The organism is Pseudomonas sp. SK3(2021) (assembly GCF_016772375.1).
Taxonomy (GTDB): domain Bacteria; phylum Pseudomonadota; class Gammaproteobacteria; order Pseudomonadales; family Pseudomonadaceae; genus Aquipseudomonas; species Aquipseudomonas chlororaphis_I.
Genome location: NZ_CP061943.1, coordinates 5,625,582 through 5,739,437, shown reverse-complemented (window position 1 = coordinate 5,739,437; position 113,856 = coordinate 5,625,582). Strand labels below are relative to the sequence as shown.

Annotated in this window: 103 protein-coding genes, 3 tRNA genes, 3 rRNA genes and 2 pseudogenes (2 of these 111 running past the window's edge); 51 read left to right on the top strand and 60 right to left on the bottom strand. The window is 62.2% G+C overall.

What is annotated here, in order from left to right; genetic code table 11:
• From IF690_RS25400 to dksA, 16 genes are all read right to left on the bottom strand, one after another.
• On the bottom strand, positions 1–1,535 hold the 5' portion of the coding sequence (locus IF690_RS25400; protein WP_202697841.1) for a DUF748 domain-containing protein. Its footprint begins 1,384 nt before the window's first position; 1,535 of the gene's 2,919 nt are visible here — the first part of the coding sequence; its start codon is at positions 1,533–1,535; the stop codon falls past the left edge of the window.
• Between the two features lie 113 nt (positions 1,536–1,648).
• Entirely contained in the window at positions 1,649–2,665 is a 1,017-nt protein-coding gene (locus IF690_RS25395; RefSeq protein WP_202697840.1) for a class I SAM-dependent rRNA methyltransferase, read from the bottom strand.
• 209 nt (positions 2,666–2,874) lie between these two features.
• Positions 2,875–4,053: an acetyl-CoA C-acetyltransferase gene (locus tag IF690_RS25390; RefSeq protein WP_202697839.1), complete on the bottom strand. Its 1,179-nt coding sequence runs from the start codon at positions 4,051–4,053 to the stop codon at positions 2,875–2,877.
• Between the two features lie 151 nt (positions 4,054–4,204).
• Positions 4,205–5,071: an oxygenase MpaB family protein gene (locus IF690_RS25385; RefSeq protein WP_202697838.1), complete on the bottom strand. Its 867-nt coding sequence runs from the start codon at positions 5,069–5,071 to the stop codon at positions 4,205–4,207.
• A 39-nt stretch (positions 5,072–5,110) separates the two neighbouring features.
• Positions 5,111–7,048, bottom strand: a complete 1,938-nt coding sequence (gene acs / locus IF690_RS25380) for an acetate--CoA ligase (RefSeq protein ID WP_202697837.1) — start codon at positions 7,046–7,048, stop codon at positions 5,111–5,113.
• 172 nt (positions 7,049–7,220) lie between these two features.
• Positions 7,221–8,885, bottom strand: coding sequence for a glucose-6-phosphate isomerase (gene pgi, locus IF690_RS25375; RefSeq protein ID WP_202697836.1), 1,665 nt, complete (start codon positions 8,883–8,885; stop codon positions 7,221–7,223).
• Between the two features lie 240 nt (positions 8,886–9,125).
• Positions 9,126–9,506 carry an aspartate 1-decarboxylase gene (gene panD, locus IF690_RS25370; protein ID WP_023969381.1) on the bottom strand — a complete coding sequence of 127 codons (381 nt, stop codon included), beginning with the start codon at positions 9,504–9,506 and terminating at the stop codon, positions 9,126–9,128.
• 109 nt (positions 9,507–9,615) lie between these two features.
• Positions 9,616–10,470, bottom strand: coding sequence for a pantoate--beta-alanine ligase (gene panC / locus IF690_RS25365; RefSeq protein ID WP_202697835.1), 855 nt, complete (start codon positions 10,468–10,470; stop codon positions 9,616–9,618).
• Positions 10,467–11,267 (bottom strand): 3-methyl-2-oxobutanoate hydroxymethyltransferase, encoded by an 801-nt coding sequence (gene panB, locus IF690_RS25360; RefSeq protein ID WP_202697834.1) that lies wholly within the window; start codon positions 11,265–11,267, stop codon positions 10,467–10,469. The genes panC and panB overlap by 4 nt, the downstream gene beginning before the upstream one ends.
• A 236-nt stretch (positions 11,268–11,503) precedes the next feature.
• Positions 11,504–11,983: a 2-amino-4-hydroxy-6-hydroxymethyldihydropteridine diphosphokinase gene (gene folK / locus IF690_RS25355; RefSeq protein ID WP_202697833.1), complete on the bottom strand. Its 480-nt coding sequence runs from the start codon at positions 11,981–11,983 to the stop codon at positions 11,504–11,506.
• 4 nt (positions 11,984–11,987) lie between these two features.
• Positions 11,988–13,388: a polynucleotide adenylyltransferase PcnB gene (locus IF690_RS25350; protein ID WP_202697832.1), complete on the bottom strand. Its 1,401-nt coding sequence runs from the start codon at positions 13,386–13,388 to the stop codon at positions 11,988–11,990.
• A gap of 734 nt (positions 13,389–14,122) precedes the next feature.
• Positions 14,123–15,553: a sigma-54-dependent transcriptional regulator gene (locus IF690_RS25345; protein WP_202697831.1), complete on the bottom strand. Its 1,431-nt coding sequence runs from the start codon at positions 15,551–15,553 to the stop codon at positions 14,123–14,125.
• Between the two features lie 22 nt (positions 15,554–15,575).
• A complete protein-coding gene (locus IF690_RS25340; RefSeq protein ID WP_202697830.1) occupies positions 15,576–18,530 on the bottom strand; it encodes a sensor histidine kinase in 2,955 nt (984 codons plus the stop codon).
• Complete coding sequence (locus IF690_RS25335; RefSeq protein ID WP_003176118.1) at positions 18,514–18,690, bottom strand: hypothetical protein; 177 nt, start codon at positions 18,688–18,690, stop codon at positions 18,514–18,516. The genes IF690_RS25340 and IF690_RS25335 overlap by 17 nt, the downstream gene beginning before the upstream one ends.
• Positions 18,691–18,765: 75 nt before the next feature.
• Complete coding sequence (gene gluQRS, locus IF690_RS25330; RefSeq protein WP_202697829.1) at positions 18,766–19,662, bottom strand: tRNA glutamyl-Q(34) synthetase GluQRS; 897 nt, start codon at positions 19,660–19,662, stop codon at positions 18,766–18,768.
• A 143-nt stretch (positions 19,663–19,805) separates the two neighbouring features.
• Positions 19,806–20,246: an RNA polymerase-binding protein DksA gene (dksA, locus tag IF690_RS25325; RefSeq protein WP_007924645.1), complete on the bottom strand. Its 441-nt coding sequence runs from the start codon at positions 20,244–20,246 to the stop codon at positions 19,806–19,808.
• 336 nt (positions 20,247–20,582) lie between these two features.
• Here dksA and IF690_RS25320 point away from each other — a divergent pair, with 336 nt between their 5' ends.
• Entirely contained in the window at positions 20,583–21,755 is a 1,173-nt protein-coding gene (locus tag IF690_RS25320) for a pyridoxal phosphate-dependent aminotransferase (RefSeq protein WP_202697828.1), read from the top strand.
• On the top strand, positions 21,755–22,468 hold the full coding sequence (gene sfsA, locus IF690_RS25315; protein ID WP_202697827.1) for a DNA/RNA nuclease SfsA: 714 nt from the start codon (positions 21,755–21,757) through the stop codon (positions 22,466–22,468). Before IF690_RS25320 ends, sfsA begins: the two co-directional genes overlap by 1 nt.
• On the opposite strand, the gene IF690_RS25310 is transcribed toward sfsA, so the two are convergent.
• Positions 22,465–22,782 carry a Rieske (2Fe-2S) protein gene (locus IF690_RS25310; protein WP_202697826.1) on the bottom strand — a complete coding sequence of 106 codons (318 nt, stop codon included), beginning with the start codon at positions 22,780–22,782 and terminating at the stop codon, positions 22,465–22,467. The genes sfsA and IF690_RS25310 overlap by 4 nt on opposite strands.
• Before the next feature lie 213 nt (positions 22,783–22,995).
• Here IF690_RS25310 and IF690_RS25305 point away from each other — a divergent pair, with 213 nt between their 5' ends.
• Genes IF690_RS25305 through IF690_RS25290 form a run of 4 tightly spaced genes read left to right on the top strand, consistent with a single transcriptional unit; the run spans position 22,996 to position 26,632 of the window.
• A complete protein-coding gene (locus IF690_RS25305; RefSeq protein ID WP_202697825.1) occupies positions 22,996–23,883 on the top strand; it encodes a heme/hemin ABC transporter substrate-binding protein in 888 nt (295 codons plus the stop codon).
• A 50-nt stretch (positions 23,884–23,933) separates the two neighbouring features.
• Complete coding sequence (locus IF690_RS25300) at positions 23,934–24,917, top strand: FecCD family ABC transporter permease (RefSeq protein ID WP_202701730.1); 984 nt, start codon at positions 23,934–23,936, stop codon at positions 24,915–24,917.
• The gene (locus IF690_RS25295; RefSeq protein ID WP_202697824.1) at positions 24,917–25,684 is read left to right on the top strand and encodes a heme ABC transporter ATP-binding protein; all 768 of its coding nucleotides are present in this window, start codon (positions 24,917–24,919) and stop codon (positions 25,682–25,684) included. Before IF690_RS25300 ends, IF690_RS25295 begins: the two co-directional genes overlap by 1 nt.
• A 21-nt stretch (positions 25,685–25,705) precedes the next feature.
• Complete coding sequence (locus IF690_RS25290; protein WP_252189517.1) at positions 25,706–26,632, top strand: ChaN family lipoprotein; 927 nt, start codon at positions 25,706–25,708, stop codon at positions 26,630–26,632.
• A 170-nt stretch (positions 26,633–26,802) separates the two neighbouring features.
• Here IF690_RS25290 and IF690_RS25285 read toward each other — a convergent pair whose 3' ends face one another.
• The 4 genes from IF690_RS25285 to IF690_RS25270 all read right to left on the bottom strand — a co-directional run bounded on the left by IF690_RS25285 (position 26,803) and on the right by IF690_RS25270 (position 30,095).
• Positions 26,803–27,603 carry a Crp/Fnr family transcriptional regulator gene (locus IF690_RS25285; protein WP_202697823.1) on the bottom strand — a complete coding sequence of 267 codons (801 nt, stop codon included), beginning with the start codon at positions 27,601–27,603 and terminating at the stop codon, positions 26,803–26,805.
• Between the two features lie 15 nt (positions 27,604–27,618).
• Positions 27,619–27,891 carry a TfoX/Sxy family protein gene (locus IF690_RS25280; RefSeq protein WP_009050884.1) on the bottom strand — a complete coding sequence of 91 codons (273 nt, stop codon included), beginning with the start codon at positions 27,889–27,891 and terminating at the stop codon, positions 27,619–27,621.
• Positions 27,892–28,102: 211 nt separating this feature from the next.
• Positions 28,103–28,447, bottom strand: a complete 345-nt coding sequence (locus IF690_RS25275; RefSeq protein WP_007924632.1) for a pentapeptide repeat-containing protein — start codon at positions 28,445–28,447, stop codon at positions 28,103–28,105.
• A gap of 91 nt (positions 28,448–28,538) precedes the next feature.
• Complete coding sequence (locus IF690_RS25270) at positions 28,539–30,095, bottom strand: bifunctional aminoglycoside phosphotransferase/ATP-binding protein (RefSeq protein WP_202697822.1); 1,557 nt, start codon at positions 30,093–30,095, stop codon at positions 28,539–28,541.
• A gap of 117 nt (positions 30,096–30,212) precedes the next feature.
• Here IF690_RS25270 and mrcB point away from each other — a divergent pair, with 117 nt between their 5' ends.
• The 3 genes from mrcB to IF690_RS25255 are packed head-to-tail and all read left to right on the top strand — an operon-like array spanning position 30,213 to position 33,620.
• Positions 30,213–32,537: a penicillin-binding protein 1B gene (gene mrcB, locus IF690_RS25265; protein WP_202697821.1), complete on the top strand. Its 2,325-nt coding sequence runs from the start codon at positions 30,213–30,215 to the stop codon at positions 32,535–32,537.
• A gap of 16 nt (positions 32,538–32,553) precedes the next feature.
• Complete coding sequence (locus tag IF690_RS25260) at positions 32,554–33,285, top strand: tetratricopeptide repeat protein (protein WP_202697820.1); 732 nt, start codon at positions 32,554–32,556, stop codon at positions 33,283–33,285.
• Positions 33,285–33,620: a YqcC family protein gene (locus IF690_RS25255; RefSeq protein WP_202697819.1), complete on the top strand. Its 336-nt coding sequence runs from the start codon at positions 33,285–33,287 to the stop codon at positions 33,618–33,620. Before IF690_RS25260 ends, IF690_RS25255 begins: the two co-directional genes overlap by 1 nt.
• An 18-nt stretch (positions 33,621–33,638) precedes the next feature.
• Here the strand turns inward: IF690_RS25255 and IF690_RS25250 are convergent, their stop codons facing one another.
• Positions 33,639–34,061 carry a DUF4124 domain-containing protein gene (locus IF690_RS25250; protein WP_202697818.1) on the bottom strand — a complete coding sequence of 141 codons (423 nt, stop codon included), beginning with the start codon at positions 34,059–34,061 and terminating at the stop codon, positions 33,639–33,641.
• A gap of 403 nt (positions 34,062–34,464) precedes the next feature.
• On the opposite strand from IF690_RS25250, the gene IF690_RS25245 reads away from it, so the two are divergent.
• The 14 genes from IF690_RS25245 to IF690_RS25180 all read left to right on the top strand — a co-directional run bounded on the left by IF690_RS25245 (position 34,465) and on the right by IF690_RS25180 (position 49,878).
• On the top strand, positions 34,465–36,189 hold the full coding sequence (locus IF690_RS25245; RefSeq protein WP_007924621.1) for an acetolactate synthase 3 large subunit: 1,725 nt from the start codon (positions 34,465–34,467) through the stop codon (positions 36,187–36,189).
• A gap of 2 nt (positions 36,190–36,191) precedes the next feature.
• Positions 36,192–36,683: an acetolactate synthase small subunit gene (gene ilvN / locus IF690_RS25240; RefSeq protein ID WP_007924620.1), complete on the top strand. Its 492-nt coding sequence runs from the start codon at positions 36,192–36,194 to the stop codon at positions 36,681–36,683.
• 45 nt (positions 36,684–36,728) lie between these two features.
• Positions 36,729–37,745, top strand: a complete 1,017-nt coding sequence (gene ilvC, locus IF690_RS25235) for a ketol-acid reductoisomerase (protein WP_007959661.1) — start codon at positions 36,729–36,731, stop codon at positions 37,743–37,745.
• Positions 37,746–37,890: 145 nt separating this feature from the next.
• Positions 37,891–38,748 (top strand): CDP-diacylglycerol--serine O-phosphatidyltransferase, encoded by an 858-nt coding sequence (pssA, locus tag IF690_RS25230; protein WP_202701728.1) that lies wholly within the window; start codon positions 37,891–37,893, stop codon positions 38,746–38,748.
• A 63-nt stretch (positions 38,749–38,811) separates the two neighbouring features.
• Positions 38,812–39,825 (top strand): protein-methionine-sulfoxide reductase catalytic subunit MsrP, encoded by a 1,014-nt coding sequence (gene msrP / locus IF690_RS25225; RefSeq protein ID WP_202697817.1) that lies wholly within the window; start codon positions 38,812–38,814, stop codon positions 39,823–39,825.
• Positions 39,825–40,445, top strand: a complete 621-nt coding sequence (msrQ, locus tag IF690_RS25220) for a protein-methionine-sulfoxide reductase heme-binding subunit MsrQ (protein WP_202697816.1) — start codon at positions 39,825–39,827, stop codon at positions 40,443–40,445. Before msrP ends, msrQ begins: the two co-directional genes overlap by 1 nt.
• Positions 40,446–40,987: 542 nt before the next feature.
• A 16S ribosomal RNA gene (locus IF690_RS25215) occupies positions 40,988–42,524 on the top strand.
• A 65-nt stretch (positions 42,525–42,589) separates the two neighbouring features.
• Positions 42,590–42,666, top strand: a tRNA-Ile gene (locus tag IF690_RS25210).
• Positions 42,667–42,692: 26 nt separating this feature from the next.
• A tRNA-Ala gene (locus tag IF690_RS25205) sits at positions 42,693–42,768 on the top strand.
• Between the two features lie 239 nt (positions 42,769–43,007).
• A 23S ribosomal RNA gene (locus tag IF690_RS25200) occupies positions 43,008–45,899 on the top strand.
• A 148-nt stretch (positions 45,900–46,047) separates the two neighbouring features.
• A 5S ribosomal RNA gene (gene rrf, locus IF690_RS25195) occupies positions 46,048–46,163 on the top strand.
• The 16S, 23S and 5S rRNA genes sit together here with 2 tRNA genes alongside, the layout of an rRNA operon.
• A gap of 149 nt (positions 46,164–46,312) precedes the next feature.
• Positions 46,313–46,972: a paraquat-inducible protein A gene (locus IF690_RS25190; protein ID WP_202697815.1), complete on the top strand. Its 660-nt coding sequence runs from the start codon at positions 46,313–46,315 to the stop codon at positions 46,970–46,972.
• Entirely contained in the window at positions 46,959–47,582 is a 624-nt protein-coding gene (locus IF690_RS25185; RefSeq protein ID WP_202697814.1) for a paraquat-inducible protein A, read from the top strand. The genes IF690_RS25190 and IF690_RS25185 overlap by 14 nt, the downstream gene beginning before the upstream one ends.
• Positions 47,575–49,878 carry a PqiB family protein gene (locus IF690_RS25180; protein WP_202697813.1) on the top strand — a complete coding sequence of 768 codons (2,304 nt, stop codon included), beginning with the start codon at positions 47,575–47,577 and terminating at the stop codon, positions 49,876–49,878. The genes IF690_RS25185 and IF690_RS25180 overlap by 8 nt, the downstream gene beginning before the upstream one ends.
• 143 nt (positions 49,879–50,021) lie before the next feature.
• Here the strand turns inward: IF690_RS25180 and mksF are convergent, their stop codons facing one another.
• From mksF to mksB, 3 genes are read right to left on the bottom strand one after another with little or no spacing between them, the layout of a single operon-like run.
• Positions 50,022–52,865, bottom strand: a complete 2,844-nt coding sequence (mksF, locus tag IF690_RS25175; protein WP_202697812.1) for an Mks condensin complex protein MksF — start codon at positions 52,863–52,865, stop codon at positions 50,022–50,024.
• Positions 52,862–53,569, bottom strand: coding sequence for an Mks condensin complex protein MksE (gene mksE, locus IF690_RS25170; RefSeq protein ID WP_202697811.1), 708 nt, complete (start codon positions 53,567–53,569; stop codon positions 52,862–52,864). Before mksE ends, mksF begins: the two co-directional genes overlap by 4 nt.
• A complete protein-coding gene (mksB, locus tag IF690_RS25165) occupies positions 53,559–54,839 on the bottom strand; it encodes an Mks condensin complex protein MksB (RefSeq protein ID WP_202701726.1) in 1,281 nt (426 codons plus the stop codon). The genes mksE and mksB overlap by 11 nt, the downstream gene beginning before the upstream one ends.
• Positions 54,840–55,019: 180 nt before the next feature.
• Between mksB and IF690_RS25160 the strand changes: the two genes are divergently transcribed.
• Positions 55,020–55,805, top strand: coding sequence for an energy transducer TonB (locus tag IF690_RS25160; protein WP_202697810.1), 786 nt, complete (start codon positions 55,020–55,022; stop codon positions 55,803–55,805).
• Positions 55,798–56,250 carry a ribosomal protein S18-alanine N-acetyltransferase gene (gene rimI / locus IF690_RS25155; RefSeq protein WP_202697809.1) on the top strand — a complete coding sequence of 151 codons (453 nt, stop codon included), beginning with the start codon at positions 55,798–55,800 and terminating at the stop codon, positions 56,248–56,250. The genes IF690_RS25160 and rimI overlap by 8 nt, the downstream gene beginning before the upstream one ends.
• A gap of 35 nt (positions 56,251–56,285) precedes the next feature.
• On the opposite strand, the gene IF690_RS25150 is transcribed toward rimI, so the two are convergent.
• A complete protein-coding gene (locus IF690_RS25150) occupies positions 56,286–56,681 on the bottom strand; it encodes a serine kinase/phosphatase (protein WP_202697808.1) in 396 nt (131 codons plus the stop codon).
• 150 nt (positions 56,682–56,831) lie between these two features.
• Here IF690_RS25150 and can point away from each other — a divergent pair, with 150 nt between their 5' ends.
• Positions 56,832–57,476, top strand: coding sequence for a carbonate dehydratase (can, locus tag IF690_RS25145; RefSeq protein ID WP_009050866.1), 645 nt, complete (start codon positions 56,832–56,834; stop codon positions 57,474–57,476).
• A 104-nt stretch (positions 57,477–57,580) separates the two neighbouring features.
• Here can and IF690_RS25140 read toward each other — a convergent pair whose 3' ends face one another.
• From IF690_RS25140 to IF690_RS25130, 3 genes are all read right to left on the bottom strand, one after another.
• Positions 57,581–58,768, bottom strand: coding sequence for a hypothetical protein (locus IF690_RS25140; protein WP_202697807.1), 1,188 nt, complete (start codon positions 58,766–58,768; stop codon positions 57,581–57,583).
• A gap of 141 nt (positions 58,769–58,909) precedes the next feature.
• Complete coding sequence (locus tag IF690_RS25135) at positions 58,910–60,610, bottom strand: acid phosphatase (RefSeq protein ID WP_202697806.1); 1,701 nt, start codon at positions 60,608–60,610, stop codon at positions 58,910–58,912.
• Positions 60,611–60,913: 303 nt separating this feature from the next.
• On the bottom strand, positions 60,914–62,332 hold the full coding sequence (locus IF690_RS25130) for a short-chain fatty acid transporter (RefSeq protein ID WP_202697805.1): 1,419 nt from the start codon (positions 62,330–62,332) through the stop codon (positions 60,914–60,916).
• 116 nt (positions 62,333–62,448) lie between these two features.
• On the opposite strand from IF690_RS25130, the gene IF690_RS25125 reads away from it, so the two are divergent.
• The 5 genes from IF690_RS25125 to IF690_RS25105 all read left to right on the top strand — a co-directional run bounded on the left by IF690_RS25125 (position 62,449) and on the right by IF690_RS25105 (position 66,468).
• Positions 62,449–62,682, top strand: a complete 234-nt coding sequence (locus tag IF690_RS25125) for a helix-hairpin-helix domain-containing protein (RefSeq protein WP_202697804.1) — start codon at positions 62,449–62,451, stop codon at positions 62,680–62,682.
• A gap of 94 nt (positions 62,683–62,776) precedes the next feature.
• Positions 62,777–64,099: an MFS transporter gene (locus tag IF690_RS25120; protein WP_202697803.1), complete on the top strand. Its 1,323-nt coding sequence runs from the start codon at positions 62,777–62,779 to the stop codon at positions 64,097–64,099.
• A 214-nt stretch (positions 64,100–64,313) separates the two neighbouring features.
• Positions 64,314–64,835, top strand: coding sequence for a hypothetical protein (locus IF690_RS25115; RefSeq protein WP_252189516.1), 522 nt, complete (start codon positions 64,314–64,316; stop codon positions 64,833–64,835).
• Positions 64,836–64,897: 62 nt separating this feature from the next.
• Positions 64,898–65,446 (top strand): UDP-4-amino-4,6-dideoxy-N-acetyl-beta-L-altrosamine N-acetyltransferase, encoded by a 549-nt coding sequence (gene pseH / locus IF690_RS25110; protein ID WP_202697802.1) that lies wholly within the window; start codon positions 64,898–64,900, stop codon positions 65,444–65,446.
• Positions 65,447–65,562: 116 nt separating this feature from the next.
• Complete coding sequence (locus IF690_RS25105; protein ID WP_202697801.1) at positions 65,563–66,468, top strand: cation diffusion facilitator family transporter; 906 nt, start codon at positions 65,563–65,565, stop codon at positions 66,466–66,468.
• A 341-nt stretch (positions 66,469–66,809) separates the two neighbouring features.
• Here the strand turns inward: IF690_RS25105 and IF690_RS25100 are convergent, their stop codons facing one another.
• Positions 66,810–67,484: a heavy metal response regulator transcription factor gene (locus IF690_RS25100; RefSeq protein ID WP_202697800.1), complete on the bottom strand. Its 675-nt coding sequence runs from the start codon at positions 67,482–67,484 to the stop codon at positions 66,810–66,812.
• A 402-nt stretch (positions 67,485–67,886) separates the two neighbouring features.
• Between IF690_RS25100 and IF690_RS25095 the strand changes: the two genes are divergently transcribed.
• From IF690_RS25095 to IF690_RS25075, 5 genes are all read left to right on the top strand, one after another.
• On the top strand, positions 67,887–69,152 hold the full coding sequence (locus IF690_RS25095; protein WP_202697799.1) for a TolC family protein: 1,266 nt from the start codon (positions 67,887–67,889) through the stop codon (positions 69,150–69,152).
• Entirely contained in the window at positions 69,149–69,307 is a 159-nt protein-coding gene (locus tag IF690_RS25090; protein WP_202701776.1) for a hypothetical protein, read from the top strand. The genes IF690_RS25095 and IF690_RS25090 overlap by 4 nt, the downstream gene beginning before the upstream one ends.
• Positions 69,308–69,358: 51 nt before the next feature.
• Positions 69,359–70,573: an efflux RND transporter periplasmic adaptor subunit gene (locus tag IF690_RS25085; protein WP_202697798.1), complete on the top strand. Its 1,215-nt coding sequence runs from the start codon at positions 69,359–69,361 to the stop codon at positions 70,571–70,573.
• Between the two features lie 42 nt (positions 70,574–70,615).
• The gene (locus IF690_RS25080; RefSeq protein ID WP_202697797.1) at positions 70,616–73,780 is read left to right on the top strand and encodes an efflux RND transporter permease subunit; all 3,165 of its coding nucleotides are present in this window, start codon (positions 70,616–70,618) and stop codon (positions 73,778–73,780) included.
• Positions 73,781–74,171: 391 nt separating this feature from the next.
• The gene (locus IF690_RS25075) at positions 74,172–74,630 is read left to right on the top strand and encodes an REP-associated tyrosine transposase (RefSeq protein ID WP_202697796.1); all 459 of its coding nucleotides are present in this window, start codon (positions 74,172–74,174) and stop codon (positions 74,628–74,630) included.
• A gap of 960 nt (positions 74,631–75,590) precedes the next feature.
• On the opposite strand, the gene IF690_RS25070 is transcribed toward IF690_RS25075, so the two are convergent.
• Positions 75,591–76,919, bottom strand: coding sequence for an OprD family porin (locus tag IF690_RS25070; protein WP_202697795.1), 1,329 nt, complete (start codon positions 76,917–76,919; stop codon positions 75,591–75,593).
• Positions 76,920–77,252: 333 nt separating this feature from the next.
• Here IF690_RS25070 and IF690_RS25065 point away from each other — a divergent pair, with 333 nt between their 5' ends.
• From IF690_RS25065 to IF690_RS29390, 5 genes and pseudogenes are all read left to right on the top strand, one after another.
• Positions 77,253–77,585: a DUF2790 domain-containing protein gene (locus IF690_RS25065; protein WP_202697794.1), complete on the top strand. Its 333-nt coding sequence runs from the start codon at positions 77,253–77,255 to the stop codon at positions 77,583–77,585.
• Complete coding sequence (locus IF690_RS25060) at positions 77,564–78,520, top strand: LysR family transcriptional regulator (RefSeq protein WP_353844174.1); 957 nt, start codon at positions 77,564–77,566, stop codon at positions 78,518–78,520. Before IF690_RS25065 ends, IF690_RS25060 begins: the two co-directional genes overlap by 22 nt.
• A 320-nt stretch (positions 78,521–78,840) precedes the next feature.
• Positions 78,841–80,163: an OprO/OprP family phosphate-selective porin gene (locus tag IF690_RS25055; RefSeq protein ID WP_202697792.1), complete on the top strand. Its 1,323-nt coding sequence runs from the start codon at positions 78,841–78,843 to the stop codon at positions 80,161–80,163.
• A gap of 214 nt (positions 80,164–80,377) precedes the next feature.
• Positions 80,378–81,154: pseudogene (locus IF690_RS29395) on the top strand (PAS domain-containing protein); the annotation flags it as partial.
• Between the two features lie 108 nt (positions 81,155–81,262).
• The gene (locus tag IF690_RS29390) at positions 81,263–81,694 is read left to right on the top strand and encodes a methyl-accepting chemotaxis protein (protein ID WP_231103282.1); all 432 of its coding nucleotides are present in this window, start codon (positions 81,263–81,265) and stop codon (positions 81,692–81,694) included.
• Between the two features lie 51 nt (positions 81,695–81,745).
• Here the strand turns inward: IF690_RS29390 and IF690_RS25045 are convergent, their stop codons facing one another.
• The gene (locus IF690_RS25045) at positions 81,746–82,663 is read right to left on the bottom strand and encodes a LysR family transcriptional regulator (protein ID WP_202697790.1); all 918 of its coding nucleotides are present in this window, start codon (positions 82,661–82,663) and stop codon (positions 81,746–81,748) included.
• A gap of 216 nt (positions 82,664–82,879) precedes the next feature.
• Entirely contained in the window at positions 82,880–83,653 is a 774-nt protein-coding gene (locus IF690_RS25040) for an SDR family oxidoreductase (protein WP_202697789.1), read from the bottom strand.
• Between the two features lie 167 nt (positions 83,654–83,820).
• On the opposite strand from IF690_RS25040, the gene IF690_RS25035 reads away from it, so the two are divergent.
• Complete coding sequence (locus tag IF690_RS25035) at positions 83,821–84,432, top strand: flavin reductase family protein (RefSeq protein WP_202697788.1); 612 nt, start codon at positions 83,821–83,823, stop codon at positions 84,430–84,432.
• 128 nt (positions 84,433–84,560) lie between these two features.
• On the opposite strand, the gene IF690_RS25030 is transcribed toward IF690_RS25035, so the two are convergent.
• A complete protein-coding gene (locus IF690_RS25030) occupies positions 84,561–85,445 on the bottom strand; it encodes a LysR family transcriptional regulator (protein ID WP_202697787.1) in 885 nt (294 codons plus the stop codon).
• A gap of 97 nt (positions 85,446–85,542) precedes the next feature.
• Here IF690_RS25030 and IF690_RS25025 point away from each other — a divergent pair, with 97 nt between their 5' ends.
• Entirely contained in the window at positions 85,543–86,952 is a 1,410-nt protein-coding gene (locus IF690_RS25025) for an MFS transporter (protein ID WP_202697786.1), read from the top strand.
• A 193-nt stretch (positions 86,953–87,145) separates the two neighbouring features.
• On the opposite strand, the gene IF690_RS25020 is transcribed toward IF690_RS25025, so the two are convergent.
• The 3 genes from IF690_RS25020 to IF690_RS25010 form a co-directional block, all read right to left on the bottom strand.
• Entirely contained in the window at positions 87,146–87,535 is a 390-nt protein-coding gene (locus IF690_RS25020; RefSeq protein WP_202697785.1) for a cupin domain-containing protein, read from the bottom strand.
• A gap of 88 nt (positions 87,536–87,623) precedes the next feature.
• Positions 87,624–88,433 (bottom strand): AraC family transcriptional regulator, encoded by an 810-nt coding sequence (locus IF690_RS25015; protein WP_202697784.1) that lies wholly within the window; start codon positions 88,431–88,433, stop codon positions 87,624–87,626.
• A gap of 67 nt (positions 88,434–88,500) precedes the next feature.
• Complete coding sequence (locus IF690_RS25010) at positions 88,501–88,842, bottom strand: DUF190 domain-containing protein (RefSeq protein WP_009050840.1); 342 nt, start codon at positions 88,840–88,842, stop codon at positions 88,501–88,503.
• 61 nt (positions 88,843–88,903) lie between these two features.
• On the opposite strand from IF690_RS25010, the gene IF690_RS25005 reads away from it, so the two are divergent.
• The 5 genes and pseudogenes from IF690_RS25005 (at position 88,904) to IF690_RS24985 (ending at position 91,325) form a co-directional block, all read left to right on the top strand.
• Entirely contained in the window at positions 88,904–89,050 is a 147-nt protein-coding gene (locus tag IF690_RS25005) for a helix-turn-helix domain-containing protein (RefSeq protein WP_202697783.1), read from the top strand.
• Positions 89,051–89,165: 115 nt separating this feature from the next.
• Positions 89,166–89,285, top strand: a pseudogene (locus IF690_RS25000) (lysine transporter LysE); the annotation flags it as partial.
• A 50-nt stretch (positions 89,286–89,335) separates the two neighbouring features.
• Positions 89,336–89,815, top strand: a complete 480-nt coding sequence (locus IF690_RS24995; RefSeq protein WP_202697782.1) for a GNAT family N-acetyltransferase — start codon at positions 89,336–89,338, stop codon at positions 89,813–89,815.
• Between the two features lie 46 nt (positions 89,816–89,861).
• Positions 89,862–90,956, top strand: a complete 1,095-nt coding sequence (ddlA, locus tag IF690_RS24990; protein WP_202697781.1) for a D-alanine--D-alanine ligase — start codon at positions 89,862–89,864, stop codon at positions 90,954–90,956.
• A 15-nt stretch (positions 90,957–90,971) separates the two neighbouring features.
• Positions 90,972–91,325: a gamma-glutamylcyclotransferase family protein gene (locus IF690_RS24985; protein WP_202697780.1), complete on the top strand. Its 354-nt coding sequence runs from the start codon at positions 90,972–90,974 to the stop codon at positions 91,323–91,325.
• A 10-nt stretch (positions 91,326–91,335) separates the two neighbouring features.
• On the opposite strand, the gene IF690_RS24980 is transcribed toward IF690_RS24985, so the two are convergent.
• The 16 genes from IF690_RS24980 to IF690_RS24905 form a co-directional block, all read right to left on the bottom strand.
• A complete protein-coding gene (locus IF690_RS24980; RefSeq protein ID WP_252189514.1) occupies positions 91,336–91,917 on the bottom strand; it encodes a hypothetical protein in 582 nt (193 codons plus the stop codon).
• A gap of 81 nt (positions 91,918–91,998) precedes the next feature.
• Complete coding sequence (locus IF690_RS24975) at positions 91,999–92,715, bottom strand: purine nucleoside phosphorylase YfiH/LACC1 family protein (RefSeq protein WP_202697778.1); 717 nt, start codon at positions 92,713–92,715, stop codon at positions 91,999–92,001.
• Between the two features lie 108 nt (positions 92,716–92,823).
• The gene (locus IF690_RS24970; RefSeq protein WP_252189513.1) at positions 92,824–93,324 is read right to left on the bottom strand and encodes a GyrI-like domain-containing protein; all 501 of its coding nucleotides are present in this window, start codon (positions 93,322–93,324) and stop codon (positions 92,824–92,826) included.
• Positions 93,325–93,421: 97 nt separating this feature from the next.
• The gene (locus tag IF690_RS24965) at positions 93,422–93,793 is read right to left on the bottom strand and encodes a helix-turn-helix domain-containing protein (RefSeq protein WP_202697777.1); all 372 of its coding nucleotides are present in this window, start codon (positions 93,791–93,793) and stop codon (positions 93,422–93,424) included.
• Positions 93,794–93,798: 5 nt separating this feature from the next.
• Positions 93,799–94,101, bottom strand: coding sequence for a type II toxin-antitoxin system HigB family toxin (locus IF690_RS24960; RefSeq protein ID WP_202697776.1), 303 nt, complete (start codon positions 94,099–94,101; stop codon positions 93,799–93,801).
• Positions 94,102–94,201: 100 nt separating this feature from the next.
• Complete coding sequence (locus IF690_RS24955; RefSeq protein ID WP_202697775.1) at positions 94,202–94,498, bottom strand: DUF3077 domain-containing protein; 297 nt, start codon at positions 94,496–94,498, stop codon at positions 94,202–94,204.
• A 448-nt stretch (positions 94,499–94,946) separates the two neighbouring features.
• A complete protein-coding gene (locus tag IF690_RS24950) occupies positions 94,947–95,444 on the bottom strand; it encodes a GNAT family N-acetyltransferase (protein ID WP_202697774.1) in 498 nt (165 codons plus the stop codon).
• Positions 95,445–95,618: 174 nt separating this feature from the next.
• A complete protein-coding gene (gene ggt / locus IF690_RS24945; RefSeq protein ID WP_202697773.1) occupies positions 95,619–97,457 on the bottom strand; it encodes a gamma-glutamyltransferase in 1,839 nt (612 codons plus the stop codon).
• 442 nt (positions 97,458–97,899) lie between these two features.
• Positions 97,900–99,732, bottom strand: a complete 1,833-nt coding sequence (gene asnB / locus IF690_RS24940) for an asparagine synthase (glutamine-hydrolyzing) (RefSeq protein ID WP_202697772.1) — start codon at positions 99,730–99,732, stop codon at positions 97,900–97,902.
• A 133-nt stretch (positions 99,733–99,865) separates the two neighbouring features.
• Positions 99,866–100,534, bottom strand: coding sequence for a phenazine biosynthesis FMN-dependent oxidase PhzG (gene phzG / locus IF690_RS24935; protein WP_202697771.1), 669 nt, complete (start codon positions 100,532–100,534; stop codon positions 99,866–99,868).
• Entirely contained in the window at positions 100,531–101,367 is an 837-nt protein-coding gene (locus IF690_RS24930; protein ID WP_202697770.1) for a PhzF family phenazine biosynthesis protein, read from the bottom strand. The genes phzG and IF690_RS24930 overlap by 4 nt, the downstream gene beginning before the upstream one ends.
• Before the next feature lie 2 nt (positions 101,368–101,369).
• On the bottom strand, positions 101,370–103,280 hold the full coding sequence (locus IF690_RS24925; protein WP_202697769.1) for an anthranilate synthase family protein: 1,911 nt from the start codon (positions 103,278–103,280) through the stop codon (positions 101,370–101,372).
• Entirely contained in the window at positions 103,277–103,900 is a 624-nt protein-coding gene (locus IF690_RS24920; protein ID WP_202697768.1) for an isochorismatase family protein, read from the bottom strand. Before IF690_RS24920 ends, IF690_RS24925 begins: the two co-directional genes overlap by 4 nt.
• Before the next feature lie 15 nt (positions 103,901–103,915).
• Positions 103,916–105,118, bottom strand: a complete 1,203-nt coding sequence (locus IF690_RS24915) for a 3-deoxy-7-phosphoheptulonate synthase (protein ID WP_202697767.1) — start codon at positions 105,116–105,118, stop codon at positions 103,916–103,918.
• A 23-nt stretch (positions 105,119–105,141) separates the two neighbouring features.
• On the bottom strand, positions 105,142–105,633 hold the full coding sequence (locus IF690_RS24910) for a PhzA/PhzB family protein (RefSeq protein WP_202697766.1): 492 nt from the start codon (positions 105,631–105,633) through the stop codon (positions 105,142–105,144).
• A gap of 26 nt (positions 105,634–105,659) precedes the next feature.
• Positions 105,660–106,151, bottom strand: coding sequence for a PhzA/PhzB family protein (locus tag IF690_RS24905; protein ID WP_202697765.1), 492 nt, complete (start codon positions 106,149–106,151; stop codon positions 105,660–105,662).
• Positions 106,152–106,580: 429 nt separating this feature from the next.
• Here IF690_RS24905 and IF690_RS24900 point away from each other — a divergent pair, with 429 nt between their 5' ends.
• Positions 106,581–107,306: an autoinducer binding domain-containing protein gene (locus IF690_RS24900; protein ID WP_016703601.1), complete on the top strand. Its 726-nt coding sequence runs from the start codon at positions 106,581–106,583 to the stop codon at positions 107,304–107,306.
• Positions 107,307–107,337: 31 nt separating this feature from the next.
• On the opposite strand, the gene IF690_RS24895 is transcribed toward IF690_RS24900, so the two are convergent.
• Together IF690_RS24895 and IF690_RS24890 are read right to left on the bottom strand one after the other, a co-directional pair.
• Positions 107,338–107,928 (bottom strand): acyl-homoserine-lactone synthase, encoded by a 591-nt coding sequence (locus tag IF690_RS24895; protein ID WP_202697764.1) that lies wholly within the window; start codon positions 107,926–107,928, stop codon positions 107,338–107,340.
• A 316-nt stretch (positions 107,929–108,244) separates the two neighbouring features.
• Positions 108,245–108,321, bottom strand: a tRNA-Met gene (locus tag IF690_RS24890).
• 346 nt (positions 108,322–108,667) lie between these two features.
• Here IF690_RS24890 and IF690_RS24885 point away from each other — a divergent pair.
• Together IF690_RS24885 and IF690_RS24880 are read left to right on the top strand one after the other, a co-directional pair.
• Positions 108,668–109,885 (top strand): MFS transporter, encoded by a 1,218-nt coding sequence (locus IF690_RS24885; protein WP_202697763.1) that lies wholly within the window; start codon positions 108,668–108,670, stop codon positions 109,883–109,885.
• Between the two features lie 76 nt (positions 109,886–109,961).
• The gene (locus IF690_RS24880) at positions 109,962–110,678 is read left to right on the top strand and encodes an MOSC domain-containing protein (protein ID WP_202697762.1); all 717 of its coding nucleotides are present in this window, start codon (positions 109,962–109,964) and stop codon (positions 110,676–110,678) included.
• A 13-nt stretch (positions 110,679–110,691) separates the two neighbouring features.
• Here IF690_RS24880 and IF690_RS24875 read toward each other — a convergent pair whose 3' ends face one another.
• The 5 genes from IF690_RS24875 to IF690_RS24855 all read right to left on the bottom strand — a co-directional run.
• Positions 110,692–110,952, bottom strand: coding sequence for a type II secretion system protein GspM (locus IF690_RS24875; protein WP_252189512.1), 261 nt, complete (start codon positions 110,950–110,952; stop codon positions 110,692–110,694).
• A 160-nt stretch (positions 110,953–111,112) separates the two neighbouring features.
• Complete coding sequence (gene ychF, locus IF690_RS24870; RefSeq protein WP_202697761.1) at positions 111,113–112,213, bottom strand: redox-regulated ATPase YchF; 1,101 nt, start codon at positions 112,211–112,213, stop codon at positions 111,113–111,115.
• A gap of 22 nt (positions 112,214–112,235) precedes the next feature.
• Entirely contained in the window at positions 112,236–112,820 is a 585-nt protein-coding gene (gene pth, locus IF690_RS24865) for an aminoacyl-tRNA hydrolase (RefSeq protein ID WP_009050793.1), read from the bottom strand.
• A 168-nt stretch (positions 112,821–112,988) separates the two neighbouring features.
• A complete protein-coding gene (locus tag IF690_RS24860; protein ID WP_202697760.1) occupies positions 112,989–113,588 on the bottom strand; it encodes a 50S ribosomal protein L25/general stress protein Ctc in 600 nt (199 codons plus the stop codon).
• Positions 113,589–113,728: 140 nt separating this feature from the next.
• Positions 113,729–113,856, bottom strand: the final stretch of a protein-coding gene (locus IF690_RS24855; RefSeq protein WP_003171603.1) for a ribose-phosphate pyrophosphokinase. The gene runs 814 nt beyond the window's last position; the window shows 128 of its 942 coding nt (coding positions 815–942); the start codon falls outside the window, past its right edge — the gene reads right to left on this strand; the stop codon is at positions 113,729–113,731.

Below are 113,856 nucleotides of genomic sequence, written 5' to 3'. Positions count from 1 at the left end.
AGCACCAGTTGCTGCCATTTCACGAAGTCGCGGGTTTTCAGGGTGTCCAGGGTGTGCAACTGGTCGACCTGGGCCCGGCCGGTCACGCTGAATGTCAGGGGATCGATGTTTTTCAGGTCTACAGCCAGGTCGCTGCCGAGCATGCCGCTACGCAGCTCCAGGCGAATGAACGGGCTGATATAGGACTGGGCGACCCGCAGGTCGATGTCCTTGGTCTGCACCGCCAGCTTGGCGGTCACCGGTTGCAGGTTGACCACGCCGCTGGCGAGGACCTTGCCCTGCTTGCCCAGCCCGGTGTCGAGCTTGAGGTTGAAAGGCGACTGGTTGAGGCTGTCGAAGTTCTGCACGTCGAGGTTCAGTGGCCCGACCTCCAGCGCCACCGCTGGCTTGGCCTGGCGGTCCGCCAGGTGCACCTGGTAATTGCGCAGTTGCACATCCTTGAGCAGTACCTGCCAGGGTTTGCTTGGCGCCGGGGCAGCTGGCTGCGGGCTATCGGTGGCGGCCGGAACGGGCTTGGCGGCCGGTTTGGCCGGCTGGCTGGCGAACAGTTTCTGCCAGTCCAGTTGGCCATCGGCCTCCAGGGCGGCCCAGGTTTCCAGTTTCTGGCTGCGGATCTTGCCGACCACCACTTGCTGCTTGGCCAGGTCGACGGTGGTCTCACTGACGTCCAGGCGCTCCAGGCGAGCCAGTGGTCGACCATCGGGGGCCTTGATGGCGAAAGGGGCGACGCTCACCGAGGCATCGCTGAGCAGCAGTTCGGTTTCCTTGGCCAGGTTCAGCTTGTAGCGGGTGTTGAGGTTCAGCACGCCGTCCTCGAGGACCAGGGGCAAGGCATCGCGGACATAGGGCCACCAGGCTTTCATCTGGCCGTCGGTGATTTTCAGGGTGCCTTCGGAGGCGATCGGGGTCAGGCTGAAATTGCCGCTCCAATCGATCTGACCGCCCGCGGGGCCCACGGCGACCAGGGTCATGTCGGCACTGTCGTCGGGCAGGGTGCTGAGATTCTTCAGTTCGAGATCGAGTTTGTCGTAGAGGAAATCGATGGGCTCGCTGGGCCGCGTGTCCTGGAAGTGCACATAACCGCCCGCCAGTTTGATGCGCTCGATACGCAGGGGGAACGGCTTGGCCTCGGGGTCATCCGGAGTCGGTTCGCTGGCGGGCAGGTTGAACAGGCCCAGCAGGTTGAGCTTGCCGTCCTTGGCGAACAGGATCTCGCTCTTGGGTTTGTCCAGCTCGATATCGGCCAGGTGCAGCGCGCGGGTCCAGAGGCTGTCCAGTTGCAGGTTGGCGTAGAGACGCTCGAAGGCCACCTGCTCCTTGCCCGGCTCACCGATATTCAGGCCCCAGAGCGTCAGTTCAAGACTGAACGGGTTGAGTTCGATGCGCTGGATCTTTGCCGGTACCGTCGCGTAGTTGGCCAACTGTTGATTGGCCACCCGCAAGGCGATACCCGGCAAAATCAGAAAGCCCAACAGGCTGTACAGGGCGAGGGCGGTCAACAAAGCGCCGATAGCGCGGATCAATCCTTTGGACATGCGAGGCTTCATCTATCTGAACCGGAAGTGCGTTGGAGTATGGCATGCGTTTCCGGTTCCGAAACAATCCCATGACTGTCGCAAACAGGATTATTCAGATTCCTCGCAGGAGATCAGAGTTGCAGGATCAGGGTCTTGAGCGGCGGTTGCTGGTCCATGGAAGGGAAGTCGCGACCGGGTGTCAGCACCTGCCATTCGCGTACCGGGCGCCCGGCCTTTTCGGCACAGCGCAGCACCTGTTCGCGCCAGTCCTCCAGCGTCACTTTCGCCAGGTTGTTGCAGCAGATCAGCACGCCATTGTCGGCGGTAGCCAGCAGGGCCGGCTTGAGCAGGCTCTGATAGTCGCGCAGCAGGTCGACGGTGCCGAATGCACTCTTGGCCCAGGCCGGCGGGTCGAGCAGCACCAGGTCGTACTGGCGTTGTTCCAGGCGTGGGTAGCCGGGCAGCTTTTGCCCGCGGCGCTGGGTGATGGGCAGGCCGGCCAGTTGCCGGATCGCCGGGAAGTAATCCGATTGTACGAACTGCATGGCCGGCAATTGCGGATTGAGTTGGCCGTTTTCGTGGCCGACGGCCAGGTTGCCCTCGGCGAAGTCCAGGTTGCACACCTCACGGGCGCCACCTGCCGCGGCACTCAGGCCGACACCGCAGGTATAGGCGAACAGGTTCAGCACGCTCTTGCCGGTGCTGTGGGCCTTGACCCAGCCACGGGCGTTGCGCAGGTCGAGAAACAGCAGCGGGTCCTGGCCGGCATGTCGGCCGCGTACCCGGTAGTTCAAGCCCCATTCGTGGCCGACCAGGTCTTTCAGCGCCTCTTCTTCGGCGCGGTAAACCGGGTCTTCGCGGTCGATGCGTGAGTTGCCCCGGGAGCGATCGTTGTAGACCAGCAGGGTGTCCAGGCCCAACTGCTCCTGGGCGGTCTCGTGCAATTGCAGCAGGGCCTCGCGTTCCAGCGTCTGGTGAAAGCTTTGCACCAGCAGTTGCGGGCCGTAACGGTCGATGGTCAGGCCCCCGGCGCCTTCCTGGCTGCCATGGAACAGCCGATAGCAGTCGGTGCCTTGTTGATGCAGCTCGACGAGCAGGTCCTGGCGATGATCGAGGGCGGCGCGCAGCGCCTGATTCAAGGAAGACATGCGGGCGCCTAGCGGATGATTGGGTGGGGCAGTCTACCAGCTTCGCTCGGCGCTTGTAGGCGAACGCGCTTGGGTGGTGGTCTTGTAGGAGCGGCCGGTCGACGTTCGATTGCTCGCGATGAACGTCAACGATAATGCGCTATGCCTGACGTACTGCGGTGGGATGACGTTTCTTTCGCGAGCAAGTTCGTTCCTACAAAGGGACGGGGTTAGCGTTCGATGGCCAATGCCACGCCCTGGCCGCCGCCGATGCACAAGGTCGCCAGGCCTTTTTTGGCATCGCGCTTGAGCATCTCGTGCAGCAGGGTCACCAGCACCCGGCAGCCCGAGGCGCCGATCGGGTGGCCGAGGGCGATGGCGCCGCCATTGACGTTGACCTTGCTCGCGTCCCAACCCAGCTCCTGGCCCACCGACAGCGACTGGGCGGCGAAGGCTTCGTTGGCTTCGATCAGGTCCAGTTGCTCCAGGGACCAGCCGGCCTTGTCCAGGCAGCGGCGGGTGGCCGACACCGGGCCGATGCCCATGATCGCCGGGTCGACGCCGGCGTTGGCGTAGGCGGCGATCTTCGCCAGCACCGGCAGGCCCAGGGCCTTGGCCTTGGCGGCGCTCATCAGGATCACCGCGGCGGCGCCGTCGTTCAGCGACGAGGCGTTGCCGGCAGTGACCGTGCCGTCCTTCTTGAAGGCCGGCTTGAGCTTGCCCAGGGACTCGGCGGTGGTGCCGGCGCGCGGCTGCTCGTCGGTGGCGAAGGCCACGGGCTCGCCCTTGCGCTGGGGAATCAGGATCGGGGTGATCTCATCGGCGAAACGCCCGCCCTCGATGGCGGCCACGGCTTTCTGCTGCGAGGCGGCGGCAAAGGCGTCCTGGGCTTCGCGGCTGATGCCGTATTTGTCCACCAGGTTCTCGGCGGTGATGCCCATGTGGTAGTCGTTGAAGGCGTCCCACAGGCCGTCGCTGATCATGCTGTCGACGATCTGGCCGTGGCCCATGCGCAGGCCGGTGCGGGTGCCGGGCAGCACGTAGTTGGCCAGGCTCATGTTCTCCTGGCCGCCGGCGATGATCACCTCGGCGTCGCCGCAGCGGATCGCCTGGGCGCCCAGGTGCAAAGCCTTGAGGCCGGAGCCGCAGACCTTGTTCAGGGTCAGCGCCGGCACGGCGTGGGGCAGGCCGGCCTTGATCGCGGCCTGGCGCGCGGGGTTCTGCCCGGCGCCGGCGGTGAGCACCTGGCCCATGATCACTTCATCGACCTGGGCACCGTCCAGGCCGGTCTGGGCCAGCAGCTGGCGGATCACCGCGGCGCCGAGATCGACCGCGGGGATATTGGCCAGCGAACCCTGGAAACTGCCGACCGCGGTGCGGGTGGCGGCAACGATTACGACGTCTTGCATGGCGCGAATCCTCATGGTCATTGGCGGCATCGGTCGGCGGCTATAGGACCGTGGCCGATGCGCGAGAACTTGGAAAATCATGGTTGCATAGAAGGTCGCGGCGCCGCCAATCGCGAACCGGTGGGTCGCGTTCTGTTCGCCCGGTCGGGTATTACAGGCCCATGCGCCGGCGCGCGCGATGTATCGAACCGTTGCGTACCGCCCAGCGCAGCATCGGCGCACTGCGGTTGACGCTGGCGCGGATCAACTGGCGTTGCAGCAGACCCTGGTCGACGCCGAGCATGTTACTGGCCCAGTCGGGCAGCAGGTCGATGCCGGCCTGCATCATCAACGAGCCGAAGGGTTTGGCCAGGCGGCTTGGGGCAGGTGCCGCCAAGAGCAAACGCAGCACCTCGCGGCTGCGTTCATCGCAGAGCAGCTGTGGGCGCATCCGTGCCAGGTAATCCGCCACGGCCCGGCGCGAGCGCGGTACATCACTGGCGCCAAGACGTTCGGCGATCAGCGCGACTTCCCCGTAGTAACGGTCCTGGTCGGCAGGCGACAGCTGCGGATTGCGATAACGCAGATGCGCCGCCAGAAAGCTGCTGACCTCGGCCACATGCACCCAGGTCAGCAACTGCGGATCGCTGGCGGCATAGGGCCGGCCGTCTGGCGCGTGGCCGACGATCTGCAGGTGAATGGTGCGCACCTTGTCGATCAGCCATTCGGCATCCTGCCGCGAACCGAAGGTGGTGCCGGAAATGAACTGCGCGGTACGCCGCAGGCGCCCGATCATGTCTTCCCGGAAGTTCGAATGATCCCAGACCCCGGCCAGGGCCAGCGGGTGCAGGGCCTGCATCAACAAGGCGCTGATACCGCCGATCAGCATGCTGCTGAAATCGCCATGCACTTGCCAGCAGATGGCGTCCGGGCCGAACAGGCCCGGGTCGCCCTTGGGGTTGTCCAGGTCGAGCTGACCCAGCGACAGACCACCCAGGCTCATGACCTGGGTTTCGATACGACTGCGAATGAATTCCATACCGCTTGGCTGTTCCTTGGTTGAGGCCCGAGGCCCCGCTCAGAGGTTCAGGCGTTTATCGATCAGGCCCTCGACCACACTCGGGTCGGCCAGGGTCGAGGTATCGCCCAGGCTGTCGAGCTCGTTGCAGGCGATCTTGCGCAGGATACGCCGCATGATCTTGCCCGAGCGGGTTTTCGGCAAGGCCGGTGCCCACTGGATCAGCTCCGGCTTGGCGAAACTGCCGATCTCGCGGCTGACCAGGCTCAACAGCTCATTCTTCAGCTCGTCGCTGGGCTCGACCCCATTCATCGGGGTGACAAAGGCATAGATGCCCTGGCCCTTGAGGTCGTGGGGGTAACCGACCACGGCGGCCTCGGCGATGCTGTCGTGCAGGACCAGGGCGCTCTCGACCTCGGCGGTGCCGATGCGATGTCCGGAGACGTTGATCACGTCGTCGATGCGTCCGGTGATCCAGTAATCGCCGTCTTCATCGCGCCGCGCGCCGTCGCCGGTGAAGTAGTAGCCCGGGTAGGGTTTGAAATAAGTCTCGACCATGCGCTGCGGGTCGCCGTAGACACTGCGGATCTGCGCCGGCCAACTGGCCTTGATCGCCAGGATGCCGCTGCCGGCGCCGTGGATTTCCTTGCCGTGCTCGTCCAGCAGTACCGGCTGCACCCCGAACATCGGGCGGGTGGCGCAGCCCGGCTTGATCCGGCTGGCGCTGACCAGCGGGCTGAGCATGATGCCGCCGGTTTCGGTCTGCCACCAGGTATCGACAATCGGGCAGCGCTGCTCGCCGACACTATTGAAATACCACTCCCAGGCTTCCGGGTTGATCGGCTCGCCGACGCTGCCCAGCAGGCGCAGGCTGCTGCGCGAGGTGTGTTGCAGTGGCTCGGGGCCTTCGCGCATCAGCGCGCGCAATGCGGTGGGGGCGGTGTAGAAGATATTCACCCGGTGCTTGTCGATGACTTCCCAGAAGCGCGAACTGCTCGGGTAGCTGGGCACGCCCTCGAAGATCAGGCTGGTCGCGCCATTGGCCAGCGGGCCGTAGACGATGTAGCTGTGGCCGGTGACCCAGCCGACATCGGCGGTGCACCAGAAGACTTCACCTTCGCGATAATCCAGCACGTATTTGAAGGTCATCGCCGCCTGCAGCAAGTAGCCGCCGGTGGTGTGCAGCACGCCTTTGGGTTTGCCGGTGCTGCCGGAGGTGTAGAGGATGAACAGCGGGTCTTCGGCGTCCATCGGTTGCGGCGGGCAGTCGTCTTCGACGTCGCGCAGGGCCTGGTGGTACCAGAGGTCGCGGCCTTCGACCCAGTTCACCGGGTTCTGGGTGCGCTCGACCACCACCACCGTGCTGACGTTCGGGCAGCTTTGCAGGGCCTTGTCGACGTTGTTTTTCAAGGGCACGAACTTGCCGCCGCGCACCCCTTCGTCAGCGGTGATCACGGTGCGGCAGTCGGCATCGAGAATGCGGTCGCGCAGCGCGTCCGGGGAGAATCCGCCAAAGACCACCGAGTGCACCGCGCCGATACGGGTGCAGGCGAGCATGGCGTAGGCCGCCTCGGGGATCATCGGCATGTAGATGCAGACCCGGTCGCCTTTTTTTACGCCGCGGCTTTTCAGGACGTTGGCCAGGCGGCAGACGTAGTGATGGAGTTTCTTGTAGGTGATCTGCAGCGATTCGGCAGGATCGTCGCCTTCCCAGATGATTGCCACCTGGTCGCCGCGTTTTTCCAGATGGCGGTCGATGCAGTTGTAGCTGACGTTCAACCGGCCGCCGGCGAACCAACTGGCGGCGCCGGTTTTCAGGTCATAGCGCTGCACGGTTTGCCAGGGGGCGCTCCAGTCGAGAAAGCGGGTGGCCTGTTCGGCCCAGAAGGTACTGGGGTGCTCGATGGATTCGCGGTACAGCCGCTGGTAGTCGTCCTGACTCAATTGCGCAGCCCGGCGGACGGCATCGGCTTGGGGGTACATGCTGATATCGAACATGACGGTTCCTTATTCTTGTTTTAGCGACAAGCAATAAAGATGCGCCTTGATCGGAAGGGGTTCAAGGGGAGAGCGGTCTTGGAGGACCGATCGCGAATCGGCCCGCGGCTATGCAGCGAATGGGGGTTGCATAGCCGTGGACCGGTTTGCGAAGGGATATTTCAGCGGGCCATCAGCCGCGGTGGCGACCGCGGAAGTAGTTGATCAGGCCCTGGGTCGAAGCATCCTCGGCCGGGGTTTCTTCACTGCCGACCAGGCGGTTATAGACGCCCTTGCCCAGCTCTTTGCCCAGCTCCACGCCCCACTGGTCGAAGGCGTTGATGCCCCAGATCACGCTCTGCACGAAGACTTTGTGTTCGTACATCGCCACCAGCGCGCCCAGGCGGCGCGGGCTGATGCGCTCGACCACCAGGGTGTTGCTCGGACGGTTGCCCGGGATCACTTTGTGCGGTGCCAGCTTCTGTACTTCGGCCTCGCTCATGCCTTTTTCACGCAGCTCGGCCTCGGCCTCGGCGCGGGTCTTGCCGAGCATCAGCGCCTGGCTTTGCGAGAGGCAGTTGGCATACAGCCACTGGTGATGGTCGGCGACCGGGTTGAAGCTGACGATCGGCACGATGAAGTCGGCCGGGATCAACTGGGTGCCCTGGTGCAACAGCTGGTGGTAGGCGTGCTGACCGTTACAGCCCACGCCGCCCCAGATCACCGGGCCGGTGTCGGTGGAAACCGGCGTGCCGTCCTGGCGCACGCTCTTGCCGTTGGATTCCATGTCCAGCTGCTGCAAGTGTTTGGTGATGTTGCGCAGGTAGTGGTCGTACGGCAGGATCGCGTGGCTTTGCGCGCCCCAGAAGTTGCCGTACCACACGCCCAGCAGGGCCAGGAGGACCGGCATGTTCTGCTCGAACGGTGCGGTCTGGAAGTGCTGGTCCATGGTGTAGGCGCCGGACAGCAGTTCCTTGAAGTTGGACATGCCGATCGCCAGGGCGATTGGCAGGCCGATGGCCGACCACAGCGAGTAACGCCCGCCGACCCAGTCCCACATCGGGAAGATATTCTCTTCGCGGATGCCGAAGGCCACGGCGGCGGCGTTGTTGCTCGACACCGCGATGAAGTGACGATACAGCTCGGCCTCGGAACCGCCCTGAGCCAGGTACCAGGCGCGCGCGGCCTGGGCGTTCTTCAGGGTCTCCAGGGTGTTGAAGGATTTCGACGAGACGATGAACAGCGTGGTTTCGGCGCGGATCTTCGAGGACAGTTCGTGGAACTCGCTGCCGTCGATATTGGCCAGGTAATGGCAACGCACGCCTTTCTGGGCGTAGGACAACAGGGCTTCGGACACCAGCTCGGGGCCGAGGAACGAACCGCCGATGCCGATGTTCACCACGTCGGTGATCGGCTTCTCGGTGTAGCCGCGCCACAGGCCGTCATGGATGCGCCCGACCAGTTCGGTGATCTGGTTCAGCACCTTGTGCACTTCCGGCATCACGTTGACGCCGTTGACCGACAGCTTGTCGCCCACTGGGCGGCGCAAGGCGGTGTGCAGGGCCGGACGGCCTTCGGACGAGTTGACCAGCTCACCGGCGAACAGCGCCTTGATCGCGTCCTGCAGACCGGCTTCATTGGCCAGGCGCACCAGCAGGTTGCGGGTTTCGGAGGTGATCAGGTTTTTCGAGTAATCGAGAAAAAGCCCACAGCCGCTGAGGCTGAATTGATGAAAGCGCTGCGGGTCGGCATTAAAGGCCTCGCGCATGCTGAAATCCTGCATGGCTTGGCGGTGGTCATTCAACGCTTGCCAGGCGGGCAGAGCGGTAACGTCGTGAGGAGTGCGGTAGTACGCCATCGCTGCGGTTTTCCTTTTACTTGAACTGCCTGTTGGACACTGAAAAGCCCGGAACGTCCTGCTCGAAGAATAACGTTCGGTCAAACCTGCGCTGACACGATTAAGCACGCAGGGCGATTACAGTAACTCTCGCATGCTGATCTGTCTTGGCTTTGTCTGACTTGCGGCCGGTACTTTTTTATACCGGCGCCTCAGAGCCGCGCAACGAGCGGGATTTCAGGGGGTGAGAACGATTGGGGCTCAGGCGACCTGAACCGGAATGGCATGGCTGGTGTGGCTCAGCTCGTTGCCCGGCGCCATATAGAGCATGCGTGGCTTGAAGTTGAGCAGTTCGGCTTCGCTGTAGTGAGCGTAAGCGCAGATGATCACCCGGTCGCCAACCTTGGCCTTGTGCGCGGCGGCGCCGTTGACCGAGATCATGCGCGAGCCTTCCTCGCCACGAATGGCGTAGGTGGTGAAGCGCTCGCCATTGTCGACGTTGTAGATCTGGATCTGTTCGTACTCATGGATACCGGACAAGTCCAGCCACTCGCCGTCGATGGCGCAAGAGCCTTCGTAGTCGAGCACAGCGTGGGTGACTTCGGCGCGATGCAGCTTGGCCTTGAGCATGATGGCGTGCATGAGTGGTTCTCTCGGTCGGATCCTCGAACAGGGCCCGCAGCATTGCTGCAGGCCCCGGGCGGCGGCAGTTTGCCCGAAGGTCGGGCTTCGGGCAATCGGCCGTTGGGGCCTAGGCGTCGAGGTCCAGGTGCAGGTTGTCGATCAGGCGGGTAGCGCCCAGATAGGCCGCCGCCAGAATCACCAGGTCACGGTCTTGCGCGGTGGCCGGGCGCAGGGTCCGGGCGTGGCGGATCTCCAGGTAATCCGGGCGGAAGCCGGCGGCTTCGAGCACTTTTTTCTGCTCGTCCAGCAGCTTTGGATAATCTCGCTCACCCTGGCTGATGGCCTGGGCGATCTGAGTCAGGCCACGATAGATCGCCGGGGCGATGGCACGTTGTTCTTCGCTCAGGTAACCGTTGCGCGACGACAGCGCGAGGCCATCGGCGGCCCGCACGGTGGGCTCGCCGATGATCTGGATCGGCATGTTCAGGTCATGCACCAGGGCGCGGATCACCGCCAGTTGCTGGAAGTCCTTCTGGCCGAAGACCGCAAGGTCCGGCTGCACCATGTTGAACAGCTTGCTGACCACCGTGGCCACCCCTTCGAAATGCCCGGGACGGCTGGCGCCGCACAGGCCTTCGGAGAGTTGCGGCACGCTGACCCGGGTCTGGCCCTCCATGCCGTCGGGGTACATCTCTTCGACGCTAGGGGCGAACAGCAGATGGCAGCCGGCTTGCAGGAGCTTTTCCTGGTCGGCGGCCAGGGTTCGCGGGTACTTGTCGAGGTCTTCGCCAGCGCCGAACTGCAGCGGATTGACGAAGATACTCGCTACTACGAAATCCACTCGCTGGGCCGCCTTGGTCACCAGGGCGGCATGACCGCTGTGCAGGTTGCCCATGGTCGGTACGAAGCCGATGCGCTTGCCCTCGCTACGGGCACGGGCCACGGCGGCACGCAGTTCACGTACGGTTTTTACAGTATTCATGCAGAAAACCCGTGTTCGGCGCCTGGGAAGGTCACGGCCTTGACTTCATTGACGTAGGCGCTCAGGGCCGCCTGGATGCTTTCCTGGCCGGCCATGAAGTTCTTCACGAACTTCGGCGCGCGACCGCTCAGGGACAAGCCCAGCATGTCGTGCAGAACCAGCACCTGACCGTCGGTGGCGCTGCCGGCACCGATGCCGATCACCGGAATCTTCACCGCCTGGGTGATTTCCGCCGCCAGCTCGCTCGGCACACATTCGAGCAGCAGCATCGCCGCGCCGGCCGCTTCCAGGGCGATGGCATCGGCACGCATCTGCCGGGCCTGGTTTTCGTTACGCCCCTGCACCTTGTAGCCGCCGAGGATGTTCACTGATTGTGGGGTCAGGCCCATGTGGGCGCAGACCGGGATGCCACGCTCGGCCAGCAGGCGGATGGACTCCGCCAGCCACAGTGCGCCTTCGACCTTGATCATGTGCGCGCCGGCCTGCATCAACTGGGCGCTGTTGTTCAGGGCCTGCTCGGTGGTGGCGTAAGCCATGAACGGCAGGTCGGCGAGGATCAGGGCGCCATTGTTGCCGCGTTTGACCGCGGCGACGTGGTAGGCCATCTCGGCGGTAGTGACTGGCAGTGTACTGTCATGCCCTTGCAAGACCATGCCGAGGGAGTCGCCCACCAGCAGTACTTCAACGCCGGCCTGGCAACAGGTGTGGGCGAAGGTCGCGTCATAGCAGGTCAGCATGGTGATTTTCTCACCTTTCTGCTTGAGGCCTTGCAGGGTGGTCAGGGTGATGTCTGGCATGAAAAAGGGTCCTCATTCAGGCGCTCTGGAAACTGCTGCGAGTAACGCGCGTGATTCTTATCTATACAGGCGCACGGTCTACTGTCGTGCTTATAAGGCCTGGATTGCGCCCTGTAACGCCGTGTTGGCGGCAACGGGACGCCTATAGTCGTGAGGAGAACTCGGGAAGTCAATTGCATGTGTTACCGCATTGTTACGGCGTGAGTGTTACCGCCGTAACTGATGCGTTTCAGCAGTCAGGCCAGACGTTCCAGGCCGACAAATGGGCAGGCGGCGAGCAGATCGCGCAGCTGGCGACCGTCGGCCAGTTGCAGGTCGGCGGGGGCCAGTTCGGCCAGGGGGTAGAGGACGAAGGCCCGGGCCTGCATGTGGTAATGCGGGACCTTGAGCCGCGGCTCGTCGATCAGGCGATCGCCGAACAGCAAGATGTCCAGGTCCAGGGTGCGCGGCCCCCAGCGCTCGAGGCGCTCGCGGCCCTGGCCGGTTTCGATGGCTTGCAGCGCGTCCAGCAGTTCGAGAGGTGCGAGGTTGCTGTCCAGGGCGGCCACGGCGTTGGTGTAGCGCGGTTGGCCGGGCAGCAGGGAGTCGCTTTGATAGAAGGCCGAGACACTTGCCAGCTGGCTTTGCGGCAATTGTGCCAGCGCGTCGATCGCGCTGCGCAATTGCTCTGCCGGGGCAGCCAGGTTGCTGCCCATGCCGATGTAGATGCGTTCCATCGGGTTATTCGCCGGAAGCGCTCGGTACGCCGGCGGTGGCGCGCTTGCGTTTGGCGCCACTGCTGCGACGACGCTTGCGCGGGCCTGTACCGGCTTCGTCCTTGCCGCTCAGATCGCGAATCATGTCGCGGCGACCGGCGTCGTTGGCGTCCTGGTAGTCGGTCCACCACTCGCCCAGGCCATCGGTCTGCTCGCCAGCGCTTTCGCGCAGCAGCAAGAAGTCATAACCGGCGCGGAACCGCGGGTTGTCCAGCAACTGGTCGGCGCGCTTGCCGCTGCGCCGTGGCAGGCGTTCCTGCATGTCCCAGATTTCGCGGATTGGCAGGGTGAAGCGTTTTGGAATGGCGATGCGCTGGCACTGTTCGCTGATCAATTCGTGAGCGGCTTCCTGCATCGCCGGAATCGGCGGCATGCCACGTTCCTGGAGACGCAGCACACGAGCCGGAAGGGCAGGCCAGAGCAGCGCGGCGAACAGGAAAGCCGGGGTTACCGGTTTGTTCTGCTTGATGCGCAGGTCGGTATTGATCAGGGCTTCGCTGATCAGCGTATGGGTGTAGGTCGGGTTGTACTCCAGCGCCTCGGCGCTGGCCGGGAACAGCGGATCGAACAGTTGCAGGTCGACCAGCATCTCGAAGGTGTCGGCGGCATGGCCGGACAGGAACAGCTTGAGCACTTCCTCGAACAGGCGTGCCGAGGGGATTTCCCGCAGCATGGGGGCCAGGTCGCGGATCGGCGTGGCCGTGTGTTTCTCGATACCGAAATCCAGCTTGGCGGCGAAGCGCACGGCCCGCAGCATGCGTACCGGATCTTCCTGGTAGCGCTGGCGCGGATCGCCGATCAGGCGGACCAGGTGATTGCGGATGTCGTGTACGCCGTTGGCGTAGTCGAGGATGCGTTCGCTGACCGGATCGTAATACAGGGCATTGATGGTGAAGTCGCGACGCTGGGCGTCTTCTTCGAGGGTGCCGTACACGTTGTCGCGCAGGATGCGCCCGCTTTCGTTGCGCGAGGACTGGTTGCTGTCTTCTTCATCGTTTTGCGGATGATTGGCGCGGAAGGTCGCGACCTCGATGATCTCGCGGCCGAAGTGGATATGCACCAGCTTGAACCGACGGCCGATGATCCGGGCGTTGCGGAATTCGGCTCGCACCTGTTCCGGCGTGGCGCTGGTGGCGACGTCGAAATCCTTGGGGGTGATATTGAGCAGCATGTCGCGCACGCAACCGCCGACCAGGTAGGCCTGGTAGCCAGCGTTCTGCAGGCGTTCGACGATGTTCACCGCATAACGGCTGAACTGGGCGCGTTGCAGCGAATGTTGGCTGCTGGTGAGCACTTCAGGCGTGCTGCGTTTGTGTTGCGTACGACGCAAGGGAGAACGGAATGACTGGAACAACTTCTTCAGCATGGGATGCACTGTTTGAAGGAATGTTCGGCCATAACGAAGAATGACCGCATGATGGGCGGGGATTCTAGCATTTAGTCGGGGGATGGTGTAGGAAGCTGCGGCGAGTCGTGCGCGGCGCCTTGGAACGCGGGTTGGCGGGGCTTTTCGTCAGTAAAAGCGCAATCGCGGAAACCACAAGGGGAGCCGAAGCTCCCCCAGAAGTGTTTGCGTGCTCTATTTTTATTATTGGTTTCGGGCTTCTTGTTTTTGTTTAATGCCCTTGTCACCTGGTTAACCCAGAGTGACCCTCCCAATCGGGAGCCAAGAGCAAACGGATTGCTTTGGTCGCTGTGTTGCGATGATCAATGATCCAACCAGTTCAGGCTCTGCCTTAGGGCAGTTTTTGTTGTTCTCGGCCTGGTTGTGGGGCAAGCCCCAATGACAACGCCTCTCCAAAAGAATCAGTTAGCTGCGCCTCCGCCGTGTTGTTTTTATTGTGCGTGAGTCGATTCGTCTTATTTTTATTGTCTTATGCATTGCTTGTTATTGTTCTTGTACCAAACATATAGCAGGTGCCGTGCCAACTTTTGTGAGGCCCAGTAAAACAATGGGTTGGACGCGATTCTGGGGTTTCTCCAGGCGAAAAAAAGCCGGGGCTTCGTTACCGTAAGCCCCGGCTTTTGTTACGTGAAATGATTGAGGTAACAGTTTTTTCACAAGATCGCGTGTTACCCACAACCCGTTACTGCCGGGCTTCAGCTTTCGCTGGCGACCCCGGTCTTGCGCCGTGGGATACCCAGGCGCTGGCGACGTTCCCACAGGCATTTGCGGCTGACGCCCAGTTTGCGCGCCAGTTCGGTCTCGGTCATGTGGTCCTGGTGCTCGAGAACGAAATGCTGGAAGTAGTCTTCCAGCGACAGGTCTTCGGTCGGCTCGTGGCTGCTGTTGTTGGCGTTGGCGGCCTGGGGCGCCAGGCCGATGAATTCTTCGTCTTCCAGATCGCTCAGTTCGATATCGATACCCAGCAGTTCCGCAGAGATTTCCGGGCTTTCACACAGAATGACCGAGCGCTCGACAGCGTTTTCCAGTTCGCGAACGTTACCTGGCCAAGAGTAATGGCGAATGGCTTGCTCGGCGTCCGGGGCGAACTTCAGGTCCGTGCGGCCCACGCGCGCGCTCTGACGGGCGAGGAAGGCATTGGCGATTTCGTTGACGTCGGCGCCGCGTTCGCGCAGGGCTGGCAGTTTCAGGGCAATCACGTGCAGGCGGTAATACAGGTCTTCACGGAACTGGCCGATCTTGGCCAGGCTCTTGAGGTCGCGGTGGGTCGCGGCGATCAGGCGCACATCGACCTTCTGCGACTGCACCGAGCCGACCCGGCGAATTTCGCCTTCCTGCAGCACGCGCAACAGGCGGGCCTGGGCTTCGAGCGGCAATTCGCCGATTTCGTCGAGGAACAAGGTGCCGCCATCCGCCGCTTCCACCAGGCCGGCGCGCCCAGCGCTGGCACCGGTGAAGGCGCCTTTTTCGTGACCGAACAGCTCGGACTCGATCAGGGTTTCCGGAATGGCCGCGCAGTTCACCGAGATCATCGGCGCCTTGGCGCGCTTGGACAGGTTGTGCAGGGCACGGGCCACCAGTTCCTTGCCGGTCCCGGATTCACCCTGGATCAGTACATTGGAGTCTGTCGGGGCGACCTTGCGGATCTTGCTGTACAGATCCTGCATTGGTGGGCAGGAGCCGATGATGCCGATTTCGCCGTTGCTGGCGCTGGCCTTGTCCGCGCCGTTGCCCGACTTGGCGGCTGGCCGCTCGTTGGGGCTGCTCTGCGCGGTCTGGCGGTCGCGCAGGATGCGCGCCACGGCCTGGAGCATTTCGTCGTGATCGAAAGGCTTGGCGATGTAGTCCACCGCGCCCATCTTCATCGAGTCGACCGCCGAGCGCAGGCTGGCGTAGCTGGTCATGATCAGCACCGGGGTGCCCTGGCCGAGCTTGATCAGCTCGGTGCCGGGGGCGCCAGGCAGGCGCAGGTCGCTGACGATCAGGTCGAACGTGGGAATGCTGAAACGCTCTTGTGCTTCCTGCACGGAACCGGCTTCGCTGACCTGGTACTGGTTGCGTTCCAGCAGGCGGCGCAAGGCGGAGCGGATAATTGTTTCGTCTTCGACGATCAAAATGTGCGGCATTGATTCGATTCTCTCGACGGTCTCAGTTCACAGCGGACGTCGCTTCGACATGACGCGGTAAGGTCACCCGGATACGGGTGCCGCGTTGGCTTTCGGTGTCAGCCGGGCTGTCGATGGTGATTTGTCCATAATGCTCTTCAACGATGGAATAGACCAGTGCGAGGCCCAGTCCGGTGCCTTCGCCCGGATCCTTGGTGGTGAAGAAGGGTTCGAACAGTCGATCCATGATGCTCGACGGGATGCCGCTGCCTTCGTCTTCGACGATCAGGTCGATCGTGTGTTCGCCGGCCTCGCTCTTGACCCGTACCGCGCTGCCCGCCGGTGAGGCGTCGCGGGCGTTGGATAGCAGGTTGATCAGTACCTGGGCGAGCCGCTGCGGGTCGCCGTCGACCCAGTGGTCCGGATCGCACAGGTTAAAGAACTGCACTTCGAAATTGCGCCGGTTCAGCGCCAGCAGACCAATGGCATCCTGCGCCACCTCGGCCAGGCACACGGCTTCGTCGTTGTGCTGGTGGCTGCCGGCGTGGGCGAAACTCATCAGCGACTGGACGATGCGCGACACGCGCTTGGTCTGCTCGAGGATCTGGCCGCTGATTTCGGTGAGCTCGCTGTCCTCTTCGCGCTCTTCGCGCAGGTTCTGCGCCAGGCAGGCGATACCGGTGATCGGGTTGCCGATTTCGTGGGCCACGCCGGCGGCCAGGCGGCCGATGCTGGCCAGGCGCTCGGAATGTACCAGCTTGTCTTCGAGCATCTGGGTTTCGGTCAGGTCTTCCACCAGCAGCACCAGGCCGCTGTTGCCCGGGGCCAGGGGTTCGTCGATGGCGGCCTTGTGCAGGTTCAGCCAGCGGGTCTGGCCGTCGAGGGCCAGGTGCTGTTTATGCAGATGTTCGTCGGGGACGTTGATGAAACCTTGCAGCAGCTCCCTCCAGGGATCGGCAATGGTGCTCAGGCGCGAACCGACCACATGCTGTGCCGGAATGCTGGTCAGCTCTTCCATGGCCTTGTTCCACATGAGGATTTCCTGGTCCTTGGCCAGGGAGCAGACACCCATCGGCAGTTCCTGCAAGGTCTGGCGATGGTAGCGGCGCAAGGCATCGAGCTCGGCGGCCAGGCCGGTCAGGCGTGAGTGGTAGTCCTCGAGCCGGCTTTCGATGAAGTGGATGTCTTCGGTCACGTAGTTTTCGCCGCCGGCCTTGTAGGGCAGGAAGGTTTCCACCATGTCCTGGGCCACGCTGGGGCCCATCAGGCCGGACAGGTTGGCTTCGATGCGGTCGCGCAAGCGGCGCAGGGCGTAGGGACGGCGCTCGTCGAAGGGCAGGTACAGGTCGCGCAGTGCCTGCTCGACCTCCTTCTGCGCGGCCTTGGCGCCCAGGGGCTTGGCCAGCTGGGTGGCGAACTCCTGGGGCGAGGCGGCATGCAGTTCGCGACGTTGCGGCCGACGCACGTTGTCCACCGCGCAGGCCTCGGCGGCGCTGGCTTCTTCGGAGCTGGCGTTGGTGAACAGCGAAATCAGGGTGAACATCAGGACGTTGGCGGCCAGCGAGGCGATGGCCGCCATGTGCCAGCTGGTGTCGTCCAGCACGTAGATCATGTTCAGCAGCGGTATATAGAAGCCCTGCAGGTTGCCGATCAGCGGCAGCAACATGGTCACCAGCCACACCAGTGTCCCGGCCATCAGCCCGGCGATGAAGCCGCGCCGGTTGGCGGTCGGCCAGTACAGCACCGAGAGCACGCCAGGAAGGAATTGCAGGGTCGCGACAAAGGCCACGATGCCGAGGTTGGCCAGGTCCTGCTCGGCCCCCAGCAGCAGGTAGAAGGCATAGCCGGCCATGATGATGGCCACGATCAGCGCGCGACGGGTCCATTTCAGCCAGCGGTAGATGTTGCCTTCGGCCGGTGGCTGATACAGCGGCAGCACCAGATGGTTGAGGGCCATCCCCGACAGCGCCAGGGTGGTGACGATGATCAGGCCGCTGGCGGCGGAAAGCCCACCGATATAGGCCATCAAGGCCAATGCCGGTTTGTTGGCAGCGATGCCGATGCCGAGGGTGAAGTACTCGGGGTTGGTGGTGGCGCCGAGTTTCAGGCCGGCCCAGAGGATCAGCGGCACCGCCAGGCTCATCAGCAACAGGAACAGCGGCAGGCCCCAGCTGGCGCTGACCAGCGAGCGCGGGTTGAGGTTCTCGGTGAAGGTCATGTGGTACATGTGCGGCATCACGATCGCCGAGGCGAAGAACACCAGCAGCAGCGTGCGCCACGGCCCTTCCTGCAGCGGTGTATGCAGGGCGGCGAGGGCGGTCTGGTTTTGCAGCAGCCAGAGCTCCAGTTGTTGTGGACCATCGAATACGCCGTACAGGGCATAGAGGCCGACGCCGCCGATGGCGATCAGCTTGATCACCGACTCGAAGGCGATGGCGAACACCAGGCCTTCGTGTTTTTCCCGGGTGGCGATATGCCGGGAGCCGAAGAAGATGGTGAACAGGGTGATCAGCGCACAGAAACTCAGGGCGACCCGGTGCTGCACCGGTTCGCGGGTGAGGATGCCGATGGAGTCCGCGACCGCCTGGATCTGCAAGGCCAGCAGCGGCAATACGCCGACCAGCATGATCACCGTGGTCAGCGCGCCGGCCCAGGTGCTGCGAAAACGGAAGGCGAACAGGTCGGCCAGCGACGACAGTTGGTAGGTGCGGGTGATTTTCAGGATCGGGTAAAGCAGCACTGGCGCCAGCAGGAAGGCGCCGGAGACCCCGAGATAGCTGGAAAGAAAACCGTAGCCGTACTGATAGGCCAGGCCAACCGTGCCATAAAAGGCCCAGGCGCTGGCGTAGACCCCGAGGGACAGGGTGTAGGTCAGCGGGTGGCGGATGATCGAGCGCGGGATCATGCCGCGTTCGCTGATCCAGGCAACCCCGAACAGCACCAGCAGGTACGCGGCGCTGATCAGGATCATCTGGGTCAGGCTAAAGCTCATCGGCATCTTTTTGGCTCTGCAGGATGAAGGTCACGACGATCAGGATCAGCCAGAGCAGATATGGGCGATACCAGGCGCCCGTAGCATCGATCCACCAATCCATGATGGCGGGGGAGAACAGGTAGATCCCCACTACCAGCAGCAGGACCAAGCGATAGATGTACATCTCGGCCTCTCTTTATTGTGTGTGCCCGAAAACGTGCGGCGATGGTAACGGATGGGCGCCAACCTGCAAGGGGCGTCAGCGTATTTGCGCTTCGGGCACGCTCAGTGTGCGTGGGATCAGTAAAGCATCCCAGTGTTCGATCCCCCAGCTCAGTACCTCTGGAGGGCTGGCATGGACCATTTCGCTGTCGGTTTTCTGCCCCAGGGCGCGCAAGGCACGCAGCAGCAGCGGGGTGGCCTGGTCCGCGGCCAGCGGCGGGGAGCGGTAGGACTTGCCCAGTTTATGCCCATCCGGCTGGGTGATCAGCGGCACATGCAGGTAACGCGGCTGCGGCAGGCCGAGCAGTTCCTGCAGGTACAGCTGGCGCGGGGTGGAGTCCAGCAGGTCGGCGCCACGGACGATATCGGTCACCCCTTGCCAGGCGTCGTCGAGCACCACCGCCAGTTGATAGGCGTAGAGGCCATCGCGGCGGCGGATCACGAAGTCGCCCACATCCCGTCCCAAATGCTGGCGGAATTGGCCCTGGACCCGGTCGGTGAAGCGATATTCCAGCTCCGGCACGCGCACGCGGATGGCGGCATCTTCCTGGCCATGTCCGGCATTGCGGCACAGGCCCGGATAAATGCCGTGGTAGGGCTCCAGTTGTTTGCGCGAGCAGGTGCAGGCGTAAGCCAGGCCCTGGTTGAACAGGCGGTCGAGGACTTCGGCGTAGGCCGCGTGCCGCTCGCTCTGGCGGACCATTTCGCCGTCCCACTCGAAGCCGTAGCTTTCCAGGGCCTTGAGGATGGCTGCCTGGGCGCCGGGCTCTTCCCGGGGCGGATCGAGGTCTTCCATGCGCAACAACCAGCGGCCGCCCACGGCGCGGGCATCGAGGTAGGAGGCCAGGGCGGCGACCAGCGAGCCGAAATGCAGGTGCCCGCTGGGGGTTGGGGCAAAGCGCCCGATGTAGGAAGAGGCGTGAGAGGCAGTCATGGAGAGGATGTTACTTCGTTCGGTCCCAAGGTGACGATGACGTCTGGAGGATCGCCATCGCGAGCAAGCTCGCGCCTGCAGGGGGAGGCGGCAGAAACAAAAACGGAGCGTTCGCACGCTCCGTTTTTCGTTCAAGCCAGCGATTACTTGCCGACTTGTTTTTCCTTGATTTCCGCCAGGGTCTTGCAGTCGACACACATGTCGGCGGTAGGGCGGGCTTCCAGGCGGCGAATACCGATCTCGACGCCGCAGGATTCGCACCAGCCGTATTCTTCGTCTTCGATCAGTTGCAGCGTCTTGTCGATCTTCTTGATCAGCTTGCGCTCGCGGTCTCGGGCGCGCAGTTCCAGGCTGAACTCTTCTTCCTGGCTGGCACGGTCGGCCGGATCGGGGAAGTTGGCTGCTTCGTCTTTCATGTGATCAACAGTGCGATCGACTTCCTGCATCAAGTCCTGTTTCCACTTGTTCAGGATCTTGGTGAAGTGCTCGCGCATGGGCTTGCCCATGTACTCTTCGCCCGCGGTTTCAACATAAGGCTCGAAGCCGCTGATCGATTGATTCTGTTGCTTTGCTTGGGTGGGCATGAAATGGACCGCCTCTACTCATGTAATCCATTGCGCAGGATTGCTCCATCACCGACACATGCCGGCCCTGCGACTGCAAGCGGGCGAACTTACCAGATCAAATCGGACGGCGCTACTCCCGGTTGTCGAGCCCGCGTCCCGCGGCGCTTGCAAAGGTCGATGCCGCCTGGCCTGGTCTGTTCGGGGGCCTGGTCAATTAATGATTTTAGCCAAGCCTGGGCCTGCTGTCGGTCTTCTTTAATGGTTGGATGGCGGGAGCTCGAAGGCTTTGGGCTCTCCCTTGTCCCCGGGGTTGGGTAGAATCGGGTTTTTGCTCACTTCAATGAAGGAAGGCTAATGGCTCAGCCCTACAGTGCGCGCAGTCGCGCTATCGAACCTTTCCACGTGATGGCCCTGCTGGCCCGTGCCAATGAGCTGCAAGCGGCCGGGCACGATGTGATTCACCTGGAAATCGGTGAACCGGACTTCACCACGGCTGAGCCAATCATCAAGGCCGGGCAGGCCGCGTTGGAAGCGGGCAGGACCCGCTACACCGCCGCCCGCGGGATTCCCGAGCTGCGCACGGCCATCTCCGGCTTCTATCGGCAGCGCTACGGGCTGGACATCGACCCCGAGCGCATCATGATCACGCCCGGTGGTTCCGGTGCGTTGCTGCTGGCCAGCAGCCTGCTGGTCGACCCAGGCAAGCACTGGCTGCTGGCGGACCCGGGCTACCCCTGCAACCGACACTTCCTGCGTCTGGTGGAAGGCGCGGCGCAGTTGGTGCCGGTCGGACCGGACGTGCGTTATCAACTGACGCCGGATCTGCTGGAACGTTATTGGGATCAGGACAGCGTCGGCGCCCTGGTGGCATCGCCGGCCAACCCCACCGGGACCCTGCTCACCCGCGACGAACTGGCGGGGTTGTCGGCCGCGGTGAAGGCGCGTAACGGCCATCTGGTGGTGGACGAGATCTACCACGGCTTGACCTACGGCTGCGATGCCGCCAGCGTGCTGGAAGTCGATGACAGTGCCTTTGTCCTTAATAGCTTTTCCAAATATTTCGGCATGACCGGCTGGCGCCTGGGCTGGCTGGTGGCACCGCAGGCGGCGGTCGGCGAGTTGGAAAAGCTGGCACAGAACCTCTATATCAGTGCCCCGAGCATGGCCCAGTACGCCGCTCTGGCCTGTTTCGAGCCAGACACCATCCGTATTCTCGAAGAGCGTCGCAACGAGTTTCAGCGGCGCCGCGACTTCCTCTTGCCTGCCCTGCGCGAGCTGGGCTTTGGCATTGCGGTAGAGCCGGAAGGGGCGTTCTATCTGTACGCCGATATCAGCGCCTTCGGCGGCGATGCCTTTGCCTTCTGCCGGCACTTCCTCGAGACCGAGCACATTGCCTTTACCCCGGGGCTGGATTTCGGTCGCCACCAGGCCGGGCACCATGTGCGGTTCGCCTACACCCAGGGCCTGCCGCGCCTGCAGGAAGCGGTGGAGCGGATTGCCCGTGGCTTGCGGAGCTGGCAAGGCTGATGCGTTTTCATCCTCCCCTCGAAGAAGGTCGCCTGGTCCGTCGCTACAAGCGTTTTCTCGCCGATATCGAGACCATTGGCGGCGAGTTGCTGACCATTCACTGTCCCAACACCGGTTCCATGTTCAATTGCATGGTCGAGGGCGGGCAGGTCTGGTTCAGCCGCTCCAATGACCCCAAGCGCAAATTGCCCGGGACCTGGGAAATCAGCGAAACGCCCCAGGGCCGGCTGGCTTGCGTGAATACGGCGCGGGCCAACGTCCTGGTGGAAGAGGCCCTGCGCGCCGGGATGATCGCTGAGTTGAACGGTTTTACCGCCCTCAAGCGGGAAGTGCCCTATGGCCAGGAAAACAGCCGTATCGACTTCCGCCTGGACTACCTGGACGGGCCGGCTTTCGTTGAAGTCAAAAGCGTCACCCTGGGCTTCGACGGCTCCGCGGTCGCGGCCTTTCCTGATGCGGTGACCCAGCGTGGCGCCAAGCATCTGCGGGAGTTGGCCTGCCTGGCGCGTGACGGTATCCGGGCGGTGCAGTTGTATTGCGTCAACCTGTCGGGTATCGAGGCGGTACGGCCGGCCGAAGAGATCGACCCCGGTTATGCCGCGGCGTTGCGCGAGGCGGTGGCGTCTGGGGTCGAGGTACTGGCTTACGGGGTAAGCGTGACCGCCGAGCAAGTGTGCATCGACCGTCGTCTGGACGTATTGCTCAACGGCTAGATCTGAACCCAGATGCCCTGGCTGTCTTCCCGGCAGGGGATGGCCGTCAGGGATTGCCCGGCACAGGGGCCGGCCACGCATTCGCCGTTTTCGATCAGAAACAGCGCGCCGTGGGTGGCGCATTGAATCAGGCTGGCGCTGGGACCGAGAAACTGATCGGGCTGCCACTCCAGAGCGACCCCGCGATGGGGGCAGCGGTTGCTGTAGGCGTAGACCTGTCGATCGCGGCGCACCACGAAAAGTGGCTGGCCTTCGAGGTTGAAACCTCGGCTGGAAGCCTCTGGCAGATCGCCGGGGGCGCAAAGAAACTTCATGTCTATCCTCGGTAAACAACGCTCTGGGCTCAGGCTGTCACAGTTTTCCTGCGGGCGCTTGATGAAACATGTCTGTGCTTGACGGTTAAATGCAAACAATTATCAAATGGCCGCTTCGCCTGTGGGGCGCTTGCTCATTTCGATGCCTGGGTTGCAGGGCATGTCACATGTACGGCGGCTTCCTTGGGCCCACTCTCTGAAGGAAATACCTTTATGCGTTCGAGTGCCCGCGCAATCGTGCTCTGTGTAGGACTTCTGGCCAGCCATGCCGCTGCGGCGGCCGAGCTACCACAACGCTGGGTGAGCGCCGGCGGCGCCCTGTCCGAATGGGTGAGCGCGCTGGGCGCCGAGTCGAAGCTGGTGGGCGTGGACACCACCAGCCAGCATCCTGAGTCCCTGAAGAGCCTGCCAAGCATCGGTTATCAGCGCCAGCTGTCGGCGGAAGGCATTCTCAGCCTGCGTCCGCAGATTCTGGTGGGCACCGAAGAGATGGGGCCTGCGCCGGTGCTCTCTCAGGTGCGCAGCGCCGGGGTGCAGGTCGAGCTGTTTTCGGCCCAAGCCGACCTGCCGACCCTGCAGGGCAACCTGCAGCATCTGGGCAAGCTGTTGGGCCGCGAAGACAAGGCAACGCAATTGTTCGAGCAATATAAGCAGCAACTGGATCAGCAGCAGGCCAGGGTCAGCCAGGCCCGGAAAAAGCAGGCGCCGCCGGGTGTGCTGCTGTTGCTTGGGCATGCGGGCGGCAAGCCTCTGGTTGCCGGTAAAGACACCGCTGCCGACTGGTTGTTGCAGCAGGCGGGTGGACGCAATCTTGCTACCCACACGGGTTACAAACCCTTTTCCACGGAGTCGTTGGCCGAACTCAACCCCCAGGTGCTGGTGTTTGCCGATCGCAGCCTGAGTGGCGAGGCGGCCCGTGCCGCGTTGTTCAAGGAAAACCCGATCCTTGCCTCCAGCGGTGCGGCGAAGGCCGGCCGGGTCTTCGAGATTGATCCGACCTTGCTGGTGGGAGGCCTGGGGCCACGCTTGCCACAGAGCCTGAAAAGGTTGTCGGACGATTTTTACCCCGCCGAGCCGGGCCAGGCCAGCACCGCCCAATGACCCCTTTGCTTGGACCCCGTGCTTTGTTCATCGGCCTGAGCCTGCTGTGCCTGTTGGCGATCTGGTTGTCCCTGGCGCTCGGGCCGGTCAGCCTGCCGCTGCTCGATACCCTGCGCGCCGCTTTGCGTTTGCTGGGCCTGCCCATCGAGGGCCAGGGGCTGGAACAGGCCGAATTGATCCTCGGGCAGATTCGCCTGCCACGCACCTTGTTGGGGCTGGCGGTAGGGGGCGTCCTGGCCTTGTCCGGCGTGGCCATGCAAGGGCTGTTTCGCAATCCCTTGGCCGACCCGGGGCTGGTGGGCGTCTCGAGTGGCGCGGCGCTGGGCGCGGCCTTTGCCATTGTCGGTGGCGCGCTGCTGGGTGGAGTGCCGGAAGCGATCGGCCCATACCTGCTGTCGTTCTGTGCCTTCCTCGGTGGTCTGGTGGTGGCGTGGCTGGTCTACCGCCTGGGGCGGCGCAATGGCCAGACCCATGTGGCGACCATGCTCTTGGCCGGGATTGCGTTGACGGCGCTGGCCAGCTCGGCGGTGGGCCTGTTCACCTACCTGGCCGACGATGCGACCTTGCGTACCCTGACGTTCTGGAACCTGGGCAGTCTCAACGGCGCCAGTTATTCGCGGCTATGGCCTCTGCTCCTGGTCAGCGCGGCTGTGGCACTGTGGCTGCCGCGCCGGGCCAAGGCCTTGAATGCCTTGCTGCTGGGCGAATCTGAAGCGGGTCATCTGGGGGTCGATGTCGAGCGGTTGAAGCGGGAGCTGGTGTTCTGTACCGCGCTGGGTGTCGGTGCGGCTGTCGCTGCCGCCGGGCTGATCGGCTTTGTCGGGCTGGTGGTACCGCATCTGGTGCGCCTGCTGTCGGGGCCCGATCACCGGACCTTGTTACCGGCGTCGATACTGGCCGGTGCCAGCCTGCTGTTGCTGGCCGATCTGGTGGCGCGCCTGGCGCTGGCACCTGCGGAGTTGCCCATTGGCATCGTGACGGCCTTCATCGGGGCGCCCTTCTTTCTGTTTCTGTTGTTGCGAGGGCGTGCCTGATGCTGCGAGCGGAAAATCTGGCGGTGCGCCGTGGCAGGAAAACCGTGCTGGAAGGGATCGACCTTGAGCTCAAGCCCGGTGAAGTGCTGGGAGTGCTGGGGCCCAATGGCGCGGGTAAGAGCACCTTGCTGGCGGCCTTGTGCGGCGAACTGAAACCCGATCATGGCCAGGTCTGGCTTGACCAGTGCGAACTCTCCAGATGGGACGGTGGGCAAAAGGCGCAAAGGCTGGCGGTACTGCCGCAAAGTTCGACGCTCGAGTTCGCTTTCCGGGTCGAAGAGGTCGTCGGCCTGGGACGCCTGCCTTATCAGACTGGCCGGGTACGCGATGACGAGATCGTCATGCAGGCCCTGCAAGCGGCGGATGCCGGGCATCTGTACGGTCGCAGCTATGTGGCCTTGTCGGGTGGCGAACGTCAGCGCGTGCACCTGGCCCGGGTGTTGGCGCAGCTATGGCCGGGCGCGGTCGGCCAGACCCTGTTGCTCGATGAGCCGACCTCGGCCCTCGACCCTTTGCATCAACATGTCACGTTGCAGGCCATACGCGAATTTGCCGATCGTGGAGTCGCGGTCCTGGTGATCCTGCATGATCTGAACCTCGCCGCGCGATATTGTGATCGCCTGTTGCTGCTCGAAGGCGGGCGACCCCACTCGCTGGGCAATCCGGCGCAGGTGCTGCGCCCCGAACCGCTCAAGGCAGTGTTTGGGCTGGAGGTGTTGGTGCAGGCGCACCCCGAGCGCGGCCACCCTTTGATCATCGCCCGCTGAGGCGATTCGCGGAGATGCCAGATGCGTGTGTCATTGATCCTGAGTGTGTTGTTGCTGGCAGCCTGCCAGGGTGCGCCGGTCATGCCTGAACTTCCGGTCCAGGCTGAGAGCGAGGCGATTCTGGACCTGCGCAGTGGAAAGGCCCTGACTCCGGAGGAGTTGGCCATTCGTCTGTCCCGGGCACCGCGGGTGATTGTCGGCGAGCAGCATGACCACCCCGAACATCACGCCTTGCAGCTGTGGCTGTTGCAGGCGATGGCGACTCAGCGCGCGCAAGGCAGCCTGCTGTTGGAGATGCTCACGCCGGACCAGCAACCGCGGGTGGATTCGCTTCGCCAGCACCAGGCGGCGCAGGGGTTGCCTGATGATCTGCCCGGCGCGCTGGCCTGGTCGCCGGGTTGGGACTGGGCGCTGTACGGACCTATCGTGCGCTATGCGTTGCTCCAGCCTTATCCGCTGCTGGCCGCCAATCTGGACAGCGCCGAAGTTCGCACTCTCTATCGCCAGGCACCGGCCTTGAGTGGCGAGCGCTCGAATGCCGCGTCGGTGCGCAACGAGCTATTGCAGCAAGTCCGTGACTCCCATTGTGGCCTGCTCCCCGAAAGCCAGATGCCGGCGATGCTGGCGGTTCAGCAGCAGCGTGACCGACGCATGGCCGAGCGCTTGCTGGCGGCACCGATGCCGACGCTGCTTTTTGTCGGAGCCTTCCATGCGCGCAAGGATGTCGGGGTGCCGATTCACCTGCAGGACCTTGGCGCGTCGAATGGCGCCGTGGTGCTGATGCTGGCGCAGAAGGGCACGCAGGTATCACCGCAAAGCGCGGATTATGTGTGGTACAGCGCGCGGCTGCCGGAGAAGGATTACTGCGCCGAGATGCGCCAGCAGGCCGATGGCTTTTTTCCGGCAAAAAAAGACCCGGCAAGAGCCGGGTCAAATAACCGTGATTAGCCTGATGAGGAGATAATCTGAGAGTCCGAACCACTGGTCTTCCAGGTTATCGACTGATCTCGCGATCAGTTTCGATAATCATAACGATTCTCATTTCCAAGTCAACAAGGTTTTTCCTGCTTTTGCGAATTCCGTCAAACGCTCGTTTGGATTGCCTGTAAACAGGGGCTTTAAAGGTTATCGCTGAGGGTATGCAGGCGGCTGACTTCCTTGTTCAGCAGGTCGATTCGCCGCGCCATGCTTTCGATCAGGCTATGGGCGATACGGGGATTACTCTGGGTCAGGCTGAGAAACTGGCTCTTGGGGATCCGCATCAGGGTGCACGGCTCGCTGGCAATCACGCTGGCGTTGCGTTTCTCCCCGGTAAAAATGGCCATCGCACCAAAGATCTCATCCTTGGGCACGTCTCCGACCTTGTGTCCATCGACAAAGGCTTCGGCGTGTCCTTCGATAATGACGAACACATGATCGGCGTCATCGCCCTGGCGAATCAGCACCTCGCCCTTGGCCGCGCCTTGAAAGCCGTTGCTGTTACGCAGTTCGGGCTGCTTGAGGCGGGCAACGGCATCGGAGAGCAGGGCGGTTTGTCCGATCAGGTACTGCAGAAACAGTTCGGAACGCTGTTCGTCGGCATACAGATGCTGGAACACCGCGGAACGCTGATAGGGGATCAGGCTCAATGGCTGCTCGCTGCTGAGTTGCCAGCGCGGCAGGTCGGCTCCTTGACGTAGCCCGAGCAGATCGCCTTCATGCAGATAAAACAGTGGGCGCTCATCGATGCTGGCTTGTACCTGGCCGCTTTCGAGCAGGAACAGCTGGCTGTCGGCAAGGCTGCTGGAGAGGTCCTTGGACGGGGCCACTGCCAACGTCTCGCCGGACGGCAGCAGACCTTCCAGCAGGCGCGGCGGGATGCTTTGCAGCCGATTGATCAAGGCGTCGGCGTAAGCCGGTTGTTCCCCCAGTAGATACATAAAAAGCCTGCCAGGTCAGTTCTTGTGGCGTGAAGAAATGGCATCCAGCTGTTTATTGAGTGCTTCCTTGCGTTCTGCCGGAATGTCATTCCAGTGCACATCCATCAGTGCGCCTTCGATGGCGTACAGCAGCACCTTCGAGGCTCGGAATCCTCGGGTACGCACGGCCCGATAGGCATCCACTGCCCCCAGGCGGCGCAAGTCCGAAGCGCTATGGATGCCCACCGCATGCAGCCATTGTGCCGACGTCTTGCCAAGGTTCTTAAGGTGTTGCAATTCATCATTCATCAAGCCTCCTTGCGACGGCCGAATGGTGCGAGGGCAAGTCTCAAAGGAGTGTAGCGCTCAGTAGGAAAAGCGCTGTTCTTTGGTCGGCTTTGGCGCAAAAGCTTCTAAGGCGACAGAGGAAAGTACGTCAGAAGCCGAGGGCGGGGAGGGAAGGACGCTGGCCAAGTCCAGCGTAAGGCAGAGGGCGCCGGACCTTGGAGCAACGGGGCGATTACTTGGTGCGATAGCGCAGGCGAGTGCCGAAATTGACGGACATCAGGATTTCATCGGCGGTCAGTTCGGGTGGAAAGTAGGCGCCGGAGATCTGCGCATGGGCCAGGCTGGCGCCTTCCATGGAGGAATTGCGCAGGTCGAGGCCGCGCAGGTCGGCAGAGCGGAAGTAGGCGTCGGTGAAGTCGATGCCGTCGGCGTTCAGTTCACGTAGGTCGAGCCCACGAAAATCGCCGCCACGCATGTCGACAGTCTGGTCTTTTGGGCGCTCCCGGTTAAAACCGTCGATGTCGTCTTTGTGCAGCAAAGCGTAAAGGGGAGTGTCGAGAAGTTTGGGTTGGCTCATGGGGGCGTCACCTGCTGGAATTATGACGCCAGTATAGTGCCACTATTTTTCAGCCGTGAAGCCTTTGCGGTTTCACGGCTGAAATAGTTGATTACAAACCTGGGAGACGCTGGCGAATATTCGCGACCAGGGCGTCGAGGCTCCCGCTTTCATTGGTCTCGACGCGCTTGCTGCGCAGCACTTCTTCGGCGCTCAGGGCTTCGCGATTGGCTTGCTGCTGTTCGATCACGGCCAGGGTCGCGTCCGATGGGTCGTTGCGATCGGCCTGGCGTTGCGCCAGCCAGCTGGCGATGACGGCCTGTGGAGCGTTGCAGTCGATGATCAGGCAAGGGGTGCCGGTCGCTTCGGCAACCTTGGCTGCGGCATCACGCTGGTCGCGCTTGAGGTAGGTGGCGTCGATGACCACTGGGAAGCCGGCGCGCAGGACGATACCGGCAAGTTCATGCAGGCGGTCATAGGTCGCGGTGTTGGCCTGGGCATTATAAATGCCGACATTCGGATCGTTCTGTACCTGCTGCTCGCCGAACAGGCGTTTGCGCTCGACATCGGAACGCAGGCGAACGGCGCCCAAAGCTTCCACCAGGCGCATGGCCACATGGCTTTTGCCAACGGCGGAAACGCCAGACGTAATCGCCAGGAAGCGTGATGGAATGGTGCTGTAGCTCTCTGCCAGGTTGGCGTAGTTGCGGTATTGGCGCAGGGCCGTGGCGCGCTGCATCGGGCTGGCGTCGGCCGGCATGCTGAACAGGGCGACCTTGGCCCGTACCAGGGCGCGGTAGGCTTTGTAGAAATTCAACAGCTCCAGGCCCTGATAGTCACCGGTCTGTTCCAGGTACTGGCTGATGAAGCGGCGTGCCAGGCATTTCAGGCCGCGGTCTTCCAGGTCCATGGCGAGGAAGCCGGCGTCGGCATAGACGTCAGTGAAGCGGAACGGTTCGTTGAACTCGATGCAATCGAAGATCACCACCTTGCCGTCGATGAGCGTTGCGTTACCCAGGTGGATGTCGCCGTGGCATTCGCGGATGAAGCCCTCGGCCTTGCGCTGGGCGAGGAGTGGCTTGAGGCGCTCGAAGCTGCTTTCGGCCCAGGCTTGCAGGGCTTCGAGCTGTTGCAGGTCGCCCTTGTCGCTGAGGAACGGGCGGATCTGCTCGAAGTTCTGGCGCACCGGTGCCATTACGCTTTCCGGGGTGCCGGCTTCGTGGGTTGCCGGGACCCGCGGGGCGTCGAGATGGAACCTGGCAATCTGCCGGGCCATTTCGTCGATGTGCGCGGTGGTCAGTTCGCCATTGGCTTGCAGCGTGCTGAGCAGCTGGCTTTGCGGAAACTGGCGCATTTTCAGCGCGTATTCGATGACCGGGCCGTCACCTGCGATCTGCGGCGCCTCGACAGTGCCGGTGATTGGCAACACTTCCAGATACAAATCATCGGTCAGGCGCTGGTTGAGCCGCAGCTCTTCGCCGCAGAAGTGCCCGCGTGCTTCAAGGCCGGTGAAATCGAGAAAACCGAAGTTGACCGGCTTTTTCAGCTTATAGGCATAGGGACCGGTGAGCAGGACCCAGGAAATATGGGTCTCGATGACCTGGAATCCGTCTACGGGATGCGGGTAGAGTGCCGGGTTTTGCAGGGCGGCGATCAGGGACTGGCTCACAGGCGATCCTTCAGAGTCGGGGAAAATTCAAGGGCGTCATTATGGCCGCTGGCAGGGCTAACGCAAACCTCGGGCGGCTCCTGTTGACTATGAATAAAGTGCGTATAATCCGCCGCCATGACTCGTACTCGATCCTCCCGTTCCGCTAAAAAACATCCGTCTGGTGGCCTGCGCCCCTGGCTGGGCTGGGCCTTGAAGCTCGGTCTGGTCGCTCTGGTGGTGCTTGCCGGCTTTGCGGTTTATCTCGATGCCGTGGTCCAGGAGAAGTTCTCCGGCAAGCGCTGGACCATTCCGGCCAAGGTCTATGCGCGCCCGCTAGAGCTGTTCGTCGGACAAAAGCTCAGCAAGGACGATTTCCTCACCGAACTCGACGCGCTTGGCTATCGCCGCGAAAGCGTGGTCAACGGCCCTGGTGCTGCGTCGGTCAGTGGCAATACCGTTGAACTCAATACCCGCGGTTTCCAGTTCTATGAAGGCATGGAACAGGCGCAACCGGTGCGTGTGCGTTTCTCCGGCGACTATGTGGCCGAGCTGTCGGGCACCAAAGGTTCGAAACTGGCGGTGGTACGCCTGGAGCCGCTGCTGATCGGCGGCCTGTATCCGAAGAACCTCGAAGACCGGATCCTGATCAAGATCGATCAGGTGCCTCCTTATTTGCTGGAAACCCTGGTGGCGGTCGAGGACCGGGATTTCTACAGCCATTTTGGCGTGTCGCCCAAGTCGATCGCCCGGGCGATGTGGGTCAACACCTCGTCCGGTGCCATGCGCCAGGGCGGCAGTACCCTGACCCAGCAGTTGGTCAAGAACTTCTACCTGACCAACGAGCGCAGCCTGAGCCGCAAGCTCACCGAAGCGATGATGGCCCTGCTGCTTGAGCTGCATTACGACAAGCGCGAAATCCTCGAGGCGTACCTCAACGAGGTCTTCATCGGTCAGGACGGCCAGCGTGCGGTGCACGGTTTCGGCCTGGCCAGCCAGTTCTTCTTCAGCCAGCCGCTGGCCGAGCTCAAGTTGCATCAGATCGCCTTGCTGGTGGGGATGGTCAAGGGGCCGTCCTATTACAACCCGCGCCGTTATCCGGAGCGCGCGCTGGAGCGACGTAACCTGGTGCTCGATCTGCTGGCGCAGCAGGGTGTGGCGACGCCGGAGCAGGTCGAAGCCGCGAAGAAAATGCCCTTGGGCGTGACCAAGCGCGGCAGCCTGGCGGACAGTTCGTTCCCGGGCTTCCTGGACCTGGTGAAGCGTCAGTTGCGTGAGGACTACCGCGACGAAGACTTGACCGAGGAAGGCCTGCGGATCTTCACTAGCTTCGACCCGATTCTGCAGATGAAGGCCGAGGCTTCGGTCGGTGATACCTTCAAGCGGCTGGCCGGACGCAAGGGATCGGATGAGGTCGAAGCGGCGATGGTGGTGACCAATCCGGAAACCGGCGAAGTCCAGGCCATGATCGGCAGCCGCCAGGCTGGTTTTGCCGGTTTCAACCGGGCGCTGGATGCGGTACGGCCGATCGGCTCCCTGATCAAGCCCGCGGTTTACCTGACGGCGCTGGAGAAACCCAGCCAGTACACCCTGACCAGTTGGCTCTCCGACGAGGCCTTCTCGGTGAAGGGCGGTGATGGGCAAGTGTGGAAGCCCCAGAACTATGACCGCCGTTCCCATGGCACGGTCTTCCTTTATCAGGGGCTGGCCCATTCCTATAACCTGTCGACCGCGCGCCTGGGCCTGGAAGTCGGCGTGCCAAACGTGCTGAAGACCCTGGGACGCCTTGGCGTCACCCGCGAATTCCCGGCGTTCCCTTCGATGCTGCTGGGGGCGGGGGGCTTGAGCCCGATGGAAGTCGCCACCATGTACCAGACCCTGGCCAACGGCGGTTTCAATACCCCGATGCGTGGGATCCGCAGTGTGCTGACCGCTGAAGGAGAACCGCTGAAGCGTTATCCGTTCCAGATCCAGCAACGTTTCGACCCGGGTTCGATCTACCTGATCCAGAGCGCGATGCAGCGCGTCATGCGCGAAGGTACCGGCAGCTCGGTCTACAACGTGCTGCCGCGTTCCCTGGCGCTGGCGGGCAAGACCGGTACCAGTAACGATTCCCGCGACAGCTGGTTCGCCGGTTTCAGCCAGGATCTGCTGGCGGTGGTCTGGCTGGGGCGTGATGACAACGGCAAGACACCGTTCACTGGCGCCACTGGCGCGTTGCAGGTCTGGACCAGTTTCATGCGCAAGGCCGACCCGCTGCCATTGGATATGCCGCAACCGGATAACGTGGTGCAGGCCTGGGTCGACTCGCGGACCGGGCAAGGTTCCGATGCCAACTGTCCGGGCGCGGTACAGATGCCGTATATTCGTGGCAGTGAACCCCCACCCGGTCCTGCATGCGGCGGCGATGTCCCGGCGCCTGTCGAATCGGTGATGGATTGGGTCAAGGGCTGGATGAATTAAGCGAAGAGGGTTTGACGTGAACAAGTGGTGGATTCCAGCTATTACAGCTCTGGCTTTGCTCAATGGTTGCGCCAGCGTGCAGCGTGGCTCGATTCCGGTGGTGGACTCTGGCACAGCCGTGTCCAACAGCGAGCGGATCTCGGCCAACGGTGGCTTCCGTCAGACGACCATCAAGCGTCCGGCGCAGGTACAGGCTCAAAGTATTGCGCAGGACTCGGGCGTGGTGGTGATGGTGCCGGGCGGGGCTGCGGCCACTGCCGCGCCAATCAGCAGCGCGCCTATTACCCCGGGCCCGATCACTCCAGGGCCTATCGATACCTCACCGATCCAGTCCGCGCCGATCAATCAGGGCAGCTACAGCTTGCCGCCGACGCCGAGCGGAGTGCCTTCGGCCAGCTCTGGCGGGCTGTCCGCCGATGAACAACTGGATGGTCCGGTGCTGGCGCTGTTGACCACCGCTCAGCAGCAACAGGCGAGTGGCGACCTGAACGGCGCTTCCTCCAGCCTCGAGCGCGCCCAGCGTGTAGCGCCGCGTGAGCCGCAGGTGCTGTATCGCCTGGCCCAGGTACGCATGGCCCAGGGCGATGCGGCGCAGGCTGAACAGTTTGCCCGTCGCGGCCTCAGCTTCGCCAACGGTCGTCCGGACCTGCAGGCCAGCCTGTGGGCATTGATTGCCCAGGCACGCGAGAAACAGGGCGATGCCGCCGGTGCCGCTCAGGCCCGGCAGAAAGCCAAGGTGTCTCTGTGATGGATGCGCGTTTTCCAAAGATCGCCGAGCAGTTGCTGTTGATCGAGCGTGAGCTGCGGTTGCAGGGGTTGTGGGATGACACCCCGCCGAGCACCGAGGCCCTGGCCAGTGTCGAGCCGTTTGCCGTGGACACGCTGGAGTTCGAGCAATGGCTGCAGTGGATCTTCCTGCCGCGGATGAAGGCGATTCTTGAGCAGGACCTGCCTCTGCCCAGCGCCTCGGGCATCCAGGAAATGGCCGAAGTGGTATTCGCCGGTCGCGCGATGCAGGGCCGGGACCTTCAGTTGCAGATCCTGCTCAAAGAGTTTGACCAGTTGATCGTCGCCACTCGCTAAACCCTCTGCAACCGCTGCCTAGTGGCAGTGGTTGTCTATCGCCTTCTGTGTTTCCGCGATGCGTTGCTGACGCTGTTCCTCGGTCAGGCGGCGGATTCCCCCCTCTGTGTTCTCGCTCAAGCGTGGGTTGCTCTGCAACTGCGCCAGGCTGGCCCGTGCCTGTGTGCAAAAACGCCTGCGTTCGGCTTCTTGCCTGGCGACCTGCTGCTTAGCCTGGTTGCCCATGACCTGTTGCTGGGCGCCCGGCTTGTCGGGCGGCGGCGTACGGGGCGCACCTTGCGGGTTTTTTGGCAGGGTGATGGTGGTGCTAGCCACGCCTTGGGGTGGTTGGGCGTCGAAATGGGTGACTCCCTGGGCGTCGACCCATTTGTAAATCTGGCCGGCCTGGCACGGGAGGCTCAAGGCGAGCAGCAGGCCAGCGGTCATGGCGAGGGTTCGCATTTTTGAATTCCTTATCCAGGATTGCGCAATTGAAGCGCAGACACTCGTGGTTTACAGGTTTTTTCTTGCGTTCTCATGCGCTTAGTTCGAATAAAGCACATTGACGTCTTGACTTGCAGAGGGCGAAACAGAAGAATCCAAAGTCCGCTGTAGAGGGACTGCCAGAAGCAGACCCACTCGGCAGAACATGAGGCGCACATCCGCGCCGACCTGCTACACCCGCAACGCGTTACCTCGCGCTGGGTGGGAAAGCCCCGCAACACTTGGGGTACTCCCAATACTTGCTCAGTCAGTGCTGACGTAGTCGGCGACCACCGTCGCTCATGCTCTGCTGAGAAGTAAACCTATTAAGACCCGTCCCCTTTCAAGAGGGCGGTATTCTGGCGTTTTAGAGGTGAACAACGTGGAGCTTTTATCTGGCGGTGAGATGCTCGTCCGCTTTTTGCGTGACGAAGGCGTCAAATATATCTATGGGTACCCGGGTGGTGCTCTCCTTCATGTTTACGATGCCCTGTTCAAAGAACCGGAAGTGACCCACATCCTGGTTCGTCACGAGCAAGCGGCTACCCATATGGCTGACGGCTACGCCCGTGCCACCGGCAAGGCCGGCGTGGTATTGGTGACTTCCGGCCCTGGCGCGACCAATGCCATCACCGGTATCGCCACTGCCTATATGGACTCCATTCCAATGGTGATCATTTCCGGTCAGGTGCCTAGCACCATGGTCGGTACCGACGCGTTCCAGGAAACCGACATGATCGGTATCTCCCGGCCGATCGTGAAGCACAGCTTCATGATCAAGCACGCTTCGGAAATCCCGGAAGTCATGAAGAAGGCGTTCTACCTGGCGCAATCCGGTCGTCCGGGGCCAGTCGTGGTCGATGTCCCTAAGGACATGACCAATCCGGCTGAAAAGTTCGAATACGTTTTCCCTAAAAAAGCGAAGCTGCGCTCCTACAGCCCGGCTGTGCGTGGTCACTCCGGGCAAATCCGCAAGGCGGCAGAAATGCTCCTGGCGGCCAAGCGTCCTGTGCTGTACGCAGGCGGCGGCGTGATCCTCGGTGGCGGTTCCGCACCGCTGACCGAACTGGCACAAATGCTCAACCTGCCGGTCACCAATACCCTGATGGGTTTGGGTGCCTATCCTGGCACCGATCGTCAGTTCGTCGGCATGCTCGGCATGCACGGTAGCTACACCGCCAACCTGACCATGCACCATGCCGATGTGATCCTGGCAGTCGGCGCGCGTTTCGACGACCGTGTCATCAACGGCCCGGCGAAATTCTGCCCGAACGCCAAGATCATCCATGTCGACATCGACCCGGCTTCCATCTCCAAGACCATCAAGGCAGACGTGCCGATCGTGGGCCCGGTGGAGAGCGTCCTGACCGAAATGGTCGCAGCCCTCAAGGAAATCGGCGAAACCCCGAACAAGGACACAGTCGCCAGTTGGTGGAAGCAGATCGAGGAGTGGCGCGGTGATCGCGGCCTGTTCCCTTACGACAAGGGCGACGGCAGCATCATCAAGCCGCAGACCGTGATCGAGACCCTCTGCGAAGTTACCAAGGGCGACGCCTATGTGACCTCCGACGTGGGCCAGCATCAGATGTTCGCGGCGCAGTACTACCGGTTCAACAAGCCTAATCGCTGGATCAACTCCGGCGGCCTGGGCACGATGGGCTTTGGTTTCCCTGCGGCCATGGGCGTCAAGTTGAGTTTCCCTGATGCTGACGTTGCCTGTGTAACGGGCGAGGGCAGTATCCAGATGAACATTCAGGAACTGTCGACCTGCCTGCAGTACGACCTGCCGGTCAAGATCATCAACCTGAACAACGGTGCGCTGGGTATGGTGCGGCAGTGGCAGGACATGAACTACGGTAGCCGTCACTCGCATTCCTACATGGAATCGCTGCCTGATTTCGTCAAGCTGGCCGAGGCCTATGGGCACGTGGGCATTCGTGTCACGGACCTGAAGGACCTGAAGCCGAAGATGGAAGAAGCATTCGCCATGAAAGATCGTCTGGTGTTCCTCGACATCCAGGTCGATACCAGCGAGCACGTCTACCCGATGCAGATCAAAGACGGCTCCATGCGCGATATGTGGCTGAGCAAGACGGAGCGTACTTAATCATGCGGCACATTATCTCCTTGCTTCTGGAAAACGAACCGGGCGCCTTGTCTCGTGTGGTTGGCCTGTTTTCGCAGCGCAACTACAACATCGAAAGCCTGACTGTGGCGCCGACCGAAGACCCGACTCTGTCGCGTTTGACGCTGACCACCGTAGGGCACGATGAAATCATCGAGCAGATCACCAAGAACCTGAACAAGCTGGTTGAGGTGGTCAAGCTGGTCGACCTGTCGGAAAGCGCTCACATCGAACGCGAGTTGATGCTGGTCAAGGTCAAGGCCACCGGCGCCCAGCGCGCCGAGGTCAAGCGCACCACCGATATTTACCGTGGGCAGATCGTCGATGTCAGTGCCAGCGTGTATACCGTTCAATTGACCGGTACCAGCGACAAGCTCGACAGTTTCATCCAGTCGATCGGCACCGCCTCGATTCTGGAAACCGTACGCAGTGGCGTCACCGGCATTGCCCGTGGCGATAAAGTACTCAGCATCTAACTCAAATTAGCGAACGGCCTGAACGGCCTGATATAGGGGAAATTCATGAAAGTTTTCTACGATAAAGACTGCGACCTTTCGATCATCCAGGGCAAGAAAGTTGCCATCATCGGTTACGGTTCCCAAGGCCACGCTCAAGCGTGCAACCTGAAAGACTCCGGCGTTGATGTGACCGTTGGCCTGCGTAAAGGCTCGGCTACCGTTGCCAAGGCTGAAGCCCATGGCCTGAAAGTGACCGATGTGGCTGCGGCCGTTGCTGGTGCCGACCTGGTGATGATCCTGACCCCGGACGAGTTCCAGTCCCAGCTGTACAAGAACGAAATCGAGCCGAACATCAAGAAGGGCGCCACCCTGGCCTTCTCCCACGGCTTCGCGATCCACTACAACCAGGTCGTTCCGCGTGCCGATCTCGACGTGATCATGATCGCGCCGAAGGCCCCGGGCCACACCGTGCGTTCCGAGTTCGTCAAGGGTGGCGGTATCCCTGACCTGATCGCTATCTACCAGGACGCTTCCGGCAACGCCAAGAACGTTGCTCTGTCCTACGCAGCTGGCGTGGGTGGCGGCCGTACCGGCATCATTGAAACCACCTTCAAGGACGAGACTGAAACCGACCTGTTCGGCGAGCAGGCTGTTCTGTGTGGCGGTACCGTCGAGCTGGTCAAAGCCGGTTTCGAAACCCTGGTCGAAGCTGGCTACGCGCCGGAAATGGCCTACTTCGAATGCCTGCATGAACTGAAGCTGATCGTTGACCTCATGTACGAAGGCGGTATCGCCAACATGAACTACTCGATCTCCAACAACGCCGAGTACGGCGAGTACGTGACCGGCCCTGAAGTGATCAACGCCGAATCCCGTCAGGCCATGCGCAACGCCCTGAAGCGTATCCAGGACGGCGAGTACGCCAAGATGTTCATTAGCGAAGGTGCTACCGGCTACCCATCGATGACCGCCAAGCGTCGTAACAACGCTGCTCACGGTATCGAAATCATCGGTGAGCAACTGCGTTCGATGATGCCGTGGATCGGTGCCAACAAAATCGTCGACAAAGCCAAGAACTAAGTTCGAGTCTTGTCAGGGAAAACGCGGCCTAGGCCGCGTTTTTTCGTTTGGATAGACAGGTTCTGGTATAAAGCTGGATCCTTTGTGGTCCAATCATGACCCTGGGTATCGTCGAAACTTTTCACACCGTTGCAAGGTAATGTCCATGAGCGAACGTCCCGAAGAGCCAAACCAGGCCTCTGACGCCGAAAGCCTGCTACCCGTCGATGAGCATGTCGAAGAAGGGCATGACGCTGAAGGCCGTAAAGTCCGGCATCGTGGTATCTATCTGCTGCCGAATCTCTTCACCACCGCGAACCTGTTCGCCGGTTTCTACTCGATCATCAATTCCATGAGTGCCCAGAGCGCGTTGAGCGCCGGTGACGCGGCAGGAGCGAGCAGGTATTTCGCGTTCGCGGCCATCGCGATCTTTGTCGCCATGGTGCTCGATGGCCTGGACGGGCGCGTAGCCCGCATGACCAATACCCAGAGTGCTTTTGGCGCTGAGTATGACTCGCTGTCCGACATGGTTGCCTTCGGCGTCGCGCCTGCCTTGCTGGCATTCGGTTGGGCGCTGGGCGATATGGGCAAGGTCGGCTGGATGGTCGCCTTCATCTATGTAGCTGGCGCGGCGTTGCGCCTGGCCCGTTTCAACACCCAGGTGGGTACTGCCGACAAACGCTATTTCATCGGCTTGGCCAGTCCGGCCGCGGCGGGGGTGGTGGCCGGTATCGTCTGGGCATTCAGCGATTACGGCATCCAGGGTTCGAAGATGTCGTTCCTGGTGGCGCTGATGGTAGCGGCGGCCGGCATGCTGATGGTCAGTAATATCAAGTACAACAGCTTCAAGGAGTTGGATCTGAAGGGGCGTGTACCTTTCGTGGCGATCCTCGCCGTGGTTCTGGTGTTCGCCGTGGTCTTCAGTGATCCGCCGCGGATTCTGCTGCTGGTTTTCCTCGCCTACGCAGCCTCTGGCCCGATTCAGTACTTGTTGCGCCTTCGTCGACGCAAAACGTTGCCTTAATGTAATTTCCCCCATACTCCGCAGTCTATTGGTGCATCAGTCCTCCAATGCTGCGGAGTTGCCATGTTGATCAAAATCCCCAAGTCGTCTGACTGCAAAGAGTCGGACGTCACGCCTGAATCCCTTTACATCTCTCGCCGTAGCCTGTTGGGTGGGACCATTGCCGGTCTAGCCGTCAGTGCGCTGCCGCGTTGGGCCAGTGCCGAAGGCGCGGGACGCTATCCGGATGTCGAGCCTGGAAAGGCACCGTCATGGTTTGCGCAAAAGCTGCCGGAAACCAAATGGCAGGCGGTCAACGTCAAGGATGAGGCGATCACCCCGTTCAAGGATGCCACTCACTACAACAACTTCTATGAGTTCGGTACCGACAAGGGCGATCCGGCTGCCAATGCCGGTGCGCTGAAAACCGAGCCCTGGAGCGTGGTGGTGGACGGGGAAGTGGGTAAGCCAGGACGTTATGCGCTGGAAGACTTCATGAAGCCTTATCAGTTGGAAGAGCGGATCTACCGGCTGCGCTGTGTCGAGGCCTGGTCCATGGTAATTCCCTGGATCGGTTTCCCGATTTCCGAACTGCTCAAGCAGGTCGAGCCAACTTCCAAGGCTAAATACATCCGCTTCGAAACCCTTCAGGACCCTAAAAGCATGCCCGGCCAGCGTTCGGGGTTTGCCTTGATCGACTGGCCTTATGTAGAGGGCTTGCGCCTGGATGAGGCGATGCACCCGCTGGCAATTCTTGCCGTGGGGATGTACGGCCGCGAGCTGCCCAACCAGAACGGCGCGCCGTTGCGTTTGGTGGTGCCCTGGAAGTACGGCTTCAAGAGCATCAAGTCCATCGTGCGCATCAGTCTGGTGGAGCAGCAGCCGAAAACCACCTGGCAAAGCATTGCCGCCAATGAGTACGGCTTTTACGCGAACGTGAATCCTACGGTTGATCACCCTCGCTGGACTCAGGCGCGCGAGCGTCGGCTGCCCAGCGGCCTGTTCAGTCCTAATGTGCGTGAGACGCTGATGTTCAACGGCTACGGGGATGAAGTCGCTTCTTTATATACCGGCCTGGATCTGCGGAAGAATTACTGATGCGCTATCCACTCTGGCGCCTTGGCGTCTTTATTGTTGCGGCTGTCTGGCCTTTGCTCTGGTTGTACCAAGCCTGGGCCTCCGTTCTCGGACCCGATCCAGGGAAAGTGTTGGTCGATCGTCTGGGGTTGGGGACGCTGATCTTTTTGCTGATCACCCTGAGCATGACCCCCCTGCAGAAACTGACGGGGTGGGCGGGATGGATCGCGGTGCGGCGACAGCTCGGTTTGTGGTGCTTTGCTTATGTGGTGCTGCATTTAAGTGCCTACGCGGTATTTATCCTCGGGCTCGACTGGTCACAGCTGGGGGTGGAGTTGCGTAAGCGGCCCTACATTATTGTAGGAAGCCTGGGGTTCCTCGGGTTGTTGGCCTTGGCGGTGACTTCCAATAGATATAGCCAGCGTCGTCTGGGTAGTCGTTGGAAGAAACTGCATCGGTTGGTCTACGTCATTCTTGGGCTGGGTTTACTGCATATGCTCTGGATTGTTCGGGCCGATCTTAAAGAGTGGGCTGTCTATGCATCTATCGGCGCATTGTTATTACTGTTGCGGTTACCGCCAGTGACGCGCCGAATCCCTCGATTACTAGTGAAAAAACCATCTTCTGCAACAAAAGCGTAATTAGGGGTTGACGGCAGATTCTGGAAGTCTATAATTCGCCCCACTTCCGGCGCAGTCGAAACGGAAAACTCCTTGAGATTCAACGAGTTACGAGGTTTTCGGCAGCGGCACGCTTCAGTTCATCGAAGCCCGAAGGAGTCGGTTCGGCAGCGTGTTTTCGCCGAATTGACGGTTCGATCTTCTCGGTCGAAAGCGGAGAAAAAGAGGTGTTGACAGCAGCGTGTAACGCTGTAGAATTCGCCTCCCGCTGACGAGAGATCGGAAGCGCAAGTGGTTGAAGTTGCAAAGGAAACTTTGAAAACTTCTTAAAATAACCGCTTGACAGATGCAGAGGCTGCTGTAGAATGCGCGCCTCGGTTGAGACGAAAGACTTAACCAACCGCTCTTTAACAACTGAATCAAGCAATTCGTGTGGGTGCTTGTGGAGTCAGACTGATAGTCAGAAAGATTATCAGCATCACAAGTTGCTCCGCGAGAAATCAAAGATGTAACCAACGATTGCTGAGCCAAGTTTAGGGTTTTCTCAAAACCCAAAGATGTTTGAACTGAAGAGTTTGATCATGGCTCAGATTGAACGCTGGCGGCAGGCCTAACACATGCAAGTCGAGCGGTAGAGAGGTGCTTGCACCTCTTGAGAGCGGCGGACGGGTGAGTAATGCCTAGGAATCTGCCTGGTAGTGGGGGATAACGTCCGGAAACGGACGCTAATACCGCATACGTCCTACGGGAGAAAGCAGGGGACCTTCGGGCCTTGCGCTATCAGATGAGCCTAGGTCGGATTAGCTAGTTGGTGAGGTAATGGCTCACCAAGGCGACGATCCGTAACTGGTCTGAGAGGATGATCAGTCACACTGGAACTGAGACACGGTCCAGACTCCTACGGGAGGCAGCAGTGGGGAATATTGGACAATGGGCGAAAGCCTGATCCAGCCATGCCGCGTGTGTGAAGAAGGTCTTCGGATTGTAAAGCACTTTAAGTTGGGAGGAAGGGTACTTACCTAATACGTGAGTATTTTGACGTTACCGACAGAATAAGCACCGGCTAACTCTGTGCCAGCAGCCGCGGTAATACAGAGGGTGCAAGCGTTAATCGGAATTACTGGGCGTAAAGCGCGCGTAGGTGGTTCGTTAAGTTGGATGTGAAATCCCCGGGCTCAACCTGGGAACTGCATCCAAAACTGGCGAGCTAGAGTATGGTAGAGGGTGGTGGAATTTCCTGTGTAGCGGTGAAATGCGTAGATATAGGAAGGAACACCAGTGGCGAAGGCGACCACCTGGACTGATACTGACACTGAGGTGCGAAAGCGTGGGGAGCAAACAGGATTAGATACCCTGGTAGTCCACGCCGTAAACGATGTCAACTAGCCGTTGGGAGCCTTGAGCTCTTAGTGGCGCAGCTAACGCATTAAGTTGACCGCCTGGGGAGTACGGCCGCAAGGTTAAAACTCAAATGAATTGACGGGGGCCCGCACAAGCGGTGGAGCATGTGGTTTAATTCGAAGCAACGCGAAGAACCTTACCAGGCCTTGACATCCAATGAACTTTCCAGAGATGGATTGGTGCCTTCGGGAGCATTGAGACAGGTGCTGCATGGCTGTCGTCAGCTCGTGTCGTGAGATGTTGGGTTAAGTCCCGTAACGAGCGCAACCCTTGTCCTTAGTTACCAGCACGTTATGGTGGGCACTCTAAGGAGACTGCCGGTGACAAACCGGAGGAAGGTGGGGATGACGTCAAGTCATCATGGCCCTTACGGCCTGGGCTACACACGTGCTACAATGGTCGGTACAGAGGGTTGCCAAGCCGCGAGGTGGAGCTAATCCCACAAAACCGATCGTAGTCCGGATCGCAGTCTGCAACTCGACTGCGTGAAGTCGGAATCGCTAGTAATCGCGAATCAGAATGTCGCGGTGAATACGTTCCCGGGCCTTGTACACACCGCCCGTCACACCATGGGAGTGGGTTGCACCAGAAGTAGCTAGTCTAACCTTCGGGAGGACGGTTACCACGGTGTGATTCATGACTGGGGTGAAGTCGTAACAAGGTAGCCGTAGGGGAACCTGCGGCTGGATCACCTCCTTAATCGACGACATCAGCTGCTTCATAAGCTCCCACACGAATTGCTTGATTCATTGAAGAAGACGATTGGGTCTGTAGCTCAGTTGGTTAGAGCGCACCCCTGATAAGGGTGAGGTCGGCAGTTCGAATCTGCCCAGACCCACCAATTACTGGTGCACCCTGTAGCGATACGGGGCCATAGCTCAGCTGGGAGAGCGCCTGCCTTGCACGCAGGAGGTCAGCGGTTCGATCCCGCTTGGCTCCACCATTACAGATTGGTGTCCATCGTTTAAAGCTTAGAAATGAGCATTCCGCTGATAGGCGATGAATGTTGATTTCTGATCTTTATCAGAATCGTTCTTTAAAAATTTGGGTATGTGATAGAAAGATAGACTGAATGGCACTTTCACTGGTGTTTATTCAGGCTAAGGTAAAATTTGTGAGTTTAATCGCGAATTTTCGGCGAATGTCGTCTTCACAGTATAACCAGATTGCTTGGGGTTATATGGTCAAGTGAAGAAGCGCATACGGTGGATGCCTTGGCAGTCAGAGGCGATGAAAGACGTGGTAGCCTGCGAAAAGCTTCGGGGAGTCGGCAAACAGACTTTGATCCGGAGATGTCTGAATGGGGGAACCCAGCCATCATAAGATGGTTATCTTGTACTGAATACATAGGTGCAAGAAGCGAACCAGGGGAACTGAAACATCTAAGTACCCTGAGGAAAAGAAATCAACCGAGATTCCCTTAGTAGTGGCGAGCGAACGGGGACTAGCCCTTAAGTGGCTTTGAGATTAGCGGAACGCTCTGGAAAGTGCGGCCATAGTGGGTGATAGCCCTGTACGCGAAAGTCTCTTAGTCATGAAATCGAGTAGGACGGAGCACGAGAAACTTTGTCTGAATATGGGGGGACCATCCTCCAAGGCTAAATACTACTGACTGACCGATAGTGAACTAGTACCGTGAGGGAAAGGCGAAAAGAACCCCGGAGAGGGGAGTGAAATAGATCCTGAAACCGTATGCGTACAAGCAGTGGGAGCAGACTTTGTTCTGTGACTGCGTACCTTTTGTATAATGGGTCAGCGACTTATATTCAGTGGCGAGCTTAACCGAATAGGGGAGGCGTAGCGAAAGCGAGTCTTAATAGGGCGTTTAGTCGCTGGGTATAGACCCGAAACCGGGCGATCTATCCATGGGCAGGTTGAAGGTTAGGTAACACTGACTGGAGGACCGAACCGACTACCGTTGAAAAGTTAGCGGATGACCTGTGGATCGGAGTGAAAGGCTAATCAAGCTCGGAGATAGCTGGTTCTCCTCGAAAGCTATTTAGGTAGCGCCTCATGTATCACTGTAGGGGGTAGAGCACTGTTTCGGCTAGGGGGTCATCCCGACTTACCAAACCGATGCAAACTCCGAATACCTACAAGTGCCGAGCATGGGAGACACACGGCGGGTGCTAACGTCCGTCGTGAAAAGGGAAACAACCCAGACCGTCAGCTAAGGTCCCAAAGTTATGGTTAAGTGGGAAACGATGTGGGAAGGCTTAGACAGCTAGGAGGTTGGCTTAGAAGCAGCCACCCTTTAAAGAAAGCGTAATAGCTCACTAGTCGAGTCGGCCTGCGCGGAAGATGTAACGGGGCTCAAACCATACACCGAAGCTACGGGTATCACGTAAGTGATGCGGTAGAGGAGCGTTCTGTAAGCCTGTGAAGGTGAGTTGAGAAGCTTGCTGGAGGTATCAGAAGTGCGAATGCTGACATGAGTAACGACAATGGGTGTGAAAAACACCCACGCCGAAAGACCAAGGTTTCCTGCGCAACGTTAATCGACGCAGGGTTAGTCGGTCCCTAAGGCGAGGCTGAAAAGCGTAGTCGATGGAAAACAGGTTAATATTCCTGTACTTCTAGTTATTGCGATGGAGGGACGGAGAAGGCTAGGCCAGCTTGGCGTTGGTTGTCCAAGTTTAAGGTGGTAGGCTGGAATCTTAGGTAAATCCGGGGTTCCAAGGCCGAGAGCTGATGACGAGTTACCTTTCAGGTGACGAAGTGGTTGATGCCATGCTTCCAAGAAAAGCTTCTAAGCTTCAGATAACTAGGAACCGTACCCCAAACCGACACAGGTGGTTGGGTAGAGAATACCAAGGCGCTTGAGAGAACTCGGGTGAAGGAACTAGGCAAAATGGCACCGTAACTTCGGGAGAAGGTGCGCCGGTGAGGGTGAAGGACTTGCTCCGTAAGCCCATGCCGGTCGAAGATACCAGGCCGCTGCGACTGTTTATTAAAAACACAGCACTCTGCAAACACGAAAGTGGACGTATAGGGTGTGACGCCTGCCCGGTGCCGGAAGGTTAATTGATGGGGTTAGCTAACGCGAAGCTCTTGATCGAAGCCCCGGTAAACGGCGGCCGTAACTATAACGGTCCTAAGGTAGCGAAATTCCTTGTCGGGTAAGTTCCGACCTGCACGAATGGCGTAACGATGGCGGCGCTGTCTCCACCCGAGACTCAGTGAAATTGAAATCGCTGTGAAGATGCAGTGTATCCGCGGCTAGACGGAAAGACCCCGTGAACCTTTACTATAGCTTTGCACTGGACTTTGAATTTGCTTGTGTAGGATAGGTGGGAGGCTTTGAAGCGTGGACGCCAGTTCGCGTGGAGCCATCCTTGAAATACCACCCTGGCAACTTTGAGGTTCTAACTCAGGTCCGTCATCCGGATCGAGGACAGTGTATGGTGGGTAGTTTGACTGGGGCGGTCTCCTCCTAAAGAGTAACGGAGGAGTACGAAGGTGCGCTCAGACCGGTCGGAAATCGGTCGTAGAGTATAAAGGCAAAAGCGCGCTTGACTGCGAGACAGACACGTCGAGCAGGTACGAAAGTAGGTCTTAGTGATCCGGTGGTTCTGTATGGAAGGGCCATCGCTCAACGGATAAAAGGTACTCCGGGGATAACAGGCTGATACCGCCCAAGAGTTCATATCGACGGCGGTGTTTGGCACCTCGATGTCGGCTCATCACATCCTGGGGCTGAAGCCGGTCCCAAGGGTATGGCTGTTCGCCATTTAAAGTGGTACGCGAGCTGGGTTTAGAACGTCGTGAGACAGTTCGGTCCCTATCTGCCGTGGACGTTTGAGATTTGAGAGGGGCTGCTCCTAGTACGAGAGGACCGGAGTGGACGAACCTCTGGTGTTCCGGTTGTCACGCCAGTGGCATTGCCGGGTAGCTATGTTCGGAAAAGATAACCGCTGAAAGCATCTAAGCGGGAAACTTGCCTCAAGATGAGATCTCACTGGAACCTTGAGTTCCCTAAAGGGCCGTCGAAGACTACGACGTTGATAGGTTGGGTGTGTAAGCGCTGTGAGGCGTTGAGCTAACCAATACTAATTGCCCGTGAGGCTTGACCATATAACACCCAAGCAATTTGCTTAAACAGCGGATTGCGGTGTGTGAAGACGAAACGAACCGAAAGTTTGCACGACTCACAACAGCACCATAAAGCTATTACATACCCAATTTGCCGAAGCGTCGAAAGACGAGTTGGCACACCGAATTTCTTGACGACCATAGAGCATTGGAACCACCTGATCCCATCCCGAACTCAGAAGTGAAACGATGCATCGCCGATGGTAGTGTGGGGTTTCCCCATGTGAGAGTAGGTCATCGTCAAGATTAAATTCCAAAACCCCAATTGCGAGAGCAGTTGGGGTTTTGTCTTTGGCGCGTAGAAAAACGGTTCTTATCTCCAAACAATTTTGCACAGTTATTTTCGGGACGGACCTCTAGAATAGCTCCAAGCCTTTTCAGAGCCAGAGCCTTGTATGTCAGATACGGTTGACGCCCCCGGGCTGTCGGAGTTGCCGCTGGACGACCTGGTGGCCTGCCACGAATGCGATTTGCTGATGCGCAAGCCAGAGCTGGCCCACGGAGAAAAAGCCCAGTGCCCCCGCTGCGGTTACGAGCTATACGCACATCGCCATAACGTTGTGGATCGCAGCTTGGCGTTGGTTATTGCCGCGCTACTGCTCTATGTCCCCGCGAATTTTTTACCGATCATGCAGCTCAATCTACTCGGACAATCCTCTGAGGACACCGTGTGGAGCGGCGTCGTCGGGTTGTTCAATACCGATATGCAAGGCGTGGCGGTGGTGGTGTTTCTCTGCAGCATGGGCATTCCATTGCTCAAGCTGGTCTGCCAGTTGCTCGTGCTCCTGAGCATTCGCCTGGACACAGGTCGCAGTTACGGCCTGCTGCTGTACCGCATTTATCACCACTTGCGGGACTGGGGCATGCTCGAGGTCTACCTGATGGGCGTATTGGTCGCCATCGTCAAGCTGGCGGACCTGGCTGCCATGACGGTCGGCCTGGGTCTGGTGTGTTTTGTCAGCTTGTTATTGGTCCAGGTATGGCTGGAGGTCGTCATGTCGCCCCATCAGATATGGGATGCCTTGGCCGGGGAGGATGGGCATGAGGGCAATTGATGCGGGCATTCTGGTTTGTAACGAATGCCATGAGCTGAACAGGCAGGAACCCGGTACCGATGAGCAGACCTGTACCCGCTGCGGGGCTCTGGTGCATGCTCGTCGCCCCAACAGCATCATGCGCACCTGGGCGCTGCTGATTACCGCGGCGATCCTGTATATCCCTGCCAATGTGCTGCCGATCATGACGGTGACATCGCTGGGCCAGGGCGATCCCAGCACTATCATGTCCGGGGTGGTCCAGTTGGTGCAGCACGGCATGATCCCGATTGCCGCGGTGGTGTTCATCGCCAGTATCCTGGTGCCCACTTTCAAGCTGGTGGGGATTGCCCTGTTGCTGTTTTCGGTTCAGCGCCACCAGCCGTTATCGGCGCAGCAACGTATTTTGATGTACCGCTTTATCGAGTTCATCGGCCGCTGGTCGATGCTGGATATCTTTGTGATTGCCATCCTGGTGGCGGTGGTGAACTTCGGCCGGCTTGCCAGTATCGAGGCCAATCTTGGTGCAGTGGCCTTTGCCAGCGTGGTGATTCTGACGATGCTCGCCGCAGTAACTTTTGATCCCCGACTGATCTGGGATAACACGGAGTCGGACGACGACAATGAGTGATTTGCCTAAAGCTAAAACCCGTCCGGCTTCGAACTGGTCGGCCATCTGGGTCCTGCCCCTGATCGCGTTGCTGATTGGCGGATGGTTGGGCTGGCGTGCCTACAGCCAGACCGGTATCGAGATCCAGGTGCGTTTCGAAAGCGGCGAAGGCATCCAGGCCAACAAGACCGAGGTGGTCTACAAAGGGATGTCGGTGGGTAAGGTCAAGGCCCTGGCCCTGGATGACGAAGGCAACACCAAAGGGGTGATTGCCACTGTCGAGATGAACAAGGATGTCCAGCAATACCTGAAAAGCAGCACCCGCTTCTGGCTGGTCAAGCCGAGCGTGACCCTGGCTGGGATCACCGGGTTGGAGACGCTGGTTTCGGGTAACTACATCGCCATCAGCCCGGGTGAGGGCGAGCCTGCGCGCAAGTTCAAGGCGCTGGTCGAAGAACCGCCACTATCGGATGCCAAGCCGGGTCTGCACTTGACCATCAAGGCGGATCGCCTGGGATCGCTGAACCGTGGCAGCCCGGTGTTCTACAAGCAGATCCAGGTGGGCCAGGTGAAAAGCTACCTGCTCTCCGAAGACCAGAACACCGTCGAGATCAAGGTCTTTATCGAGCCGACCTACGCCAGCCTGGTGCGCAAACATACGCGTTTCTGGAACGCCAGCGGCATCAGCATCGATGCCAACCTGTCCGGTGTGAAAGTGCGTAGCGAATCCCTGGCCAGCATCGTCGCCGGCGGTATCGCCTTCGCCACCCCGGAGAATCGCCGGGACAGCCCGCCCACCGACCCGACCCTGCCGTTTCGTCTCTACGAGGACTTCGACGCGGCGCAGGCGGGCATCCGGGTCAAGGTCAAGCTGAGTGACTTCGAAGGGCTCCAGGCGGGCCGCACGCCAGTCATGTACAAGGGGATTCAGGTCGGTAACCTGAAGGCCCTCAAGGTCGACCCCGATCTGTCCAGCGCCACGGCGGAACTGACCCTGGATCCCTTGGCCGAGGATTACCTGGTGCAAGGCACCCAGTTCTGGGTGGTCAAGCCTTCGATCTCCCTGGCGGGTATCACCGGTCTGGAGGCCCTGGTCAAAGGCAACTACATCGCGGTGCGCCCAGGTGACAAGGGCGGCGCTCCGCAACGCGAGTTCGAGGCGCGGCCCAAGGCGCCGCCGCTGGACTTGCGCTCCCCTGGCCTGCACCTGGTGCTGTTCACCGAAAACCTCGGTTCGCTGGAGGTGGGCAGCCCGATTCTGTACAAGCAGGTCAAAGTCGGCTCGGTGCAGAGCTACCAGTTCTCGCGGACCCGCAAGCAGTTGGTCATCGGCGTGCATATCGAGAAGGAGTACGAAGGGCTGGTAAACGGTTCGACGCGCTTCTGGAACGCCAGCGGCGTCACCTTGACCGGCGGCCTGACCGGCGGCATCCAGGTCAAGAGCGAGTCACTGCAAAGCCTGATGGCCGGCGGGATCGCCTTTGACACGCCGGAACCCAATGTGCCGCTGAAAAAGCGCATCCCGCGCTTTCGCCTGTATGCCGACAAGGAACAGGCGACACAGAAGGGCACGCTGATCAGCATCAAGGTCGATCGTGCCGATGGCCTGCGTTCGGGCACGCCTATCCGCTTCAAGGGGCTGGATGTCGGCAAGGTCGAAGACGTCGACCTGAGCAGCGACCTGCAGTCGGTGCTGCTCAAGGCCCGGATCACCGAAGTGCCGGAGCGTATCGCGCGGGTCGGCAGCCAGTTCTGGGTGGTGAAGCCGGAGCTTGGGTTGATCAAGACCGCCAACCTGGAAACCCTGGTGACCGGGCAGTACATCGACGTGCAGCCGGCGGCGAAGAACCTCGGCGTGCAAACCAGCTTTGTCGCCTTGCCCCAGCCACCGGAGACCGCGGTCGCCGAGGCCGGCCTGAGCCTGGTGCTGAGCGCGGCGCGGCGCGGCTCGTTGAAGGTCGGCGTGCCGGTGACCTACCGTGAAGTGACCGTAGGCAAGGTCACGGGCTATGAGCTGGGGCAGACCGCCGACCGGGTCCTGATCCATATCCTGATCGAGCCCAAGTATGCGCCGCTGGTGCGTGGCGGCACGCGTTTCTGGAACAGCAGCGGGTTCGGTATCGATATCGGCCTGTTCAAGGGCGCAACGGTCCGCACCGAGTCGCTGGAAACCCTGATCCAGGGTGGCATCGCCTTTGCCACGCCGGATGGCGAGCGCATGGGCAGCCCGGCGCGGTCGGAGCAAACCTTCCCGTTGTTCGACAAGTTCGAGGACGAGTGGCTGAGCTGGGCGCCGAAAATTCCGTTGGCTAAGTAGCCCTTGTAGGCGCCTTGCCCGCGACGGCTATCTGACAGATGCAGCGCTATTGCGGGTAAATCGGATCGCCGCCCGCTCGCTCCTACGGAAACAAAAAGGCCGTGATCGAAAGATCACGGCCTTTTTGTTTTACGGCAGGCGGGTTACACCTCGTCCAGCTCCGCTTCGGCTTCCGGCTCGACGTTCAGGGTGGCCTTGACCTGATCGTGACGGCGGATGTACTTCCAGTCCGCCTCGTCGATGTAGATACCGTTCGGGCCGCTGCCGCCTTCCAGGTCGATGGCGACCTGGGCCGAGACCTGCGGCTTCACACTGGCCAGGATCGGCACGAAGCCCAGTTGCAGGCTGGTTTCCAGCAGTGCTGCCTGGTTCTTCTCGTCGATGTCCGCGGCCTCGTCGAGGTAGTACGGCAGGCGAATGCGCCCGGCCTGGTCGCGATCCATCAAGTGCAGCAACAGGTACATGTTGGTCAGCGCCTTGATGGTCATGGTGGTGCCGTTGGACGCCGCGCCATCGATATCGGTGTGGATCACCGGCTGGCCATTGACCTTGGTGATCTCGAACGCCAGCTCGAACAGGTCCTTGAGGCCCAACTGGTTATGGTTGGCCGCTACCAGGCGGGCCAGGTATTCCTTGGCCTCTTCGTTCTTGTTGTCCTGCTCGGCGCTCTGGCTCAGGTCGAACACCGACAGGGTCTCGCCTTCTTCGTACTGGCCGGCGCTGTGGATGATCTGGTCGATGTGCTTGAGGGCTTCCTTGTTCGGCGCGAGCACGATGCGGAAGCTCTGCAGGTTCGACACCTGGCGTTTGTTGATCTCGCGGTTGAACAGCGCCAACTGGTGCTCGAGGCTGTCGTAGTCGCTGCGGATGTTGCGCAGGGTCCGGGCGATGTCGGTGACGGCCGCGCGACGCGCCTTGCCCAGGGTCAGGGCCTCGTCGGTGCGGTGCGCATAGGCGTTGATCAGCAGTTGCAGGCGGCGCTCCATGTCGTCTTCGCTGTCGAACTTGGCCACGCCCTTGAGGCGTACCTGGGCGTACAGCGCCTCGATCTGGCCATCGATCCGCTGCAGACCCTGCCAGCTGTCCTGGTAGTCGTTGAGCAGGGGCAGCAGGTTGTCCATGGAATCGTCCACCGGCTCCATGAACGGCGTGCCGAACGGCAGGTCCGCCGGCAACAGCTGGCGGCGGCGCAGGGCATCGTCGAGGGTGCGTTGCTTGGCTTCCATGTCGCCGATCTGCCGGCCCACCAGTTGCAGCTTGGCCGACAGCTGCTGGACGCGTTCGGTGAAGGCGTCGCTGGAGCGCTTGAGTTCGTCCTGGGCGGCCTCCATCTGTGCCAGCTGTTCCAGCTTCTCGCCTTCCTCGGCGCTCAGGGTCTGGGCGCGGCGGAAATCTTCCAGGGCTTTCTGCGCATCCAGCACCTGCTGGTACAGCGCTTCGGTCTGGGTCTTGCTCGCGGCGCGGTCGGCGGCCACCGCGGCCTGGGTTTTCAGCTGCTTGAGTTCTTTGTCCAGGCGCTCTTTCTGGTCGCGCAGCGCCGCGCGGTCCGCCAGGGCCTGCAAGGCCGGCGGTTCGATGTGGGAAATGTCGATGGACAGGCCCGGCACTTCGAAGCGCTCGCCCTTGAAGCCATCGAGGATCAGTTCCACGGATTTGACCCAGTCGCCGTTCTCGTCCAGGGCGATGCCGTGTTCGCCCAGCGGCAGGCTGAACAATTGGCTGTTGAACAGGCGCATCAGGCGCTCGACGTCCTGCTGGGAGAACTCTTCGCGCAGGCGCGCATAGCTGTTGTTGTCGGCGTTATCGAGCTGCTGCTTGACCGACTTCAGGCGTTTTTCCAGGTCCCGCAGGCGCTCTTCCAGGTCCTCGGCGGAGAACTGCCGGGATTGGGCCAGGGCGCCGGCCAGTTCGTCGTGGGCATCCTTGGCCGCCAGCAGTTGCTGCTCCAGGACCTTGACGTCGTCCACCAGGGCGAAGCGATGCTTGAGCACCGAGAGCTCGCCGAGCCAGCGCTGGGTGCCGGTGATTTCCCGTTCCAGGCGCATCATTTCCTGGGTGCTGCTGCGCTGGTCGTTCTGCAGTGCGTCCTGCTCATTGCGGTAGTGCTCGGCCTGGACGGTCAGCTCTTCCTTGCGCGCGCTGGCGTAGTCGGACCAGGTGCCCAGCAGCGAATCGAGCAGCGGCGACAGGCGATGCAGTTTGCCGCGCAGGATGTCGCGCTGCTTCACACCGTTGCCCAGGGCTTCCACCAGTGGGCCCGCGGCCACCAGCGAGTTGTAGTCCTGCTCCATGCGGCGCACGTCGCGAAAGGCTTCTTCGCAGGCGGCGATGTAGTCGACGCTGCCGGAGCGCAGGCTGTGCTCGAAGGCATCGAGGAACAGCTGCTTGAGCTTGGCCGCGGTGATTTCGCGCATGTGCAGCAGGTTGATGAACAACGCGCGGAAAGTCTTCAGGCTCTGTTCGCTGGTGGAGCGTAGCGGGATCAGGGTCAGGTCCAGCGGAATCGAGGTATGTCCGCCCACCAGCAGGCGACGCAGTTCATCCGGTTTGAGTTCATAAGCCTTCAGGCCATGGCGCTCGAGGTTGGTGAACAGCTCTTTCTGCCGCAGGCAGGTGTCGTCCTTCTGGTAATGCGCCAGGTCCAGCGAGCCGGCATAGGCGAAGAACTGGTGACCGAAACTGCCACCCGGACCGCGCCCGGCCACGCCGATCACGTGCGGGCCATGGGGCAGGGACACTTCCACCAGGATGTAGCTGGTATCGGTGGCGAAGTAGAAACGCCGCGATTGTTCCAGGCTGTACTTGCCGAAGCTCATGTCCGACATGCGCGCCAAAATCGGGAATTGCAGGGCGTTGATCGAAGCCGACTTGCCCAGGTTGTTCGCGCCGTAGACCGACAGCGGCTCTTCCAGCGGGAACAGGCCCAGGCTGTAGCCGGCGGTGTTCAAAAGGGCAAAGCGGCGGATGCCGTAGCGTTCCTTGCTCATGCGTCGAGCTCCTGTTCTTCGGCAATGGCGCGGGCCAGCGCGTCTTCTTCACTTTCTTCGGACTCGACGAATTCGCTGAGGTCCAGCGGGTCGTCGGTCTGCAGCAGTTTTTCGTCGCTGTCTTCGTCGATCAGCACCGGCGTTGGCAACGGCAGCACGCTGTGCAGGCTGGCGGCCAGGTCACGGTCCTGCTGCACCGACAGGCAGACATCGAGGAAGCGGTGCATCGGCGGCAGGAAGCGGTAGATGCCCGGCTCCTCGCCGGCAAAACCCAATTGGGTCATGCGCCGCATGATTTTTTCTTCCAGTTCTTCATGGGTCTGTACTTCGGCCTGGATGAACAGGTCGCGGTACTTCTCCAGCAGGGACGGCAGTTCATCGCGGCCGAGGCTGCCGCCGTCGAGCACGGCGACCGGGTCGCGGCCCTGGTCGGCCAGGTGTTCCACCAGGATGAAGGTGAACAGAGCCAGGCGCTGGGCGGTCTTGTTCACCTGGGCGGCGGCGTTCTCCGGCACGAAGTAGTAGAAGCCACGGGTGTCGCACACCAGTTCGAAGCCCAGGGCCTTGAACAGGGTGCGGTACTGGTCCTGGAAGTTCGACAGTTGGGAATACAGCTCCGGGTCGCGGCGGCTGATGTGATACCCCTTGAACAGCTCGCGAAAGATCGGCGCCAGCTGGGACAGTTCGGAAAGATCAAGATGCATGTGGAGTGCTCGCAGAATTCTCAGGCAGGTCATCGCGGGCCGAGAGCAGGGCGAAGGAGCGCAGGCTGACCTGGTGCTCGTGGGTGTGGTAGTCGCGACGTTCCAGACGCTCGCGCTTGAAGCGTTTTTCCCGCGACAGGCGGGAGAACCAGTACAGCAGCTCGTCGGTGGCGCCGTCCGGTTCCTGCTCCAGCAGCCAGGTCATCAGGTCCGGCATCGGCAGCGCGTCTTCGCAGCGGTCGAGCATCTCGCGGACCGTGCGCGGCGCCCGTGGCGCATTGCCGCCCTTGTGGCTCTTGTGCGCCTTGGGGAAGCGTGTCGGCTTCGGTTCGAAGCTGGCCAGGGCGTAGACATAGGCCTCGACCTGGCCCGAGCTGCCAAGGAAGGTGCTCTGTGGACGGGTGAACAGCGGCATGGCCGCTTGCGGCACGGCGTCGATGCCCTTGCGACGGATGGCCGACAGGGCCAGGGCCGCGCCGCGGGTCACGGCGTTGTGCCGGCGGGCTTCTTCACGCAGCGGCAGCAGCAGTTCCCGGGCATGACGCAGGGTCAGCTGGGCGCTGGTCTGCATTTCCAGGATCCGTGCGTGGGTGCGCAGCAGCATGTCGTCGTCCACCAGGTGGCCCAGGCGCTGCTGTTCGGTGAGCATGCGCAGCAGGACGTTCTCGACCTTGCGCACGCCCTGCTCGAAGGCGCCGTCGGCGTTCACCAGCTGGATCATCGGCTCGACGTATTCGTCCCAGGTGGCCAGTACCTCGGCGTACCGCTGGCGCAGGGGAATCTGCCGGTCGCTGGTCTTGGCCCGTTCGGCGACGGCCACCAGGGCCTGTTCGTCGTTGGCGAGCTTTTTCAGCACATCGCGCACGCGCATGTCCAGCAGGCGCAGCTGGCGGGCCAGGTCATGGCCGTCGCGGATGTCGAAGGCGTCCTGGATGTAACCGGCCAGGCGCTCGAGGTGGCGCAGGTAGGCTTCGATTTCCAGGCACAGGCCCAGGCGGTGCTCGCGCCGCAGGTAGGCGAGGAAGTCGTGGATCTGCGCGTTGAGCTCGAAACGGTTCGGGCTTTTCGCCACCGGAACCAGGATATCCAGGCGGATCCACACGTCCAGCAGGCTGGTAATGTCCTGTGGCGTACTGTCAATTTGCTGTGCGGCCAGCTGTGAACGCAGTTCGGCGAGGCTCAGGGTGCCTTGGTCGAAGTGCTCGCACAGTGGCTCCAGGAGTGCCCAGTGTTCGGCGAGGGCGCGCAATACGCGCTTGGGTTCGATCATCGGAATGGCCGGCTGGTTGGCAATGAAAAGCGGCGATTGTACTGCATCGGAAGGCTGACGATTCACCCCTCGGTCTTGTCATGGGCTGGACGGGCGTTTTTGTGACGAATCAACTGCGGGCGATCTTCGGCGAAGGGCGGTAGAATCCCCCCACTTCAGTTATCCACAAGTGGCCGACCTTTGCTTATCGAGTCCCGCCGTCGCGCTTATCTGTCCGCCATGCAGGTGGTCAGCTGGCTGCCGCGCACCGAATTGCCCTTTGCGGCGCCGTCCCGTCCCGAGTTGCTGGTGATTGCCGAACCCGTGGTCGAGGCCCCGGCAGCCCCTGCACCTGTGGCCAAAACGGTTGCCGAGCCTGTGGCCAAGCCTGTCGAACGACCGAAAATCGAAGTGCCGCGTCCCGGCAGCGCTGCCGTTCGTCCGGTCAGCAAGCCCGTGATCGAGGCGGAGGAGGCTCCGGCGCCAGTCAAGGCCCCACCCGTGCCGCCGCCGCGTTTCGCCCTGCAATTGCTGCGTGCCGGTCGTTGCCTGTTGCTGGTGGAGTTACCCACAGGCGAAGCCTTCCAGAGCCGCGACCCGGCCTATCTGCTGCTCAAGGACATGCTGCGCGCTGCCGGCCTGCCGGACAGCCCGCAGATCCTCGCCGAGCCGGTGCGCTGGCCGATGCTGACCCGCGGCAATCTAGACCAGGGGCCGGATGCGGCGCGGGATTTCGTCCAGGCCTTTGTCGGGGCGCGGGTCGAAGAAGAACCTTGCGTCTGCCTGTGGCTGATCGGCCTGCCGGCGGTACGTTTCGCGGGCGAGGCCGACGCGCAGTCCTACAACCGTGAACTCCAGGTCGAAGGCCTGGGCTCGGCCTGGGCACTGCCGGGGCTGGAACTATTAATGGAAGAGCCACAGCGTAAGGCTGATGTCTGGCAAGCCATGCGTCGGCTGATGGCGCGTTGGAAAAGTAGCAATGAGTGACGCTTTATCGTTCCGCCAGGCCACCGTGGCGGATCTGGATGCCATCCTGAAAATCGAATACGCAGCGTTCAGCCATCCCTGGACCCGCGGCATTTTCACCGACGCCCTGAAATCCTATGAAGTCTGGCTGATGTTCGAAGGCAGCCAGCAGGTCGGCCACGGGGTGATCCAGGTGATCATCGACGAAGCCCACCTGCTCAATATCACCGTCAAGCCGGAAAACCAGGGCCGCGGCCTGGGCCTGCGCCTGCTGGAAGAGCTGATGAAGCGCGCTTACCAGAAGGACGCGCGCGAGTGCTTCCTCGAGGTGCGTTCCAGCAACCAGACCGCCTATCGGCTGTACGAGCGCTACGGTTTCAACGAGGTCGGCCGCCGCCGTGATTACTATCCGGCGACAGGCGGGCGCGAAGATGCGCTGGTGATGGCCTGCACCCTGGTGGATTGACCGAGCGTCAGCCGGTTATCGGCGGTTGAACGGCATCAGCGTTTGCCATCCAGCGGGTCGCGCTGGGCCAGTTCGGCTTCGTCCAGGCCATTGCCGCCGCCGATATCGTCTTCATCGACAATGCTCAGGTCCCAGTCGGCCGGCCGGTCTTCACCGGCTTCATGGGCGGAGCGGGCGCCGTCTTCGCGGATCAGGTTTTCCGGGGTCAGCTCATCGTCGTTGGGCTCATCCTCGGCGTTGCCGGTCAGGCTGGAGCCATGGATGTGCCTGTGGGGAGTACGATGCTCCACAGAGCTGGAAGCAGGGTCGCCGACCCTGGCGCCGGGTTCTTCTTCATTGAAATCCAGCTCTTCCATGGAGCCCATGCGGTCTTCGTTGTCGTCGATAGGCTCGGGCTGAGGCGCACCATAGGGACGTCGTGATTCAGTCATGACGGTTGCTCATACTTTCGGGCTTAGAAAGTGGACCTTCCAGACCCTGTAAGATTCCAAGGGGTGGATAAGCGGTATCTGCATAGACGCGCGTGACCCCGATAGACGGTCGTCTGTCATAGCAACGCATCAATCCTGAGGCTTCACAGCATGAACGAACTACAAGACCTGATTGATAACAACGAGCGTTGGGCCGAAGCGATCAAGCAGGAAGATCCTGACTTCTTCTCCAAACTGGCCCGCCAGCAGACGCCGGAATACCTGTGGATCGGCTGTTCGGACGCCCGTGTACCGGCCAACGAGATCGTCGGCATGCTTCCCGGGGATCTGTTCGTGCACCGCAACGTGGCCAACGTGGTGCTGCACACTGACCTCAATTGCCTGTCGGTGATCCAGTACGCGGTGGACGTGCTCAAGGTCAAACACATCCTGGTCACTGGCCACTACGGCTGTGGCGGCGTGCGCGCTTCGATGCAGGACCGCCAGCTGGGCCTGATCGATGGCTGGCTGCGCTCGATTCGCGACCTGTACTACGAACATCGCGAAGTGCTGGGGCAACTGGCCACCGAGGAAGAGCGGGTCGACCGCCTCTGTGAGCTGAACGTGATCCAGCAAGTGGCCAACGTCGGCCACACCAGCATTGTGCAAAATGCCTGGCACCGCGGGCAGAGCCTGTCGATCCACGGTTGCATCTATGGCATCAAGGACGGTCGCTGGAAGAGCCTGAACGCCACCATCAGTGGCTTCGAGCAGCTGCCGCCACAGTATCGCCTGCGTCCGGTCGGGGCGCTCTGAGGCGCTGAAAACCCATCGCGAGCAAGCTCGCTCCTACGGGCGATGTGCCGTTCTGTAGGAGCGAGCTTGCTCGCGATGGGGATGTAGCCGTTACCGCTTATCCGTCAGATATGCGGCGGTGCCTCGGTACTCATCGACGGTGCCGGTGCCTTCAACTGCTTCAACTGGGTCTGCACCGGTGGGGTGGCGCACTTGGCCTGGGCCTGCTCGGGCGTCAGCTCACGGATCGAGGTGTAGAACAGCACGCAGGTCTGCTCCTTGTTGGTCACCTGCCAGTTCTGCGTGCAGCTTTTGAGCTGCGCCGCCGGGTCGCTGCCCGGCTTGCTGCCCATTCCGGCCTGCCAGCAGGCGGCGCTCAGGTCTTGCCCCATCACCTTCAAACCGGCCGCGTCGGCCTTGGTCTCGTCGCCGTCGTAGTTCTCCGGATCCGCCGCGTACCAGATGTAGCTCGGGTGGTTGGAACCCAGCACCGGCACCTTCAGGCCCGCGCTCGGGCTGATCTGCGCCAGGCCCAGCACGCTCACGGTGGCGCCGTACTGTTGCTTGATCCAGTTACGCACCGGCGCGCCGAAGGCCACCATCGGCAGGGCGCCGCCGCTGGCGTTCTGGCTGACCTGCTTGACCATGGTGGTCTGGTAGTCCTGGAAGTAGCCGTAGACGCCTTCCAGGTCCTTGCCGGCGCTGGACGGGGCGGCGATCGGTGCAATGTCGACGATGGTCTGGTAGCCCGGTGTCTGCTCGGTGGGAATGCCGTTGGTGGTGAGCAGGGTGGCCCAGCGGTCGGTGGTGGCCGATTTCAGGTAGTCCTGGGCTTGAGTCAGCGAGTAGTCCGGCGGGAAGTGCAGCAGCTCGACGCTCTTGCGGTTTTCCAGGGCCATGCCCAGGGGCAGGAACAGGTACCAGCTGTAGCTCCATTTGCCGTCGCTGTTGAGTTTGCTGGCGCCCTTGTAGGCCAGGTCGCCGGCATCCAGCAGGGCGGTCAGCGGCTTGCCATAACCCTTCGGAACACCGCTGATGTTGGCGTACAGCTGGTTGTTATCGGTCTTCACCTTGACCTTGGCGGTGCTGTAGCCATCACGCTTCACACTTTGGGTCAGGTAGTGCTCGACGGTCTGTTCCAGCGTCCAGTTGCGAAAGCAGATCACGTTGCAGTTGTTGGGGTAGGCGAAGAGTTGGGTGACGCGCTGGGTGTTGCCCAGCTTCAGGTCGACGTTGGCCTGGGCGGCGGTGCCCAGGGTCAGGCTGCCCAGGGTCAGGGCGGCGAGGGGAAGGGACAATCTTGCGAGTTTCATGCTTGGCTCCTTGTCAGCGTTGGCCCCGTCTGTGCGAGGTAAGTTCCACACTGAAACAGTAGCGGGTGACCAGGAAATGGGTGGAATAAATCTTCATTTCTGTACCCGCAAACGGCCGCCCAGGCGGCCGCTGCCGCCGGTTCAGGCGGGGAAGTGCAGGGCATTGCTCAGGTCGCCCATGGGCGCCTGTCCCCGGGCGATCATCGCCGCGTCCCGTTGCTTGAGGCCGTCGAGCGGTTCCAGTTGGAATACCCGGGTGATCAACCGCAGGATCGACGCGGTGTCGTACACCGTATGGTCCACCGTGCCCTTGCGGGCGAACGGCGACACCACCAGCGCCGGGATGCGTGTCCCCGGCCCCCAGCGGTCGCCCTTGGGCGGGGCGACGTGGTCCCACCAGCCGCCGTTTTCATCGACCGTGACGATCACCACCATGTTCTGCCACTGCGGGCTTTCGCGCAGCACCTTCAGGGCGCGCACGATATGCCGGTCGCCCGCGGCCACATCGGCATAACCGGCGTGCATGTTGAGGTTGCCCTGGGGCTTGTAGAACGTCACCGGCGGCAACTTGCCAGCTTCGGCATCGGCGAGGAAGCGGTTGCTGCTCGACTCATCGCCCAGGCCCGCATCGCGCAGGTGGTGGTTGCGTTCGTTCGGCTGCTCGGGACCGAACTGCGCGAAGTAGTTGAACGGCTGGTGGTGGTACTGGAAGTTGGGAATCTTCGGAATCCCCGCCGAATCCTTGTAGGCGTCCAGCGTGACCTGCCAGGCGCCGGCGTACCAGGCCCAGTCGATGTCCTTGCGCGAGAGCTTGTCGCCGATGGTGTCGTGGCGTTGCGGCACCAGCACATTGGGCAGGTCGGCCTTGGCATAGGCCGGGCGCTGCGGATCGCGGATCCAGGTCGGCCAGTACGGCGGGGCCATGGTATTGACCGCGTAGCCGTCCGGGGTCAGCAGGCTCGGGCCGAATTGCGGCGGGCCGCTCATGGCGCTGGCCGGGGATTGCTCCAGCGGCTTGAGGCGGTTGTCGAGCGGGTCGTCGCTCTGCAGGGTGGCGATCTGCGGCTTGGCCACCGAGTTGGCCGCGTCCGGGTAGAACGGCACGGCGGCGCTGATCAGGTACTGGTGGTTGAGAAACGAGCCGCCGAAGGCGCCCTGGAAGAAGTTGTCGCACAGCACGAATTCCCGGGCCACATCCCACAGGCGCAACTCATAGCGGCTCTGGGCGTAATGACCCATGGGCAGGCCGCCGGAGTCGGCCCAGGCGACGAAACCATCGTTCTTGCCGCCGTTGATCTGCATCTGGTTCTGGTAGAACACATGCCACAGGTCGCGGGTGACCAGGCCCAGGGGCAGGTCTTGGCCATCGGGGCCCTTGAGGGCGAAAGGCGCGTTGGGCAGGTGTTCCTGGTACTGGGTGCCGACCGGGTAGGTCACGCCATCCAGGGCCTGGGACCCGACCTGGGCGACGCCACCCCAGACCGGCGGCAAGGTCTGCAACAGGCTGCCGTCACGGTCGCGTTGCTGGTAGTCGGCGGGCTTGAGGGCCGAGAGCGGTTTTTCCAGGCCCGGGAAGTCGGCGAACAGGTTGTTGAAGCTGCGGTTCTCGGCGTAGATCACCACCACGTTCTTCACATTGTCGCGCAGCGCCCGGTCCAGCTCGGCGGGCGACAGCGGGCGCTCCACCGGTTTGCCCGGCGCCATGTCGTTGTGGCCGCAGGCGCTGAGCGTCGCGCCGACACCCAGCACCGCCACGCCGCCAAGAAAACGCCGGCGGCTGGTGTCGGTGGGTGGCTCCGTGGCCTTGGAATGCTCTGGGTCTTTCGAGTTTTCGTCGCTCATGCCGGATCCCTGATTACCTTTCGATCATTTCGTAACAAAACATTTCAGCCGCACGGTAGCAACCGAATATGACGGAAAGACTACAGAAAAGGCTCTGGGACGGGGCTTAGACACTGGTAGGGGGAGGCTGGAAAAAACGTAGGGCGATTCAGCCCCGCTTCGGTAGGAGCGAGGCTTGCCCGCGATGCATCCATCCGGGCAATGATTTTCTCCAGGTAAAACGCGGTGGCAGCTTTTGCGGCCGCTGCGCAGCCGATCGCGAGCAGGCTCGCTCCTAGGGGGGAGCGAGTCGCTCGCAAAAGATTAGGGCGCCACGGGCGGCATATAGCTCAGGGTGGTGCCCAGCGCCCATAGCAGCACCAGCACCAGCGGCGCGTGCACCAGCAACTGGACGAAGGAGAAACCGATCAGGTCCCGCGCCTTGAGCCCCAGCACCCCCAGCAGCGGCAGCATGTAGAAGGGGTTGATCAGGTTCGGCAGCGCCTCGGCGGCGTTGTAGATCTGCACCGCCCAGCCCAGGTGGTATTGCAGGTCATTGGCCACCTGCATCACGTAGGGCGCCTCGATGATCCACTTGCCGCCGCCCGAGGGAATGAAGAAGCCCAGCACCGCCGAGTAGATGCCCATCAGCAGCGCGTAGGTGTCGTGGGAGGCGATCTGCACGAAGAAGGTCGAGATGTGGTGGGCCAGGGTCTGGCCGTCGACGCCCTTGACCACCGTCAGCAAGGCTGCGATGGAGCCGTACAGCGGGAACTGGATCAGCACCCCGGTGGTGGTCGGCACGGCGCGGGCCACTGCTTCGAGGAAGCTGCGCGGGCGCCAGTGCAGCAGCGCGCCGAGCATCAGGAACAGGAAGTTATAGGTATTGAGCCCGGAAATCGCGGTGATCGCCGGCTTGGTGGCGAACTCGTGGTAGAGCCAGCCGGCCGCCAGCAAGGCCAGCAGAATGGTCAGCAGCGGGCTGTATTCCAGCCACTCGCCGGGGCGGGTGCGCGGTTGTGGCTTGGGCATGCTGAAGTTCGGGTCGATGCCGCAGGCCTTGGCGTCGCGCGCCGAGTTCGGGCCGGGCGCGGTGGCATAGGCGACGACCAGCGAAACCACGACCAAGGCCAGCAGCAATACGCCGGATTGCCAGAGGAAGATGGTCTGGGTGAATGGGATCACCCCGGTGATCGACAGGATCGACGGCGGCAGGCTGCCGGGGTTGGCCTGCAATTGTGCGGCGGACGACGACAGGCCCAGGGCCCAGACCGCGCCCAGGCCCAGGTAGGCCGCGGCGCCGGCGGCGCGGTAGTCCATGCGCAGCTCGGTCCGCCGGGCCAGGGCCCGCACCAGCAAGCCGCCGAACACCAGGGACAGGCCCCAGTTGAGCAAGGAGGCGAGCATGGAGATCAGCGCCACCCAGGCCACGGCGGAGCGGCCGTTCTTCGGGATGCGCGCCAGTTTGTCGATCAGCTTCACCGCCGGCGGCGAACTGGCGACCACATAACCGCCGATGACCACGAAGGCCATCTGCATGGTGAAGGGGATCAGGCTCCAGAAGCCGTCGCCGAAGGCCATGGCGGTGTCGGTGGGCTTGGCGCCCATGGCCATGGTGGCCAGGGCGACGATGACCACCGCCAGCGCGGCGAACACCCAGGAGTCGGGGAACCAGCGCTCGGCCCAGTTCGAGCAACTCAGGGCAAAACGGGCGGAGCGGCTGTCTTCAATGTCTGTGGACACGTCGATACCTCAAGTCTTTTTTTATGATTGTCAGGAGGTCGGTCGCCCCAGGCGGGGGCGACCGAAAACTGTGCAAGAATGCGGCAATTGGTAACCACTGCAAAGGATTGAAGTACATGCCATTCCCGCTCGAAGAACGCCAGGCGCTGCTCAAGGTCAAGGGTGTCGGCGAAACCGTGGTTGCCCGCCTCGAACAACTGGGCATCGATTCCCTTTCCCTGCTGGCCCGGGCCGATGCCCTGGACATCGTCACTCAAGCTTCGGCCCTGGTCGGTTCCAACTGCTGGAAAAACAGCCCCCAGGCTCGCGCGGCGATCCAGGCGGCGATTGCCCTGGCCAAGTCTGCCTGAGCCATGAGGTGTGCCGGGCCAAGGGCGGGTTGTCCCTCGCGGCGTTTGCGTAGACCATGGGCGCCTTGAATTGTGCCCAACACCGAGTGGCTCTATGTCCTTTTCCCCTGACGCGCGGCCGGCGCCGTTTTCCCGGTCCGACTACAAGACCCTGGGCCTGGCGGCACTGGGCGGCGCCCTGGAAATCTACGATTTCATCATCTTCGTATTTTTCGCCCTGACCCTGAGCCAGCTGTTCTTCCCGCCGGAAATGCCCGAGTGGCTACGGCTGTTGCAAAGCTTCGGGATCTTCGTCACCGGCTACCTGGCGCGTCCGCTGGGTGGCATTCTCATGGCGCACTTCGCCGACCGCCTGGGGCGCAAGAAGGTGTTCAGCCTGAGCATCCTGATGATGGCCCTGCCGTGCCTGCTGATCGGCATCATGCCGACCTATGCGCAGATCGGTTATTTCGCGCCGTTGCTGCTGCTGGCGCTGCGGGTGCTGCAAGGCGCGGCGGTGGGCGGTGAGGTGCCGAGCGCCTGGGTGTTCGTCGCCGAACACGCGCCGGCCGGCCATCGCGGTTATGCCCTGGGCTTTCTGCAGGCCGGGCTGACCTTCGGCTACCTGATCGGCGCGCTGACCGCGACCCTGCTGGCGCAATGCTTCACCCCGGCGGAAATCCTCGATCACGCCTGGCGTTATCCGTTCCTGCTCGGTGGGGTGTTCGGCGTGATCGGCGTCTGGCTGCGCCGCTGGCTCAGCGAAACCCCGGTGTTCATGGCCATGCAGGAGCAGCGCGACAGCGCCGTCGAACTGCCGCTGCGCACCGTGCTGCGCGAGCATCGCCTGGCCCTGTTGCCGGCGGCGATTCTCACCTGCGTGCTGACCTCCGCGGTGGTGGTGTTCGTGGTCATCACCCCGACCATGATGCAGAAAACCTTCGGCATGAGCGCCAGCCACACCTTCGCCCTGAGCAGCCTAGGCATCGTGTTCCTGAATATCGGTTGCGTGCTGGCCGGGCTGGTCGTCGACCGCATTGGCGCCTGGCGCGCGGTGATGCTCTACAGCCTGCTGTTGCCGCTGGGCATCGGCCTGCTCTATGGCTGCCTGATCAGCGGCGGCGACTGGGTCGGCCTGGCCTACGCCATCGCCGGCCTCGGTTGTGGCGTGGTGGGCGCGGTGCCGTCGGTGATGGTCGGGCTGTTTCCGGCGCGGATCCGGGTGTCCGGCATCTCCTTTACCTACAACATCGCCTACGCGCTGTGGGCGAGCACCACGCCTTTGCTGCTGATCGGCCTGATGCCCTGGAGCCCGTGGATCTGTGTGATGTATTGCGCGGTGATGGGCGCGGTCGGGGTCATCTGCGCCGGGTATTTCGGGGCGCGCATGCCGAGGCTGACGGGGAGTGCGGTGCCTGGGGTTTGTGCGGGGTCCTGAGGTTCTTTCGCGAGCACGCGAGCGCTCCCACAGGGGAAAAATTTCGCCTCCAAAAATACCTGCAGGCGCCGGCGCGCGCTGGCTAGAGCCTTCGCCGCCAGCTTGCTGTTTAACCCAGCCAATACCGTGGAATGTTGTGCTTAGCCAAGGCCCATTTACCCGCTAATCTCTCGAAAAAAACGCGCGGTCCACGCGCCAGTTTTCGGGAGCTGCCTTGATCCGGTCCGTCCTTTGTTCCCTGCGTGATTTCTCCACGTTGCCCCCGCTGCTGCAGGCGGCGTGGTTGGCCTTCGCCATCGGCCTGTGCATGGCCCTGCTTCATCTGTGGGTCTTCAACGTTGTCGACTATGGGCTGGAGGGTGCCAACGTCGAATCCCTCAGCGGCAAGGTGCTGTATGCCGACCGTGGCGGGATGCTGATAGAGGACGCGGACAGTGGCGAATACACCCGGCTCAAGGTGGTTCGTGGCATCACCTATCTGCGTTCCGGCCATGACCCGCTTAGGGGCCAGACACTGCACTTCACCTACCTGCGCGATGTGGTGCTGAGCTGCACCCTCGATGGCGAGGAACTGTGCATCGCGCAATGTGCCAATGCCGTGGAGTGCCTGGACAGCCGCCGCGAGCGCGAGGCGCCGCAGGGCATGTGGGTCGTAGCGTTCGGCACCAGCCTGGTGTGCCTGGGCCTGCATGCGCTGCGCCGGCGCAAGTCCGCGTCGGGTAGCGGGATCTTTTGAATTGCCGCCGGGCATCGTTGCCCCTAGGCTGTGCGGCATCCGTTTCAGACCAGGAGCCCTGCATGCAGGTCGTGCCGATACTCGAAACTTGCGCACAGGTGCAGGCGCGTGTGCGCGAGCTGCGCAACCAGCCTGACGTGCGCAAGTACATGTACACCTCCCACGAGATTTCCGAGGCCGAGCACCGTGCCTGGCTCGACTCGCTGGTGGATAATCCGCGCCAGTCGGTGTTCGTGGTGCTGCAAGAAGGAGTCGCCTGCGGCGTGGTATCGCTGAATGCGATCAATGCCCTGCACAAGAGCGCCGACTGGGCCTTCTACCTGGACAGCGGCTTGCAGGGCAAGGGCTTGGGCAGCCAGCTGGAGTTCTGGTTGCTCGACCATGCCTTCGGCGCGGTGGGCCTGGAGAAACTCAACTGCGAGGTGCTGGCGTTGAACCAGGCGGTGATCCGCCTGCACCAGAAGTTCGGTTTCACCCTCGAAGGCGTGCGCCGGCAGAACGTCGAGAAGGACGGCCAGCGCATCGACGTGATGCTGCTCGGCATCACCCGCGAGGAATGGGCCGCCCAGCGCCCGGGCATGCTCGCGGTGATGGCGCGCCTGGGGCGCTGAAGCCGTTACGCATAACGGTCAGATGGCCGCGACATGACCATTGCGTCATTTTGCCGGGGCCCGCTGCCCAGGCCGGCTATCATCAGCCACGACGATTTTCACAGGTGGGGGCTTTCATGGGCGCAGGGCACAGTCACGGACAGGTTCGGGCCGGACACGAACGTAAGTTATGGATGGCCCTGGGGCTGACCGGCAGTTTCATGATCGCCGAGGTGATCGGCGCCTTTGTCACCGGCAGCCTGGCGCTGCTGTCCGATGCCGCCCACATGATGACCGACGCATTGGCGCTGGCGATCTCCCTGGTGGCGATCCAGGTCGGCAAGCGCGCGGCCGATCGCAAGCGCACCTTCGGTTATGCGCGTTTCGAGATTCTTGCCGCGGCGTTCAACGCCATCCTGTTATTCGTGGTTGCCTTCTACATCTTGTTCGAGGCCTGGCAGCGCCTGTCCGCGCCGGCGGAAATCCAGTCCACGGGCATGCTGGTGATCGCGGTGCTGGGGCTGATCGTCAACCTGATTTCCATGCGCCTGCTGGCCTCGGCGAGCGCCGAAAGCCTCAACGTCAAGGGCGCCTACCTGGAGGTGTGGAGCGACATGCTCGGCTCCATCGGCGTAATCGTCGCGGCGTTGGTGATTATGTACACCGGCTGGGGCTGGGTCGATTCGCTGGTGGCGGCGGCCATCGGTTTCTGGGTGCTGCCGCGCACCTGGACGTTGCTCAGGGAGAGCATGAACGTGCTGTTGCAAGGCGTGCCGGACGGCATCGACATCGATGAGGTCGAGCAGGGCATCCGCGCCATCGATGGGGTGACCGAGGTTCACGACCTGCACCTGTGGGCCCTGACCAGCGGCAAGAACGTGATGAGCACGCACCTGGTGGCCGACCTGGGGCGGCGCAGCGAACAGCAGATCCTCGCCGAGGTCACCGAACTGATGCATGAGCGCTTCGATATCTCCCATGTGACGGTCCAGGTCGAGCAGGCCGGCTTTCACCAACAGGGGCACGAAGAGCACGTACATTGATTCCCCCGCGGCGTATCGGGCCCCACCGATCGCGTGCACCTGACTATCTGCCCCCCCTGTAGCCGCTGCCGAGCCCCGCGAGGCTGCGATCGACCGCGCAGCGGGCGCTGCTCTTGGGCGCGCCGGAGGTCCTTCGACCAGCGTGGCCCGGACTATCGCAGCCTTCGGCAGCGGCTACACCGCTCGCGTGCACCGGACTATCGGGTTGCCCCCCTGTAGCCGCTGCCGAGCCCCGCGAGGCTGCGATCGACCGCGCAGCGGGCGCTGCTCTTGGGTGCGCCGAAGGTCCTGCGACCAGCGTGGCCCGGACCATCGCAGCCTTCGGCAGCGGCTACAGAGGGTCAGTCGCGCTCTTCGAGCACGTAGCCGACGCCGCGCAGGGTGTGGATCAGTTTGCTCTCGAACGGATCGTCGATCTTGGCCCGCAGGCGGCGGATCGAGACTTCCACCACATTAGTGTCGCAATCGAAGTTCATGTCCCACACGAACGAGATGATCTGGGTCCGCGACAGCACCACGCCGCTCTGGCGCATCAGCAGGTGCAGCAGGGCGAACTCCTTGGTGGTCAGGTCGATGCGTTGCTTGCCGCGAAACGCCCGGTGGCGGCCCTGGTCCAGCTCCAGGTCGGCCACCCGCAACACATCGGGCGTCGGCGATTGCTCACTGCGCCGCAACAGGCTGCGCACCCGCGCCAGCAACTCGGGGAATTCGAACGGCTTGACCAGATAATCGTCGGCGCCCAGGTCCAGGCCCTTGATCCGGTCCACCAGGCGCCCCTGGGCGGTGAGCATCATGATCCGCGTGTTGCTGTTCTGGCGAATGCGCTGCAGCACGCCCCAACCGTCCAGCTCCGGCAGATTGACGTCGAGAATCACCAGGTCGTAGGCGTGCTGGCGGGTCAGGTACAGGCCGTCGGCGCCATTGCTGGCGCAATCGACGACGTAGCCGCTTTCGCTCAATCCCTGATGCAAGTAGTCGGCGGTTTTCGGTTCATCCTCGATCACCAGAATGCGCATGCTGAATTAGCCTCGGGGTTTAATGCAGTGGGGAAGTCCAATAACTTCGTTGGAAGTAATGGGCTGGATGATTCAACTTTCAAAGTTCTTGATTTAAAACTTTAGAATTGTCGTGCGGGGAGAAGTTGTTTCTCTATATTTCAAGTTGTTGGTTTATTGCACTTGCTCTCGGGTCGATGGCCCGGATGTTAATACACAAGCCCGTGGCAGAGCGTTTGCTAACGGATTTGTAATTTTTGCGCCACCCTGTCGATAAGTACCGAAGGCTACATTTGGCCGGCACTAAATACTCACCTGTTAGTTGTTCTATGGGGGGAGTGTGGATGCGTCGTGCCGGTTCAACTTCCTCGCGCCGCTAAGCCTCCACCGTCACTCTGTACCGGTAAGGGGCCAGAAAGCGTTATGCCAACCACCATTAAAAAACTTGCCTGGATAGTCGGGGTATTGTCCGGCGTCCTGTTGTTGGCCAGTGCCTCGTTGCCGGAAGCGGCGGCGGCCGAGAGCCGGGTGCTGAGCCTCGACAACGCCCTGGCCAGTGCCTTCGCCAACAACCCCGAACTGGCGGCCGCGCGCTGGGAAATCGACATTGCCCAGGGCGGTAGGCAGCAGGCTGGGCTGATCCCCAATCCGGTGTTGTCCTGGGACGCCGAGGACACCCGCCGCAGCTCGCGCACCACCACCGTCAAGCTCAGCCAGACCCTGGAACTGGGCGGCAAGCGCGGGGCGCGCATCGATGTCGCCAGCCGCGCCCAGGACGCCGCGGCGCTGGAGCTGGAACGCCAGCGCAACCAACTGCGTGCCGATGTGATCGCCGCCTTCTACGGCGCCCTGCGTGCCCAGGAACGCAGCGATCTGGCCGGGCGCTCCCTGGCCCTGGCCGAGCGTGGGCTGACGGTGGCCAAGGGGCGGGTGAGCGCGGGCAAGGCCTCGCCCGTGGAAGCGACCCGCGCCCAGGTCCAGCTCTCGGAAGTTCGCCTGGAGCTGAGCCGTGCGGAGATGGACCGGGCCAACGCCTATCGACAACTGGCGACCGTGACCGGCGCCACTACCACCGATTTCAGCGCCGTCGCGGAGCCGGCCAGCGGGCTGCCCGCGCTACCGCCTTCGGCGCAATTGCTGGCGCGCCTGCAACAGACCACCGAACTGCGCCTGGCAGACATGCAGGTGGTGCAGCGCGAAGCGTCCCTGGGGCTGGAAAAGGCCCAGCGCATTCCCGACCTCGATATCAGCGTGGGCAGCCAGTACGACGCCAGCGTGCGCGAGCGGGTCAACCTGGTCGGGGTGTCGATGCCGATTCCGCTGTTCAACCGCAACCAGGGCAACGTGCTGTCGGCGGCGCGCCGCGCCGATCAGGCCCGGGATTTGCGCAACGCCGCGGAGCTGCGCTTGCGCAGCGAAACCCGCCAGGCCCTGGATCAGTGGAGCACCGCCAGCAGCGAAGTGCAGTCGTTCAACCAGGTGATCCTGCCGGCCGCGCAAAACGCCGTGGACACCGCCACCCGTGGCTTCGAGATGGGCAAGTTCAACTTTATCGAGGTGCTCGACGCCCAGCGCACGCTGATCAGCGCCCGCACCCAGTACATCGCCGCGGTGGCCCAGTCCACCGACGCCTGGGTGCGCATCGAGCGCATCTACGGCGATCTCGCCGGCCCCGATCGCACGCTGTGAGAACCGCGTTGTTCGTCCTGCTGTGCCTGGGCGCGCTGCTGGTCACCGATTGCAGCGTGCCGGTGCCGAGCCAGGTCGAGGAGGGCTCGTCCCATTGGTGCCTGCATGAGCTGCATCGGGCGCTCGGCGATTTCTTTTTTCCACAGACCTCATGACGCGCCGGTGTTGCCGGATGGCGCGTCGAGTCGATTTTTTCAGGAGCATTCATGGACAAGAAACGAAGCATGGCCTTGGCGCTGGGCGTGGCGGTCGCGCTCGGCGTGGCCGGGTTGATGTGGCAGGACCTGTTCCAGGGGGCACCGGTGGCCGCGCAGGCGAAACCCGCGGCCAAGGCGGACACGCACAGGGACGGCGAGGCAGGTCAGCCGGAAGCTGAGGGGCACGCCGAGGAAGAGGGCAAGGTCGAACTCAGCGCCGAGCAGATCAAGGCCGCCGACATTCAACTGGCCGAGGCCGCACCGCGCAATCTCAGCAGCTTGCTGACATTGCCGGGGGAGATCCGCTTCGACGAGGACCGCACCTCGCACATCGTGCCGCGCGCGGCCGGGGTGGTGGAGTCGGTGGCGGTCAATCTCGGCCAGACGGTGAAGAAGGGCGAGCTGTTGGCGGTGATCGCCAGCCAGCAGATCTCCGACCAGCGCAGCGAGCTGGCCGCCGCCGAGCGCCGGGTCGAGCTGGCGCGCACCACCTTCCAGCGCGAGCGCCAGCTGTGGGTCGACCAGATCTCCGCCGAGCAGGATTACCTGCTGGCGCGCCAGACCCTGCAGGAAGCCGAAATCGCCCTGAACAACGCCCGGCAAAAGATGAATGCCCTGAGCGGCAGCGCGGTGCTGGCGGGCGGCAACCGCTATGAAATGCGCGCGCCGTTCGACGGCGTGGTGGTGGAAAAACACCTGAGCGTCGGCGAGGTGGTGGGCGAGGCCAGCGCCGCCTTCACCCTGTCCGACCTGTCCCGGGTCTGGGTCACCTTCGGTGTGTTTCCCAAGGACCTGAACAAGGTCCGGGTGGGCAAGCCGGTCCGGGTGCAGTCCACCGAGCTGGGCACCCAGGTGCAGGGCACGGTGGCCTATGTCGGCAGCCTGCTGGGCGAGCAGACCCGGACCGCCACGGTGCGGGTCACGGTGCCCAACCCGGACGACGTCTGGCGGCCGGGGCTGTTCGTCTCGGTGCAGGTGGCGACCGACACCTACCAGGCCGGCGTCACCGTGCCGCAAGAGGCGATCCAGACCGTGGAGGACAAGCCTTCGGTGTTCGTGCGCGTCGCCGACGGTTTCCAGGCCACGCCCGTGGTGCTGGGCGGCAGCGAAGGCGGCTTCGTCGAGATCCGCGAGGGCTTGCCGGCCGGGACCCGGGTGGCGACCTCCGGCAGCTTCATCCTCAAGTCCGAACTGGGCAAAGGCTCGGCCGAGCACGGCCATTGATCCCGCCTTATTCGCGAGTGTTTCCCTGGAGAGCGACTTCCCATGTTTGAACGCATCATTCAATTCGCCATCGAGCAGCGCATCATTGTCCTGCTGGCGGTGCTGCTGATGGCCGCCGTGGGCATCGGCAGCTACCAGAAACTGCCGATCGACGCGGTGCCGGACATCACCAACGTCCAGGTCCAGGTCAACGCCAGCATGCCCGGCTACTCGCCGCTGGAAACCGAACAGCGCATCACCTATCCGGTGGAAGTGGCCATGGCCGGCCTGCCGGGCCTGGAGCAGACCCGCTCGACCTCGCGCTCGGGCCTGTCCCAGGTGACGGTGATCTTCAAGGAAGGCACCGACCTGTACTTTGCCCGGCAACTGGTCAACGAGCGCCTGCAAGTGGCCCGCGAACAGCTGCCCGAAGGCGTGGAGGCGAGCATGGGGCCGATCTCCACGGGCCTCGGCGAGATCTTCTTCTGGACGGTGGAAGCCGAGCCGGGCGCGCTCAAGGAAGACGGCACGGCCTATACGCCGACCGATCTGCGGGTGATCCAGGACTGGGTCATCGCCCCGCAACTGCGCAACGTGCCGGGGGTGGCGGAGATCAACACCATCGGCGGCTTCGCCAAGCTCTATCAGATCGCTCCGGACCCCAGGCGCCTGGCGGCCTATAACCTGACCCTGGGCGACCTGATGACCGCCCTGGAGCGCAACAACGCCAACGTCGGCGCCGGTTATATCGAGCGCAACGGCCAGCAGTTACTGATCCGCGCGCCGGGGCAGGTCAAGTCCATCGAGGACATCGCCAACATCGTGATCAACACCGTGGACGGCACGCCGATCCGCGTCAGCAACGTGGCTACCGTGGACATCGGCCGTGAGCTGCGCACCGGTGCGGCCACCGAGAACGGCCGCGAAGTGGTGCTGGGTACGGTGTTCATGCTGGTGGGGGAAAACAGCCGCACGGTGTCCCGGGTGGTGGCGGAGAAACTCGCCGAGATCAATCGCTCGCTGCCCAAGGGCGTGACCGCAGTCACCGTGTACGACCGCACCAACCTGGTGGACAAGGCCGTGGCCACGGTGAAGAAAAACCTCATCGAAGGTGCGCTGCTGGTCATCGCCATTCTGTTTTTGTTCCTGGGCAATATCCGCGCCGCGCTGATCACCGCCATGGTGATTCCGCTGGCCATGCTGTTCACCTTCACCGGCATGTTCACCAACAAGGTCAGCGCCAACCTGATGAGCCTCGGCGCGCTGGACTTCGGGATCATCGTCGACGGCGCGGTGGTCATCGTCGAGAACGCCATCCGCCGCCTGGCCCATGCCCAGCAGCACCACGGGCGCATGCTCACCCGTTCCGAGCGCCTGCACGAAGTCTTCGCCGCGGCCAAGGAGGCACGCCGGGCGCTGATCTACGGGCAACTGATCATCATGGTGGTGTACCTGCCGATCTTTGCCCTGTCCGGGGTGGCCGGGAAGATGTTCCACCCGATGGCCTTCACCGTGGTGATAGCCCTTTTGGGAGCGATGATCCTCTCGGTGACTTTCGTCCCGGCGGCGATCGCGCTGTTCGTCACCGGCAAGGTCAAGGAGGAAGAAAACTTCGTCATGCGCGGCGCCCGCCGTGGCTACGAGCCGGTGCTGCGCTGGGTGATCAGCCATCGTGCCCTGGCCTTTGCCCTGGCCTTCCTCAGCGTGCTGGTTTCGGGCCTGGTGGCCAGCCGCATGGGCAGTGAATTCATCCCCAGCCTCAGCGAAGGCGACTTCGCCCAGCAGGCAATGCGCGTGCCCGACGCCAGCCTTACCCAGTCGGTGGAAATGCAGAAGACCCTGGAGAAAACCCTGCTGGCGCAGATCCCGGAAATCGAGCGGGTATTCGCCCGCACCGGCACTGCCGAGATCGCCTCGGACGTGATGCCGCCGAACATCTCCGATGCCTACCTGATGCTCAAGCCCAAGGAGCAATGGCCAGACCCGGGCAAGTCGCGCGAGGCGATCATTGCCGACATCGAACGGGTCGGCAACAGCCTGCCAGGCAACGTCTACGAGCTGTCGCAACCGATCCAGCTGCGCTTCAACGAACTGATTTCCGGGGTGCGCAGCGATGTCGCGGTGAAGGTCTTCGGCGATGACATGGCGCTGCTGAACAAGACTGCCGAAGAGATTTCGCAGACCTTGCAGAGGGTCGACGGCGCCGCCGAAGTGAAGGTGCAGCAGACCACCGGCCTGCCGGTGCTGACGGTGAATGTCGATCGCGACAAGGCGGCGCGTTTCGGCCTCAACGTCGGCGATGTGCAGGACGCCGTGGCGATTGCCGTGGGCGGGCGCAAGGCAGGCATCCTGTACGAGGGCGACCGGCGCTTCGACATGCTGGTGCGCATGTCCGATGCCCAGCGCACCGATATCGACGGGCTGTCGCGCCTGCTGATTCCGGTGGCGGCGGCCGCGGGCAGCGTCAACGGGCAGCTGGGTTTCATCGCCCTGTCGGAAGTCGCCAGCGTCGACCTGGTGCTCGGTCCGGCGCAAGTCAGCCGCGAGAACGGCAAGCGCCTGGTGATCGTCAGCGCCAACGTGCGCGGCCGCGACATGGGCTCCTTCGTCGAAGAGGCGACCCGGGCCATCGGCGACCAGGTGAAGATCCCGACCGGCTACTGGATCACCTGGGGGGGGCAGTTCGAACAGTTGCAGGAAGCCTCCAAGCGCCTGGAGATCGTGGTGCCGGTGGCGCTGCTGCTGGTATTCGGCTTGTTGTTCATGATGTTCAACAACCTCAAGGACGGGCTGCTGGTGTTCACCGGGATTCCCTTCGCCCTGACCGGCGGGATCATGGCCCTGTGGCTGCGCGACATCCCGCTGTCGATCTCGGCGGGGGTGGGCTTCATCGCATTGTCGGGGGTGGCGGTGCTCAACGGCCTGGTGATGATCGCCTTTATCCGCAACCTGCGCGAAGAAGGGCGGATGCTCGCGGCGGCAGTCAACGAAGGCGCGCTGACCCGCCTGCGCCCGGTGCTGATGACCGCGCTGGTGGCGTCCCTGGGGTTCATCCCCATGGCCCTGGCCACCGGCACCGGCGCCGAAGTGCAACGGCCGCTGGCCACCGTGGTCATCGGCGGCATCATCTCCTCCACCGCCCTGACCCTGCTGGTACTGCCGGCGCTGTACCACTGGGCGCACCGCAAGGAAGAAGAGCAGGAGCTGCAAGACCTGCTGAACGACTGACCCGCGATCGGCTTCGCCCAACCCCGCCTGCGTGATGCGCAGGCGGGGTTTTGTTCATGTGGCCCCTGTAGTCGCTGCCGAGCACCGCAAGGCTGCGATCGACCGCGAAGCAGGCGCTGCTCTTGAACTCGCAGGAGGTCCTTCGGACCTATCGCAGCCTTCGGCAGCGGCTACATCGATTGCGTGCATCGAACTAGCGGGTTGCACCCTGTAGCCGCTGCCGAGTACCGCGAGGCTGCGATCGACCGCGCAGCGGGCGCTGCTCTTGGCGCGCAGGAGGTCCTTCGGCAGCGGCTACAGGGATCTGGAAACATCTGCTGAAAGAGTGCTCCCGCAAGCAAAAGCATGAGCGGCTAGATTGAGGTAGATGACCTGTATGGAGAGCAAAGGAATGCTTGTCCACTCCAATGGCTACCGGCTACTCAAAGGACGGGTATCGGAAGCTGGCCGTGTCTACTCGATTACCGTCGTGACTCACCAACGGCGCCCCTTGTTTCGCGACTTCCGTGTTGGCCGCCTGGTGGTTGATCAGCTCAAGCAAGTCCACGAAGCCGATCACGTGCGCTCATTAGCCTGGGTTGTCATGCCTGACCACATTCACTGGCTATTTGAACTGCGAGACAGATCCCTGGGAGAGGTGATGTGCCGTTTCAAATCCAGAAGCGGCACGCGGATCAATTCACACCTCGGCAGTCAGGGCCGTCTTTGGCAGAAGGGGTATCACGATCACGCTCTGCGCAAGGAAGAAGACCTGAAGGCCATCACCCGCTACATCATTCTCAACCCGGTACGAGCAGGGCTTGTTCAACGTCCCGGCGACTATCCCCTCTGGGATGCCATCTGGCTTTGATGTCGTCGCTGCGTGACCGGGCCCATTGGGGCTATTCCCCTGTAGCCGCTGCCGAGCCTGCGAGGCTGCGATCGACCGCGAAGCGGGCGCTGCTCTTGGGCGCGCAGGAGGTCCTTCGGACCTGTCGCAGCCTTCGGCAGCGGCTACACCGATCGCGTGTACCGAACTATCGGGTTATTCCCTGTAGCCGCTGCCGAGCCTGCGAGGCTGCGATCGACCGCGAAGCGGGCGCCGCTCTTGGGCGCGCAGGAGGTCCTTCGGACCTGTCGCAGCCTTCGGCAGCGGCTACACCGACTGCGTGACCGGGCCCATTGGGGCTATTCCCCTGTAGCCGCTGCCGAGCCTGCGAGGCTGCGATCGACCGCGCAGCGGGCGCTGCTCTTGGACGCGCAGGAGGTCCTTCGACCAGCGTGGCCCGGACCATCGCAGCCTTCGGCAGCGGCTACATCGACGGCGTGACCGGGCTCCGGGGGGGGCGTCGGGGCAAAAAAAAGCGCCCCATGCGGGACGCTAAAAATTCATCTCTTTCCAAAGGAGCATTCGAAAAAACGCTTCAGAGATGAATGTGCTCGGGGTGGGCCGGCGTCAGCGGGAGGCTGTGCATGCCTGGGGCCCTGTGGTTCCGTGAGGGGCGGCGTGGGTTGCGCCGTTGTGGTTCTTTTCGTCGTTGTACTGTTGCTGGCCGAGCCAGAATTGTTCCAGGGCATGCCTGGCGCGTTCGCTGCCGTTATCGCTGGGGAGCGCGCCGGGCTGGCCAGGCGGAGTCAGGTGGGCAGGCTTCAAGACATGATCTCCCGCAAGTGGCCGGCCGCTGGCGAAGTGCTGTCGGCTCGGGCATGGGGCAAGTATACGAAGGCCAACCTGACGAGAAGGTGAGGGCGATATTACAGTTCTGAAAGATGGGCGTCTGTGAAGAAGTTTTAACGTCGGGCGGGCCTCGCACCCGCCCGGCGCAAGGGGTTAAAGAATGGCCAGCGGGTATTCGACGATCAGGCGGAACTCCTCCAGGTCGGACTCGAAGCTGCTGGAGCGCACGGTGGCCTGGCGGATGCGCAGCGACAGGTCCTTGAGGGCGCCGCCCTGCACCACGTACCTGGCTTCGATATCGCGCTCCCAGCGGCGCTGGTCGGTCAGCGGGTTGCCGTCCGCATCACGGCGCATGTACACCGCGTTGGCGTTGCTGTAGTCGGCGTCGCTGCCTTTGCCGTAGCGGGTCATGAACGACAGGCCGGGAATGCCGAAGGTCTCCATGTCGAGGTCATAGCGGACCATCCACGAGCGTTCCTTCGGCGAGTTGAAGTCGCTGTACTGGATCGAGTTGTCGAGGAAGATCGAGTCCGACTGGCGCAGGTAGTCGAAGTCGTCGTCACCGTTGTTGCGCTGGTGCGACAGCGACAGGGTGTGGGCGCCATAAGTGGCGCCGACCTTGGCGCTCCAGATGTTGTTGTCGAACTCGCCGAGCAGCTTCTTGCCCTCGTCCACCGCCTTGTAATAGTTGAACCCGGCGAACAGCGAGAACTGGTCGGAGATCGGCCAGGTGGCCGCGGTGCCGAAGTAGTACTGGTCCCAGGCGTCCTTCAGGCGGCTGCTGTAGAGGCTGAAACTGAGGTGTTTGTTTGGGCTGTAGTCGCCGCCGAAGTAGGCGACCCAGGGCGAATCGACCTTGCCGGCATAGAAGGTGGCGAAGCCGTCGCGCAGGCTGCTGCTATCGGGCTGGCTCATGCTGTGCAGGCGCCCGCCCTGGAGGTTCAGGCCGTCGATGCTGGTGTTCTCGAAGGTGGCCCCGCGAAAGCTCTCCGGCAGCAGGCGCGAGTCGCCGTAGTGCACCACCGGGGTTTTCGGGAAGACGTCGCCGACCTTGATCACGGTGTCGAGCAGGCGCATTTTCGCCGCGCCGCCGACCTTGCTGTAGTTGTCGGCCGGCTGGTTGTCGCTGTCCACCGGCAGCATGCCGAATGAGCCGCGCCCACCGCTGCGGCCGCCACCCGAATCGAGCTTGAGGCCGTACATGACAAAGGCGTCGAGGCCGAAGCCGACCGTGCCCTGGGTGAAGCCGGACTCGAACTTGCCGATCAGGGCCTGGGCCCAGGCTTCCGAGTAGCCGTTGCCGGTGGGGCTGGACTGGCCTTTGCGGTCGTCGCGGTTGAAGTAGAAATTGCGGGCCAGCACGTTGAGGCTGCTGCCCTCGATAAAGCCTTCGGGTTTTTCTTCTGCAGCGTTCACGGCCAATGGGCCGAGCCCCAGTACCGCGGAAAACACGGACAGGGACAAGCGGGTATGGGTACGCATGTTGTTTGCTCCTGGATATGGGCAGCTATCAGCTGTTATGTCGCCTGAGGCGTTCTTGTTAGTTGTACTCGCGAATCGTCTGGCTAACGGTTGGAGTCAATGCCGATAGTTGCAAACAACAGATAACGCGGAGGTGACCCGGTTATTACAATTCTGCAAGATTATCAGTGTGAAGTTGTTTCGATTAATGGTCGCAGGCCTTGTTTTATATAGGCTTTGTTCGTGTCCAGGAACAGATATTGGGTTTATTACATATAAGTAATGTAGGCGTGATCTTCCTGACAGGGTCTGCTGGTTATCCTCGTTGCAACTAACCACAGCGAGGAAAGAGTCATGAAACTATTTAAATTGAGTATTGCCGCCCTGGTACTTTCCATGTCGTCCCTGGCCATGGCCGAGGGCGGTGGCGACCGCACCTTCGAGCGGGCCATGAAGGAAAACGAGCGGGCCATGGCGGCTTATGCGGCGAAGCGGGGCAAGGAGGCGCCCGTCGTCGAGGACTACACCTACGAGAAGGAGCTGGATATCAAGAAGGTGGTCAACGTCACACCGCCGATCAAGTCCTGCGATATCGTGCCATCGCGCATGACCTATGAGGACTCGGCGGGCAAGCTCAACACCATCGAGTACAGCGTGCTGGGGGTATGCCGTACCAACGGCAGTTGAACGGGCTGCCTATGTGCGATGAATCGCGAGCATTGGACCCCGGATCGATCGATCGAGATGTCGTTGAGTATTTTCTGACCAGTGCTCGCTGCGCGTGCTTCAAACAGGCAGCGCGCAGCCTGAATACCCGCGTGACAGTGTTGCGCAAGCAGTTGCGGCTATTGGAGGAGCGCCTCGGTGGTCCGCTGTTTGTCTACCGGCAGAACGTCTTGCGCCTGACCCTCAAGGGCCAGCGACTGCAGACACTGTTGGCGGCGCAACGGCAAGTCCCTGAATTACCCAAATCCGGCCGCGCGGCAGTGCCCGTGGTGCGCCTGCTGGCGGCTGACGCCCTGTTGCACGACCTTGTCCTGCGCGACCTGCTGGCCTTTGTACGGCGCAATGCGACCGTGCGCCTGGATCTGGAAATCTCCAGCGCTCCCCACGCCTGCGCGCGCCCGGCGGACATCATGCTCTGGCTCGCCGAACCCGGAAGCCCGCGGCCCGATCCCGGCTTCGCCACCACCGCGCCATTCGCCCTGGCCCGGATCGGCTATCAGGCCTGCGTGGCCAAGCGCTATTGGCGAGTGGCGGCCTTGCCCAGCCAGGCCAGGCACCTGGACGACTACATGCTGGTACAGGTGCGCGAGTACCTGAACGTCGCGGCGCTGGAACCCTGGAACCAACTGGTCCGCCAGCGACCGGCCGGCGTGGCGCAGGTGCATACCCATGAACTGGCGCTGGAAATGATCAGGCGCGGTGCCTGCATCGGCGTGCTGCCTGCCTACATCACTTCCCTGGACAGCAACCTGCTGGCGCTTCCGGCGCTGTTCCCGCAGCAGATGCAGCGCAACGCCTGGTTGAGCACCCATGCGCTGGCGGCCGGGCGCCCTGAGGTACAGGCCATCGTGACGCTGATTCGCCAGGCGTTCGACGCGCGCCAGGAGTGGTTCTGACCCCGTGCCCGGGGCGTTTTTCTGGGGGCGGCGGCCGGCACCCGAAGGCTGGTTTTATCCACCGTTTTCAAAAGTTGAAATGTTTCTGACATCTGCGCGACGGATAGCGAGAAGCGGGATGTTTTTCCAGCAAACCCGTGTTTTCAAGCGCTGCGCCCGCTACGAAGTCGAGACCGGCTTAGTTGTCATCGAATTATCTTTTTAATAAACAAAAAGTGTCATGTCGGATTCCCAGGATCGCCCACGGTCAACCTGATCCATCCGCTGAAGTTGCTGGTTGCAGGTTGCCGCCACACTAAAAGCCAAATCGGGAGTCTCGAATGTTTATTAAAAAGCTCTATATAGGGTTGGGGAACGGTATTGCCTTGGGTTTGCTCGGCGCGACCCTGTCCGGGACGGCCCAGGCCGGCACAGTGACCACCGATGGGGCCGATATAGTGTTGAAGACCAAGGGCGGCCTGGAACTGTCGACCACGGACAAGGCGTTCAGTTTCAAATTGGGCGGCCGCGTGCAGGCGGACTACGGCACCTTCGATGGTTACTACACACGCAACGGCAACTCCGCGGATGCGGCGTACTTTCGCCGGGCCTACCTGGAGTTGGGCGGCACGCTCTACCGGGACTGGAAGTATCAGATCAACTACGACCTTTCCCGTAACGTGGGCAACGACAGTACCGGCTATTTCGACGAGGGCAGCCTGACCTATACCGGCTTCAACCCGTTGAACCTGAAAGTGGGGCGCTTCTATACCGACTTCGGCCTGGAAAAGGCCACCAGCTCCAAGTGGGTCACTGCGATGGAGCGCAATCTGTCCTATGACCTGGCGGAGTGGATCAACGACAACAGCGGCATGGGCGTGCAGGCCAATGGCGTGGTGGGCGGCATGGCGTATCTGTCCGGCAGTGTGTTCAGCGAAAACAACAACGACACCGATGGCGATAGCGTCAAGCGCTACAACCTGCGGGGGGTGTTCGCCCCGCTGCATGAATCCGGCAACGTGCTGCATGTCGGTGCCCAATATGCTTATCGCGACCTCAAGGATGCCGCCGTCGATACCCGTATCCGTTCGCGCATGGGCATGCGCGGCGTGGAGACCAATGGCGGCAACAGCGCCGGCAGCAACGGCAATCGCGCGGTGTTTGGCGGTAGCACGGCGCAGCAGGGGCTGTGGACGGACGATTCGGTCTGGGGCGTCGAAGGGGCCTGGGCCGTGGATGCGTTCTCGGTTCAGGCGGAATACCTGCGCCGGACGCTCAAGGCCGACACCGCACAAAGCGACATAAAGGCCTCCGGTTATTATGCGCAATTGGCTTATACCCTGACGGGCGAGCCGCGGATCTACAAACTGGACGGCGCCAGGTTCGACACCATCAAGCCGCAGAACAAGCAGTGGGGCGCCTGGGAGCTGTTCTATCGCTACGACTCGATCAACGTCGAGGACGACAATGTGGTGGTCAGCAGCGCTACGCGCCAGGTCGGCGATACTGAGGGCAAGACTCATACCCTGGGGGTCAACTGGTACGCCAACGAAGCCCTGAAACTCAGCGCCAACTACGTCAAGGCGCGCACCGATAACCTCAGCAACGCGGTGGGCGACGACACCGGCAACGGCCTGGTCATGCGTATGCAATACCAGTTCTAGAGCCTTTGCCAGGACGCCTTTGACGAAGGGCAGCGTCTTCGCGCAAGCGCTCGCGAGGACGTTGCCGCAAGTGCTCCGCCCCGCTGGCGCTCAGCGCCGATTCGAGGGGCGAGAATATTTTCGCTGACGCCGGTCGGCGGGACCTCCAGAAAACTTCGCCAATGCCGATGGAGACGCTAAGTCGTTCTTGAAAACTCCTTCACCGGTGCATCCCATGTTCAACAAAATCTTGAAGCAAGAGCTGATGGCTCTACGCGAAGAACTCTCGAGCCTCCAGCAAGTGAAGGACAGTCTCGACAGCGAAATGCTGGTGCTGATTCTCGATCCTGGTGGACGCATTCTGTCGGCCAACGGCAACTTCAACCAGGAAATGCTCTACAGGGGCAGCGAACTGGTCGGCCGCCACATCGAGGACATTGTGCCGGCCCACGTCAAGAGCGATGAGTTCCACCACCGTTTCAAGGCGACGCTGACCCGTGGCGAACACTTTGCCGGCGCGGTACGCCTGCTGCGCGGCAACGGCCAGGAAGCCTGGCTGCGCTCGATCTCCCAGCCGGTCCGCGATTCCCAGGGGCGGATCAAACATTTTTCGATTTACTCCAGCGACCTGACCCGCACCATCGAAGCGTCTCGCGAGCACGAGAACCTGATCGGCGCGCTGGTCCGTTCCACGGCGGTGATCGAGTTCGACCTCAACGGCAACGTGCTGACGGCCAACGAGCGTTTCCTCAACGCCATGGGCTACAGCCTGGCGCAAATCCAGGGCAAGCATCACCGCACCTTCTGCGAACCGGAGGAATACAACAGTGCGGAGTACCAGGCGTTCTGGAAGCGCCTGAACGCCGGCGAGTTCGTCGCCGGGCGGTTCAAGCGCATCGACAGCTACGGCCGCGTGGTCTGGCTCGAGGCCTCCTACAACCCGGTGGTCGATGCCAACAACCGGCTCTACAAGGTGGTGAAGTTCGCCACCGTGATCACCGACCAGGTGAACCAGGAGCAGGCAGTCGCCGAGGCGGCGAACATCGCCTACAGCACCTCGCTGCAAACCGACAACAGCGCCCAGCGCGGCACCAGCGTGGTGACCGAGGCGGTGAACGTGATGCGTGACCTGGCCAAGCACATGCAGCAGGCCGGTGAGGGCATCGAGGCGCTGAACGAGCAGTCGCTGGTGATCGGCACCATCGTCAAGACCATCAGCGGCATCGCCGAGCAGACCAACCTGCTGGCACTCAACGCGGCCATCGAAGCGGCGCGCGCCGGTGAGCAGGGGCGCGGCTTTGCCGTGGTGGCCGACGAAGTCCGGCAACTGGCCTCGCGCACCAGCAAGGCCACCGACGAAATCGTCGGCGTGGTGCGGCAGAACCAGGACATGGCGCGCGAGGCCGTGGCGCTGATGACCGATGGCAAGGCCCAGGCCGAGCAGGGCCTGGCCCTGGCCGCCGAAGCCGGTACGGTGATCGTCGAGATCCAGGACGGCGCGCAGAAGGTGGTAAGCGCCGTCGGCCAGTTCGCCAACCAATTGTCCAACTGATGTTCCGGCTGCCTCGGCCGTTGTGGGCCTCATGACCGGGCGGGGCAGCTATCAGCCCTGCCCGTCGTTTTCGAGATGGGGCGCGACCAGGGTTTCGAACCATTCGATAAAGGCGTTCAACCGACGCGAGCGATGGTTGCGATTGGGATAGAGCGCGGAGATCGCCATGGACGCGGGGCGAAAACCGGGCAGGACTTCCACCAGTTCGCCGCTGTCGAGCAGGTACTGCACGTCGAAGCGCGGGATCTGGATCAGCCCCAGCCCGGCCCGGCAGCAGGCGATGTAGTTTTCGGCGTTGTTGACGATCACCCGGCTGGGCAGGTTCAACTCCAACTCGTGACCTTCGGCCAGGTATTCCCAGGGCTGTTCGCGGCCCGTGCTGGGGGAGCCGTAGCCGATCATCCAGTGACCATCGGCCAGGTCGCCCGGGGTCTGTGGCTGGCCGTGCTCCGCCAGGTAGGCGGGGCTGGCGCAATTGATCAGGGCCAGGTGGCCCAGGTGCCGGACGATCAGGCTGCTGTCGCGCAGGGTGCCGACGCGGATCGCGCAATCCACACCCTCCTGCACCAGGTCGATGGAGCGGTCGGTGGAGCCCAGGGCCAGTTTCAGGCTGGGGTAGCTGGCGAAAAGCTCGGGCAGGGCGGGGGCGATCAGGCGCCGGGCGATCCGGCTGGGCACGTCGACATTGAGCCGGCCGCAAACGTCCAGCTGACGGGTGTGAAACAGCTGCTCGAGTTCCACCGCATCGCTCAGCAACAGGCGTGCGCGCTCCAGCAGGATGGCGCCGTCGGCGGTCAGTTGCACCTGGCGCGTGGTGCGGTGCAACAGGCGCGTGGCGAGGGCGGTTTCCAGTTGCTGTACGGCTGCCGACACAGTGGCCCGGGGCAGTTCAAGGGTGTGCGCGGCCTTGATGAAACTGCCCATTTCAGCCACCTGGATGAACACACGGTACTGCTCGAGTTTATCCATGGAGGGGCGTGCTTCCGAAGCTGGTGGTGCGCGCGTCTTTTGTAGGAGCGTGGCTTGCCCGCGATGGCGGTGTGTCAGGCAGATTGCAATCGCGGGCAAGCCTCGCTCCTACAGAATCATCTCGCACCTGATGGCGATCTTTTCCAAACGCCAATCTACCTCGCCCCTTGGCGGATTACTCGGGTCGATGACAGCCGTCGATCAGAAGGCCGGGCCTCACTTGGTGGTGTAGCCGCCGTTGATCAGCAGGGTCTGGCCGGTGATCCACCAGCCATCGGTGACCAGATGACGGATGAAGGGCACCACGTCTTCGATGTCGGTCAGGCCGGTCTTGCTGAAGCCGGACAACGCCGCGGCGGTCTTGTGGTAAGCCACGGCGTCCGCGCCTTCGGCCGGGTAGAAGAACGGCGTGTCCATCGGTCCCGGACCCACGGCGGTCACCGAGATGCCGCGGGCGCCGAACTCCTTGGAGGCGGCGCGGGTGAAGTGTTCCACTGGGGCCTTGGCCCCGCCGTAGGCGGCATAGAACGGCGTGTAGGCGCCGAGCAGCGAGGTCACCAGCGTCACCAGCTTGCCGTGGTTCTCCAGGTGTTTGCCGGCTTCCTTGATAAAGAAGAACGCGCTCTTGGCGTTGACCGCGAACATGTCGTCGTACTCGGTTTCGCTGATCTCGACGATGGGTTTTTTCAGGACCTTGCCCACGGTGTTGATGGCGATGTCGATCTTGCCGAAACGGGCCTTGGCGTCGCTGAAGAGTTGCTCCACCGCCGCGGCGGTGGTCAGGTCGGCCTGCCAGGCATGGGCGTCGACACCCAGGTTCTTGATCGTCGCCACGGTCTGCTCGGCGTCGGCCTTGCTGGCGCTGCTGTTGTAATGCACGGCGATGGCCTTCGCGCCATGGGTGGCCAGGTCCCGGGCGATCAGGCCGCCCAGGTTCTTCGCGCCGCCGGCGATCAGTGCGACCTTGTTTTTCAGAGAATGGTCTGCCATGGAAAAGCTCCTTCAGCCTGTGAGGTGAAGGCCCAGTCTAAGCAGCCGCGAGTCAGGGATAAGCCCGGTCAATCTGGATGGATTGTCCAGGAAAAATGCCCAATCCCGACGGCTGCCCAGTACCGGGATGTCGCTACAATCGACTCTTTTTCCCTGGAGCCTTACCCATGAGCGCGTCCCATCGTCGCCCGGTTTCCCTGGCCAAGGCCTATCGTCTGCTCAACCACGGGCCGACCGTGCTGGTCAGCGCCGCCCATGGCGGCCAGCGCAACATCATGGCCGCGGCCTGGGCCATGCCGCTGGATTTCGAGCCGCCGAAAGTCGCGGTGGTGCTCGATAAATCCACCTGGACCCGCCAGTTGCTGGAAGCCGCCGGCACCTTCGTGCTCAACGTGCCGTGCGCCGCCCAGGTCGATATCGTGCAGACCGTGGGTTCCACCTCGGGCCTGGAGCTGAGCCGCGGCCAGGGCCGTGACAAGTTCGCGCTGTATGGCCTGCCGACCTTCGCCGGCGAGCGGGCCGAGGCACCGTTGCTCGATGGCTGCGTGGCCTGGCTCGAATGCCGGCTGCTGCCGGAGCCGGACAACCATGAACGCTACGACCTGTTCCTCGCCGAAGTGATCGCCGCCCAGGCCGATGAGCGGGTGTTCAGCGAGGGGCGTTGGCATTTCACCGGCCACGATGCCTTGCGCACCCTGCACCATGTGGCGGGCGGGCATTTCCTGACGATTGGCGATTCGCTGGATGGCAAGACCCTGCCATCCCCTCAAGGAATGTAACCCCGTAGCCGCTGCCTCGCGAAGCAAGGCAGCGATAGGTCCGCAGGATCTCTTGCGAACTCAAGGGCGGCGCCTGCTGCGCAGTCGATCGCAGCCTCGCTTTGCTCGGCAACGGCTACAGGCGCGGCTTACCAGTTGACGGTGTTCAGGGCGTCGGCGAAGACCTTGAGTTTGGGCGAGTACTGGCGCGATGGCGGGTAGACCAGCGACAGCGCCCGGCTGCGCCCGGAAAAGGCTTGCAGGATCGGCACCAGGCGACCGTCGGCGAGGGCGTCCTCGACGGCGAAGTGCATCAGCTGGGCGATGCCGAAGCCTCCCAGCACACCGTCCACCAGCGCGTCGCCGATGTCGAAGATCAGCCGGCTGGGCACGCTGACATCGCGCACCTTGCCGTCGAGCATGAACTGCCAGTCCACCAGGCGCCCGCTGCGCAGGTTGCGCACGGTCAGGCAGTTGTGCCGTTGCAGTTCTTCCACCGTTCGCGGCGTGCCATGGCGCGCCAGGTAGGCCGGGGAGGCCACTGTGACCCAGCGCAGTGGCGCCAGGGGCCGGGCGATCAGGCGCTGGTCCTGGATCTCGCCGGTGCGCAGGATGGCGTCGAAGCCTTCGTCGACGATGTCCACCAGGCGATCGGTCATCACCGCTTCGATGCTCAGGTCCGGGTATTGCTCGGTCAGGCGACCGATCAGCGGCATCACCACCTTGCGTCCGAACAGCGACGGCGTGCTGATCTTCAGCAGGCCGGTAGGTGAGTCGCGGCGATCCAGCAGCAGGCGTTCGGCCTGCGCCAGTTCGGCCAGCAGCGGTGTGGCGCGCTCCACCAGCAACTGGCCGTCCGGGGTCAGGCTGACGCTGCGGGTGTTGCGTTGCAGCAGGCGCACGCCCAGTTGCTGTTCCAGGCGCGAGATGGCCCGCGACAGGCCGGACTGGGTCAGCCGCAGATCGCCGGCGGCACGGGTGAAGCTGCGGGTCTCGGCGACCCGGACCAGCAAACGAACGGCGTTCAGATCCATGATTAAAGTCATCACTGAAAGAGCAGTGACGGTATTTATCATCTTATTGGCATCAAAGAAACTGAGGGTCCTCTCTCTCACGCAAGGATTCGACACGATGCCCGCCACCTCTTCAGCCCGGCCATCCGGCTGGATGCTGCTCCTGCTGGCCAGCGCGCAGCTGATCATTGCCCTGGACGCGACCATCGTCTTCGTCGCCTTGCCGGAGATCGGCAGCCACCTGGGTTTTTCTGCGCAACAGCTGCAATGGGTGGTCAGCGCCTACAGCGTGGCCTTCGGCGGCTTTCTGCTGCTGGGCGGCCGGGCGGCCGACCTGCTGGGCAAACGCCGTTTCTACATCGTCGGGCAAAGCCTGTACGCCCTGGCCTCGCTGGCCGGCGGCCTGGGTGGCAGCGCGCTGCTGCTGGTGCTGGCGCGGGCGGTGCAGGGTGTCGGCGGGGCCATGCTGTTCCCGGCGACACTGGCGCTGATCAACAGCCATTACCCCGAAGGGCCGGCGCGCAACCGGGCGTTCGCGGTGTGGAGCGCGGCCTCGGCGGCGGGCCTGGCCCTGGGCGCGCTGCTGGGGGGCGTGTTGACCCAATGGTGGGGCTGGGAAGCGGTGTTCCTGGTCAACGTCCCCCTGGCTGGCGCCTGTGCCCTGTTGGCCCGGCGCTGGATTGCGGCCGATGGCCAGCGGGAGCGTGGCCGGCGCTTCGACCTCAGCGGCGCCTTGACCGTGACGGTGGGCGGCACGCTGCTGGTGTTCGCCATTGTCCAGGGCCCGGAATGGGGCTCGAGCGCGCCGGCGACCCTGGGTTGCGGGGCGCTGGCGCTGTTCCTGCTCGGTGTGTTCGTCTGGATCGAACGGCGTGGCCACGACCCGCTGATGCCGCTGCGCCTGCTGGCCCATCGCGAGCTGCGCCTGGCGATGTTCCTTACCGCCCTGTTCATGAGCAGCTTCGGCGTGCAGTACTACTTCCTCGCGTTGTACTTCCAGCAGGTCTACGGCTACAGCGTGCTGCAAAGCGGCGTGGCGTTTCTGCCGGCAACGCTGCTGTGCACCGTGGGCATCTGGCTGGCCGAACGTTCGTTGCTGCGCTTCGGGCTGCGGGCGACCCTGGTCAGCGGTCTGCTCCTGGGCGCGCTGGGCATCGGCGGGGTGTATGTGGCGCTGCCCGACGGGGCGGGGTTCTGGAGCCTGATGCCGGGCATCGTGGTGCTGAGCATCGGCCAGGGCATGACCTGGACCGCCATGTGGGTCTCGGCTGGCCAGGGTATTGCCCCGGGCGAGCAGGGCGTGGCGGCGGGCATGGCCTCCACCAGCCAGCAGATCGGCGGAGCGCTGGGGCTGGCGCTGCTGGTGTCCCTGGCCAATGCCGGGCTGGGTGGCTCGCAGGCGGCCGGCATCGAACAGGCGGTGGGCGCCAGCGCCTTGCTCGCCCTGCTGGGGGCGCTGCTGGCCTTGCGTTTGCGGGTGCCGGCGTCTGGCTCCGAGGGCCTGGCGGCAACCGCCGAGCGCGGCTGAGGGGCAGCCGATGACGGTGCACCTGTAGCCGCTGCCGAGCGAAGCGAGGCTGCGAACGAGGACGCAGTCCTCGCCAAACCTGCGTATGCGGTTTGCCTTGAGGAACGTATTGTCCGCCTTTACGGCCGCTGCGCTGCCGATCGCAGCCTCGCTTCGCTCGGCAGCGGCTACAGAGGCTCAACCCCGGGGCAACTCAGATCCACACATCATTGGCCGCCGTGCGTTCGCCGCCTTCTTCGCCGGTGTTGCGCACGCCCTTGGGTTCGATCAGCAGCAGCTTGACCTCCTGCTCGGCGTACGGCTTGTGTTTCACACCCTTGGGCACGACAAACATCTCGCCCTGGTTGATCGTTACCTGGCCGTCGGCAAAGTCGATGCGCAACTGGCCTTCGAGAACGATAAAAGTCTCGTCGGTGTCCGGGTGGTCGTGCCAGATGAAGTCCCCTTGCAGCTTCACCAGCTTGAATTGGTAGTCGTTCATTTCGGCGATGACGCGGGGTTGCCAGTGCTCGGTGATCAGGCCGAGTTTGTAGGCGAAGTTCAGGCTCTGGTAGGGGATGGGCGCGGTGCTGGCTGGGTTCATGGTGCGGCTCCGTAAAGAGGTGATCGGGCCTCTACGGTAACCAGCGTGGGGCTGCGGCTCTTGTACGATTGTGCGTGCCGGGCGGCGTTCAGCGGTCGTGCATTTTCAGCCAGCGGGCCGGCGGCAGGCCATAGGTCTTGCGAAATTGCCGGGTCATGTGGCTCTGGTCGGTAAAGCCGGCCAGCAGCGCCGCGCTGACCAGCGACTGGCCTTGCAGCAGCAGGGCCCTGACCAGGTCCAGGCGACGCATGGTCAGGTAGCGATAAGGGCTGGTGCCGAACAGCAGGCGAAAGTCCCGCGACAGGCTCCAGCGGTCGCGGCCGCTGTGGGTGGCCAGTTCGTCGAGGGTGATGTTCTGGTCCAGGGCGCTGTGCATATATTCCCGCGTGCGCTCCGCGGCCTGATAGTCAAAACGCTGTGTCGGCCGGGAAACGCCTGAAACGGCATTCAGCGCTTGGGCCAGATCGAACAGCGCGTCTTCCTGTTCCAGCGGGTCCAGCGGGCTTTCCATGCTGCGCAGCAAGGTATCGGTGGCGGCGAACAAACGTGGGTCGGTGGACAGGCCGTTCTTGATGAAGGGCAGCGGCTGGCCGCCGAGGACCTGCTGGATCAGCGCCGGCTCGATATAAAGCATGCGGTAATGGAAGCCATCCTGGGTACCGGCTTCGCCGTCGTGGACCTCATCCGGGTGCAGCACCATGGTCCCGCCCGGCAGGTTGTGGCGCCAGCCGCCGCGGTACTGGAAGCTCTGCACCCCCGACAGCGTGCGACCGATGGCGTAGGTGTCGTGGCGGTGCAGGTCGTAGCCATGGCCGGCGAAAAACGCCTCGATACGCTCCAGCCCTTGGGTGGAAGGCGCGCGGTGGACCCAGTCTTTACGGGGGGCGGGCTTGCCCATGGAGTTGTCCTCGACACAACGTCAGGCCCGTACGGTAACCCAGGAGGGCGCACCTGTCTTCAGCGCGTCAGCCGCCCGCGTCCGCTTTCTTGGCCTCTTTGCCAAGGGTGCCGAACTCGATCGGCGTCTTGATGTAGAACAGCGCGATGTCCTCGTCCTCCAGGCGTTCGAACAGCCGGGCTGATTCCTCTTCGGTGAGTGCCAGGCGGACCTCGATGGGTTGGTCGGCGAGCTCGAAAAAGTGCGCGGAGTGCAGCCGGCCGGTGTGGCCGAAACCTTCGATGGCGGTGCTCATGGTGGCACCGCGCAGGCCCAGCTCATTGGCCAGGTCGACGAGCCAGTCACCGACCATCTTGCCGTGATAGCGGCGATTTTGCTGGGTGAAGAAAATCACCAGGAAACCGTTCATGAGTGTTCTCCAATGGCCTCCATTACTTTCAGCATAGTCCCGGGGCAGGGCGGGAGGCGCTATGTCCATGGTCATTCAGCCGGGTGGGAGACTGGCCCGGCGCAAGGTCAAGTCCAAGGGCCTGCGGCTCGCGACCCTGGACGCGGTCTGCCCATACCTGGAGTGTCAGCCGGGCGACCTGTTGATCCATGAGCCCGAGGTGGAGTAGCGTCGGCCTCCCTGAACGCGACAAAGACGATCTGTGTCATGGCGCTCGAGCATTGGCTGCATGCTGGCCCGCTGCTTTGGCCGCCAGCTGTTCGCCTCACCATGGCATGACCGCCGCGCTGTTCTTCGCCAGCAGCCGGATGGCTGGCGTCTATAGTCGTTCGCGCAAATGGCTGGACCGCTTTGCCGGCAGTTGCTACCTGCTGTTCGGCGCCCCTCTGGTGGCCAAGCGCTGAAACCGGGGCCGGGCGCACGCCATGGATTTTTCAGGGTCAGGAGACAGGACATGAGCTTCACTTTTCGCCCCGTGCAGGATCGGGATATTCCACGGATCTGCGGTTTTGCCGGTAATCCCGACGAGTTGTTTTTCTTTTTCCCGGCGGCCAACTGGCCGCTGACCCATGAGCAACTGCGCGACTCCATCGCCCAGCGCTCCGATTCGACAGTGATCGAGCGAGACGGCCAGGTACTGGGTTTCGCCAACTTCTACCGGTGGGAAACCCACGGCACCTGCACCATCGGCAACCTCATCGTCGATCCCGAGGCCCGCGGCGCCGGCGTCGCCGGGCAGCTGATCGGCGAGATGCTGCGCATCGCCCGGGACAGGCACCAGGCCGCGCAGGTGACCCTTTCCTGCTTCAATGACAACGTGGCGGGCCTGCTGCTGTATCCGAAGCTCGGGTTCGTGCCGTTCGCCATCGAAGAGCGCCGCAACAAACAGAATCAGCGGGTGGCGCTGATTCACCTGCGACATCAGCCGGCTTGAGCGGTCCGATACAAGCACTGAACCACTTTTTTAACGGGAACAAACCATGAGCAAGCTGCGGGTCGGGATTATTTTTGGTGGCCGTTCGGCCGAACACGAAGTGTCGCTGCAATCGGCGCGCAACATCGTCGATGCGCTGGATCGCGAGCGCTTCGAGCCGGTGCTGATCGGCATCGACAAGAACGGCCACTGGCACCTCAACGACACTTCGAATTTCCTGATCAACCAGGAAAATCCGGCGCTGATCGCCCTCAACCAGTCCAACCGCGAACTGGCGGTGGTGCCGGGCAAGGCCAGCCAGCAACTGCTGGAAACTTCCAGCCAGGAACTGCTGGGCCACGTCGATGTGATTTTCCCCATCGTCCACGGCACCCTGGGCGAAGACGGCTGCCTGCAAGGCCTGCTGCGCATGGCCGACCTGCCGTTCGTGGGTTCCGACGTGCTGGGTTCGGCGGTGTGCATGGACAAGGACATCAGCAAGCGCCTGCTGCGCGATGCCGGCCTGGCGGTGACGCCCTTTATCACCCTGAACCGAGTCACCGCGGCGCGCACCGACTTTGCCCAGGCACAAAGCAAATTGGGCCTGCCGATGTTCGTCAAACCGGCGAACCAGGGCTCATCCGTGGGCGTGAGCAAGGTCACCAGCGAAGCGCAATACAACGCGGCCATCGAGTTGGCACTGGGCTTCGATGAAAAGGTCCTGGTGGAATCGGCGGTCAGTGGGCGCGAGATCGAATGCGCGGTGCTGGGCAACGACCAGCCGATCGCCAGCGGTTGCGGGGAAATCGTGGTTGGTAGCGGCTTTTATTCCTACGACAGCAAATACATCGATGACCAGGCGGCCCAGGTGGTGGTGCCGGCGGACCTCAGCGAGGAAGTCAGCGAGCGCATTCGCGCCCTGGCCGTCGAGGCGTTCCAGGTGCTGGGCTGTTCGGGGTTGGCGCGGGTCGATGTGTTCCTGGCCCAGGGCGGCGAAGTGCTGATCAACGAGATCAATTCGCTGCCCGGCTTCACCCGCATCAGCATGTATCCGAAGCTGTGGCAGGCCGCGGGCATGACCTACAGCGAACTGGTCAGCCGCTTGATCGAGCTGGCGCTGGAGCGGCATGTGGCGCGCCAGGCGTTGAAAATCAGCCGCTGAGTCGAGGAGCGAAAAATGAGCGTTGCCAGCGACGCGTCGGAGTATCTGTTTTCCTACGGCACCTTGCAGGACAAGGCCGTGCAGTTGGCCAATTTCGGGCGTGAACTGCAGGGGAGCGCGGACGCGCTGCCGGGTTATGAACAGGACTGGGTGGAGATCACCGACCCCGAGGTGCTGGCCAGCAGCGGCAAGACCCATCACCCGATCCTGCGCCCGGGCAGCGCGGCCAGCACGTCTATCCCGGGGACGGTGTTTCGCATCACCCCACAGGAGCTGGCCGCGGCGGACAGCTACGAGGTGGCGGACTACAAGCGCGTAAGCGTGGTGCTGCAGTCCGGGATCGAGGCGTGGGTGTATGTGAGCGTGTGAGGCGCCGGGCTCAGTTCATGGTCGTCGCCATGTGGTACAGCATCGTGCTCCACAGCGTTGCCCCGATGGCCATGAACACATAGTTGAGCGGGGTGAACCGGGCGTTGCTTTCGCCCAGAGGGTCACCGGCGGCTGCGTTGAGGCCGCGCTGGCCCTTGAAGGTCACCAGCGCCTGGATTGGCAACAGCGCCAGGCTGGCGATATCCAGCGACAAGCTGTCGGGGTTCCTTCTGGACATGCCATCGATGCCATGGCTGATCAGCAGTATCACCACGAACTGCGAAGCCAGATCCCACGGCAGCCAGTCATGGCGGCGGCCGCTTTTCTTGATCAGGGTGTTGGCTTTGCGGTACAGCGCGTGGGTGTAGAACAGCATGAGCATGGCCCGGGCGATGGGCCACAGGGGTTGCCCGCTGGCCTGCTTGAACTGCTGCCAGTTCTTGTAGGCCCAGTACAGCAGGTAGAGGCCGAAGGTCAGCATGAACAAGCTCATGAACTTGGTCTTGGACACTACGTAGAAAGGGCGCTGCACATCGCTGGCAGCGGCCAGCTCGGTTTGAGGCGGGGCATAGCACTGGTCAGACACGATCATTCCTTTGTTGGGTCTGCGGGGGCGCAAGATTAACCCGGTGCGGCGCCAAAGAACTATCGCGATACATCTGAAAGTGCGGTTTCAGGCACGCCCTATCCAGGAATACTGAAAGGATTTTTCCTCGCCCCGGTGGCCGCGCCGGCGATAGCTGGCCAGGGTCGGGCTGGAACAGTAGGTGCAGTGCTCGCAGTGTTCGACTTGTTCATGGGTGATGCCCGCCGCGTGCAACAGGTGCAGCGCATAGCCGCTCAGGTCGAACCACAGCGAGTCCGGCCGGGTCGGGGGTGGCGGGGCAATTTCTGGCGGCAACCGGGGCGTGGGGCGTTGGTGGCTCCAGGGGGCCTGCTCCTCTGGCCACAGGTGGCCCTGGGTGGCCGACAGGGTGTCGATGAACTCCGGGCTGACTTCGTAGCAGCAAGGCTTGATCGAGGGGCCGAACGCCACGCGCAACTGATGGGCGGCGATGCCCTTGGCGGCGAAGTGTTGCAGCACGTTGTCGATGATGCCGCCGTGCAGGCCTTTCCAGCCGGCATGGACCGCGGCGACCCACGAGGCGTCTTCACTGCTGATCAGCAGCGGCAGGCAATCGGCTGTCATCACGGCTATAGGCCGGCCGGTACGGGTGAACACCGCGTCGCCGCGGATGATGCCGCTCGGCAACGTGGTGCTGGCCTCGACCACCTCGCCGGTGTGGGCCTGGGAGCAGAAGAACAGGTTGGCAGGCAGTGGTGCCCCGATCCGAGAAAACTCGTGACGGATGCCTGGTATCTGCTTCAACACGGGCGCCTGGAAACTCATCGGACCTTCGCTCTGTTGCGGTGGATTAGCTACAGAGCATAGCGGGATCATGAGTCCTTTTGCTGACAGCAACCTGTCATCTGGTCGGCTGCCTGTCCGATCGAGGCATCAGTTTTTCAGCGGGATATAGCGTTCGACCATGCTGTCCGGGTGCATCGGCCCGAAAAAGCGCTCCCCGGCGTACTCGAATTCCACCCCTTCATCGGCCCGCATCCCGGCGGCCGGCAGCCCTTCGCTGTAGGCGGAGCGGAAGGTTTCCGGGAGGGTCAGCTCTGTGCCCCGATGCTCGACCCGGGCGTACTGGCGGGCGGGGATTTCCAGTTCCACCATGCCTTCCACCAAGGGCGCCTCGGCGCTGACCGGCAGCCCGGCGACGTAACGCCACTGGCCGTCGCTCAAGGGCTGGCAAATACCGTAAGTGCCGACCGGTTCGGCCAGGCGCTGGATCTCCTGCTCCCGTGGCTCGAAGCGCTGCCACAGCTCGGCAATCGAGCCCTGCTCATCCTGCTGCCAGGCCATGCCGATGATGCGCTGCGCCGCCAGCGTCACTCGCACCGGCGTCTGCGGCGCCTTTGCTGACCACGCGTGGAGAATGTCCGGACCTGTCATGGGGCGGAATCCGCTGCGGTATGGCGTTCACATGAAAGTGCCCTCATGGGCGACGAGGGCATGGGGAGGCTGACAAGGCGGCAGCGGATAGAACCGCTCAGACCGATTTCACTGGCTTGATCAGGCTCTCGGCGGGGATGCCGAACAACTGGTGCAGTTTCCAGATCATTGGCAGGGTCAGGGCGCGTTTGCCGTTGAGGACTTCGTAGACCCGGTTGGTTCGGCCGATGGCCGGGGCCAGGTCGGCGGCCGACAGGCCCGATTGCTCCATGCGGAACTTGATGGCATCGATCGGGTTGGGCAGGTCGATGGGGAACTGCTTGGCTTCATAGGCTTCGATCAGGGTGATCATCACGTCGAAGTAGTCGCCTTCGGCGCTGCCGGGTTCTGGCTCGTTATCGAACAGCACCGACACCTGCTTGAGTGCCGCGCGGTAATCCTGGTCGGTGTGAATGGGGCGAATCTGCATGCTCGTTACTCCATTTCAACGCGGTCGGCGTCGATGGCATCGTACTGCTGGTGAGTGCCAACGAACTTGATGTAGAGGGCGCCAAAGCGGTAAGCCACGGCGACTACCAGGCGGTAGTCATTGCCTTTGATGTTGAACACCACGCGACGGCTTTTAAGAATGCTCGCGCTGCAAAACTGATCCTTTATCTGCGCCGGGGTGGACCAGCTGGCATTGCGCGCTTCATCGATCCAGGCCAGAAGCGGTTGTTCGACATCCGGGTGCTGTTCCCAGAACGTCTTCAAATGACTGACGGCGATAATCCTCATGGCTCGAAATCCTAGTCCCGTCCTGGGACTGAAGCAAGGGAGTGAGAAAGGAAAGCGATGGACGGACAGCCATCGAGGCTGCCTGTCCCGCAGGTGTTGCTCAGTGTCGATCAGTGCCTGCTGTCATCGCGGTGTGCACATCATCCATCACCGCTTTACCCATCTCACCCAGGTAATGTGCCGCCCAAGCATAGCGGTCCGCCTGCGGTTCCATGGCCGCATCCAGGGTCAACTGTTTTGCCAGATGTAGCAGCAGCGAGGCGTGTTCCAGGGCATCGGCCAGGGGCACGTCGGCGTTGACCCGCAGCAGCGGGCGTTTGCCTTCGCCACAATTGGCAAAGGTTATTTCGCCGAGGGTGTGCAGGGAGGAAGGGGACGGATTGAGGGTGTGTTTCATGGTGAACCTCCTTGATTCGAAGAGTCATCACCGTCTGCCGCCAAACAGATCAGGGTGACGGGTTACGCAGGATTGGCGGACCGGGAATCAAGGCAACCGGCGAACCCGAAGGTTCTCCCACGCAACCCGTCATAACGCAGGTATGCGGGCGCAAAAAAAAGCGCCTGCAAGGGTGGGGGCGCTTTTGCGCCTCGATTCTATCAGGCCGCCAAGCCTGTTCGCTGGTTTTGCAGCGATGGTCGAACCATAGGTTGGAAGAGATGGAGTCGCAACGCTGTTACTGCGACATTCTGTGACTAGGGGATGTGCGCATTTCTTGAAGCCATAAAGGATCCTGTAGCCGCTGCCGAAGGCTGCGATCGACCGGAACGGGCGCGGCGATCTTTCTGGCGCCGAAGGCCCTTCGGTCCTTATCGCAGCCTTCGGCAGCGGCTACAGGAGTTCGTGTTCAGTTGCCTTCCAGCATCTTCGCCATTTCCGCGGTGGCCGTCCAACCCAATCCGGCGTACACCGGCTTGCCCACCTCGGTGGCATGCAGCACGGCGAAGCTCAACCCGCGCTGGATGAATTCGGCTTCCGCCAGCCTCATCAGGGCCGAGGCCAGGCCCCGGCGCCGGTAGCCGGGTTCGACGTATACGTTGAGCACATAACCGCGCAGGTCCTGGGTCGGATGGGACGGGTGGGGCGGCCAGTCGATGCTCATCAAGCCAATGGCCGCCACCGGTTGCTGGTCGTCCAGCAGGGCAAAGCCGTAGTAGCGGCCATCGGGCAAACGCTCGCGCAGCCAGGGGCGGAAGTGCTCGGTCATCCGTTGCAGGGCCGCGGGTTCGCCTCCGGCTTCGAGAAACATCGCCTCGCGGTGTCGGCAGACCAGTTCGAGGTCGTCGGCCATCAGCCGGCGCACGGCCAAACCCGAAAAATCGATACCGCCGGGAATCTCGTTCATCGCCTGCACCTCGGCAAAAAAGCTGATGCTAGGAGGGATTAAAGGACCGCGTCAGACACAGAACGCCGTAAAAATCGGCATACAGCATTGGCCACCCAGGCCTGTGCTTTTGTGGCGTGAACACTAAAAAGGGCCTGCCTGGCGGCAAGCCCTTCCGGTTTTCCTGCGTTGGCCTCAATCCCCCAGCGCGGCCCCTTCGCGGCGTGGATCGGCGCCACCGGCCCATGAGGTTTTACCCTGGGCATCGCGCACCCGTACGATCGCCTGGGTGCCGCTGGTCATGTCGATGTCGGTCAGCTCATGCCCCTTGGCTTTCAGCGCCGCTTTCAACCCAGGGGTGAACTGGCCTTGTTCCAGTTCGGTCGGGCCGTTGCGGCTGCCGAAGTTGGGCAGGCTGATGGCGGCTTGCGGGTCGAGGTTCCAGTCGAGCATGCCGATCACCGACTTGGCCACGTACTCGATGATCTGCGAGCCACCCGGCGAGCCGACGGTAGCCAGCAGTTCGCCGCTGTTGCGGTCGAAGACCAGGGTCGGCGCCATGGACGAGCGCGGGCGCTTGCCCGGCTGCACACGGTTGGCCACCGGCTGGCCGTTCTCTTCGGGGATGAAGGAGAAGTCGGTCATCTGGTTGTTGAGCATGAAGCCCTGGACCATCAGGTGCGAGCCGAAGGCGGCTTCCACGGTGGTGGTCATGGACACCGCGCCGCCCTGGTCATCCACGGCCACCACTTGCGAGGTGGAGATGCGCATCGGCGAGCGATCCGGGGCGTAGGCCACCTGGATGCCCTGGGGCTTGCCGGGCTCGGCCTTGGCCATGCTGCGCTCGCCAATCAAGGCGGCGCGCTGGGCCAGGTACCGCGGGGCGACCAGGCCGGCGATCGGCACCGGGGCGAAGTCCGAATCCGCCACGTACAACGCGCGGTCGGCGTAGGCCAACCGTTCGGCCTCGGCGATCAGGTGCACGGCTTCGGGCGCCGGTTCCAGGCCGGCCGGCAGGCTGGTCTTGACTGGTTTCAGCGGTGGCAGTGCATAACGCGGGTCGCGGGCCTCCAGCGCTTGCAGGGTGCCGAGGATCTGCGCCAGGGCGATGCCGCCCGACGAAGGCGGCGGCATGCCGCAGACCTGCCAGCGCTTGTAGTCGGTGCACAGCGGTTCGCGCTCCTTGGCGCGATAGCCTTGCAGGTCGTTGAGCGACAGGCTGCCCGGGTTGGCGTGCCCCTGCACCTTGGCGACGATTTCCCGGGCGACCGGGCCTTGGTACAAGGCGTTCGGCCCCTCTTTGGCGATGCGTTCGAGCACGGCGGCCAGCTGCGGGTTTTTCAGCAGGGTACCGACGGCTTTCGGCGTGCCGTCGGCATTCAGGAAGTAGGCTGCCATGTCGGGCGATTTGGCCAGGTACGGGTCGGCGACGATCATGTCGTGCAGGCGCGGGGAGATCGGGAAACCCTGGTCCGCCAGGCGGATCGCCGGCTCGAACAGTTGCGCCCACGGCAGGCGGCCGTGTTTTTTATGGGCCAGTTCCAGGGCCCGCAACACCCCCGGCGTGCCTACCGAGCGCCCGCCGATCTGCGCCTGGGGGAACGGCATGGGTTTGCCGTCGGCCTGCAGGAACAACTGCTCGGTGGCCCCGGCCGGCGCGGTTTCGCGACCGTCATACGTGCGCACGGCCTTGCCGTCCCAGAGCACGATCAAGGCCCCGCCGCCGATGCCCGACGACTGCGGCTCCACCAGGGTCAGCACCGCTTGCATGGCAATCGCCGCATCGATGGCCGAACCCCCCTTGCGCAACATCTCGCGCCCGGCTTCGGCCGCCAATGGGTTGGCCGCGGCCGCCATATGCTGGTCGGCATGCTGCACCTGCAGGCCGGTGCGATAACCCGAAGCGATTTCCGGGGCGGGGGGCAGGGCGGTGTGGGAGGGGGCGGAAGCGTTGCAGGCGGCGAGGCTGAGGGCGACGGCTAGCAGCGAGAGACTGGCAAGCCGGCGGTGACGCGGATTGAGGGTCGAGAACACGCGTTGAACTCCGTTCACTGGGTAAATGAGGTGTCGTCCGTGGGGAGGAATGTACAGCAGTGAGCGGGCCCATGCTGAGCCTTTCGTTGATCGCTACGGTGCCGATATGGCTGGCGCTTTTGGGCGAGGGCCGATGCTGGACGCTGGCCTGGAGGTGGCGCTGGGGGGAGCTGTGACGGGGCTTGGGCTTTGCTATCGAAAGCGCGGCGCGCCTGTGTGCATGGGCGCTGGTGAGCGCCTGGTTTTCTTCGGTGGCCGGCGCCTGGGCCTGGAACCAGGCGACGCGTTTCACTGCATTCCCGGATGCCACCCGGCCCAAGCGCCCTGCTGGCGTTCGGTACGGGTGGCAAGCCAACCGGCGACAGGCCGACCGCTACAACTGAACGAGCCTGCCAGGGTGGCAGGGCTCGAACAAAGGGGGCTCCGGCAAACCTGGCGCGTCTCAGACCGCGATCTTGTGCAAGCGTATCCAGGCATCCAGCGCCAGCGCTGTTTCCAGGTTGTGCCGGCTCATCTGCGTATTGAAGTAGCCCTCGGGCTGGCGCAGTTCTTCGGCTATATAGGCGTGGGATACGATGCCGAACACCGGGTTCCCCGTGTCCTGCAGAAGCTGCCGGGCACTCTGGCGAAGGAAGCGTTCGTAGCCCAGGTCGGCCGAGGTCGGATAGGGACTCTTCCGGCGTTTGAGCACCGCCTCCGGTACGAAGTCGGCACAGGCCTGCTTGAGCAGCCACTTCTCCTCGCCATCCTTGCTCTTGATCGACCAAGGCACGTTATAGATGTACTCGACCAGTTCGTGATCGGTGAACGGCACCCGAACCTCGAGGCTGTTGCACATGCTCAGGCGGTCCTTGCGGTCCAGCAGCATCACCATCCAGCGTTTCAGGTGCATGTGGCAAAGCTCGCGCATCCGGCGCTCGTGCGGGCTGTCTTGTGCCAGGTGTTCGACCTGGCGCAGGGCATCGTCGTAGCTCGCCTGTTGGTACGTGGCGAGATCGCACCGGCGGTTGAAGTCGGGATTGATGAAAGCGTCCGGCAACTTCACCCGCGACGACCATGGAAAGGACGCGGAGGCTATGACCTTAGGATCACGGAACCAGCCATAGCCACCGAAGACCTCATCGGCACCTTCTCCCGAGATGGCCACCGTGGAGTGCTTGCGAATTTCCCTGAACAACAGGTTCACCGAGGTATCCATGTCGCCGAAGGTGAACGGTACGTCCTTGGCGCGGAACACTTCCTCGCGCGCCAGGTCGGAGACCAGTTCTTCGTTCTCGATGAGGACGGTCTGGTGGTGGCTACCGATGGACTGCGCGGCCAACAGGGCGAAGGGCTGGTCCAGGTCGGGACGCAGGTCGTCGCTCTTGAACTGTGCGGACTGGCCAGTGAAGTCCACCGAAAAGGAATTGATATTGCCGCCGGTCTTCGCCTTGACGATACGTTGCGCGATAGCCGTGAGGGTGGTCGAGTCGAGCCCGCCGGACAGCAGCGAGCATATGGGAACGTCGGCATGCAACTGCGAGCCCAGCGCGTGGGTGACCAACTCGCGGGTCCGTTGCACGGTCGTCTGCAGGTCGTCCTGGTGCTCCTGGCGGCGTACCGTCCAGTAGCACTGGATCTTCATCGGCCCGTTGGGGCGCCAGGACAGGAAGTGGCCGGGAAGCAGCTCCATCAGGTTCCTGAAAGGCGTCTGGGCGGTTCCCTTCGACAGCGTGATCACGTCGACCAACCCCGTCACCTCCAGCCCCGTGGTGAATTCCGGGTGGGCCAGGATGGCCTTGATCTCCGAGCCGAAGAGCAGCCCTTCACGATGCGGGGCATAGAACAGTGGCTTGATGCCAAGGCGATCGCGTACCAGGAACAGGTGGCCATCGCGCCCGTCGAACAGGGCGAAGGCGAACATGCCGGTCAGGTGATCACAGCAACGCTCGCCCCATTCCAGGTAGGCATGCAGCACGACCTCGGTATCGCTGCGAGTCTGAAACTCATGCCCCGCCTGCCGTAGCTGGCTGCGCAATGCGTCGTGGTTGTAGACCTCCCCTGTGTAGACCAGCGAGACCTCCTGGCCGTCCGCAAAGCGATAGACCATCGGCTGGATACCGCCGCTCAGGTCGATGACCGCCAGCCGCCGATGCCCCAGCAGGGCGTGTCGATGTTTCCATATGCCTTCGGCATCGGGCCCGCGAAGTGCGAGCGTATTGGTCATGGCGCGAATCGCAGGGTCTTCCCCTTCGAGCCGGCGCGTATAGTCCACCCATCCTGTGAGACCACACATTGAGTAACTCCTGTAATGAATAGTTGAGCCGCGCCAGGTCTGTCGGAGCGTCTTCAGTGAGTCAGCCTCCTTGGCTGACTCGTTCGGTTACTGGCCCTCATCCTCGACGAAAGGAAGAGGGCCAATCGTGTTTTCAGGGCTGCAAACGACGCACCTTCCAGCCCGTATCGCTGCGGTCATAGCGCAAGCGTTCATGCAGGCGATCCTGGCCGTTACCCCAGAACTCCAACGATTCAAGGCGCAACTCAAACACGCAGTAACCCTTGGGACGCGGCAGCGGACCTTGAACCTCGGCCAGCTCCCTGGCGGCGTTGCGCAGGGCCTCGACATCCGTGAGTTCTTCACTCTGGCGAGACACCGACGACATTGGATGCGTGGCATAAGGGCGCTTCAACCAGGCCTCGTCAGCCTTGGCATCCGGCATGCGCACGGCCTGGCCATTGAGGATGATCTGCTGGCTGGTTTCGCGCCAATACAGCGTACCCGAGGCCCAGGGGTTTTCTGTCAGTTCGCGGCCTTTCTGGCTTCCGGCATGGGTGCTGAACAGTACCCCGGTGTCATTGATCTCGCTGATCACCACGATGCGTGTCGAAGGCCGGCCCTGGCTGTCAGCCGTGGCCAGCGCCAGCGCACGGGGTTCGCGAATGCCCACGCGGCGTGCGCGCTCCAACCAGTTGTGCAGCACGCTCATGGGATTGGCAGGCGGCTTCAGGTACTCGGGGAACGGCGCATCCAGCGTGCCGGTCAGGGATTCCGACAGGCCTTTACCCAACAGCGGATTGCCTTGTACTGAACTGTTCATAGAACGATGGTCCCCCGTCCGAAGGTGATGCCATTGCCTGATACTTCGACCCGCGTCAGCTGATCGGCGCGGCCCTCGGCCCTGGCGAACATCAGTGAAGGGCGGCCGATTTCCACGCCCTGAAGAATTTCGATCTGCTGGCCGAACTCGATCTGGCCATGACGCGCCAGATGGATTGCCAAGGGGCCGGCAGCGGAACCCGTGGCCGCGTCCTCGACCACCCCATAGGCCGGTGAGAACATCCGGCTGCGCCAACGCCGTCCCGCGCCGGCAAAACAGTTGATGGCCATGTCGTGGAAGCTGCACAGGGCTCGGTGGTCGGGGTGCAGGGCCGACAGCGCGGCGATGCTCGGCAGGCCGACAAACACATGACGCGGACCGTTGTGATAGATCTCGATGGGAAAGGTCGAGTCGCTGATGCCCAGGGCCTTGAGCAATTCGGCGTCGCGCCCCAGGGCCGTCCAGGTCGGTATCGGCTGGTCCATGCTGGCGGCGATGACGCTGCCGTTCTGGCGTTCCAGCTCAAAGGTGATGGTGCCCATCTGGGTTTCCAGGAACAGGCGGTGATTGTCGGTATGCGCACCCAGGGCAATGGCCGTGCCCAGCAACGGGTGCCCGGCGAAAGGCAGTTCGTTGACCGGGGTGAAGATCCGGATCAGTGCATCGCCGCAGTTACGTGGCTTGAGTACGAAGGTGGTTTCCGACAGGTTCATCTCCCGGGCGATGCGTTGCATTTGCTCGGCCGACAAGTCGTCGGCGTCAAAGAACACCGCGACCGGATTGCCTTCCAGCGGGGCGCTGGCAAAGGCGTCGATGATGACGTAGTTGTGCATGGTTATCTCCCGGCGGCCGAAGCGTTGCTCTCGACAGGTGTGTGGATCAGGGCATGGCGCAGCAGGTCGGCGATGATGCGCGGACCTTCCTGGGTCAGCAGCGACTCGGCATGAAACTGCATGGAGGCAAACGACGGTCCACGCAGGGCATGCACCTCGCCGGTCTCGCTGTCGCGGCTGATTTCGACGGTGCCGATGCCGTCGATGTCCAGGCGGTCACTCGAGCTCTGGGCGGCGAAGGTGTTGTAGAAACCCACCCGTTCGGCGTTGCCAAACAGGTCGATCTGTTTTTGCACGCCCTGGTTGGGAATGGCTTTGCGCTGCAGTTCCAGGCCCAGGCACAAGCTCAGTACCTGATGGCTCAGGCACACCGCAAGGAACGGCCGCTGCTGGCTGAGCAAGGAGCGGATGGCCAGGTGCAGGTGGTTGATTTTCGGCAGTTGGACTTCGCTCGGGTTGCCGGGGCCGGGCCCCATCACGACCAGGTCGTAGCCGTCGAAGCTGTATTCGTCGCTGAAGCTGCACACCGTCACCACCAGGCCCAGGGCCCGCAATTGCTTGGCGATCATCGAGGTGAAGGTGTCTTCGGCGTCGACGATCAGCACCCGGCGCCCACTGAAGTCGGTCTGGATCTGCTGCCGTTGCTGGCTGTCCATCAACCAGAAGTCCGAGACGTAGGCATTGCGGCTGGCCAATGCGGCGCGCACTTGCAAGTGGTTGCCGAAGCGCGAAGGCGCCTGGTTTTTCAGGGCGCTGATCAGGCCCGTGGCCTTGGCGCGGCTTTCGGCAGCCTCGGTCATCGGGTCGGAATGGCGCACGATGGTCGAGCCCACGCTGATTCGCACCTCGCCGCTGTTATCGATGTCGGCGGTGCGAATCAGGATCGCCGAGTCCAGGGAACGCCCGCCCTTGCCATCGCTGCCGATCAGCGCGGCCATGCCGCTGTAGTACGCGCGGCCTTGCGGCTCATAGCGCTGGATGACCCGGCAGGCGCTTTCCAGCGGGCTGCCGGTGACGGTGGGCGCAAACAGGGTTTCGCGCAGGATTTCCCGTACATCGCGATGGGTCTTGCCTTCGATGAAGTACTCGGTGTGGGCCAGGTGCGCCATTTCCTTGAGATAAGGGCCAAGGACGTGGCCGCCGTCCTCACAAATGCGCGCCATCATTTTCAGCTCTTCATCCACCACCATGTAGAGCTCGTCGGCTTCCTTGCGATCGGCCAGAAAGTCCATGACTTCGGTCAGGTTGGGGCCGGCGGGCGGGTAGCGGTAAGTGCCGCTGATGGGGTTCATCACCGCGAGCCCATCCTTGACGCTGATGTGGCGTTCGGGGGATGCACCCACGAAGGTACGGCTGCCGGTGTGGATGATGAACGTCCAGTAGGCGCCTTTCTCCCGTTCCAGCAGATGGCGAAAGAACGACAGCGCACTGGCCGGGCCGTACTCGCTGATCTCGGCCAGGAAGGTGCGCTTGATGACGAAGTTGGCGCCTTCCCCGGAGCCGATTTCGTTGGCGATCACCTGGCTGACGATCTCGGCGTAGCTCGCGTCGCTGAGGTCGAAGCGTTCGCTGTCCAACTGGATCGGCACGTTGGGCAGCAGTCCCAGCAAGCGTTCGATGCTGATGGATTGCTGCTCGGTGATGTTCATCGCCAGCAGCGGCGACTGATCGTCCACCGCCTCGAAACCGCGTTCGGCAATCTGGCGGTAGGGGATCAGCGCCAGTACATCCAGGCGAGGCGCGCCGATCGAGGTGGCAGGCAAGTCGATGTCGGCCAGGACCTGCGGTTCCGACATTTCGCCGATCAGCACATCCAGCAGGCCGGGCCCGCTGGATTCCGGGCGGTACAACAGGGCAAACGGCTCGGGAACCGGTTGCAGGATGCGCTCCATGAGACGGGCGGCTTGGCTCATAGCACCACCTCGTCGGTGGTGATGACCATGGCGCACCGGCTGGCGGCGTATTCGATGGCCATCCAGTGGTGCTCCTTGCTGAAGTCGGCGATTGCGTCGGCAACGAGGAACGGCTGGATATCGTTGGAGTAGGCATCCACGGTGGAAATCAGTACCCCGACATGGGCGTACACCCCGCACAGGATCAACTGATCGCGCTCGTTGGCGCGCATGCGTTCCAGCAGGTCGGAGTTGAAGAACGCACTGTAGCGCCACTTGGTCAGCAGCCAGTCACCGGGCTTGGGGATCAGGGCGTCGACCACCTCGCGGTCGGTGGGGCTGGCCTTCATGCCTGGGCCCCAGAAGTCCTTGAGCAGCCCGCGTTGCTCCTCGCTCATGCTGCCAGGTTGGGCGGTGTAGGCCACCGGAACGCCGTTGTCGGCGGCCCACTGGCGAACGCGCGCGGCATTGCTCACGACTTGTTCACGCAGGGCGTCGGGCAAGGGCCGCAGGAAGTAGCGCTGCATGTCATGCACCAGCAGCACGGCACGCTCGGGGTCGATGCTCCATTGCGCGAGGTTGACGGGCAGGTCGCGCGAAGTAGGCAAGGCGTAGGGGACGATCGATGGAATGCCGGTCATGGCGACAAACTCCAGTCAAAAGGAGGCAAGGGTTGAGGAGGGCTGGTTTTTCCAGGCCATCACCGCGGTAATGGCTTGCCAGGGGTTCAGGCGCGGGTCGCACAGGCTTTTGTAGCGGCTGGCGACCTGATGCAGGCCGGCGGCATCGGAAGCGCACTCGCTGACGTCGTCAGGGGTGGTTTCCAGGTGCAGGCCGGCGGCCACGCCACCGGCTGAGGTCACGGCATGCCTGAAGGCGGTGATTTCCTCGGTGATGGCCTGCACCATGCGGGTCTTGTTGCCGCAGGGCGCGACGATGGTGTTGCCGTGCATCGGGTCGCTCAGCCAGATGATCTTGTGGCCGGCCTGGCGCACCGCTTCAACCAGCGGCGGCAGGCGCTCGGCGACCTTTTGCGCGCCCATGCGGGCAATCAGGGTCAGCCGGCCGGGTTCGCGCTTGGAGTCCAGGCGCTCACACAGGCTCAGCAACTGGTCCCGGGTAATGTCCGGGCCGACCTTGCACGCCACCGGATTGAGCACTTCGCTGAGCAGCGTCACGTGAGCGCCCGTTAACTGACGGGTACGCTCGCCGATCCACGGCCAGTGAGTGGAACCGAGAAATACCCGGCCCTGTTCGTCCTGGCGCAGTTGTGGCAGCTCGTAGTCGAGCACCAGCATTTCGTGGCTGGTCCAGGCCGGTGAGCCGATGAGTTGTTCCTGGCCTGCCGACGCTTTCCAGCCCAGGTGTTGCATGATGTCCCGAGCGGCGCTATAGCCTCGAACCAGGCGTTGGGCATCGTGCTGGCGATGGCCGCAGACGGCCTCGCGGCCGTTGACCATGTCGCCGCGATACACCGGCAATTCGACATCGCCAATGCGTTCGTTGTTGTTGGAACGCGGTTTGGCAAACTGCCCGGCAATCCGTCCCACCCGTACCACCGGTTGCTGGGTCACCAGCCGGAATGCACCGGCCAGGATGTCCAGCACCGCTGCTTTGCGGGCCACATGGTCGGGCGTGCTTTCATCCATGTCCTCGGCGCAATCACCGGACTGGATGATCATCGCTTCGCCGGCCGCTACACGAGCCAGCGTGGCGCGCAGCACCAGGATGTCCTCTACTCGAATCAATGAAGCGCTATCCCTGAGGTAGGCCTGCGCGTCGTGCAATTGTGAGGGCTCGCTCCATTGAGGCTGCTGGAACGCTTCACAACTTAAAACCCGTTTCAGTAAGTCTTCCATGATGCGATCACTCTCACGAGAGATTAAGTTGGAATGCCTTCGCGTTTGATTTGCGGTACTGGAATACCCAGGGCACGCAGTTGCTGAAAGACGTTCATGAATTCGCGATTGCGTTTTACTTTGCCGTCTTCCAGCTCGAAGGAATGCAGGAAGTGGTTCTCGTAATAGCCTTCCGGATAGCCGGGAAAGAGAATCTTGCCGCGGCCATCGCACTCGACCCAGATGTGATTAGGATCATCGGTTTCAAATACTTTAACGTTGTACCACTCCCAGTCCGGGAAGCACTTGAGTGACCAAACAGCATGTTCGGCCAACTTGGCTTTGCCACTGATTACAATCGGCGCACCGGTGTCGGTGGTCCATAAGCCGCCTGAACCATCTTCGGTAAATAGTTCATGACGGCGCAGGCGGTCCTGGCCTTTGGTCCGCATATATTGTTCGACCGTGGCGCGGTTCTTGCGGCGAAGTTCAGTGGTGTCGTTAGCGCTTAGTTGTTGCGTTGCACTATTAGGCATGCTCAATCTCCAATGAATTGGGGGGCTTATGAAGCGGGGATACCTTCACGCTTGATTCTTGGAACGGGGATGCCCAAGGCGCGAAGTTGTTCGAAGGGGTTCATGAATTCACGGCTCTGCGTGATCTTGCCGTTGTCCAATTCGAAAGAATGGATGTAATGATTTTCGCAATAACCTTCGGGGTAACCGGGAACCAGAGCCTTGCCGCGACCGTCGCTTTCCACCCAGAAGTGGTTGGGATTATCGGTTTCGAACACCCGGACGTTGTGCCATTGCCAGTCTGGAAAGCACTTCTCCAGCCATGCGCCGAGGGCAGCCAACTTCGAGTGGCCCTGGAACACGAGGGGTTTACCGGTTTCGGTGTTCCAGGAACCGCCACTGCCATCCGGAGTGAACAGTTCATGACGACGCAGGCGATCTTTGCCGTTAGTGCGCATGTACTGTTCGACGGTGGCGCGATTTTTCTGGCGAAGTTCAAGGTGATCATTAAAGCCGCTAGGGGAAAGCGAAGCAGGCATGGGCAGCATCCTCCTTAGTTGGGGGTGATAATTTTGAAAGTAAATATCTAGTTAATTGGCGTGGATAAATATTTACAGTTTTTAACTATTGTTCCTTCGTGGCGGTGCTGAGCGGGTGTTGTTTATACACCTGCATTTCTTGGGGGTGGAACTACCAGATCTTGTAGTGATTAGGGCGTGAACGGGCTGGCTGCAGCCCGCCGGATGAACTGTTGCATTATTGTGAAAACGCAGGTTCATTCGTCGGCCGGGAGGCGGTACTGGCTTACTAACATCGCCAGGATGCAATGTTCTAAGTAGTTAGTTGGATAAGGCGCAATGAATCTAGTGCTAGCACGAAGCAGTCTATGATGGTGTGATTTTGCTTGTTGACAGAGATTCAGGTTGGTCTAGTCTAACGGCCTGTTTTCAACTTTAGTGGTGCTCAAAATGGAATTAGGGCAGCAGTTGGGATGGGATGCGTACTTTTATAGTATCTTTGCGCGAACCATGGATATGCAGGAGTTTACGGCTGTCGCGTTGAGGGCCTTGCGTGAACTACGGTTTGACTTTTTTGCCTACGGCATGTGCAGCGTGACCCCGTTCATGCGGCCCAGGACTTATATGTACGGCAATTACCCCGAGGACTGGGTGCAGCGATATCAGGCGGCCAACTATGCGGTTATCGACCCCACGGTGAAGCACAGCAAAGTCTCGTCGGCCCCCATTCTGTGGAGCAATGAGTTGTTCCGGGGATGTGCGGACCTGTGGTCTGAAGCCAAGGATTCACATTTATGCCACGGCCTGGCACAACCCTCGTTCAACGCCCAGGGGAGGGTCGGGGTGTTAAGCCTGGCGCGCAAGAATAACCCCATCAGTCTTCAGGAATTTGAAGCCTTGAAGCCGGTGACCAGAGCCTTTGCCGCAGCGGCCCACGAGAAAATTTCCGAGCTGGAGAGCGACGTGCGTGTCTTCAATACGGACGTGGAGTTCAGTGGGAGGGAATGTGATGTGTTGCGCTGGACGGCCGACGGCAAGACCTCGGAGGAAATCGGCGTGATCATGGGGGTGTGCACCGATACCGTGAATTACCATCACCGCAACATCCAGCGCAAAATCGGCGCCAGTAACCGCGTGCAGGCAGTGTCTTACGCAGTCGCGATGGGCTATATCTGAGGAGCATTCAAAAAGGACGACTCGGCCTGTATCAAGCTGTCTCTTTCAATAATGTGTCGGACATGAAGGCTGACGGTGCGACTGCGCTGCGATGGTGCTCGCGGTGGGCCGAGAGTTTGATGGCGAGGATCTTTTCATTCTGGTGCACCGTGACCGGGCCCAGTCGTTCGTAGTGGACGCCGTTGATTTTGTAATAGCGCTCCATGCTGCTGTTGACGATCCCGACAATGGCATCTGCGCCCGCCAGGCTGGCCGTCTTGAGGCTTCTCCAGAACAACGGCATCGCCAATTGCGGTTCGCGGGTGGTGAAGCGAGTCATTTCCCAGATGGCTGGATGCTTGGGCGGCGCCCCGGCACAGGCGTGGCTGAACACCCCTTCAAGCAGGTTGGGGAGCGTGGTGGGAATCAGCCGGGCACAACCAACGATGGCGCGGTCTTCATTGAACGCCAGGAGGTAACGGGCGTGTTCGGTGTCGTACTGATCCCATTCACAACCTGCCTGGCTCGGATGGGCGGGCAGTCGCCATCCGAGTTTCTCGACGAATTGTTCGTGCCGAAAGCGGCCGAGCATGAGTTTCAGCTCATCGCTCATTTCGTTCAGTGTGTGCTCTTCCATGTGCATTGCTGGGGTTCCTTAGGGATGGAGTGCAGTTTTATAGAGGACTTGCACAGGCTTGGCACCTGCAAGATCTGGTAGGGGCCTCGGTGGAATCGAAGTGAAGCCATTCGTTGGGGGCTTTGTCGAAGCGAGCGGCGGCGACAGTGGCGTTGATCCAGGCGTCGGCAGTGAAGGCGACAATCCGGCCCAGGCAGTCATAGAGAATGTTTCGTGCGCTCATGGGACAAGAGAGCGGAGGGAAGGCGAAGGTGTAGGGGGATACGAGGAGAGATAGCCAGAAACAACAAAGCCCGCGCAAGGCGGGCTTTGTTGAGGTACTTGGTGGCTACACAGGGACTTGAACCCCGGACCCCAGCATTATGAATGCTATGCTCTAACCAACTGAGCTATGTAGCCAAGTGGCGCGCATTATTCGCGTAGAACGGTAAAGCGTCAAGCGCTTTTTATAAAAAAATTATCTACGCTATCAACCGTTTATCCAATTCCCTCCTGTAGCCGCCAGCGCATCCCGCGATTGCACGCGCAGCGGCCGTGACCCCTGACCCGCGTTTTAGTCGCTGCACCGTATTGGCCGGTTTGCGTTGGCCGTGCCGCTGAGCGCAGGCTTCGATGTTTTGTTGTGCTGCGCATCAAGCAAAATATTCAAGTCGTTAGCAAGCTAAGGGGATAGCCGCGGCGCATTGAAAAATGGCACATTGGCCACCCCTGCAACTGCGCATCCATCTGCTGTACGGAAACTCTCATGGCTATCAGCAACGTTCAGTCCGCCTCCGTGGCGGCTCCCGCGCCTTCACACAGCAGCCCCCTGGTGCTGCGTATCATCGGCGCGGTGGCGCTGGCGCATTTGATCAACGACCTGATCCAGGCGGTGCTGCCAGCGATCTATCCGATGCTCAAGGCCAGCTACGGCCTGACCTTCACCCAGGTCGGCCTGATTACCCTGACCTTCCAGCTCACGGCCTCGCTGCTGCAGCCGTGGGTCGGCTATTACACCGACCGCCATCCCAAGCCGTACCTGTTGCCGGTGGGCATGATCTGCACCCTGATCGGCATTCTGATGATGTCCCAGGTCGGCAGCTTTGCCTTGATCCTGCTGGCGGCGGGGCTGATCGGCGTCGGCTCCTCGACCTTCCACCCGGAAGCCTCGCGGGTGGCGCGGCTGGCCTCCGGTGGGCGCTACGGCCTGGCACAATCGACCTTCCAGGTCGGCGGCAACGCCGGCACGGCTTTCGGTCCGCTGCTGGCGGCGGCGATCATCATTCCTTTCGGCCAGGGCAATGTGGCCTGGTTCGGCCTGCTGGCGGTCTTCGCCGTGGTGCTGCTCTACGCCATCAGCCGCTGGTACGCCAACCACCTCAAGCTGTTCAAGCTCAAGCAGGGCCAGGCGGCGACCCACGGCCTGTCCAAGGGGCGGGTCCTCAGTGCCCTGGTGGTACTGGGGTTGCTGGTGTTCTCCAAATATTTCTACATGGCCAGCCTCACCAGCTACTTCACCTTCTACCTGATCGAGAAGTTCGACCTGTCGGTGGCCAGCTCGCAGTTGCACCTGTTCCTCTTCCTCGGCGCGGTGGCGGCCGGGACCTTCTTCGGCGGGCCGATCGGCGACAAGATCGGGCGCAAGGCGGTGATCTGGTTCTCGATCCTCGGCGTGGCGCCGTTCACCTTGTTGCTGCCCCATGTCGACCTGTTCTGGACCAGCGTGCTCAGCGTGGTGATCGGCTTCATCCTGGCGTCGGCGTTCTCGGCCATCGTGGTCTACGCCCAGGAGCTGGTGCCGGGCAACGTCGGCATGATCGCCGGGGTGTTCTTCGGCCTGATGTTCGGTTTCGGCGGGATCGGCGCGGCGCTGCTGGGCCACCTGGCGGACATCCACGGCATCGAGTATGTGTACTTCCTGTGCTCGTTCCTGCCGCTGTTCGGCCTGCTGGCGATCTTCCTGCCGCGGACCCAAAAAGCCTGACATCAAGACAAGGACGCCGCCAGTGAGTCGCCTTGCCGCGCGCATCCGTTCGCCGATGAAACCATGGAGTAAGGTAATGCCCCCTGAGCGTATAACCCTCGATGCCCTGTTGACCGGCCGCGCCGTGGCCTACAGCCGCCCTGGGGCCATGAGCGCGATCGCCAAGACCCCGCGTACCGGCAGTCTGCAGGTTGGTCCACTGGGCCTGCTGGAGGACGAGCAGGGCGACCTGCGGGTGCATGGCGGCACGGAAAAAGCCATTCATCACTACCCCCGCGAGCATTACGCCGCCTGGGCCGCCGAGTTGGGGCCGCACGCGTTGCTGGAACAGCCGGGCGCCTTCGGCGAGAACTTCAGCAGCCACGGCTGGACCGAGCAGGACGTCTGCCTGGGCGACCGTGTCCGGGTCGGCAGCGTGTTGCTGGAGGTGTCCCAGGGGCGCATGCCGTGCTGGAAGCTCAATGACCGCTTTGCCGTGAAAGACATGTCGCTGCGGGTCCAGCAGAGCGGGCGCACCGGCTGGTATTACCGGGTGCTGGAGGCGGGCAGCGTAAGCGCCGGGGACGTGTTGCAGCAGGTCGAGCGTCCCTTCGAGCAGTGGCCGCTGTCGCGCTTGAGCGCCGTGCTGTTTTCCCGTGAGGTGGCAGTGGAGGAGATTCGCCTGTGCCTGGAGCTGCCGCTGGTGCCTTCCTGGCGACGGACCCTGGAGCGCCGGGTCGAGCAGGCAGTGGTAGAGGACTGGGGCCCACGCCTGCTGGGTACTGTGCCTGTCGATGAGGAGCCCGCCCGCTGAGCGGCGGGCGCGATCAATTCGACTCCAGGGGCGGGCTGTTGGCCTGCGGGCTGCGGCCGTGGGTGGAGGAGGGCAGCTTGAGCAGGCCGGTTTGCAACTGTAAGGCTTCCTGGAACTGCTGTTCAGCCTGGCGCAGGGCCTGGTGCTGTGGGCTCCCAAGCAGGGGCCAGGACAGCGTCGCGGCCAGGAACAGGCTGAGCAACTTCAGGGCCAGGCGATCGCGGGCCGGCAGCTGTTGCCAGCGGTTCGAGTGGCGATTGAAAAGGATGGTCATGCTTTAGCATTGGCCTGGCAGCGGGCATGGGGCGGGGGATGTCCGGAAAGCAATGGCAGGCAGGGGGAGTAAGGGGGGGGGGCGTAACAGCCTGCAGGGCCAGGAGCCCCGTCGGCGAGCCCGTGGCTTGAGCATCAAGCCACGGGGCATTTCAGGCAGGTCAGACGTTGAAGCGGAAGTGCATCACGTCGCCGTCCTTGACGATGTAGTCCTTGCCTTCCAGGCGCCATTTACCGGCTTCCTTGGCGCCGGCTTCACCCTTGAACTGGATGAAGTCGTCGTAGGCGATCACTTCGGCGCGGATGAAGCCCTTCTCGAAGTCGGTGTGGATCACGGCGGCGGCCTGCGGAGCGGTAGCGCCGACGCGGACGGTCCAGGCGCGAACTTCCTTGACGCCGGCGGTGAAGTAGGTCTGCAGGTTGAGCATTTCGTAGCCGGCGCGGATCACGCGGTTCAAGCCCGGTTCTTCCAGGCCCAGGGCTTCGAGGAACATGTCTTTCTCTTCACCGTCGTCCAGCTCGGCGATTTCCGCTTCGATCTTGTTGCAGACCGGCACCACCATGGCGCCTTCTTCTTCGGCGATGGCCTTGACCACGTCAAGGTGCGGGTTGTTCTCGAAACCGTCTTCAGCAACGTTGGCGATGTACATGACCGGCTTGGTGGTCAGCAGGTGGAAGCCTTTGATCACCGATTTTTCCTCGGTGCTCATGTTCTTCATCAGGCTGCGCGCTGGCTTGCCTTCGGTGAAGTGCGCGATCAGTTGCTCGAGCAGGGCTTTCTGCGCCACGGCGTCCTTGTCACCGCCCTTGGCGTTGCGCGCGACTTTCTGCAGTTGCTTTTCGCAGCTGTCGAGGTCGGCGAAGATCAGTTCCAGGTCGATGATCTCGATGTCGCGTTTCGGGTCGACGCTGTTGGACACGTGGATCACGTTGTCGTCTTCGAAGCAGCGGACCACGTGGGCGATGGCATCGGTTTCGCGAATGTTGGCCAGGAACTTGTTACCCAGGCCTTCGCCTTTCGAGGCGCCCGCCACCAGGCCGGCGATGTCGACGAACTCCATGGTGGTCGGCAGCACACGCTCGGGCACTACGATGGCGGCCAAGGCGTCCAGGCGCGGATCCGGCATTGGCACGATACCGCTGTTCGGCTCGATGGTGCAGAAGGGGAAGTTCTCGGCCGCGATACCGGATTTGGTCAGGGCGTTGAACAGGGTGGACTTGCCGACGTTAGGCAGGCCGACGATGCCGCAGTTGAATCCCATGGTGTTTCCCCTCGGATAAGAGTCAGGCCTTCTGGCTGTGCAGGTTTTTCATCGCACGGTTCCATTCACCGGCGAAGATATCCGGCAGCACGCCGAGGGCAAAATCGATGCTGGCATCGAGCTTTTCCTGTTCGGCGCGTGGCGCGCGACCCAGGACAAAGTTCGAGACCATGCTGGCGACGCCTGGGTGGCCGATGCCAAGCCGCAAGCGGTGAAAGGTATTCTGGTTGCCCAGTTGCGCGATGATGTCGCGCAACCCGTTGTGCCCGCCGTGCCCGCCGCCCTGCTTGAGCTTGGCGACGCCGGGTGGCAGGTCGAGTTCGTCATGCGCCACCAGGATTTCTTCGGGCTTGATGCGGAAGAAACCGGCCAATGCCGCCACGGCCTGGCCGCTGCGGTTCATGTAGGTGGTGGGGATCAGCAGACGAATGTCCTGACCCTGGTGCGAAAAACGCCCGGTCAGGCCGAAATATTTGCGATCGGCCACAAGGTTGACACCTTGTTTCTCGGCGATGCGCTCAACAAAAAGGGCCCCTGCGTTATGCCGGGTCTGTTCGTATTCGGCGCCTGGATTACCCAGGCCAACGATCAGTTTGATGGCAGTCACGATAGGGGCCCTTCCTTGGAGTTGTGGATAACATCGCCGCGACTGGAGTGTGCGGCGAAAGTAGACGACAAGTGCTCATTTACCATTATGTAAACTCCGCGTTCCCGCCCGCTTTCTCGCTACGTTCCAGTCCGCGATGTTTCCGGTAACTCCGGCAAGCAGAGTGAATTACTCTGCTGCGCCTTCTGTAGCTTCTGGAGCAACACGTGGAGCGTGGACGTTGGCGACAGCCAGGTCGTTACCGTGAGCCAGAGCAACGAACTCAACGCCTTTAGGGGCCTTGATGTTCGACAGGTGAATGATGGTGCCGATTTCAGCGTCAGCCAGGTCGACTTCGATGAACTCAGGCAGGTCTTTCGGCAGGCAGGACACTTCGATTTCAGCAGTAACGTGCGAAATCTCGCCGCCTTTCTTGACCGGAGCAGCTTCGTTGACGAAGTGCACTGGAACGATAGCGGTCAGTTTCTGACCAGCAACAACGCGTACGAAGTCAGCGTGCATCACGTGGCCTTTGGCCGGGTGACGTTGCAGCGCCTTGATCACGACGTTTTGCTTGGTGCCGCCAACGTTCAGTTCGATAACGTGGCTGAAAGCCGCTTCGTTTTCGAGCAGTTTGGCAACTTCTTTGGCCAGCATGCTGATGGATTCAGGGGCTTTGTCGCCACCGTAAACTACAGCTGGAACCAGGCTTGCGAGACGACGCAGGCGGCGGCTCGCACCTTTCCCCAGGTCGGAACGCAGTTCAGCATTCAGAGTAAAATCGTTCATGTTGTATCTCCAAAATAACCACACTCGCCCCAGCGTTTGCGACCAGCGCTAAAGGCGATATGGGCAAAAAAGCCCCGCCCCAACAGGAATGCTGGGGCGGGGCGCTTTTCGTCATCGAGATGTAAGGCTAGGGCAGGACCCTAGCGGAACATCGCGCTGATCGATTCTTCGTTGCTGATACGGCGAACCGCTTCGGCAACAACCGGTGCGATATCCAGTTGACGGATACGCGCACAGGCTTGTGCTGCAGCGGACAGCGGGATGGTGT

Coding starts and splice junctions, on each gene's coding strand:
- ilvC (WP_007959661.1), top strand. CDS start 36,729: ATGAAAGTTTTCTACGATAAAGACTGCGACCTTTCGATCATCCAGGGC.
- IF690_RS24920 (WP_202697768.1), bottom strand. CDS start 103,900: ATGACCGGCATTCCATCGATCGTCCCCTACGCCTTGCCTACTTCGCGC.
- IF690_RS24885 (WP_202697763.1), top strand. CDS start 108,668: ATGGCTATCAGCAACGTTCAGTCCGCCTCCGTGGCGGCTCCCGCGCCT.
- IF690_RS24960 (WP_202697776.1), bottom strand. CDS start 94,101: ATGAGGATTATCGCCGTCAGTCATTTGAAGACGTTCTGGGAACAGCAC.
- IF690_RS25120 (WP_202697803.1), top strand. CDS start 62,777: ATGTCCTTTTCCCCTGACGCGCGGCCGGCGCCGTTTTCCCGGTCCGAC.
- can (WP_009050866.1), top strand. CDS start 56,832: ATGAACGAACTACAAGACCTGATTGATAACAACGAGCGTTGGGCCGAA.
- IF690_RS24930 (WP_202697770.1), bottom strand. CDS start 101,367: ATGCACAACTACGTCATCATCGACGCCTTTGCCAGCGCCCCGCTGGAA.
- IF690_RS24965 (WP_202697777.1), bottom strand. CDS start 93,793: ATGCAGATTCGCCCCATTCACACCGACCAGGATTACCGCGCGGCACTC.
- IF690_RS25385 (WP_202697838.1), bottom strand. CDS start 5,071: ATGGAATTCATTCGCAGTCGTATCGAAACCCAGGTCATGAGCCTGGGT.
- IF690_RS25070 (WP_202697795.1), bottom strand. CDS start 76,919: ATGCGTACCCATACCCGCTTGTCCCTGTCCGTGTTTTCCGCGGTACTG.
- IF690_RS25080 (WP_202697797.1), top strand. CDS start 70,616: ATGTTTGAACGCATCATTCAATTCGCCATCGAGCAGCGCATCATTGTC.
- IF690_RS25055 (WP_202697792.1), top strand. CDS start 78,841: ATGTTTATTAAAAAGCTCTATATAGGGTTGGGGAACGGTATTGCCTTG.
- IF690_RS24975 (WP_202697778.1), bottom strand. CDS start 92,715: ATGAGTTTCCAGGCGCCCGTGTTGAAGCAGATACCAGGCATCCGTCAC.
- IF690_RS25060 (WP_353844174.1), top strand. CDS start 77,564: ATGCCGTACCAACGGCAGTTGAACGGGCTGCCTATGTGCGATGAATCG.
- IF690_RS24955 (WP_202697775.1), bottom strand. CDS start 94,498: ATGAAACACACCCTCAATCCGTCCCCTTCCTCCCTGCACACCCTCGGC.
- IF690_RS24875 (WP_252189512.1), bottom strand. CDS start 110,952: ATGACCATCCTTTTCAATCGCCACTCGAACCGCTGGCAACAGCTGCCG.
- pssA (WP_202701728.1), top strand. CDS start 37,891: ATGAGCGAACGTCCCGAAGAGCCAAACCAGGCCTCTGACGCCGAAAGC.
- IF690_RS25190 (WP_202697815.1), top strand. CDS start 46,313: ATGTCAGATACGGTTGACGCCCCCGGGCTGTCGGAGTTGCCGCTGGAC.
- ychF (WP_202697761.1), bottom strand. CDS start 112,213: ATGGGATTCAACTGCGGCATCGTCGGCCTGCCTAACGTCGGCAAGTCC.
- mksF (WP_202697812.1), bottom strand. CDS start 52,865: ATGAGCAAGGAACGCTACGGCATCCGCCGCTTTGCCCTTTTGAACACC.
- IF690_RS25250 (WP_202697818.1), bottom strand. CDS start 34,061: ATGCGAACCCTCGCCATGACCGCTGGCCTGCTGCTCGCCTTGAGCCTC.
- mrcB (WP_202697821.1), top strand. CDS start 30,213: ATGACTCGTACTCGATCCTCCCGTTCCGCTAAAAAACATCCGTCTGGT.
- ilvN (WP_007924620.1), top strand. CDS start 36,192: ATGCGGCACATTATCTCCTTGCTTCTGGAAAACGAACCGGGCGCCTTG.
- IF690_RS25185 (WP_202697814.1), top strand. CDS start 46,959: ATGAGGGCAATTGATGCGGGCATTCTGGTTTGTAACGAATGCCATGAG.
- sfsA (WP_202697827.1), top strand. CDS start 21,755: ATGCGTTTTCATCCTCCCCTCGAAGAAGGTCGCCTGGTCCGTCGCTAC.
- IF690_RS25005 (WP_202697783.1), top strand. CDS start 88,904: ATGTCCATGGTCATTCAGCCGGGTGGGAGACTGGCCCGGCGCAAGGTC.
- mksE (WP_202697811.1), bottom strand. CDS start 53,569: ATGCATCTTGATCTTTCCGAACTGTCCCAGCTGGCGCCGATCTTTCGC.
- panD (WP_023969381.1), bottom strand. CDS start 9,506: ATGCACGCCATCATGCTCAAGGCCAAGCTGCATCGCGCCGAAGTCACC.
- IF690_RS25310 (WP_202697826.1), bottom strand. CDS start 22,782: ATGAAGTTTCTTTGCGCCCCCGGCGATCTGCCAGAGGCTTCCAGCCGA.
- IF690_RS25075 (WP_202697796.1), top strand. CDS start 74,172: ATGCTTGTCCACTCCAATGGCTACCGGCTACTCAAAGGACGGGTATCG.
- IF690_RS25295 (WP_202697824.1), top strand. CDS start 24,917: ATGCTGCGAGCGGAAAATCTGGCGGTGCGCCGTGGCAGGAAAACCGTG.
- IF690_RS25010 (WP_009050840.1), bottom strand. CDS start 88,842: ATGAACGGTTTCCTGGTGATTTTCTTCACCCAGCAAAATCGCCGCTAT.
- IF690_RS25140 (WP_202697807.1), bottom strand. CDS start 58,768: ATGAAACTCGCAAGATTGTCCCTTCCCCTCGCCGCCCTGACCCTGGGC.
- IF690_RS25335 (WP_003176118.1), bottom strand. CDS start 18,690: ATGTACATCTATCGCTTGGTCCTGCTGCTGGTAGTGGGGATCTACCTG.
- IF690_RS25105 (WP_202697801.1), top strand. CDS start 65,563: ATGGGCGCAGGGCACAGTCACGGACAGGTTCGGGCCGGACACGAACGT.
- IF690_RS24900 (WP_016703601.1), top strand. CDS start 106,581: ATGGAATTAGGGCAGCAGTTGGGATGGGATGCGTACTTTTATAGTATC.
- IF690_RS25015 (WP_202697784.1), bottom strand. CDS start 88,433: ATGGGCAAGCCCGCCCCCCGTAAAGACTGGGTCCACCGCGCGCCTTCC.
- panB (WP_202697834.1), bottom strand. CDS start 11,267: ATGCCAGACATCACCCTGACCACCCTGCAAGGCCTCAAGCAGAAAGGT.
- pseH (WP_202697802.1), top strand. CDS start 64,898: ATGCAGGTCGTGCCGATACTCGAAACTTGCGCACAGGTGCAGGCGCGT.
- acs (WP_202697837.1), bottom strand. CDS start 7,048: ATGTTCGATATCAGCATGTACCCCCAAGCCGATGCCGTCCGCCGGGCT.
- IF690_RS29390 (WP_231103282.1), top strand. CDS start 81,263: ATGCGTGACCTGGCCAAGCACATGCAGCAGGCCGGTGAGGGCATCGAG.
- mksB (WP_202701726.1), bottom strand. CDS start 54,839: ATGATCGAACCCAAGCGCGTATTGCGCGCCCTCGCCGAACACTGGGCA.
- IF690_RS25030 (WP_202697787.1), bottom strand. CDS start 85,445: ATGGATCTGAACGCCGTTCGTTTGCTGGTCCGGGTCGCCGAGACCCGC.
- pgi (WP_202697836.1), bottom strand. CDS start 8,885: ATGGCGTACTACCGCACTCCTCACGACGTTACCGCTCTGCCCGCCTGG.
- IF690_RS25320 (WP_202697828.1), top strand. CDS start 20,583: ATGGCTCAGCCCTACAGTGCGCGCAGTCGCGCTATCGAACCTTTCCAC.
- msrQ (WP_202697816.1), top strand. CDS start 39,825: ATGCGCTATCCACTCTGGCGCCTTGGCGTCTTTATTGTTGCGGCTGTC.
- ddlA (WP_202697781.1), top strand. CDS start 89,862: ATGAGCAAGCTGCGGGTCGGGATTATTTTTGGTGGCCGTTCGGCCGAA.
- IF690_RS25085 (WP_202697798.1), top strand. CDS start 69,359: ATGGACAAGAAACGAAGCATGGCCTTGGCGCTGGGCGTGGCGGTCGCG.
- IF690_RS24950 (WP_202697774.1), bottom strand. CDS start 95,444: ATGAACGAGATTCCCGGCGGTATCGATTTTTCGGGTTTGGCCGTGCGC.
- IF690_RS25280 (WP_009050884.1), bottom strand. CDS start 27,891: ATGAATGATGAATTGCAACACCTTAAGAACCTTGGCAAGACGTCGGCA.
- IF690_RS24925 (WP_202697769.1), bottom strand. CDS start 103,280: ATGAGCCAAGCCGCCCGTCTCATGGAGCGCATCCTGCAACCGGTTCCC.
- gluQRS (WP_202697829.1), bottom strand. CDS start 19,662: ATGACTGCCTCTCACGCCTCTTCCTACATCGGGCGCTTTGCCCCAACC.
- IF690_RS24995 (WP_202697782.1), top strand. CDS start 89,336: ATGAGCTTCACTTTTCGCCCCGTGCAGGATCGGGATATTCCACGGATC.
- IF690_RS24910 (WP_202697766.1), bottom strand. CDS start 105,633: ATGCCTAATAGTGCAACGCAACAACTAAGCGCTAACGACACCACTGAA.
- IF690_RS24915 (WP_202697767.1), bottom strand. CDS start 105,118: ATGGAAGACTTACTGAAACGGGTTTTAAGTTGTGAAGCGTTCCAGCAG.
- IF690_RS25290 (WP_252189517.1), top strand. CDS start 25,706: ATGCGTGTGTCATTGATCCTGAGTGTGTTGTTGCTGGCAGCCTGCCAG.
- IF690_RS25040 (WP_202697789.1), bottom strand. CDS start 83,653: ATGGCAGACCATTCTCTGAAAAACAAGGTCGCACTGATCGCCGGCGGC.
- rimI (WP_202697809.1), top strand. CDS start 55,798: ATGAGTGACGCTTTATCGTTCCGCCAGGCCACCGTGGCGGATCTGGAT.
- IF690_RS24860 (WP_202697760.1), bottom strand. CDS start 113,588: ATGAACGATTTTACTCTGAATGCTGAACTGCGTTCCGACCTGGGGAAA.
- panC (WP_202697835.1), bottom strand. CDS start 10,470: ATGAATACTGTAAAAACCGTACGTGAACTGCGTGCCGCCGTGGCCCGT.
- IF690_RS25125 (WP_202697804.1), top strand. CDS start 62,449: ATGCCATTCCCGCTCGAAGAACGCCAGGCGCTGCTCAAGGTCAAGGGT.
- IF690_RS25390 (WP_202697839.1), bottom strand. CDS start 4,053: ATGCAAGACGTCGTAATCGTTGCCGCCACCCGCACCGCGGTCGGCAGT.
- IF690_RS25395 (WP_202697840.1), bottom strand. CDS start 2,665: ATGTCTTCCTTGAATCAGGCGCTGCGCGCCGCCCTCGATCATCGCCAG.
- IF690_RS25350 (WP_202697832.1), bottom strand. CDS start 13,388: ATGCTGAAGAAGTTGTTCCAGTCATTCCGTTCTCCCTTGCGTCGTACG.
- IF690_RS24905 (WP_202697765.1), bottom strand. CDS start 106,151: ATGCCTGCTTCGCTTTCCCCTAGCGGCTTTAATGATCACCTTGAACTT.
- IF690_RS25345 (WP_202697831.1), bottom strand. CDS start 15,553: ATGCCGCACATTTTGATCGTCGAAGACGAAACAATTATCCGCTCCGCC.
- IF690_RS25135 (WP_202697806.1), bottom strand. CDS start 60,610: ATGAGCGACGAAAACTCGAAAGACCCAGAGCATTCCAAGGCCACGGAG.
- dksA (WP_007924645.1), bottom strand. CDS start 20,246: ATGCCCACCCAAGCAAAGCAACAGAATCAATCGATCAGCGGCTTCGAG.
- IF690_RS24985 (WP_202697780.1), top strand. CDS start 90,972: ATGAGCGTTGCCAGCGACGCGTCGGAGTATCTGTTTTCCTACGGCACC.
- IF690_RS25020 (WP_202697785.1), bottom strand. CDS start 87,535: ATGAACCCAGCCAGCACCGCGCCCATCCCCTACCAGAGCCTGAACTTC.
- msrP (WP_202697817.1), top strand. CDS start 38,812: ATGTTGATCAAAATCCCCAAGTCGTCTGACTGCAAAGAGTCGGACGTC.
- IF690_RS24970 (WP_252189513.1), bottom strand. CDS start 93,324: ATGACAGGTCCGGACATTCTCCACGCGTGGTCAGCAAAGGCGCCGCAG.
- IF690_RS25095 (WP_202697799.1), top strand. CDS start 67,887: ATGCCAACCACCATTAAAAAACTTGCCTGGATAGTCGGGGTATTGTCC.
- IF690_RS25180 (WP_202697813.1), top strand. CDS start 47,575: ATGAGTGATTTGCCTAAAGCTAAAACCCGTCCGGCTTCGAACTGGTCG.
- IF690_RS25305 (WP_202697825.1), top strand. CDS start 22,996: ATGCGTTCGAGTGCCCGCGCAATCGTGCTCTGTGTAGGACTTCTGGCC.
- IF690_RS25255 (WP_202697819.1), top strand. CDS start 33,285: ATGGATGCGCGTTTTCCAAAGATCGCCGAGCAGTTGCTGTTGATCGAG.
- folK (WP_202697833.1), bottom strand. CDS start 11,983: ATGGAACGCATCTACATCGGCATGGGCAGCAACCTGGCTGCCCCGGCA.
- IF690_RS25340 (WP_202697830.1), bottom strand. CDS start 18,530: ATGCCGATGAGCTTTAGCCTGACCCAGATGATCCTGATCAGCGCCGCG.
- IF690_RS25150 (WP_202697808.1), bottom strand. CDS start 56,681: ATGACTGAATCACGACGTCCCTATGGTGCGCCTCAGCCCGAGCCTATC.
- IF690_RS25045 (WP_202697790.1), bottom strand. CDS start 82,663: ATGGATAAACTCGAGCAGTACCGTGTGTTCATCCAGGTGGCTGAAATG.
- IF690_RS24895 (WP_202697764.1), bottom strand. CDS start 107,928: ATGCACATGGAAGAGCACACACTGAACGAAATGAGCGATGAGCTGAAA.
- IF690_RS25035 (WP_202697788.1), top strand. CDS start 83,821: ATGAGCGCGTCCCATCGTCGCCCGGTTTCCCTGGCCAAGGCCTATCGT.
- asnB (WP_202697772.1), bottom strand. CDS start 99,732: ATGTGTGGTCTCACAGGATGGGTGGACTATACGCGCCGGCTCGAAGGG.
- IF690_RS25100 (WP_202697800.1), bottom strand. CDS start 67,484: ATGCGCATTCTGGTGATCGAGGATGAACCGAAAACCGCCGACTACTTG.
- IF690_RS24880 (WP_202697762.1), top strand. CDS start 109,962: ATGCCCCCTGAGCGTATAACCCTCGATGCCCTGTTGACCGGCCGCGCC.
- IF690_RS25285 (WP_202697823.1), bottom strand. CDS start 27,603: ATGTATCTACTGGGGGAACAACCGGCTTACGCCGACGCCTTGATCAAT.
- IF690_RS25025 (WP_202697786.1), top strand. CDS start 85,543: ATGCCCGCCACCTCTTCAGCCCGGCCATCCGGCTGGATGCTGCTCCTG.
- IF690_RS25065 (WP_202697794.1), top strand. CDS start 77,253: ATGAAACTATTTAAATTGAGTATTGCCGCCCTGGTACTTTCCATGTCG.
- IF690_RS25275 (WP_007924632.1), bottom strand. CDS start 28,447: ATGAGCCAACCCAAACTTCTCGACACTCCCCTTTACGCTTTGCTGCAC.
- IF690_RS24980 (WP_252189514.1), bottom strand. CDS start 91,917: ATGATCGTGTCTGACCAGTGCTATGCCCCGCCTCAAACCGAGCTGGCC.
- phzG (WP_202697771.1), bottom strand. CDS start 100,534: ATGAACAGTTCAGTACAAGGCAATCCGCTGTTGGGTAAAGGCCTGTCG.